The 115,343-nt window shown below is 38.1% G+C and carries 129 protein-coding genes, 1 other RNA gene and 1 pseudogene (1 of these 131 running past the window's edge); 2 read left to right on the plus strand and 129 right to left on the minus strand.

Annotated elements, in window-relative coordinates; translation table 11 throughout:
- From BUB66_RS05615 to BUB66_RS06190, 118 genes and pseudogenes are all read right to left on the minus strand, one after another.
- On the minus strand, window positions 1-287 hold a 287-nt coding region (locus BUB66_RS05615; RefSeq protein WP_244269763.1), incomplete at its 3' end, for a methylmalonyl-CoA mutase family protein.
- 119 nt (window positions 288-406) lie between these two features.
- Window positions 407-1,654, minus strand: a complete 1,248-nt coding sequence (locus tag BUB66_RS05620) for a Glu/Leu/Phe/Val family dehydrogenase (RefSeq protein ID WP_073255994.1) — start codon at window positions 1,652-1,654, stop codon at window positions 407-409.
- A 39-nt stretch (window positions 1,655-1,693) separates the two neighbouring features.
- Window positions 1,694-2,230 (minus strand): 2-oxoacid:acceptor oxidoreductase family protein, encoded by a 537-nt coding sequence (locus BUB66_RS05625; protein ID WP_143156230.1) that lies wholly within the window; start codon window positions 2,228-2,230, stop codon window positions 1,694-1,696.
- 2 nt (window positions 2,231-2,232) lie between these two features.
- Window positions 2,233-3,051, minus strand: a complete 819-nt coding sequence (locus BUB66_RS05630) for a 2-oxoacid:ferredoxin oxidoreductase subunit beta (RefSeq protein WP_073256000.1) — start codon at window positions 3,049-3,051, stop codon at window positions 2,233-2,235.
- On the minus strand, window positions 3,044-4,192 hold the full coding sequence (locus BUB66_RS05635) for a 2-oxoacid:acceptor oxidoreductase subunit alpha (protein WP_073256003.1): 1,149 nt from the start codon (window positions 4,190-4,192) through the stop codon (window positions 3,044-3,046). Before BUB66_RS05635 ends, BUB66_RS05630 begins: the two co-directional genes overlap by 8 nt.
- The gene (locus BUB66_RS05640; RefSeq protein WP_073256006.1) at window positions 4,185-4,394 is read right to left on the minus strand and encodes a 4Fe-4S dicluster domain-containing protein; all 210 of its coding nucleotides are present in this window, start codon (window positions 4,392-4,394) and stop codon (window positions 4,185-4,187) included. The genes BUB66_RS05635 and BUB66_RS05640 overlap by 8 nt, the downstream gene beginning before the upstream one ends.
- Before the next feature lie 155 nt (window positions 4,395-4,549).
- Window positions 4,550-5,362, minus strand: coding sequence for a PHP domain-containing protein (locus BUB66_RS05645; protein WP_073256009.1), 813 nt, complete (start codon window positions 5,360-5,362; stop codon window positions 4,550-4,552).
- 68 nt (window positions 5,363-5,430) lie between these two features.
- Window positions 5,431-5,691, minus strand: coding sequence for a stage V sporulation protein S (locus BUB66_RS05650; RefSeq protein ID WP_073256012.1), 261 nt, complete (start codon window positions 5,689-5,691; stop codon window positions 5,431-5,433).
- Between the two features lie 87 nt (window positions 5,692-5,778).
- Entirely contained in the window at window positions 5,779-6,555 is a 777-nt protein-coding gene (locus BUB66_RS05655; RefSeq protein ID WP_073256015.1) for a TIGR00282 family metallophosphoesterase, read from the minus strand.
- A gap of 57 nt (window positions 6,556-6,612) precedes the next feature.
- Window positions 6,613-8,151: a ribonuclease Y gene (gene rny, locus BUB66_RS05660; protein WP_073256018.1), complete on the minus strand. Its 1,539-nt coding sequence runs from the start codon at window positions 8,149-8,151 to the stop codon at window positions 6,613-6,615.
- A gap of 223 nt (window positions 8,152-8,374) precedes the next feature.
- Window positions 8,375-9,049, minus strand: a complete 675-nt coding sequence (locus BUB66_RS05665) for an AAA family ATPase (RefSeq protein WP_073256021.1) — start codon at window positions 9,047-9,049, stop codon at window positions 8,375-8,377.
- A gap of 11 nt (window positions 9,050-9,060) precedes the next feature.
- Complete coding sequence (locus BUB66_RS05670; RefSeq protein ID WP_066353417.1) at window positions 9,061-9,303, minus strand: hypothetical protein; 243 nt, start codon at window positions 9,301-9,303, stop codon at window positions 9,061-9,063.
- 3 nt (window positions 9,304-9,306) lie between these two features.
- Window positions 9,307-10,758, minus strand: coding sequence for an AAA family ATPase (locus BUB66_RS05675; RefSeq protein ID WP_073256024.1), 1,452 nt, complete (start codon window positions 10,756-10,758; stop codon window positions 9,307-9,309).
- On the minus strand, window positions 10,759-11,766 hold the full coding sequence (locus BUB66_RS05680) for a metallophosphoesterase family protein (protein ID WP_073256027.1): 1,008 nt from the start codon (window positions 11,764-11,766) through the stop codon (window positions 10,759-10,761). It abuts the gene before it with no gap.
- A 1-nt stretch (window position 11,767) separates the two neighbouring features.
- Window positions 11,768-12,802 (minus strand): recombinase RecA, encoded by a 1,035-nt coding sequence (gene recA / locus BUB66_RS05685; RefSeq protein ID WP_073256030.1) that lies wholly within the window; start codon window positions 12,800-12,802, stop codon window positions 11,768-11,770.
- Window positions 12,803-12,859: 57 nt separating this feature from the next.
- Window positions 12,860-13,414, minus strand: a complete 555-nt coding sequence (thpR, locus tag BUB66_RS05690; RefSeq protein ID WP_073256033.1) for an RNA 2',3'-cyclic phosphodiesterase — start codon at window positions 13,412-13,414, stop codon at window positions 12,860-12,862.
- Window positions 13,402-14,664 carry a competence/damage-inducible protein A gene (locus BUB66_RS05695; RefSeq protein WP_073256036.1) on the minus strand — a complete coding sequence of 421 codons (1,263 nt, stop codon included), beginning with the start codon at window positions 14,662-14,664 and terminating at the stop codon, window positions 13,402-13,404. The genes thpR and BUB66_RS05695 overlap by 13 nt, the downstream gene beginning before the upstream one ends.
- Before the next feature lie 55 nt (window positions 14,665-14,719).
- Complete coding sequence (locus BUB66_RS05700) at window positions 14,720-16,207, minus strand: AAA family ATPase (protein ID WP_188092876.1); 1,488 nt, start codon at window positions 16,205-16,207, stop codon at window positions 14,720-14,722.
- Window positions 16,208-16,230: 23 nt separating this feature from the next.
- Window positions 16,231-16,680, minus strand: a complete 450-nt coding sequence (locus BUB66_RS05705) for a hypothetical protein (RefSeq protein WP_143156231.1) — start codon at window positions 16,678-16,680, stop codon at window positions 16,231-16,233.
- Between the two features lie 167 nt (window positions 16,681-16,847).
- Window positions 16,848-18,176 carry a 30S ribosomal protein S12 methylthiotransferase RimO gene (rimO, locus tag BUB66_RS05710; protein WP_073256042.1) on the minus strand — a complete coding sequence of 443 codons (1,329 nt, stop codon included), beginning with the start codon at window positions 18,174-18,176 and terminating at the stop codon, window positions 16,848-16,850.
- Between the two features lie 112 nt (window positions 18,177-18,288).
- The gene (locus BUB66_RS05715) at window positions 18,289-19,119 is read right to left on the minus strand and encodes a helix-turn-helix domain-containing protein (RefSeq protein WP_073256046.1); all 831 of its coding nucleotides are present in this window, start codon (window positions 19,117-19,119) and stop codon (window positions 18,289-18,291) included.
- 78 nt (window positions 19,120-19,197) lie between these two features.
- A complete protein-coding gene (locus tag BUB66_RS05720) occupies window positions 19,198-21,390 on the minus strand; it encodes a DNA translocase FtsK (RefSeq protein ID WP_073256049.1) in 2,193 nt (730 codons plus the stop codon).
- 67 nt (window positions 21,391-21,457) lie between these two features.
- Window positions 21,458-21,682, minus strand: a complete 225-nt coding sequence (locus BUB66_RS05725; RefSeq protein WP_073256052.1) for a YlzJ-like family protein — start codon at window positions 21,680-21,682, stop codon at window positions 21,458-21,460.
- A gap of 32 nt (window positions 21,683-21,714) precedes the next feature.
- Window positions 21,715-22,374: a ClpP family protease gene (locus BUB66_RS05730; RefSeq protein ID WP_425291874.1), complete on the minus strand. Its 660-nt coding sequence runs from the start codon at window positions 22,372-22,374 to the stop codon at window positions 21,715-21,717.
- 265 nt (window positions 22,375-22,639) lie between these two features.
- Entirely contained in the window at window positions 22,640-23,794 is a 1,155-nt protein-coding gene (locus BUB66_RS05735; RefSeq protein ID WP_073256058.1) for a pyridoxal-phosphate-dependent aminotransferase family protein, read from the minus strand.
- Between the two features lie 198 nt (window positions 23,795-23,992).
- Complete coding sequence (locus BUB66_RS05740) at window positions 23,993-25,660, minus strand: ribonuclease J (protein ID WP_073256061.1); 1,668 nt, start codon at window positions 25,658-25,660, stop codon at window positions 23,993-23,995.
- Window positions 25,661-25,713: 53 nt separating this feature from the next.
- Window positions 25,714-25,968, minus strand: coding sequence for a YlmC/YmxH family sporulation protein (locus tag BUB66_RS05745; RefSeq protein WP_073256064.1), 255 nt, complete (start codon window positions 25,966-25,968; stop codon window positions 25,714-25,716).
- Between the two features lie 55 nt (window positions 25,969-26,023).
- Window positions 26,024-26,473 (minus strand): dUTP diphosphatase, encoded by a 450-nt coding sequence (dut, locus tag BUB66_RS05750; RefSeq protein WP_084098826.1) that lies wholly within the window; start codon window positions 26,471-26,473, stop codon window positions 26,024-26,026.
- An 88-nt stretch (window positions 26,474-26,561) separates the two neighbouring features.
- Window positions 26,562-27,278, minus strand: a complete 717-nt coding sequence (locus tag BUB66_RS05755) for a polysaccharide deacetylase family protein (protein ID WP_073256070.1) — start codon at window positions 27,276-27,278, stop codon at window positions 26,562-26,564.
- A gap of 120 nt (window positions 27,279-27,398) precedes the next feature.
- A complete protein-coding gene (locus tag BUB66_RS05760; protein WP_073256073.1) occupies window positions 27,399-29,507 on the minus strand; it encodes a polyribonucleotide nucleotidyltransferase in 2,109 nt (702 codons plus the stop codon).
- 113 nt (window positions 29,508-29,620) lie between these two features.
- Window positions 29,621-29,890, minus strand: coding sequence for a 30S ribosomal protein S15 (gene rpsO / locus BUB66_RS05765; RefSeq protein ID WP_073256076.1), 270 nt, complete (start codon window positions 29,888-29,890; stop codon window positions 29,621-29,623).
- Between the two features lie 213 nt (window positions 29,891-30,103).
- Entirely contained in the window at window positions 30,104-31,042 is a 939-nt protein-coding gene (locus BUB66_RS05770) for a bifunctional riboflavin kinase/FAD synthetase (RefSeq protein WP_073256079.1), read from the minus strand.
- Window positions 31,043-31,053: 11 nt separating this feature from the next.
- Window positions 31,054-31,953: a tRNA pseudouridine(55) synthase TruB gene (gene truB, locus BUB66_RS05775; protein ID WP_073256082.1), complete on the minus strand. Its 900-nt coding sequence runs from the start codon at window positions 31,951-31,953 to the stop codon at window positions 31,054-31,056.
- Entirely contained in the window at window positions 31,937-32,956 is a 1,020-nt protein-coding gene (locus BUB66_RS05780; RefSeq protein ID WP_244269765.1) for a DHH family phosphoesterase, read from the minus strand. The genes truB and BUB66_RS05780 overlap by 17 nt, the downstream gene beginning before the upstream one ends.
- On the minus strand, window positions 32,934-33,296 hold the full coding sequence (gene rbfA / locus BUB66_RS05785) for a 30S ribosome-binding factor RbfA (RefSeq protein WP_073256085.1): 363 nt from the start codon (window positions 33,294-33,296) through the stop codon (window positions 32,934-32,936). Before rbfA ends, BUB66_RS05780 begins: the two co-directional genes overlap by 23 nt.
- 22 nt (window positions 33,297-33,318) lie before the next feature.
- Complete coding sequence (gene infB / locus BUB66_RS05790; RefSeq protein WP_073256088.1) at window positions 33,319-35,307, minus strand: translation initiation factor IF-2; 1,989 nt, start codon at window positions 35,305-35,307, stop codon at window positions 33,319-33,321.
- Window positions 35,294-35,635 carry a L7Ae/L30e/S12e/Gadd45 family ribosomal protein gene (locus tag BUB66_RS05795; RefSeq protein WP_198409382.1) on the minus strand — a complete coding sequence of 114 codons (342 nt, stop codon included), beginning with the start codon at window positions 35,633-35,635 and terminating at the stop codon, window positions 35,294-35,296. Before BUB66_RS05795 ends, infB begins: the two co-directional genes overlap by 14 nt.
- On the minus strand, window positions 35,622-35,897 hold the full coding sequence (gene rnpM / locus BUB66_RS05800) for an RNase P modulator RnpM (RefSeq protein WP_066353470.1): 276 nt from the start codon (window positions 35,895-35,897) through the stop codon (window positions 35,622-35,624). The genes BUB66_RS05795 and rnpM overlap by 14 nt, the downstream gene beginning before the upstream one ends.
- A gap of 13 nt (window positions 35,898-35,910) precedes the next feature.
- The gene (gene nusA / locus BUB66_RS05805) at window positions 35,911-36,942 is read right to left on the minus strand and encodes a transcription termination factor NusA (protein WP_073256091.1); all 1,032 of its coding nucleotides are present in this window, start codon (window positions 36,940-36,942) and stop codon (window positions 35,911-35,913) included.
- Window positions 36,943-36,953: 11 nt separating this feature from the next.
- Window positions 36,954-37,427 carry a ribosome maturation factor RimP gene (locus BUB66_RS05810; RefSeq protein WP_073256094.1) on the minus strand — a complete coding sequence of 158 codons (474 nt, stop codon included), beginning with the start codon at window positions 37,425-37,427 and terminating at the stop codon, window positions 36,954-36,956.
- A gap of 159 nt (window positions 37,428-37,586) precedes the next feature.
- Window positions 37,587-41,834 (minus strand): PolC-type DNA polymerase III, encoded by a 4,248-nt coding sequence (locus BUB66_RS05815; RefSeq protein ID WP_073256097.1) that lies wholly within the window; start codon window positions 41,832-41,834, stop codon window positions 37,587-37,589.
- A 14-nt stretch (window positions 41,835-41,848) separates the two neighbouring features.
- A complete protein-coding gene (locus BUB66_RS05820; protein WP_073256396.1) occupies window positions 41,849-42,511 on the minus strand; it encodes an MgtC/SapB family protein in 663 nt (220 codons plus the stop codon).
- Between the two features lie 6 nt (window positions 42,512-42,517).
- Window positions 42,518-43,162 carry a glycosyltransferase family 2 protein gene (locus BUB66_RS05825; protein ID WP_073256099.1) on the minus strand — a complete coding sequence of 215 codons (645 nt, stop codon included), beginning with the start codon at window positions 43,160-43,162 and terminating at the stop codon, window positions 42,518-42,520.
- A gap of 60 nt (window positions 43,163-43,222) precedes the next feature.
- On the minus strand, window positions 43,223-44,587 hold the full coding sequence (locus BUB66_RS05830) for a proline--tRNA ligase (protein ID WP_159431505.1): 1,365 nt from the start codon (window positions 44,585-44,587) through the stop codon (window positions 43,223-43,225).
- A gap of 128 nt (window positions 44,588-44,715) precedes the next feature.
- Window positions 44,716-46,152: a proline--tRNA ligase gene (gene proS, locus BUB66_RS05835; protein ID WP_073256104.1), complete on the minus strand. Its 1,437-nt coding sequence runs from the start codon at window positions 46,150-46,152 to the stop codon at window positions 44,716-44,718.
- A gap of 223 nt (window positions 46,153-46,375) precedes the next feature.
- A complete protein-coding gene (gene ispG / locus BUB66_RS05840) occupies window positions 46,376-47,530 on the minus strand; it encodes a flavodoxin-dependent (E)-4-hydroxy-3-methylbut-2-enyl-diphosphate synthase (RefSeq protein ID WP_425291872.1) in 1,155 nt (384 codons plus the stop codon).
- Window positions 47,531-47,545: 15 nt separating this feature from the next.
- Entirely contained in the window at window positions 47,546-48,547 is a 1,002-nt protein-coding gene (rseP, locus tag BUB66_RS05845; RefSeq protein ID WP_073256106.1) for an RIP metalloprotease RseP, read from the minus strand.
- A 26-nt stretch (window positions 48,548-48,573) separates the two neighbouring features.
- Entirely contained in the window at window positions 48,574-49,614 is a 1,041-nt protein-coding gene (gene ytvI, locus BUB66_RS05850; RefSeq protein WP_073256108.1) for a sporulation integral membrane protein YtvI, read from the minus strand.
- Window positions 49,611-50,432: a phosphatidate cytidylyltransferase gene (locus BUB66_RS05855; protein ID WP_073256111.1), complete on the minus strand. Its 822-nt coding sequence runs from the start codon at window positions 50,430-50,432 to the stop codon at window positions 49,611-49,613. The genes ytvI and BUB66_RS05855 overlap by 4 nt, the downstream gene beginning before the upstream one ends.
- A gap of 1 nt (window position 50,433) precedes the next feature.
- The gene (locus BUB66_RS05860) at window positions 50,434-51,171 is read right to left on the minus strand and encodes an undecaprenyl pyrophosphate synthase (RefSeq protein WP_073256114.1); all 738 of its coding nucleotides are present in this window, start codon (window positions 51,169-51,171) and stop codon (window positions 50,434-50,436) included.
- A 259-nt stretch (window positions 51,172-51,430) separates the two neighbouring features.
- Window positions 51,431-51,952, minus strand: a complete 522-nt coding sequence (gene frr / locus BUB66_RS05865) for a ribosome recycling factor (RefSeq protein WP_280144544.1) — start codon at window positions 51,950-51,952, stop codon at window positions 51,431-51,433.
- Between the two features lie 40 nt (window positions 51,953-51,992).
- Window positions 51,993-52,706, minus strand: a complete 714-nt coding sequence (gene pyrH, locus BUB66_RS05870; RefSeq protein ID WP_073256117.1) for a UMP kinase — start codon at window positions 52,704-52,706, stop codon at window positions 51,993-51,995.
- A 67-nt stretch (window positions 52,707-52,773) separates the two neighbouring features.
- Window positions 52,774-53,388, minus strand: a complete 615-nt coding sequence (tsf, locus tag BUB66_RS05875) for a translation elongation factor Ts (protein ID WP_073256120.1) — start codon at window positions 53,386-53,388, stop codon at window positions 52,774-52,776.
- Between the two features lie 66 nt (window positions 53,389-53,454).
- Window positions 53,455-54,159 (minus strand): 30S ribosomal protein S2, encoded by a 705-nt coding sequence (gene rpsB, locus BUB66_RS05880; protein WP_073256123.1) that lies wholly within the window; start codon window positions 54,157-54,159, stop codon window positions 53,455-53,457.
- Window positions 54,160-54,300: 141 nt separating this feature from the next.
- Window positions 54,301-55,269: an acyl-CoA dehydratase activase gene (locus BUB66_RS05885; protein ID WP_073256126.1), complete on the minus strand. Its 969-nt coding sequence runs from the start codon at window positions 55,267-55,269 to the stop codon at window positions 54,301-54,303.
- A complete protein-coding gene (locus BUB66_RS05890; RefSeq protein ID WP_073256129.1) occupies window positions 55,247-56,353 on the minus strand; it encodes an acyl-CoA dehydratase activase-related protein in 1,107 nt (368 codons plus the stop codon). Before BUB66_RS05890 ends, BUB66_RS05885 begins: the two co-directional genes overlap by 23 nt.
- Window positions 56,350-57,348 (minus strand): acyl-CoA dehydratase activase-related protein, encoded by a 999-nt coding sequence (locus BUB66_RS05895; RefSeq protein ID WP_073256132.1) that lies wholly within the window; start codon window positions 57,346-57,348, stop codon window positions 56,350-56,352. Before BUB66_RS05895 ends, BUB66_RS05890 begins: the two co-directional genes overlap by 4 nt.
- Window positions 57,349-57,502: 154 nt before the next feature.
- Window positions 57,503-57,874, minus strand: coding sequence for a hypothetical protein (locus BUB66_RS05900; protein WP_073256135.1), 372 nt, complete (start codon window positions 57,872-57,874; stop codon window positions 57,503-57,505).
- Between the two features lie 16 nt (window positions 57,875-57,890).
- On the minus strand, window positions 57,891-58,244 hold the full coding sequence (gene spoVAE / locus BUB66_RS05905; protein ID WP_073256401.1) for a stage V sporulation protein AE: 354 nt from the start codon (window positions 58,242-58,244) through the stop codon (window positions 57,891-57,893).
- A gap of 23 nt (window positions 58,245-58,267) precedes the next feature.
- Complete coding sequence (gene spoVAD, locus BUB66_RS05910) at window positions 58,268-59,278, minus strand: stage V sporulation protein AD (protein ID WP_073256138.1); 1,011 nt, start codon at window positions 59,276-59,278, stop codon at window positions 58,268-58,270.
- A gap of 9 nt (window positions 59,279-59,287) precedes the next feature.
- Window positions 59,288-59,740, minus strand: coding sequence for a stage V sporulation protein AC (spoVAC, locus tag BUB66_RS12205; protein WP_073256141.1), 453 nt, complete (start codon window positions 59,738-59,740; stop codon window positions 59,288-59,290).
- An 18-nt stretch (window positions 59,741-59,758) separates the two neighbouring features.
- Window positions 59,759-59,971 (minus strand): dodecin family protein, encoded by a 213-nt coding sequence (locus tag BUB66_RS05920; RefSeq protein WP_073256144.1) that lies wholly within the window; start codon window positions 59,969-59,971, stop codon window positions 59,759-59,761.
- Entirely contained in the window at window positions 59,952-60,173 is a 222-nt protein-coding gene (locus BUB66_RS05925) for a hypothetical protein (RefSeq protein ID WP_143156232.1), read from the minus strand. The genes BUB66_RS05920 and BUB66_RS05925 overlap by 20 nt, the downstream gene beginning before the upstream one ends.
- Before the next feature lie 71 nt (window positions 60,174-60,244).
- Window positions 60,245-60,979 carry an RNA polymerase sporulation sigma factor SigF gene (gene sigF, locus BUB66_RS05930; protein WP_073256150.1) on the minus strand — a complete coding sequence of 245 codons (735 nt, stop codon included), beginning with the start codon at window positions 60,977-60,979 and terminating at the stop codon, window positions 60,245-60,247.
- 22 nt (window positions 60,980-61,001) lie between these two features.
- A complete protein-coding gene (gene spoIIAB / locus BUB66_RS05935) occupies window positions 61,002-61,433 on the minus strand; it encodes an anti-sigma F factor (RefSeq protein ID WP_073256152.1) in 432 nt (143 codons plus the stop codon).
- An 11-nt stretch (window positions 61,434-61,444) separates the two neighbouring features.
- Window positions 61,445-61,780 (minus strand): anti-sigma F factor antagonist, encoded by a 336-nt coding sequence (gene spoIIAA, locus BUB66_RS05940; RefSeq protein WP_073256155.1) that lies wholly within the window; start codon window positions 61,778-61,780, stop codon window positions 61,445-61,447.
- Between the two features lie 103 nt (window positions 61,781-61,883).
- Complete coding sequence (locus BUB66_RS05945; protein WP_244269766.1) at window positions 61,884-63,059, minus strand: D-alanyl-D-alanine carboxypeptidase family protein; 1,176 nt, start codon at window positions 63,057-63,059, stop codon at window positions 61,884-61,886.
- A gap of 55 nt (window positions 63,060-63,114) precedes the next feature.
- Window positions 63,115-64,002, minus strand: a complete 888-nt coding sequence (gene xerD / locus BUB66_RS05950) for a site-specific tyrosine recombinase XerD (protein ID WP_073256407.1) — start codon at window positions 64,000-64,002, stop codon at window positions 63,115-63,117.
- Between the two features lie 46 nt (window positions 64,003-64,048).
- Window positions 64,049-64,675 carry a stage II sporulation protein M gene (gene spoIIM / locus BUB66_RS05955; protein ID WP_073256158.1) on the minus strand — a complete coding sequence of 209 codons (627 nt, stop codon included), beginning with the start codon at window positions 64,673-64,675 and terminating at the stop codon, window positions 64,049-64,051.
- Window positions 64,676-64,738: 63 nt separating this feature from the next.
- On the minus strand, window positions 64,739-65,911 hold the full coding sequence (locus tag BUB66_RS05960) for an endonuclease Q family protein (protein WP_073256161.1): 1,173 nt from the start codon (window positions 65,909-65,911) through the stop codon (window positions 64,739-64,741).
- The gene (locus BUB66_RS05965) at window positions 65,912-66,454 is read right to left on the minus strand and encodes an NUDIX domain-containing protein (RefSeq protein ID WP_073256164.1); all 543 of its coding nucleotides are present in this window, start codon (window positions 66,452-66,454) and stop codon (window positions 65,912-65,914) included.
- Window positions 66,397-67,545, minus strand: a complete 1,149-nt coding sequence (locus BUB66_RS05970) for a DUF3866 family protein (protein ID WP_073256167.1) — start codon at window positions 67,543-67,545, stop codon at window positions 66,397-66,399. Before BUB66_RS05970 ends, BUB66_RS05965 begins: the two co-directional genes overlap by 58 nt.
- Window positions 67,546-67,564: 19 nt before the next feature.
- Window positions 67,565-68,353, minus strand: a complete 789-nt coding sequence (locus BUB66_RS05975; protein ID WP_073256170.1) for an MraY family glycosyltransferase — start codon at window positions 68,351-68,353, stop codon at window positions 67,565-67,567.
- Between the two features lie 11 nt (window positions 68,354-68,364).
- Window positions 68,365-69,030, minus strand: a complete 666-nt coding sequence (locus BUB66_RS05980) for a copper transporter (protein WP_073256173.1) — start codon at window positions 69,028-69,030, stop codon at window positions 68,365-68,367.
- A gap of 12 nt (window positions 69,031-69,042) precedes the next feature.
- Window positions 69,043-70,176: a putative cytokinetic ring protein SteA gene (steA, locus tag BUB66_RS05985; protein ID WP_073256176.1), complete on the minus strand. Its 1,134-nt coding sequence runs from the start codon at window positions 70,174-70,176 to the stop codon at window positions 69,043-69,045.
- 200 nt (window positions 70,177-70,376) lie between these two features.
- Window positions 70,377-71,171, minus strand: coding sequence for a sporulation transcription factor Spo0A (gene spo0A, locus BUB66_RS05990; protein WP_073256179.1), 795 nt, complete (start codon window positions 71,169-71,171; stop codon window positions 70,377-70,379).
- A gap of 85 nt (window positions 71,172-71,256) precedes the next feature.
- Window positions 71,257-72,567 carry a SpoIVB peptidase gene (gene spoIVB, locus BUB66_RS05995; RefSeq protein WP_073256182.1) on the minus strand — a complete coding sequence of 437 codons (1,311 nt, stop codon included), beginning with the start codon at window positions 72,565-72,567 and terminating at the stop codon, window positions 71,257-71,259.
- 119 nt (window positions 72,568-72,686) lie between these two features.
- Complete coding sequence (recN, locus tag BUB66_RS06000; protein WP_073256185.1) at window positions 72,687-74,417, minus strand: DNA repair protein RecN; 1,731 nt, start codon at window positions 74,415-74,417, stop codon at window positions 72,687-72,689.
- Between the two features lie 15 nt (window positions 74,418-74,432).
- Window positions 74,433-74,879 (minus strand): arginine repressor, encoded by a 447-nt coding sequence (locus BUB66_RS06005; protein WP_244269767.1) that lies wholly within the window; start codon window positions 74,877-74,879, stop codon window positions 74,433-74,435.
- A gap of 14 nt (window positions 74,880-74,893) precedes the next feature.
- Window positions 74,894-75,745: an NAD(+)/NADH kinase gene (locus BUB66_RS06010; protein WP_073256191.1), complete on the minus strand. Its 852-nt coding sequence runs from the start codon at window positions 75,743-75,745 to the stop codon at window positions 74,894-74,896.
- Between the two features lies 1 nt (window position 75,746).
- Window positions 75,747-76,268, minus strand: a complete 522-nt coding sequence (locus tag BUB66_RS06015) for a PD-(D/E)XK nuclease family protein (RefSeq protein ID WP_143156233.1) — start codon at window positions 76,266-76,268, stop codon at window positions 75,747-75,749.
- Window positions 76,269-76,298: 30 nt separating this feature from the next.
- Complete coding sequence (locus tag BUB66_RS06020) at window positions 76,299-77,093, minus strand: TlyA family RNA methyltransferase (protein ID WP_073256194.1); 795 nt, start codon at window positions 77,091-77,093, stop codon at window positions 76,299-76,301.
- Between the two features lie 20 nt (window positions 77,094-77,113).
- On the minus strand, window positions 77,114-77,728 hold the full coding sequence (locus BUB66_RS06025; RefSeq protein ID WP_198409383.1) for a hypothetical protein: 615 nt from the start codon (window positions 77,726-77,728) through the stop codon (window positions 77,114-77,116).
- 410 nt (window positions 77,729-78,138) lie between these two features.
- Complete coding sequence (locus tag BUB66_RS12630) at window positions 78,139-78,273, minus strand: hypothetical protein (RefSeq protein WP_280144541.1); 135 nt, start codon at window positions 78,271-78,273, stop codon at window positions 78,139-78,141.
- A 181-nt stretch (window positions 78,274-78,454) separates the two neighbouring features.
- Window positions 78,455-79,345: a polyprenyl synthetase family protein gene (locus BUB66_RS06030; protein ID WP_073256416.1), complete on the minus strand. Its 891-nt coding sequence runs from the start codon at window positions 79,343-79,345 to the stop codon at window positions 78,455-78,457.
- A 2-nt stretch (window positions 79,346-79,347) separates the two neighbouring features.
- The gene (locus BUB66_RS06035; protein WP_073256197.1) at window positions 79,348-79,578 is read right to left on the minus strand and encodes an exodeoxyribonuclease VII small subunit; all 231 of its coding nucleotides are present in this window, start codon (window positions 79,576-79,578) and stop codon (window positions 79,348-79,350) included.
- Window positions 79,565-80,797 carry an exodeoxyribonuclease VII large subunit gene (gene xseA / locus BUB66_RS06040; RefSeq protein ID WP_073256200.1) on the minus strand — a complete coding sequence of 411 codons (1,233 nt, stop codon included), beginning with the start codon at window positions 80,795-80,797 and terminating at the stop codon, window positions 79,565-79,567. Before xseA ends, BUB66_RS06035 begins: the two co-directional genes overlap by 14 nt.
- A gap of 17 nt (window positions 80,798-80,814) precedes the next feature.
- A complete protein-coding gene (gene nusB, locus BUB66_RS06045; RefSeq protein WP_073256203.1) occupies window positions 80,815-81,237 on the minus strand; it encodes a transcription antitermination factor NusB in 423 nt (140 codons plus the stop codon).
- Window positions 81,238-81,252: 15 nt separating this feature from the next.
- Window positions 81,253-81,468, minus strand: coding sequence for a DUF2273 domain-containing protein (locus tag BUB66_RS06050; protein ID WP_073256206.1), 216 nt, complete (start codon window positions 81,466-81,468; stop codon window positions 81,253-81,255).
- 5 nt (window positions 81,469-81,473) lie between these two features.
- Window positions 81,474-82,013, minus strand: a complete 540-nt coding sequence (amaP, locus tag BUB66_RS06055) for an alkaline shock response membrane anchor protein AmaP (protein WP_073256208.1) — start codon at window positions 82,011-82,013, stop codon at window positions 81,474-81,476.
- A gap of 48 nt (window positions 82,014-82,061) precedes the next feature.
- Window positions 82,062-82,439, minus strand: coding sequence for an Asp23/Gls24 family envelope stress response protein (locus BUB66_RS06060; protein ID WP_073256210.1), 378 nt, complete (start codon window positions 82,437-82,439; stop codon window positions 82,062-82,064).
- 92 nt (window positions 82,440-82,531) lie between these two features.
- A complete protein-coding gene (locus tag BUB66_RS06065; RefSeq protein WP_244269768.1) occupies window positions 82,532-83,026 on the minus strand; it encodes a SpoIIIAH-like family protein in 495 nt (164 codons plus the stop codon).
- 59 nt (window positions 83,027-83,085) lie between these two features.
- Window positions 83,086-83,685: a hypothetical protein gene (locus tag BUB66_RS06070; RefSeq protein ID WP_073256212.1), complete on the minus strand. Its 600-nt coding sequence runs from the start codon at window positions 83,683-83,685 to the stop codon at window positions 83,086-83,088.
- Window positions 83,685-84,275, minus strand: a complete 591-nt coding sequence (gene spoIIIAF, locus BUB66_RS06075) for a stage III sporulation protein AF (RefSeq protein WP_073256214.1) — start codon at window positions 84,273-84,275, stop codon at window positions 83,685-83,687. The genes BUB66_RS06070 and spoIIIAF overlap by 1 nt, the downstream gene beginning before the upstream one ends.
- Before the next feature lie 4 nt (window positions 84,276-84,279).
- Window positions 84,280-85,437, minus strand: coding sequence for a stage III sporulation protein AE (gene spoIIIAE / locus BUB66_RS06080; RefSeq protein ID WP_244269769.1), 1,158 nt, complete (start codon window positions 85,435-85,437; stop codon window positions 84,280-84,282).
- A 4-nt stretch (window positions 85,438-85,441) separates the two neighbouring features.
- Entirely contained in the window at window positions 85,442-85,828 is a 387-nt protein-coding gene (spoIIIAD, locus tag BUB66_RS06085) for a stage III sporulation protein AD (RefSeq protein WP_073256218.1), read from the minus strand.
- A gap of 12 nt (window positions 85,829-85,840) precedes the next feature.
- The gene (gene spoIIIAC / locus BUB66_RS06090) at window positions 85,841-86,038 is read right to left on the minus strand and encodes a stage III sporulation protein AC (RefSeq protein WP_073256220.1); all 198 of its coding nucleotides are present in this window, start codon (window positions 86,036-86,038) and stop codon (window positions 85,841-85,843) included.
- Between the two features lie 30 nt (window positions 86,039-86,068).
- Window positions 86,069-86,587, minus strand: coding sequence for a stage III sporulation protein SpoIIIAB (gene spoIIIAB, locus BUB66_RS06095; RefSeq protein WP_073256222.1), 519 nt, complete (start codon window positions 86,585-86,587; stop codon window positions 86,069-86,071).
- Window positions 86,499-87,602, minus strand: coding sequence for a stage III sporulation protein AA (gene spoIIIAA / locus BUB66_RS06100; protein WP_084098838.1), 1,104 nt, complete (start codon window positions 87,600-87,602; stop codon window positions 86,499-86,501). The genes spoIIIAB and spoIIIAA overlap by 89 nt, the downstream gene beginning before the upstream one ends.
- A gap of 102 nt (window positions 87,603-87,704) precedes the next feature.
- A complete protein-coding gene (locus BUB66_RS06105; RefSeq protein WP_073256224.1) occupies window positions 87,705-88,166 on the minus strand; it encodes a CD1247 N-terminal domain-containing protein in 462 nt (153 codons plus the stop codon).
- A 23-nt stretch (window positions 88,167-88,189) separates the two neighbouring features.
- On the minus strand, window positions 88,190-88,747 hold the full coding sequence (gene efp, locus BUB66_RS06110) for an elongation factor P (protein WP_073256227.1): 558 nt from the start codon (window positions 88,745-88,747) through the stop codon (window positions 88,190-88,192).
- Window positions 88,748-88,783: 36 nt separating this feature from the next.
- The gene (locus BUB66_RS06115; protein WP_073256230.1) at window positions 88,784-89,857 is read right to left on the minus strand and encodes a M24 family metallopeptidase; all 1,074 of its coding nucleotides are present in this window, start codon (window positions 89,855-89,857) and stop codon (window positions 88,784-88,786) included.
- Window positions 89,858-89,964: 107 nt separating this feature from the next.
- A complete protein-coding gene (gene pilO / locus BUB66_RS06120; protein ID WP_073256233.1) occupies window positions 89,965-90,501 on the minus strand; it encodes a type 4a pilus biogenesis protein PilO in 537 nt (178 codons plus the stop codon).
- Window positions 90,476-91,045 carry a PilN domain-containing protein gene (locus BUB66_RS06125; RefSeq protein WP_073256236.1) on the minus strand — a complete coding sequence of 190 codons (570 nt, stop codon included), beginning with the start codon at window positions 91,043-91,045 and terminating at the stop codon, window positions 90,476-90,478. The genes pilO and BUB66_RS06125 overlap by 26 nt, the downstream gene beginning before the upstream one ends.
- Entirely contained in the window at window positions 91,045-92,049 is a 1,005-nt protein-coding gene (gene pilM / locus BUB66_RS06130) for a pilus assembly protein PilM (RefSeq protein WP_073256239.1), read from the minus strand. Before pilM ends, BUB66_RS06125 begins: the two co-directional genes overlap by 1 nt.
- Window positions 92,050-92,063: 14 nt before the next feature.
- Entirely contained in the window at window positions 92,064-92,336 is a 273-nt protein-coding gene (locus BUB66_RS06135; protein WP_073256242.1) for a late competence development ComFB family protein, read from the minus strand.
- A 22-nt stretch (window positions 92,337-92,358) separates the two neighbouring features.
- A complete protein-coding gene (locus tag BUB66_RS06140; RefSeq protein WP_244269770.1) occupies window positions 92,359-92,739 on the minus strand; it encodes a prepilin-type cleavage/methylation domain-containing protein in 381 nt (126 codons plus the stop codon).
- Between the two features lie 3 nt (window positions 92,740-92,742).
- Window positions 92,743-92,847 (minus strand): annotated as a pseudogene (locus tag BUB66_RS12720) (prepilin-type N-terminal cleavage/methylation domain-containing protein); the annotation flags it as partial.
- Entirely contained in the window at window positions 92,810-93,193 is a 384-nt protein-coding gene (locus tag BUB66_RS06145) for a type IV pilus modification PilV family protein (protein ID WP_073256248.1), read from the minus strand. The gene BUB66_RS06145 and the pseudogene BUB66_RS12720, both read right to left, overlap by 38 nt.
- Entirely contained in the window at window positions 93,177-93,593 is a 417-nt protein-coding gene (locus BUB66_RS06150; protein ID WP_143156235.1) for a GspH/FimT family protein, read from the minus strand. Before BUB66_RS06150 ends, BUB66_RS06145 begins: the two co-directional genes overlap by 17 nt.
- A 57-nt stretch (window positions 93,594-93,650) precedes the next feature.
- Window positions 93,651-93,995: a type II secretion system protein gene (locus BUB66_RS06155; protein WP_159431509.1), complete on the minus strand. Its 345-nt coding sequence runs from the start codon at window positions 93,993-93,995 to the stop codon at window positions 93,651-93,653.
- A 16-nt stretch (window positions 93,996-94,011) separates the two neighbouring features.
- Window positions 94,012-95,217: a type II secretion system F family protein gene (locus BUB66_RS06160; protein WP_073256257.1), complete on the minus strand. Its 1,206-nt coding sequence runs from the start codon at window positions 95,215-95,217 to the stop codon at window positions 94,012-94,014.
- Between the two features lie 17 nt (window positions 95,218-95,234).
- Window positions 95,235-96,941, minus strand: coding sequence for a GspE/PulE family protein (locus tag BUB66_RS06165; protein ID WP_073256260.1), 1,707 nt, complete (start codon window positions 96,939-96,941; stop codon window positions 95,235-95,237).
- A gap of 59 nt (window positions 96,942-97,000) precedes the next feature.
- Entirely contained in the window at window positions 97,001-97,513 is a 513-nt protein-coding gene (locus BUB66_RS06170) for a YqeG family HAD IIIA-type phosphatase (RefSeq protein ID WP_073256263.1), read from the minus strand.
- A gap of 69 nt (window positions 97,514-97,582) precedes the next feature.
- A complete protein-coding gene (gene sigK / locus BUB66_RS06175; protein WP_073256266.1) occupies window positions 97,583-98,302 on the minus strand; it encodes an RNA polymerase sporulation sigma factor SigK in 720 nt (239 codons plus the stop codon).
- Window positions 98,303-98,339: 37 nt separating this feature from the next.
- Window positions 98,340-99,812 (minus strand): peptidoglycan D,D-transpeptidase FtsI family protein, encoded by a 1,473-nt coding sequence (locus tag BUB66_RS06180; RefSeq protein WP_244269771.1) that lies wholly within the window; start codon window positions 99,810-99,812, stop codon window positions 98,340-98,342.
- A gap of 197 nt (window positions 99,813-100,009) precedes the next feature.
- Window positions 100,010-101,095, minus strand: coding sequence for an endolytic transglycosylase MltG (mltG, locus tag BUB66_RS06185; RefSeq protein ID WP_244269772.1), 1,086 nt, complete (start codon window positions 101,093-101,095; stop codon window positions 100,010-100,012).
- 2 nt (window positions 101,096-101,097) lie between these two features.
- Entirely contained in the window at window positions 101,098-101,574 is a 477-nt protein-coding gene (locus tag BUB66_RS06190) for a QueT transporter family protein (RefSeq protein ID WP_073256275.1), read from the minus strand.
- Between the two features lie 431 nt (window positions 101,575-102,005).
- Here BUB66_RS06190 and BUB66_RS06195 point away from each other — a divergent pair, with 431 nt between their 5' ends.
- Window positions 102,006-104,711, plus strand: a complete 2,706-nt coding sequence (locus BUB66_RS06195) for a calcium-transporting P-type ATPase, PMR1-type (RefSeq protein ID WP_073256278.1) — start codon at window positions 102,006-102,008, stop codon at window positions 104,709-104,711.
- A 41-nt stretch (window positions 104,712-104,752) separates the two neighbouring features.
- On the opposite strand, the gene BUB66_RS06200 is transcribed toward BUB66_RS06195, so the two are convergent.
- From BUB66_RS06200 to hisS, 11 genes are all read right to left on the minus strand, one after another.
- Window positions 104,753-105,193, minus strand: a complete 441-nt coding sequence (locus BUB66_RS06200) for a Fur family transcriptional regulator (protein ID WP_073256422.1) — start codon at window positions 105,191-105,193, stop codon at window positions 104,753-104,755.
- Between the two features lie 178 nt (window positions 105,194-105,371).
- Entirely contained in the window at window positions 105,372-105,659 is a 288-nt protein-coding gene (locus BUB66_RS06205; protein ID WP_073256281.1) for a DUF1292 domain-containing protein, read from the minus strand.
- Window positions 105,660-105,721: 62 nt separating this feature from the next.
- The gene (gene ruvX, locus BUB66_RS06210) at window positions 105,722-106,138 is read right to left on the minus strand and encodes a Holliday junction resolvase RuvX (protein WP_073256284.1); all 417 of its coding nucleotides are present in this window, start codon (window positions 106,136-106,138) and stop codon (window positions 105,722-105,724) included.
- A 16-nt stretch (window positions 106,139-106,154) separates the two neighbouring features.
- On the minus strand, window positions 106,155-107,102 hold the full coding sequence (locus tag BUB66_RS06215) for an aldo/keto reductase (protein ID WP_073256287.1): 948 nt from the start codon (window positions 107,100-107,102) through the stop codon (window positions 106,155-106,157).
- Between the two features lie 2 nt (window positions 107,103-107,104).
- Window positions 107,105-107,371, minus strand: coding sequence for an IreB family regulatory phosphoprotein (locus tag BUB66_RS06220; RefSeq protein ID WP_073256290.1), 267 nt, complete (start codon window positions 107,369-107,371; stop codon window positions 107,105-107,107).
- Between the two features lie 74 nt (window positions 107,372-107,445).
- Complete coding sequence (gene alaS / locus BUB66_RS06225; protein WP_073256293.1) at window positions 107,446-110,091, minus strand: alanine--tRNA ligase; 2,646 nt, start codon at window positions 110,089-110,091, stop codon at window positions 107,446-107,448.
- Between the two features lie 75 nt (window positions 110,092-110,166).
- Window positions 110,167-110,601 carry a SoxR reducing system RseC family protein gene (locus BUB66_RS06230; protein WP_244269773.1) on the minus strand — a complete coding sequence of 145 codons (435 nt, stop codon included), beginning with the start codon at window positions 110,599-110,601 and terminating at the stop codon, window positions 110,167-110,169.
- A gap of 7 nt (window positions 110,602-110,608) precedes the next feature.
- Window positions 110,609-110,896: a metal-sensitive transcriptional regulator gene (locus BUB66_RS06235; RefSeq protein ID WP_073256299.1), complete on the minus strand. Its 288-nt coding sequence runs from the start codon at window positions 110,894-110,896 to the stop codon at window positions 110,609-110,611.
- An 82-nt stretch (window positions 110,897-110,978) separates the two neighbouring features.
- A non-coding RNA gene (gene ssrS, locus BUB66_RS06240) (6S RNA) lies at window positions 110,979-111,163 on the minus strand.
- 53 nt (window positions 111,164-111,216) lie between these two features.
- Window positions 111,217-112,992: an aspartate--tRNA ligase gene (gene aspS / locus BUB66_RS06245; RefSeq protein ID WP_073256302.1), complete on the minus strand. Its 1,776-nt coding sequence runs from the start codon at window positions 112,990-112,992 to the stop codon at window positions 111,217-111,219.
- Between the two features lie 4 nt (window positions 112,993-112,996).
- Complete coding sequence (gene hisS / locus BUB66_RS06250) at window positions 112,997-114,268, minus strand: histidine--tRNA ligase (RefSeq protein WP_073256305.1); 1,272 nt, start codon at window positions 114,266-114,268, stop codon at window positions 112,997-112,999.
- Between the two features lie 198 nt (window positions 114,269-114,466).
- On the opposite strand from hisS, the gene BUB66_RS06255 reads away from it, so the two are divergent.
- Window positions 114,467-115,343, plus strand: the 5' portion of a protein-coding gene (locus BUB66_RS06255) for a S1C family serine protease (RefSeq protein ID WP_084098851.1). Its footprint extends 296 nt past the window's final position; 877 of the gene's 1,173 nt are visible here — the first part of the coding sequence; its start codon is at window positions 114,467-114,469; its stop codon lies beyond the right edge, outside the window.

Here is a 115,343-nt window from a genome sequence, read left to right on the forward strand (position 1 = left end):
TCTGCTGTTCCAAAACCCGCATACTGGCGCATGGTCCACAGCCGGCCCCTGTACATGGTGGGCTGAATTCCGCGGGTAAAGGGATACTCTCCCGGAAATCCCAAATCTTCTACGTAGTCCATTCCCTGCACATCTAATGGTGTATACAAGCGGTTTACTTCTAAATTGGAACCCGTGTGAAATCTTTCGTATCTCTCTGGCGTCTTTTCTATTACTTTTTTAACTGTAGAATTTTCCCATCTTACCTTCTCTTTTTCAATTCTCTTGAGGGATTCCTTGTCAAACATAGACAGCCCTCCCAGTTAATACTTTCAAGTATTATTATTTCTATATAAATGGAGAAAATCCTTTATTTTTGTATATTCTCAATCCCTCCCCGAAATAAGGGAGGGATTGAAGAAATTTGCTATATCCATCCTCTTAGTTTTAATGCTTCGGTAATTCTTTTAATAGCCAGCATATAGGCAGCTTCTCTCATATTAACATTGTATTGTTTATGGATATAAAAAACTTCGTTGAATGCTTTAACCATGACCTGTTCAAGCCTGTTGTTTACTTCTTCTTCGGTCCAATAAAAATTCATCAAATTTTGGACCCACTCAAAATAGGATACCGTTACGCCTCCTGCATTGCAAAGTATATCCGGTATAACCAAAACACCCTTTTTGTAAAGGATTTCGTCGGCTTCCGGTGTTGTCGGGCCGTTTGCCGCTTCACCTACGATTTTTGCCTTTATGTTGGCTGCATTGTTGCTTGTAATCACGTTTTCCAAAGCGGCTGGCACCAGTATATCTACATCGAGCTCCAGTAGTTTCGCTCCCGATATTTCTTTGCTTCCAGGAAAACCTTTTACGGTTTTATTTTTCTTTTTATATTCATTAACCGCTTCGGGGTCTAAGCCATCGGGATTATAAACACCACCCTGGGAATCATTTACGGCAACTATTTTGCAGCCTAACTCATATAAAAGTCTTGCAGCGACACTGCCGGCATTTCCGAATCCTTGAATTGCCACAGTGGCTTTTGTAAGATCTAAACCTATTTTTTTTGCCGCTTCGCGGATGGTAAAAGTTGCTCCTCTAGCTGTTGCTTCGTTTCTTCCTAAAGAACCTCCTAAAACTATGGGTTTTCCAGTTACCACCCCAGGAGTGTTATAACCTTTCAACTGGCTGAATTCATCCATAAACCACGCCATGACTTGCGCATTTGTATAGACATCTGGAGCGGGTATATCTTTTTCAGGTCCGATTATTGGACTTATTGCCCTGAAGTAACCACGACTCAATCTCTCCAATTCTGATTTAGATAGTTCTTTAGGATTGCAACGAACGCCGCCTTTGCCACCGCCATAAGGAATACCCACGACTGCACATTTAAAAGTCATCCATGCAGATAGGGCTTTTACTTCGTCCATGGTAACATCGGGATGAAACCTTACGCCGCCTTTTGCAGGGCCCAACACTGTGCTGTGCTGGGAGCGATAACCAATGAAGGTTTTTATGCTGCCGTCGTCCATCCTAATAGGGATCGATACGGTCAGGACCTTTTCGGGTTCCTTAAGAACTTCATAGACCGATTCTTCAACTCCTAGTTTGTCACAAGCAATTTTAAGTTGTTTTTGCACAATCTCAAATGGATTTAATGTTTCGGCCATAAAAAAAGCCTCCCTTTTTATATTTTAACAAAGGGTAGTTTAGGATAAATTTTCGACTAGACTGCAACCAGCATAAAAGGCCTTGATGTTAAAATTCTCTGTGCCTTTAGGGACTCTATTTAAAATAGCCTTTTCTGCTGCCTGCCGCGATACTACTTTCGTCAACTCTGTAATTACCCCAACAGCAACAATATTAGCTACCATACTTTTTCCAATATCTTTTCTTGCGGTTTCAATGATCGGCAGTTGTATTATTTTATTTGAAGTGTCCGCTTCCTTTATTGATGAATCCAATATTATTATTCCATCTTCAGCCATATTGTCTTTAAATTTATGGAACGCTTCATCTGTCAAAGCTAGCAAAATTTGTGGCCGCGTAACCTTTGGATAGTCAATTTCACTACTGCTTATTACTACTTCAGCGCGACTTGCACCCCCCCTTGCTTCGGGACCGTAGGATTGAGATTGCACCGCATTTTTGCCGTCCAGAATGGCGGCTTCAGCCAATATAATTCCTGCTAAAATAAGCCCCTGGCCGCCCGAGCCGCTAAGCCTTATTTCTATCCGTTCTTCCACTTTCATTCCTCCCTTTGTGCCCGCTTAATTATTTTCATATATTCTTCTGTATACTCAGGAGCATTGATTTCCGCAAATTCTCCAATAACTATCTTGCTTGCCAGTTCTTCTTTTGTCATCTTTTCAGCTGATTTTGCAGAAACTGTATTGTCTCTCAATATTTCCATCATTCTTACGGGAGAACCTAGTTTGTTTTTGCGGCCGAAATAAGTAGGACAAGTGCTTATTGTTTCTACAACCGAAAATCCCTTGTGCATAAGGGCTTTCTCAATAAATTTTATGAGTTGCGGTACATGATAAACCGTTCCCCTTGCTACATAAGTGGCGCCTGCTGCTTCTGCTAATTTGCAAAGGTCAAAGTTCCTATCTATGTTCCCGTAAGGAGCAGTTGTAGCGTAGGCGCCTACGGGAGTTAAAGGAGAATACTGGCCGCTTGTCATTCCGTATATGCTGTTGTTGAAAACGATAGTTGTTATGTCTATGTTTCTTCTGCAGGCGTGTATAAAGTGATTGCCTCCAATAGCTGCACAATCGCCATCCCCCGTCAACACTATCACTTTGAGTTCGGGCCGCGCAAGTTTTATACCTGTTGCAAAGGCCAGCGCTCTACCGTGAGTGGTATGAAGGGTATTGAAATTTAAGTAGCCGGGGGCCCGAGATGAACATCCGATTCCTGATACGATACATATTTTATCTTTATCCAATTTTAAATTGTCAATAGCTCTTACCAACGCACCTGTAACTATCCCATTTCCGCAGCCAGGACACCAGATATGAGGAAGTTTATCTATTCTATAATATTTTTCCAAACTTTTACGCATTTTTATTTACCTCCCGAACTTTAGCGATAACTTCGTCGGGATTCATCAATTCCCCGTTATATTTATTAAGCCCGAAAATGTTAAACTTGCCCTCGCAGGCCGCTTCTACTGTTTCTATTAATTGCCCGAAATTCATTTCGGCTACAATTACATTCCGGACAGTCGATGGCAATTCTCGAAATGCTTTTTTGGGAAACGGCCATATTGTCTTCAAACGTATTAAACCAACTTTCTCCCCTTCGCTTCGTAATATTTTGACAGCTCTTATGACAGAACGAGCAGTGGATCCGAACGAGACTATTATGGTTTCGGCATCTTCTGTGAAATGATTCTCATATTCTACTATCTCGTCTATGTTGTTGTAAATTTTCCTCATCAATCGCGTTATCAAATATTCAGTAACTTCTGGTTTTGTGGAGGGGAAACCAGTTATATCGTGGATAAGACCTGTAACGTGGTAGGGAACACCTTCTCCGAAGTTTACCATAGGAGGTATTCCATCGCCGTCATAGTCCTGATAAGGGTTGTAAATGCTAATTTTTGACAAGTCAACCTTCTTCCTGTTTATGATCTTTAATGAGGCTGGATCAGGCAATTGAACTTTTTCTCTGAGATGTCCCACAACTTCATCCATCAAGAGAATGCAAGGAACGCGGTATTTTTCCGAAAGATTAAAAGCTCTTACCGTCAAATCGAAAGCTTCCCTGACGTAAGAAGGAGAGAGCACTATAATGGGATGATCGCCATGGGTTCCCCATCTAGCTTGCATTACATCTCCCTGGGCTGGCAAAGTAGGTTGCCCTGTGCTAGGGCCTCCCCTTTGAACGTTTACAATTACGCACGGCACTTCGGTAAGACATGCGAAACCGATGTTTTCCTGTTTTAAAGAGAATCCCGGACCACTAGTAGCTGTCATAGCTTTAAGACCTGCAAGCGAAGCTCCGATTACGGCTCCCATGCTGGCTATTTCATCTTCCATCTGTATGAACTTTCCACCGACTTTGGGAAGCTTTTCGGCTGCAAGCTCTGCTATTTCTGTAGAAGGAGTTATAGGATAGCCGGCATAGAATCGCATACCGGCGGCTATAGCCCCTTCAATACACGCTTCATTACCCTGCATTAATCTAGGTATACTACTCATTGCTATCCTCCCCTTCTACGACTATGGCAAAATCAGGACACCTCAATTCGCATAGCATACACCTTATGCACGCTTCAGGATTTGCCACAACTGGTTTGTCGTTGTCTGAGGAAAATACTTTTTTGGGGCAAAAAGCAATACAAATTCCACATTTCTTGCAGGCTCTTTCATCAATCGTGATTCGAGCCGATCCTTTAGTCACTTTGTCACCCCGCTTTTATAAAGCTGGATATTTTCTACACTGTATTATGTATTCTAGACAATAGAAAATTATCCTTCTGTATTTTGAGAAAAAAAATAAATATACTAAAAAACCTGAACTATTGTATACACAGCATCTTTTAGTATATTTCGGTGTTAAATATGCTTTTTTAGTTGTTTTAGTTGAAGCACATATTCATAAGGAACGGGTTGGCTTCCCATTATTAAAGGTTTACCGTGACAGTCAGACCCTCCGGTCATCAGTAAACTGTATTTCGCCGCAATGCTTTTGTAGTATTGTACTTTTTCCTCATCATGGTCCTTGTGGTAAACCTCGATTCCTTGAATACCATAATTTATTAAAGATTTAACTATACTTTGATTTTTTACCTTTCCTGGATGGGCTAGGACAGGAATTCCTCCACTTTTTTTTACTATGTCCACGGCATAGTAAGGCGTTATTTTTTCTCTAGGCACGTATGCTGGTTTTCCCTTATCCAAATAAAACTCGAAGGCTTCTTCTATAGAAGATACAACTTTTTTTTCCACAAGGGCCATAGCTACATGAGGCCTCCCAATGGATGCACCAGATGCTTTTGCGATTATATTTTCAAAGTCTATTTCAATGCCCAAATTTTTTAGTTTTTCAATTATCCTCTTAATGCGTTCTATGCGCTCCTCTTGCAATGCCCTTAGCGTCAATTTCAAAATACTGCTTTTCCAGTTGATGTAATATCCCAAAATATGTACTTCTTCTTCTAAATAAAATGAGTTTATTTCGATTCCCGGAATTACTTCGAAAGATGAATATTCTTTGGCTCTATTTAAGGCAGGTTCTATTCCTTCTATGGTATCGTGGTCGGTAATGGCTATTGCCCGCAATTTCAACGAAAATGCCTTATCAACTGCTTGTTCAGGTGTCAAAGTTCCATCGGAATATGTGGTGTGGATGTGAAGATCGACTCGCATGAGTTTCCTCCCGCGGCTATGCTAAGATTATTTACATGATAGGGTTGAAAGATTCTCTTATTAAGGCATCATCGGGGTTCAACGATAAGCTTGATAGCAGTCCTTTGCTGACCATCTATTTCAATATCAGTAAAAGCCGGTATACATATTAAGTCGATTCCGCTTGGGGCTACAAACCCTCTAGCAATGGCTATTGCTTTTACTGCTTGATTTAAAGCTCCGGCACCAATTGTTTGAATTTCTGCTTTGCCGTTTTCTCTAATCACACCGGCGATGGCTCCAGCTACCGCATTGGGATTGGACTTTGTTGAAACTTTCAATACTTCCATAAATTGATTCCTCCTTGATATAATTAGCTTATTAAAATTATTCTATGTGTCTGGAGAAATTCCTGTTTAATTTAACAAGAATTTTTATTATTTAATAATTAATCTTTGTATTTTCATTGCAAGACCAGTTTCTACATCAATTTCTACGACAATAGCATTAAGCTGAGAAGTCCCTTTTGCTACCTCAAATCTTGTCGGCATTTGAGTTAAGAATTTCCTTATAACAGGCTCTCTTTCGATGCCTAGAATACCATCGTAAGCCCCTGTCATTCCCACATCAGTAATATAAGCTGTTCCTTTGGGAAGTATCCGCTCGTCAGCAGTCTGAACATGAGTATGAGTTCCAGCTACTAACGAAACCCTGCCGTCCAAATACCAGCCGAGCGCCTGCTTTTCCGAAGTGGCTTCCGCGTGAAAGTCGACTACAATGATATTGGTGAGCTTTTTTAGCTTTTCAAGTTCTCTGTCGGCCGTTCTGAAAGGGCAATCCAGATCTGGCATGAAAACTCGACCCGATATATTTAAAATCCCTATTTTTACAGTTCCATCTAATTCTATTATTTGCGAACCCCTTCCTGGAGTTCCCGGAGGATAGTTGGCCGGACGCACCATTCTCAATTCTTCTTCTATAAAATCGAAAATTTCTTTATTGTCCCATACATGATTGCCCATGGTTAGAAAATCAATGCCATAAGAAAAGAGTTCTTCTGCTATCTTTTTCGTTATACCATTGCCTCCGGCGGCATTCTCGGCGTTAGCAATCACAAAATCGACACTGTATTTACATTTTAATTCAGGCAAAACTTCTTTTATTATCTTTCGACCGGGTCTTCCTACTACATCTCCAATAAACATTATGTTCAATGTTTTCACTCCTTGCTTTATATATTTGCAAAAAAAGTGCGCAAAACATGCGCACTTTTATTTTGCGTACTCGGTCGCTCTAGTTTCTCTTATTACATTTACCTTAATTTGTCCTGGATATTCAAGTTCCTCTTCCACTTTTTTTGCGATGTTTCTTGCAAGTTCTATTGCCCCTAAGTCGTCTACTTCGTCTGGTTTTACCATTATTCTAATTTCACGACCAGCCTGTATGGCGTAAGCTTTTTCTACACCTTTAAAGGAATTGGCAATTTCCTCTAGTTTCTCAAGTCTTTTAATATAGGCTTCTAACGTTTCACGTCGTGCACCAGGCCTTGCAGCTGAAATCGCATCCGCAGCTTGAACTAATATGGCCTCGATAGTCGTTGGTTCAACGTCATTGTGATGGGCAGCAATGGCATTTACTACTTCTGGTGGTTCACCGTATTTTTTAGCAAGTTCTGCTCCTACCAACGCATGAGGACCTTCCATATCCTGGTCTACGCTCTTTCCTATATCATGCAATAAGCCTGCACGTTTTGTAAGCTGAACGTCTACTCCTAATTCTGCAGCCATTGTTGCAGCTAAATGAGCAACTTCTATAGAGTGTTGGAGCACATTTTGTCCGTAACTGGTTCTAAATTTGAGCTTGCCGAGATAGCGAATAAGGTCGCTGTGAAGGCTATGAATGCCCACATCAAAGGTTGCCTTTTCTCCTTCTTCGCGTATAATATTTTCAATTTCTTTTTGGGCCTTTTCAACCATTTCTTCTATTCTTGCTGGATGGATTCTACCGTCTATTATTAACTTTTCAAGGGCAATTTTTGCTATTTGCCGCTTGATTGGATCAAAAGCAGAAAGGATGACGGCTTCGGGGGTGTCATCGATAATCAAATCTACCCCTGTTAATGTTTCGAGGGCCCTTATATTTCTGCCTTCTCGTCCAATTATTCTACCCTTCATTTCATCATTGGGAAGGGTTACTACAGAAACTGTAGTTTCAGCCACATAATCGGCAGCGCATTTTTGAATAGCGTAAGAAATTATTTCCTTTGCCCTCTTTTGGGCTTCTTCCCTAGCTTGTGTTTCAATTTCTTTAATCAACATTGCCGCTTCGTGACGGACCTCTTCTTTTATTTTGTTTAACAGGTAATCTTTTGCTTCTTCAGAGGTCATTCCTGAAATTCGCTCAAGTTCGCTCAACTGCTTTTTATGAAGTTCGTTAGCTTTCTCGAAAAGCTTGTTTACCTCAATTTCTTTTTTAGCTATAGCATCCTCTTTCTTTTCTAACATTTCCGCTTTTCTTTCTAAAGCCTCTTCCTTCTGAAAAAGGCGTCTTTCCGATCGTTGAAGTTCATTACGCCTTTCTTTTAATTCTCTTTCAAAATCGTTCTTTAACTTTAAAATTTCTTCCTTTGCTTCAACAATCGCTTCCCGCTTGATTGACTCGGCTTTTTCCTGAGCTTCTTTTATAATTTTTTCTGCTTCTTTTTCGGCTGATGCAATTTTAGCTTCAGCAATATATTTTCGAAGCGAGTATCCGATTAATAAGGACAATAATCCGGAAATAGCTGCATATATTAGTGTATTGATACACATTCACCTCCTTAAATAAATATCCCAGATATCTAGACATAAAACAAAAAACCGAGGGGAACTCGGTTTCACGTAGGGTAGTGCTCTAAATTTAATTTATTTCGCGCCCCCAAACCTCCCAAGTTTGCTGTGAGTTAATGTATGAAGCTTCTTAAATTTTATTTTATACCTTTTGTATATTACTGTCAAGCACAAGCCAGTCTTTCCAATTATTGCTTGAATCTTTTTAAGCATTTTCTTTAGAACTGCAAACTGTTACGACGCTTTCTCCGTCTTTTATTTCGACTTTGTAAGCTAAGTCAGCAATTTCGCTCAAAAATTGGTTATGGGTGACCATTATTATCTGTCTTTTGAAAACTTTACTAATCTGTTTTAAAAAATATGCAACGTTAGCTATGTATTCACTGCTTACATGCTTTGCCGGTTCGTCAAGAATGATGGGGCCGTTTACATAGGTGTTGCTGCATTGTATTATTGCAATTCTCAAAGCTAAAGAAATTACATCGACGATTCCGCCGCCCCTTGCATCTTGCGGTTTTGTTATTACGCGGGTATCTCCATAAGATGAAACCACGTAAAATTCAGCTTCTGGTCTTCCTCGAACTTCGCTGAGTTCTATTTTAAATTCTATATTTTCTCCAAAAATGAATTGCAAACAGCGCGTTACCAACATTTCGATTTGTTGCTTTACCTGTTCTCGAGCGTAATCAGAGGTCTTTTGGAGTAAAATCCTCACCTTTTCCAGTAAATCGATTTCTTCTTTTAACCTTTCAAGCTGTCTTATTTTATTAGCCTTTTCTTCCTCCAAACTGTCCTTAATTCTTTTCCTTACCGTGTAGTCCAGTATAAGTTTTTGGGTTCCACTTTCTATTCTTTCGATTAATTCTTCCATTCCCTCCATGGTAGCCACTCCTATAATTCCTCAGGGAGTAATTTTTTAGCTTTTTCTATCAGAGAATTGATTTCCCGGCTCAAGTTTTCTATTTCTGTATCTAAATTTTCTGGTTTAACGTTCAGTTTATCAAGCTCATCTAATATCTGCTGTCTTTGCTTTAGGAGTTCTTCGAGGCGAGCTTCTGCCCTATATCTCATTGCCTTGGCTTTGTCTATTTTTGTTTTTAATTCCTGGATTTCCTTTTCGGGATCTACGTTCATTGATCATCCCCCGCTTTTTAATATTTCGGCCGCTATCTGGTCAGCTCTAGCATCATCTATGGAATTCATACAAGTGGGGCACTTTGAAAGTTTTCTTAGAAGTTCAGCATATTTTGATGCGAGTGATGTTAGGTCTTTATTATTTTGCATGATAAAAGCCCGCCCTTTAGTGATAGAAGCTTCGACTTCGTTTAAAGCATGCTTATATGAAATAAGACTGGATAGTTTTTGATTCAGTGAACTTGCTTCATTTATGAAGTCATCGAGCTTTTCAATAGATTTAAATTTTTCCAGTTCAAGATTTAATCGGTTTATTTGACTCTCTACTTTGCTTTTCATTTCTTTCGCCTTTTTTAGTTCGGAGAGTTTTTCGCAGCTTCTCTCTAATTGGTTGACCAACAAAACTGTATGATTTAAATCCCTGGTTTTTTCCAAGACTTTTTTAAATGTCGATATTTCGCCATCCATTTTTACGATAATTTCTTTTGCTGCTAGCAATTTTTTCAACCGAAGATAAAACTCGTAAGCCCGATTGTGGTAATAGGAGGCTTCTTCTAACTTTTCGGTCTTTACGATGTTGTTTTGTTCCTTATTTATTTCGTTTTCAATAGATTTTAACCTTAGCTTGCGATCGATGAGATTGGTTTTTACCTTTATAGCGAAATCGATCTTTTCCACAAGGAATTCTGCTTGCGAAACAGTTTCCAGTTTTTTCAAAGTTGCTTGCAAAGTTTTTATTTCTGCGTTGCACGAAGAAAAAATGTCTTTTATAGTTGTTAATTTTTTATACAACAGAGCTTTTTCTCTAAGTTCTTTAACGATACTTTGGAGTGTATCTATTTTCTGTTTCAATAAAGGTAAGTCTTCGTAATCTTGCAGTTTTAGATTTATTTCTTCTATCTCACCTTTAATCGTTTTGCTCTGTTGTTCGGCATTCGAAAGGTCGTTGATTGTCAATCTTTGAGCGGCGTCTATAATATGAATTCCTATAAGCCTGCCGAGCACTCTAGCTCTTACACCGGCATTTTCCGATAACAAAAAAGGACCGTCTAGTTGTTCGGCTAAATTAACAGTGCAGGTCGAATCTTTGTCCAAGTATATTTTAGGTATACCGTGACCCTTAGTGATTTCTACCGGAACCACATTTCCAAAACCTTCAAATATTTGTTCTTTGCCGTTTTTTATTAATATATATCTATTTTTATTGTTTGATCTTTCCCTTGTTATAACCGTTCCGTCATCCATTTCAAGCGTTACGCGACATAAATTGCTACCCACAGATATAAAGTCTGTACCACGTGGTTCGTTATACAAAACCCATTTGAGAGCCCTTATTATGGCGCTCTTTCCCTGATCAGTGGGACCTAATATCACCGTTAAACCTTCGTCAAAAGTAATTTCTGTATTTTTATGGGATTGGAAGTTATTAATTTTAAGTTTTTTTATAAAACCCAATTAGCTCACCCCGTAAATATCGCTGCCATCTTTTTGTGAAAGCATCTCTTGGGCTTTCCCTATTCTGCACAGAGCTTCTTTAACTATTCTGGCGTCCATATTTTGTTTTTTTGTTAACTGTTCCACAATAGCGGTAATGTTTGTAAAATTGTATTCGCCGGTAGAATTTATAACTTGGACAAACTCCGCTAGCTTTTGTTCCCTGAAAGAGTTCTCTTCCAGTTTTTTTCGATCAAAAACTTCATGTCCCGGGCGAGCGCATTTTAAAATTCTCTTTTGTACCTCGATCCCATCTTTTGTGACGTTTAACAAAATTACCGCCGGTATTCGCATCAGTTCGGACAGGGTGCCATCAATGCGTGCAATACTCCCCGGGTTTATAAAATATTTGTTTTCAATGTTTATGATGCCGAATCCTGCGTGATAGTGGCCACTTAGTGTTATGTCGGCTTCCGTTGCCAAAATATCTTCTATCAGCGTATGAGAAACCCCCGGGATAAATGGTTTATCGAGAAGCATTCCGTGAACTAAGTGTATTGCGAAATCAATATCTTCATCTTTTTTGATACAATAGGCGAGCCTTTGATTTTCTGAATCTATTCCATAAAAAAAGTGTTGTCCCGTTAGTTGAATTTTGATTCCTCTATCGTTGAAAAATATTTTTTCGCCGGGATTTATCAGTTTAATAATACCAGCAGAATCTAGAATGCCTAACATAGTGCGGCTTATAGTAGAAGGGTTTTGGCCGTATATATCGTGATTGCCAGCTATAGCATATAAAGGTGGTTTTAGGTCTTTCATTAAAACTACAAAATCTCTTACTAAAGATGGCGATACATCGGGTCTGTCGAAAATATCACCTCCATGAAGCACTACATCAACGTTCTCCTCGTGAGCGATATTAATCAATTCACGTATTTTTACGCGCAAAGTTTCGTAAAAATTATCCGTACGGCTTTGAGGTCCGGTACCCCTTATGTGAGTGTCGGTGAAAAACAAGAAACGCATATCATGATGTCCCTTCTTTACTGTCATTCGCTTTGTTAGTATCAGATTTTATAAGATTATATTTTTCCTTTACCTTAAGCTCTATGGCATTCAAAAGTTCAGGGTGTTCCTTTAAATACTGTTTGGCGTTTTCGCGACCTTGCCCGATGCGTTCCTTTTCATAAGAATACCATGCGCCGCTTTTTTGTATTATGCCCGCTTCGGTGGCAAAATCTAAAACGCAACCTTCCCTTGATATTCCTTCCCCGTGCATTATATCGAACTCGGCACTTTTAAAAGGCGGAGCCACTTTATTTTTAACAATTTTTACCGAAGCTCGGCTACCTATAACTTCGTCGCCTTCCTTGATAACGCTGATTTTTCGAACTTCCATCCGCACCGAGGCGTAAAATTTCAACGCTCTTCCTCCTGGTGTAGTTTCCGGATTGCCGAACATGACTCCCACTTTTTCTCTCAGCTGGTTTATAAATATGGCTACCGTTTTTGACTTACTTATGGAACCGGCTAATTTCCTCAAGGCCTGTGACATCAACCTGGCTTGCAATCCTACGTGGGCTTCGCCCATTTCGCCTTCCAGTTCTGCTTTCGGTACTAAAGCGGCGACGGAGTCTATTACAATCACGTCTACGGCACCGCTTCTTACCAGGGCTTCGGCTATTTCCAAAGCTTGCTCTCCTGTGTCCGGCTGGGAAATGAGTAGGTTATCCGTATCGACTCCCAATTTGCGGGCATAGACCGGATCTAATGCGTGCTCTGCGTCTATAAATGCTGCGGTTCCACCGGCTTTTTGCGCTTCGGCAATGATATGTAAAGCCACGGTGGTTTTTCCAGAGGATTCCGGCCCGAATATCTCGATGATTCTTCCCCTTGGCACCCCACCAACTCCCAGGGCAATGTCCAAAGAAAGGGCACCGGTAGGTATGACCTCGACGCTGAATTTAGACTGGGCTTCGCCCAACCTCATTATGGACCCTTTTCCGAATTGCCGTTCAATCTGGGCCAAAGCCATTTCCAAAGCCTTCTGTTTTTCCAACAAGAAAATCCCTCCAAACGCATGTTCTCAATAAATTTATATAACAATAAACTTTATGTGTCAAACATTATCTTTCAGGTCGGTCCTGTAAATTTCCGTATATACCGGTCCGTTTTTAAACAATTGGCTTTTCATGAAGTAAATTTCTTTTACTAAAAAAGATGCTGAGAAATCTCTTTTGCGCAGGAGAAGTGTTGTATCCACAGTGGACTTAATTCTCCCTATTGTAAGGTGCGGAGAAAATGGTTTAGCATCAAAATCAATGTTTAAAGATCGCAAGGATTCATCTATATCGCGTTTTAAGCTGTAAAGTTCCTCGCTTTTTTGTATCCCTATCCAGAATACTTTTGGATTATTTTCATTAGGGAAAAAACCTGAACCGTACAGGTTCAGCACGAATGGACCACGACGTAAAGATATTTTTTCCAACGCATCACAGACAAGAGGCAGTTTGCTTATCGAAAGTTCACCCAAGAAGGCCAGAGTTATGTGATAATTTTCTTCGCTAACCCATTTTATACCCCTCATAAATTTTAAGTTATTCACAAATTGGGAAACACAATTTCTGGTAACGGGGTCAAGTTCTATGGAAATAAAACATCTTACGGTTTCCAAACTTCGTCCTCCTCATGATATTTTAAAAGATTTTTTCTCAAAAGGTGCAGTGCGGCATTAGCAGCCCTTTCCTTTATTTCGGATCTGTTGCCGGAGAAAAAGTGCTTTTCCACGAAACAACCGGAAGAGTCCGTATAGGCAATATATACGAGACCAACAGGTTTTTCTGTTGAACCACCTGAAGGCCCGGCAATCCCTGTTATCGAAAGGCCAATGTCCGTTTTAGAAATCCTCTTTACGCCTTCTGCCATTTCAATTGCTGTTTGCTCGCTTACCGCACCGTATTTTTCTAGAGTTTCGCTTCTAACAAAAAGAATCTCCTGTTTAGCTCTATTGCTGTAGGATACTATTGCTCTGTCAAGACTCTTTGAGATGCCGGGAACTTCAGTCAATTTATGGGACACAAGGCCACCCGTGCAGGACTCGGCAATCGCCAATGTTTTATTTTGTTCTAGCAACAACCGGGCGACCACATCTTCTATTTTTTCGTCATCGAAAGCGTAAAGATATTCACCAACTCTTTGTCTTATTTGAGATTCTATAGGGGCAATTAAACTCATGGCTTCTTTTGCACTGCCTGCTTTTGCTGTGATCCTTAAAGTTACCTCTCCCATTTTTGCCAGAGGGGCTATCGTTGGATTGGTTTGATTTTCCATTAAATCTTTGATTTTTTCTTCCAGCGTTGATTCTCCTATCCCGTAAAATTTCAGTACCCTAGAGAGTATTACCGCGGAAGTTTTTTTCGACAGTAAAGGGACTACATAATCTTTAAGCATGGGTTCCATTTCGAATGGAGGCCCCGGGAGCATAATGATCGTTTTTCCATCTTTTTCCAAAATAACTCCCGGAGCAGTACCTTTTTGATTCGGAATGGCCTTTGAACCTTTTGGCAGCATGGCCTGCTTCATGTTGTTTATTGGCATCTCCTTTTGCCTTTTTTGAAAATATTCCCGTATTCTATTTAGGCTCTCCTCATCTAATACGAGCGGAATGTTTAAATATTCGGCTATCGTCTCTTTAGTTAGGTCGTCTTGGGTCGGACCCAATCCGCCTGTCAAGATGATAACTTCAGAGCGATTCCATGCAGTGTGAAAAACTTCCATCAAACGTTTTTTGTTATCTCCGACCACTGTATGGTAATATACGTCTACCCCGATTTTCTGCAGTTCCTGAGAAATTATTTGTGCGTTAGTATTGACTATTTGACCTAATAAAAGTTCAGTACCCACGCTAATTATTTCCGATTTCATGAAACATCACCTTTATAAAAGATTCTCCATTTTTTTTGCTAACCCTTTTTTAAAATTAAGCTACTTTAAAATTTTTTAGGTCCTTTAAAAATCTTCTAAAGGTCTCGCCGTCTATTTTTTCGTTTTCCATAAGATAATCGATAATAAGATTTAGGTCTTCTTTGTGCTTTTCTATAATTTCCTTAGCTTTTTCTTTTTGAGCATTTATTATCTTTGAAATTTCCCGATGAAGCTCTTTTAAAGGTATTGAATCTCTATCAACGATACCCATTTCAGACATTCCTGAAAATACTATTTTTTTGGCCAGTTCAACTGCATGGTCAATGTCTCCCGAGGCGCCTGTGCTGCTTTCGCCTAAGATTACTTCTTCAGCAGCTGCTCCAGCCAGCGCAATAGCTATTTCTGTTTCCAAATGGTTTCTAGTATAAAGATATATATCTTCTTCTTGTTTTTGACGCATATAACCTAGAGCTTCTCCTCGCGACGTTATCGTTATGGTAGATACCGAATTAGGCTTGAAAAATTCGCTGATTAGAGCGTGGCCGCATTCGTGAACTGCGATGCGTTTCATTTCAGCTTTTGTGGGTTTCCTTTTCAATTTTTCGCCCATTATCACCTTATCGATAGCTTCCATAAAATGGCATTGTCTTATTACTTTTTCTCCCGCACGTCTTGCGAGGATAGCTGCTTCATTACAAAGATTTTCTAGATGGGCACCGGAAAATCCAAATGTTTCCTTTGCTATTTGCTCCAAATCTACATCTTCAGCGAGGAGCTTGCCTTTAGTATGCAGTTTTAAAATCTCGAGTCTCCCATCTTTATCGGGAAGGTCAACTTTTACTATTCGGTCAAATCTTCCGGGCCTTAAAATAGCCGGGTCTAAAATATCCGGCCTGTTTGTGGCGCCGATTACTAATATTTTCACATCATCATCTTTAGCCGACAGTCCATCCATTTCTACCAACAATTGGTTTAAAGTCTGATCATATTCCAAATGATTGCTGTTTTTCCCTCTGACACCTGCTATGACTTCAATTTCATCGATAAAAATTACGCAATGCTTTTTGGAATTCTTTCGGGCGAGTTCCCTAGCTGTTTTGAATAACTGCCTTACCCTTTGAGCACCTACTCCTGCGTATAACTCTATGAATTCGCTCCCCGAAACTGAAATAAAAGCAGAATCGATATAATTAGATGCAGCTTTGGCCAGTAAAGTCTTTCCCGTACCAGGAGCACCTGTGAGAAGGATGCCCTTCAATGGTCTTATACCCATTTTACTAATTTCATCATAATTTTTTATAAAATCCAGTGCTTCTAACAGTTCGTTCTTTGCAGTCTCTTGACCTCCAATATCTTCAAATGTTATTGCTTTACCGACATCAGCAGGTTTTGCCGAATTTTTAATAATACTTGATTTATCCACGTAATTTTGCAGCACGTACGCAAGAAGCCCTATCACAGCCAAAGGCAATGCATTTATTCCGTTTGCAAAAAGAAATATCATGACTGCCAGGATGACGCCAATTATTATTTCAAAGGGCAATTTTTCTCCCCTCCCAAGCAAATCTATTGCATATTAATAATTTTATAGAGGACATCATGATCGGATTTTATTTTCAAGTAGAGATTTTCATTGTCGAGAAAAACTCCGATATCAATCTTATACTCGGTTTCGAGTTGGTCAAGCTTCGCTCTCATTTCTGTAAATTTGCCCGTTTTTATCCCCTCGAAAATCACGAACTGAACCTTTTTTGTATATATGTTTTCAAGTAATTCGGATGGTGTATTTATAATTTTTACGGTAAAGGGTCTTCCTTTGAGGATATCGGAAGCGGTGTCTTGAATATCGTAGTATACGCCTGCTAAGTTGTCTACGTCTTTAAGACAGATTTCTAGGTTAATTTTACCGGCTTCTTTTTTTATATTGACTTCTTTTACGTATTCTTTTTGCGAAAAAGTTTTAATAAGTGGATTGAAGGCTACAAACCTGTTAAACAATTGCTGAGCACTGAACAATAAAAAAAGTGAAAGAAAAAAAGCTGCAAAAGCATAAAAAGCCTTTTTTTTGTCGAGAACCAAAAACTCTCACCTCAATCAAAAGTCATGTTTACATAAAATAATTATATCATACTGTTTTTCTCATGTCATAAAAGTAAAGAAGGCATTTTATGGGAATGCCTTCTTTAAAGAATTTGCACAGCTTCACCATATAGGTCGTATTCAAAAGCCTTGGTAACTTTAACCTTGCAAAATTGGCCGGGTTCGCACTTATCTGCGGTAAAAATTACTGTGCCGTCGACTTCTGGTGCGTCTTTCTGCGAGCGGCCGATGAATAATTTTCTTTTTGAATCGTAATTTTCGGCAAGTACAGTCAATATTGATCCCACTAATTTCTCGTTTTTATTTTTTGAGATATCCTGCTGAACTCTCATCAGTGTGTCGAATCTTTTTTTCTTGATTTTTTCAGGCACCTGCGGTCTTAAAGTGGCTGCGCAAGTTCCTTCTTCTCTGGAATATTTAAAAGCGCCGACCCGGTCAAAATGATATGTTTTGATGAAATTGATAAGTTCTCTAAAATCCGATTCGGTTTCTGTAGGAAATCCAACTATAAAAGTAGTTCTCAGTGCGATATCAGGTACAACATTTCTCACCTTCTCTATGAGTTTTTTAATTTGCTCGGAATTTGTGGGCCTATTCATTAGCCTTAAAATCCTATCGCTTATATGTTGCAAAGGGATATCCAAATATTTTGCTATTTTGGGGCTGCAGGAAATTATTTCCAGAAGTTCATCGTTTATGTGAGTCGGATATGCATATAATACCCTTATCCAAAATTCGCCTTGTACATCCGTCAGTTTTTTTAAGAGTTCTGGGAGCGATGGTTTACCGTACATATCTATGCCGTAGCTCGTGGTATCTTGAGCTACTATATTTATTTCTTTTATTCCGCGGGATACAAGAAATTCTACTTCTTCTTTTATCGAATCCATAGGTCTGCTTTTATATGGGCCTTTTATCAGCGGTATGGCGCAATAAGAGCAACGATTATTACATCCTTCCGCTATTTTGACATAAGAAACATATTTTAATGTATTTACTCTTTTTTTAATATCGTAATCGATTACTGTTTTATTGCGAGTTATATTTAATCTCGATACTTTAACCTGTTCTATCAAATCCGGCAATTTCAAAAAGTCACCTGTCCCGATTACTGCATCGAGTTCCGGTATTTCTTTCAAAAGCTGGTCTCCGTAGCGTTGCGACAAACAACCAGTAGCTATCAGTAGTTTACATTTGCCCCTCTTTTTATATTCGGCCATTTCGAGTATGGTATTTATCGACTCTTCTTTTGCCGAGTTTATAAAACCGCAAGTATTGATTATTATGATATCGGCATCTCCAATCTCGCCAGTTATTGAATAACCTTTTTCCAATAAACTTCCGAGCATATATTCTGAATCGACAAGGTTCTTATCACATCCTAACGATACTAATGCAACTTTGACCTCCACTTTATACCTCCTAAGTTGCCGAGGTTTTTACTCTAATTTTTTCACTTAGATACAATTAATAGTATATAGACCTTTTGACTATAAGTAAAGTAAAGCAAATAAAAATGAGGAATTATTGATTCCTCATTATTAAGAGAGTTTTTGGATAATTTCCGGGAATTTCTATTTCTTTTCCGTTTAATGTAACTTTAACTACAGGAGGGTTTCCTATTTTTATTGTCACCTTGTTTTTTGATTCGAACGACTTTGATTCTCCTTTATTGAGAGTGCCTTCAAATGTGACGATACCGTCCGAGTTTACCCTTATCCAGCACCTATCATTTATTACTTCAAATTTAACATTAATTGAATTTCCTGACACCGTATAAGTTATATTCCGGCCATCATCGCTCGCTAAAGTGATTTGGTTTAATAATTCTTCATTTCTTTCTTCTTCGGTTTCTAAAGTGGGGCTTGTATCGTTTTCTGAAGGTAAATCACTATTGACGGTTGTTTTGGGCGGCTTTAAGGATGTATCCGATTGCGTTTTTAAAAACGAAAGTGTTGTCAATGCAATAACGAAAACAAGTCCTACCAACAATAAAGGTATTTTTGGTACCTTGGATTTAGGCCTTTCTTCATCGATAATAAGTCTTCGGTCTTTTTCTACCGCTGTGTTATCTTGTTGAAATTCCTGCGATTTGGGAGCTGAAATTTCTTTGTATTTTTTTAGAATTTCATTCGAATCAATACCTACCGCGTCGGCGTAATTTTTCAGAAACCCCTTTAAATAGACTTCTCCCCCAGGAATGGCATCGAAATTTCCTTCTTCGATGGCGTTCAAGTACTTAATTCTGATTTTTGTTTCTCGGTTAATTTCTTCGAGCGATATATTTTTTTTAAGGCGCAAATTCTTTAAATAATCTCCGAGTTCTTTCGGATTTTTTACATCATCGAGGTTCATATTACCTCTCACTCCTTAAAGTATATTTCCCAGGTAATAGCAATTTTCCCAATTTTAGTATTATTTTCGACCGCTTGTTTAAGCAGATTCGTTAAAATATTTCTCAAATTGTTCTTTGGTTATCAAAATCTGTCGAGGTTTTGAACCTTCGTATTTGCCTATGAAACCTTTTTCCTCCATTTGATCAATTAGGCGGGCTGCCCGGGCGTAACCTATCCTAAGCTTTCTCTGAAGCAATGAAGCGGAAGCCTGGCCGTTTTCAATGACCACCGACAAGGCTTCTTTGAATAATTCGTCCACATCATCTTCATTTTTAAGCGACTTTTCTTCTTCAAAGTCCGATAATTTTTTTTCGTAACTGGGTTCCATCTGATTCTTTACAAAAGCTACTACCTTCTCAACTTCCTTTTCACTTAAAAATGCCCCTTGGATTCGCATGGGTTTTGCTGCTCCTACGGGGAAGAATAACATATCTCCCTTTCCTAAAAGTTTTTCGGCCCCAGCCATGTCGAGGATTGTCCTTGAATCTACCTGTGACGACACAGCGAATGATATCCTAGAAGGTATGTTTGCTTTTATCAAACCTGTAATTACATCTACCGATGGCCTCTGAGTTGCGACTACAAGATGAATTCCCGCTGCACGCGCCATCTGTGCTAATCTACAAATACTTTCTTCCACTTCTCTGGGCGATACCATCATAAGGTCTGCTAACTCATCTATGATTACCAGGACTTTTGGCAATTTTTCTTGGCTTACTTCATTAAATCTGTTGATTTCTCGTACTCCCTCTTTAGCAAATAATTTATACCTTCTTTCCATTTCCGATACCATCCAGTTAAGAGCTGATGCAGCTTTTTTTGCATCCGTTACCACCGGTGCAATTAAATGGGGTATTCCATTGTATGTGGTCAGTTCGACTACTTTAGGATCTATTAGTAACAATTTTACCTCATTAGGAGATGCTTTGTATAAGATACTGGTTATTATTGTGTTTATGCATACGCTTTTCCCTGACCCGGTGGCACCAGCAATTAATAGGTGTGGCATTTCTGCAAGATCGGCCACCACAGGTTTTCCAGCGATATCTTTACCCAAGGCAATAGTAAGTTTGGATGACGAATTTTTAAATTCAGCAGATTCAACGATTTCTCTGAAATACACTTTCGATACTTCCTTATTTGGGACTTCAATCCCTATAGCGGCTTTACCGGGTATTGGAGCTTCAATCCGAACATCTGGCACCGCAAGGCTCAATGCGATGTCATCGGCTAAATTTACAATCCTGCTTACCTTGACTCCGGGTGACGGTTGGACTTCGTATCTTGTAACCACAGGGCCGAAGCTCACCTGTACGACTTTTGCCTGAATACCGAAGCTTTCTAAAGTATTTTCTAAAATCTGCGCGTTGTTTAACAGTTCTTTTTCATTGAGGTTGTTTTGCTTTGAAGAACCTTTTTGCAGGAGGTTTACGGGAGGAAAATTGTACTCCTGATTTTTATGATGTCGTTCTGCACAAAACGTATTATCGAACGTATTATCGGAAGTTTCACGAGTTTTATTCCTCTCGGTCACCGATTCTGTTTTTTCAGTATTCGATTGTGATGTAATTAATAGATTTTCTTTTTCTTTGATTTTTTCATTCTCATCCAATTTTTCTTCAGTTTCTTCTGAAGAGGTTGCGGCGCTGTTAATAATATGCGGCTTCAGTTCGCGACGTTTTTCTTTTTTTGTATTAATCGAATGTTTTATTATTTCAGAAATCGAAATACCGGTAGATAGAATTATACCTATGCATAAAAAAGTGAATAATAGCACGTATGTACCTGCTGAACCAAATAAGGTAAAAAGAATTATTGCTGAAATTCCACCGATTAGTCCCCCGCCTATTCCATTTTCACCCAGATCTGCACTTTTTCGCATCTTCTCAATAAAGCTCAAATTTTTCATTTCGATATAAGGTTTTATATGTAAAACTACTAGAACTACAAAAATAACTAACAATATACCATAGAGTTTGGGGGTAAATCTGGGAAATTTTTTTCTTAATAGGCAATAAAAGCCCCACATACAAATACCGAGAGGTATAGTAAGAGCTCCTGCACCTGCCAGACCTTTCATGTTTTTCTTTAATATTATTCCAAGCGCTCCAACGGAATCAGTATATAATGATACTAATCCCAAAACTCCGATGCAAATTATTAAAATCCCGTATATTTCCCAGCGGATATCGTTGTAAAACGTACAACTTTTGTTTCTATTACCTTTCACGCCATGACACCCCTATGTTTTTATTCTCCATTTTTGCAAAAAATCCTTTAAAAAAAACAAAAAGGCTTTAAAGCCTTTGACTCGGAATGAATATTATTACATTTCCAGGATATAATTTGGGATTTAGGTATACCGTGGGGTTGCTGCTAATCACGCTGATTATTTTTCCTTTATCCACATCGATTGGTTCCACTAGAATTTTTATATTATCAATTTCTATCTCTCTAAAATCATATTTTCTATCAATTCCATCTAAAACAAGTTCTATAGGTAATACGGTGTACAATATCATTTTATATTACCACCTATAAATTATTTTTATGCCTACTTCTTTCGCTCATTTATGAGTTCTTCCAGCTTTTTAACTGCTTCACCCAAGCCGCCAACTTCATCAATTAGGCCATATCTTACTGCATCAGCCCCCACAAGGACCGTCCCAATATCTCTAGCTAGTTGCCCTGTGTTAAACATTAATTTTCTTAAAGTTTCCTCTTCGATTTTAGAATGCTGCACAACGAATTTTATTACTCTATCCTGCATTTTGTCAAGATACTCGAACGTCTGTGGGACTCCGATCACAAGACCACTTAACCTTATTGGGTGGATCGTCATGGTTGCCGTTTCCGCAATAAAAGAATAATTGCTGGCAACTGCTATCGGAACCCCTATGGAATGCCCGCCCCCCAATACCAAAGAAACGGTAGGTTTTGTCATGCTGGCTATCATTTCTGCGAGGGCAAGCCCTGCTTCTACATCTCCTCCAATTGTGTTTAGGATTATTAAAAGGCCTTCAATTTTAGGATTCTGTTCTATGGCCACTAGCTGAGGAATTATATGTTCGTATTTGGTGGTTTTGTTTTGCGGTGGCAAGATAATGTGACCTTCAATTTGTCCGACTATGGTTATGCAGTGTATATTGCTTTCCGGTTTTGGGATTTCAAGTTGGCCTAGCTGTTGGAGTGTTCCTACCGTTGGGGCCGGCATGCTTTTTTCATTTCCTTCGTTGTCCACATTGGAAAAAAAAAGCATTTATTTTATCATCCTTCCAGATTTTAATTTAATGGCTGCTAGTTATATTAATTTATTTTTTAAATCAAAAATATACAAAAAAGGTATGACCAAAATTTGGCCATACCTTGTAAAGTAACCCTTCGAACGGTCGTTTACGTTAAAAAAGGAAACAGTTTTATAAAACCTTCCGTAAACATAACCAAAGTTGAGTATAAAAAGCTGGAAGATTCCGCAGAAGTTAAGTGATTTTAAGAGCATATATTTCAGTGAGCCTTTTCCCATTAGATATGCCAAAATCCTTCAGCGCTTTTTCAAAAGCGCTAAAAAACTCGAATATCTTTGATACTCGGGCATTTTCACCCATGTGACCTATGCGCCAAACTTTTCCAGCAAGCTTTCCCCAACTGCCAGCCATCATTACATTGTATTTTTTCCATAGATGGTTTCTAAAATCCTCGTCATTTATTCCGTCGGGTATATAAAAAGCGGTTACCGTGTTAGCTTCAGCCCCTTGGGGGGGAAATATTTTGAACCCTGAATCCCTTAAAGTTTCCCTTACAGCTCTACTCAATTTTTCGTGACGTTTATATATCTCTTTTCCTTCTTCTAGCACCGCAGAAGCTGCTTCAGATAGGGCGAAAATATCCGAAATGGGCGGAGTATAGGGAAATATTTTATTTTTGAGCCACATTTGCTTCCATTTCAAGAGATTGGCATAAAAACCCCGAATGGGATATTTCCTCCTTTCAATTTTAATCCATGCATCCCGGCTTATAGAAAGAAATGTAAGGCCCGGTGGAGCCGAAAGACACTTCTGCGACCCGCCTAAAACGACATCAATACCCCACTCATCGGGCTTGATTTCATGTCCTGCAATTGACGAAACCGCGTCCACAACTGTTATCAAACCAGCTTCTTTTAAAACGGGACATATTTCATGGATGGGATTTATCAATCCTGCTGGAGTTTCACAATGGACTACCGTTGCTATCTTAAACCCGCCGTCGCGTTTAGAGAGAAATTTCTTGATATCCTCGGCCGTGATTGGTTCATCGTATTCTTTTTTAAGAAGTGTTACCTGCCCGCCATAAAGCATAGCAAAATCTTTGAAACCCTCGCCAAAGACACCGTTGGCTAAACACAGCACCTCGTCACCAGGTTCTACTAGGGAAGCCATGGCTGCTTCCAGACCTAGAATTCCCTCACCACTTAAAATCAGCACGTCTTCTTTGGTATTAATGATTTTTTTGAGTTTATCACAGGTTTCAACGTAAAAGTCAAAAAAGGCCGGATCAAGGTCTGGGTTAGTAATAGGCCTAGCCATGGCGTTCCTTACTCTCTCGCTGATTTCGGTAGGACCTGGCGTCATTATAAGACCAGTTTTTATACCCATAAATTTTTACCTCCGCTAGCTATCACAATTGAATCAACATTTATTGTTATATTAGGACTTACACAGGTTTTCTCAAAGTAGTTCGAGGGCCTATATATTGGAAATTAAGAAATTGGGATAAAAAAATATTACTTATAGCTCATTTAATCTAGATAGCAAGGATTCTCCCCCCACTTGGAGAAGAAAAAGAACTTTTTTTCATACTTCCATTATTATCGGCAGTATCATTGGTCTTCTGTGGGTCTGTTCGAATAAAAATTTTCCTAACGTATCTCTTACTTGAGATTTTATCATAGACCACTCGGTAATTTTTTCTTCTTGGCATTTTGCCAAGGCCTGCCTTACAATTTCTTTTGATTGTTCCATTAATTCTTCGGATTCCCTAACATAAACAAAACCCCTTGAGATTATGTCAGGGCCAGCAACTACTTCTGTTGTCTCTTTATCTATTGTAACAACTACTATTAAAATACCATCTTGTGCTAACTGTTTTCTATCTCTTAGCACTATATTTCCTACATCCCCTACGCCCAACCCATCAACCATGACTTTGCCCGCTGTAACCTTGCCCGCCAACCTGGCTGAATCTTTTGTTAATTCTATAACTCTTCCATTTTCTGCAATGAAAATGTTCTTTTCAGGAATTCCTACTTCTTTGGCAAGGTTAGCGTGGTGAATGAGATGTCTATATTCCCCGTGAACTGGAACAAAATACCTAGGTTTTACTAAATTCAACATAAGCTTAAGTTCTTCTTGGCTTGCATGTCCAGAAACATGGACGCCCGATATTGCTTCATATATGACTTCTGCTCCCTGTTTGAAAAGGTGATCTATCGTCCTTGCAACCAACTTCTCGTTTCCCGGAATTGGAGTTGCTGCTATCAGCACTGTGTCTCCTGGAATAATTTCTACTTTCTTATGTTCGGACATGGCCATACGAGTAAGCGCCGACATTGGTTCGCCTTGACTGCCAGTCGTAATTATTACTACTTTTTCTTTAGAAAGTTTACTTATATCATCTAGCTCCATCATCAAGTTCTTGGGTATTGAAAGATATCCCAAACTGAGTGCAATATTTACAGTATTTACCATGCTACGTCCCACGACGGCAACCTTTCTTTCAAATTTAAATGCTGCATCGAAAACTTGTTGTATTCTGTGGATGTTTGTTGCAAAGGTTGCAACTATTATCCTCCCCTTTGCCTTGCTAAATATTTCTTCTATTGTAACTCCGACAACTTTTTCTGACATTGTATAGCCTTGGCGCTCGGCATTGGTACTGTCTGAAAGCAGCACGAGCACACCCTTTGAACCTAATTCGGCGAGTTTATGGAGGTCTGCTATCTTCCCATCAACCGGAGTTTGATCGAATTTAAAGTCCCCTGTATGGCAAACAGTTCCTAATGGAGTATGAATAGCTATTCCAACAGAATCAGGGATGCTGTGGTTAACTCTAAAAAATTCCACGGTCAGACTTCCGATTTTCACCGATGCCGGTGGGTTTATTACATTCATGTTTACACTTTTTTTAAATTTAGCTTCTTTTAATTTGCCTTCAACTAACCCCATTGTTAGTTTAGTTCCGTAAATGGGAGCGTTAATCTGTTGTAATACATACGGTAATGCACCTATATGATCTTCGTGACCGTGGGTTATCAGGATTCCTTTTACCATATCTTTATTTTCCACTAAATAAGAAATGTCCGGTATCACCATGTCTACTCCAAGCATTTCTTCTTCTGGAAACATAAGACCGGCATCAATGACGAGAATTTCCCGCTCGTATTGGATTACTGTCATATTCTTACCTATTTCACCCAATCCACCTAAAGGAATGATAAGTAGCTTTTGTTCATTTTTGGACAATAAAAAAACACCTCCATTATTCCGATTTTTGTTTCGATAATTTTTATTTTGTGCTATCTTTCTAAATTGATGTCATCTACATCTAAAATTACAGCATCCGGACCAATTTTTCTAATAGAACTCCATGATATCCTCATATAATTTTTCTCGCCTAGCGAAAAAAATTTGCTTCTCTTGTTAGGTATTAGTAAATACTCAATTTTACCTGACTTTTCATCGATGAGAAGGTCGCAATTACCTAATATACCTAATTTAACCCCTTTGCTCAAGTTTATTATGTCCTTTCCGTTTAAATCTCCTAATCGCATAATCATCCCCCCATAAAATTATTTTATGGGGAGAACTTATTAAAAATAACTCTTTTTATAAACCTGTATGGCCGAAACCTCCGCTTCCCCGTTGAGTTTCTTCTAGAGATTCTACTTCAACTAGTTCTGCCTTGGTTACAGGAGTTATAACGAGTTGCGCTATCCTATCACCCCGCTTTATTGTAAAATTGCTTGTTCCGTGGTTAATCAGGATTATTTTTATCTCACCCCGATAATCGGCATCTATTGTTCCCGGGCTGTTCAAAAGGGTAATTCCATATTTGGCAGCAATGCCGCTTCTTGGGCGAATTTGTCCCTCAAAACCAGGTGGTATCTCAAGTTGTATTCCAGTTGGTATTATTTCGTATTTTCCTGGTTCTATAACTAAATCGTGTTTTACGTTGGCATAGAGGTCCATACCCGAAGCTAATGACGTCATATATTTTGGCAAGGGTAAATCTTCTGCTCCTCTTATTCTTTTAACTTTTATTTTTACAGTGTTCAATAAACGATCTCTCCCTATGTAGGTTATATTTTTTCAATTAAAGTATACATTAATTACCACCGGATTTCAACTCAAGATAAATGAAGGCTTAACTGCCTTCTGAGATAAGATCGCTAACAGTTGTAATTTTGTACCCATTTTGGTGAAGGTTTTTTATGATGGTAGGTAAAGCAGTTATTGTATCTTCGGTTGGATGCATCAGAACTATCTTCCCATTTCCTGCATATTTAATTACTTTGTCGACAATATATTTTGCGCCAGGTTTTTTCCAGTCAATAGTATCAATACTCCACATAACCAGTTTATAATTCAGTGCATTTACTGCTTTTAAAGTCTGCTTTCCATATTCTCCATAAGGAGGTGCAAAAAGTTCGGTTTTAACCCCAATTATATTTTTAATGATTTCTTCTGCTTTTTTTATTTCGTTTACATTTTCATCAAAAGAGAGACTGGCGTGATGAGAATGGCTGTAACCGTGATTTCCGATTTCATGCCCTTTAGAATGTATTAACTTTAGTAGATCTGGATTTTTTTCCGCCCATCTGCCTTCAATAAAAAAAGTTATTTTAACTCCATTTTCTTCAAATATTTCCAGCATTTTGGGTATATACTCATTTCCCCAAGCCACATTACATGTAAAAGCCATAATTTTTTTATCAGTCTCAGCTTGGTAGATTGGTTGCCATAGTACAGGAAGATTTTCATCTGGCATATTTGTCTTTGCAAATATCCAACTTGCGATAAGAATTAAGATGCAAAATACTTTTGCTACATTTCTGGGGATTTTAAAAATATATAACCTCATTATGAGTGCCCCCCTTAAATATCGAAACATAGACTTAGAATTTCATGCTATCTATTATGAATCATACTTTACTTCTCGACTATTTATGACATAAAAAAACATAAACCGATGAACCTCGGTTTATGCTTCTGCTTTGTTCTTATTTTTAGATTGTTTTTCTTGAAAAACATCTTTGTGGGAAAGGTTAATTCTACCCTGTTTGTCTATGTCGGTAACTTTTACCAAAATTTCATCTCCAATTCTTACTACATCTTCTACCCTTTTTACCCGTCCCTTTGATAATTTCGAAATGTGGACGAGCCCTTCTTTTCCAGGGAGAATTTCTACAAATGCTCCAAAATTTGTTATCCTTAAAACTTTACCGAGATATATCTTGCCTACTTCTACATCCTGAGTTATATTTTTAATCATTTCCAGTGCTTTTTTTCCGGCAGCTTCATTAGGTGCTGCTACATATATTTTGCCGTCATCTTCGATGTCAATTTTTACTCCAGTCTCTGAAATGATTTTGTTTATCATCTTTCCGCCTGGACCGATGACATCTCTTATTTTTTCAGGATCAATTACTGTAGTGAATATTCTCGGCGCATAAGGAGATAGTTCGCTTCTGGGACTAGAGATAGTTGCCAGCATCTTTTCTAGGATGTATAGCCGCCCTTCCTTCGCCTGTTCTAATGCTCTTCTCAAGGTGTCTGTATCTATCCCTTTGACCTTTATATCCATTTGAATTGCTGTAATTCCTTTAGAAGTTCCTGCGACTTTAAAATCCATATCACCTAAAAAGTCTTCTATCCCTTGAATATCCGATAGTATAGTTACTTTGTCATCTTGTTTGATGAGTCCCATAGCAATACCGGCTACAGGAGCTTTTATAGGAACGCCAGCATCCATCAATGCCAGGGTAGAACCGCAAACGCTGGCCATAGAGGTAGAACCGTTAGAACTTAAGACTTCAGAAACCAATCTTATCGTATATGGGAATTCTTCTTCCGGAGGTATCATGGGCTCTAAAGCTCTCTCTGCCAATGCTCCGTGGCCGATTTCCCTTCTTCCAGGACCTCTCAACACTCTAGTCTCGCCTGTACTATAAGGCGGAAAATTGTAATGGTGCATGAACCTCTTACTTTCTTCCAATTCCAGCCCATCTAAGATTTGGACGTCACCTAATGCTCCAAGAGTAGCTACCGTCAAAACTTGGGTTTGACCGCGGGTGAATAAACCTGAGCCGTGAGTTCGCGGCAAAATGCCTACCTCACACGAAATAGGCCTAATTTCAGTGCTTTTTCTCCCGTCAGGCCTTATTCCTTCATAGGTTATCATATTCCTTACTTCTTCTTTTAGAATGTTGTACAATACGTCTGCAATCTCTTTTTCCTTTTCAGGGTAGGTTTCCTGGAAATGAGCAATAGTATCCTCATTTACTTTTTGCAAATAAGCTTCTCTTTCCTGCTTATCGTATATTCTTATGGCTTTGAGTATTTCTTCTCTTGCGTATTCTCTTACCGCTTTTTCCAATTCCGGATCTATTTCTTGAACAGTAAATTCCATCTTGGGTTTTCCAACTTTTGCGATAATTTCTTCCTGAAATTGGACTATTTTCTTTATCTCTTCGTGTCCAAAATTTATTGCGTTTATCATATCCTCTTCTGTTACTTCATCTGCTCCAGCTTCCACCATTAAGATAGCATCTTTTGTTCCTGCAACAATAAGTCTCAACTTGCTTTTTTCGTATTGTTCTACCGTCGGATTTATTACGAAATTTCCGTCAACCAAGCCTACCGAAACTGCTCCTACTGGTCCTTCAAAAGGTATATCTGATATACAAAGCGCAATAGAAGCACCATTTATGGCAACAACATCTGGAGTATTATCCTGATCTACGGAAAGGATGGTAGCTATAATCTGTATGTCATTTCTGAATCCTTTCGGGAAAAGCGGCCGTAAGGGTCTGTCTATAACTCTTGCGGAGAGTATAGCTTTTTCGCTGGGTTTTCCTTCCCTTTTTATAAAACCTCCCGGAATCTTACCAACGGCATAGAGTCTTTCTTCATAGTCTACTGTTAACGGCAGAAAATCTACACCTTCTCTCGGTTCTTTTGAGGCCGTAGCCGTAACTAAAACTACTGTATCGCCATATCTTGCGATTACAGCCCCATTAGCTTGCTGGGCCATTTTTCCTGTTTCTATGATAAAAGGTCTACTTGCTATTTCTGTTTTAAAAACTTCCAAGTAAAATTATCCTCCTTTCCCTTAATTGGAAATATAAATTTTTATTCTACATCATTGTTATTATTTCCTTCTTTGAGCTTTTAAAAATTAAAGCGGGGAATCCCCGCATTAACCTATTTTCTAAGTTCAAGCTTTTCTATGACATTTTTATATCGCTCTAAATCTTTTTTCTTCAGGTAATTCAAAAGAGCCCTTCTTTTTCCAACCATTTTTAGGAGTCCGCGACGAGAATGATGGTCTTTCTTGTGTATTTTAAGATGCTCTGTTAATTGGTTAATTCTTTCAGTCAGAATAGCGATTTGCACTTCTGGAGATCCCGTATCGTTTTCGTGAATTTTAAATTTCTCGATTATCTCGCGCTTTGCTTCTTTGTCCAATGCCACTGTTTTCACCTCCTCAATATATTAAAATCCCCTGTAACCCAGTCGATCGTCGGAGGCATCGATTGACCGAGTAAGGGTTCATCAATTCAATCAAAAATTATTATAGCATATAGCGATAACGATTACAAGATTAATATAAGTAAGCCTCGTTCCTTTACTTTTATGTTTAACACATCATTCTTAATATTAATTCCATTATAAAAAATCATCCTCTTAAATATGATCTAATATAGAACGTGCTTTTTCAATATCCATTTTTACTTGCAATAGAAGGCTTTCAACGTCTCTAAATGCCCTTTCTTCCCTTATCTTTTCAATAAAATATACTTCTATTTCTTCGCCGTATATTTGCTCATTAAAATCAAAAATATGAACTTCTAAAGTTATGCTAAAGACATTGGCTTTGCTTTTAAAAGTAGGTTTTTGCCCTATATTTGCTACTCCGTGGTAAAGTTTGCCATTTCGAGATATCAGAACCGCATAAACTCCGAAAGCTGGTTTGATTATGTAAGATGATAGGAAAACATTTGCTGTCGGGAATCCTAATTTTCTCCCTATAGCTTCACCTTTTACTACTTTCCCTCGAATGCTAAAAGGCCTGCCTAGTAACGCCTTTGCTTCTTTCATGTTGCCACTTTCAATCATATCTCTAATTATAGTACTGCTGACAATTCTTCCATTAACAGCAACAGGTGGTATAATTAAGGTTTCAAAACCTTTTTGCAATCCTATAGATTTCAGCTCTTCTGCCGTACCCTTTCCGCCTTTGCCAAATAGAAAATTATAACCGACTACTACTAGTTTCGCATCTAATTTTTCAACTAATATACGTTCAACAAACTCCTCATAAGACATCTGAGAAAACTTCTTAGTAAAAGGTATGAGCAAGAGATTTTTTACCCCATAGTTTTCAATAAGTTTCTTTTTTTGTTCGAGAGAGGTTATTAACGGTGGAGCATCTTTAGGGGATAAAATTTTTAAAGGATGGGGTTCAAAAGTGACAACGAATGATTCGAGGCCTTCTTTATCGGCTCTTGTTACCAGTTCATGTATTAATCTTTGATGACCCAAATGAACGCCGTCGAAATTCCCCATTCCGCAAGCAGTTGGAGTCTTTACTTCTAAAGCATCAAAATTACTGTATACTTTCATCATTCTCAACCTCATAAAAAAGACTTTTGTACCTTAACCAGAATATTTAGCCCTCGATAAAATATTTTTCCCACACCGAGAAATTGTTTTTTTTGATCATAAATTACCGCATACTGATTTTCATTATCCGGTTCGGTTGATATGTTTTCTATAGGAAATTCGGTGCCTTTGAAAAAAGATTTTTCGTTTCTTAATTGAATAATAACGGAGGACATGAAAGTTGAAAGAATTTTGTCTATAGACATAAGGATTTCTTGCGATTTTCCCGATGATACAGAAGCTTTTATATCTTCTAAAGTTATAGCGTGAGATATTTTAAAAGGCCCCAGCTTTGTTCTTATAAGACAAGATAAATGAGCGCCGCAACCCAGTGCTCGTCCGATATCTTCGCAAAGCGTCCTAATGTAAGTGCCTCGGGAGCAGCTTACTCTGAATAAAACCCGTGGTTTTTCATACTTAATGAGCTCTATGGAATAAATTTCTACTGTTCGTGGTTTTCTTTCGACAACAATCCCTTGGCGAGCAAGCTCATATAGTTTTTTCCCCTTGTGCCGCACCGCTGAATACATAGGAGGTATTTGCTGTATTTTCCCAACAAATTTATTAAAAACTTCGATTATAGATGCCGATTCCGTGTTACAATCTTTAGTTTCCAAAACTTTGCCCATGTTGTCACCAGTGTCGGTCGTGACGCCCAGTGTCATTTCTGCGACATACTCTTTCTCGCTGACTTCAAAAAACTCTACCGCTTTTGTAGCCTTTCCAACAAAAATCGGCAGAACACCGGCTGCACCGGGATCTAACGTGCCACCGTGTCCAACCTTTTTTGTACCCAGTTGTTTTCTTAAAAAATCTACGACGTCATGAGAAGTCATTCCAGGCGGTTTTAAACAGTTAATTACTCCGTTCACCGTGATCCCTCTTCGACGTTTTTACATATTCTTTTAAAGCAGGCAAAAAAATGCTCTTTGCTTTTTCCAAGGGGCCTTCAAGAGTACATCCGGCGGCTCGTGCATGGCCGCCCCCTCCAAATTCCTCAGCTATTTTGCTTACATCCACCCATACATTAGACCTCAATCCAACTTTTACTTTTGAATTATCCTGTTCTCTAAAAAGGACTGCCACTTCCACGCTTTCTATTTCTCTTGCAAAATTGATAAAACCATCCGCATCTTCTTCTTTCGCCCCTACTTTTTTTAACATATCTTTCGTTAGCTCCATGTATGCTATTTTGCCGCATTCGGAAAGTTTTAAGGTACCTAATACTTCTTTTAACAGCAAAATCGATGCGTAACTTTTCTTTTCAAAGATTTCTCTACTAATGAAATCCGGTCGCACTCCGATTTCGACCATTTCTGACAATATCTTCAAACACGATGGGGTAGTATTGGAATATTTTATGGAGCCGGTGTCTGTAATAATTGCAGTGTATATGCACGTGGCTATATCGATATCGATTGGCACGTTGAGAGTCTTAACTAAATAATATACCATTTCGCCTACAGCGGACGATTTGTCGTCTATAATATTTATATCTCCGTATAATGAATTGCTTTTATGGTGGTCCAAATTAATTATAAGCTTACAGATCGATCTTAGGTCTTTTTTGAAATCTAGTCTCTCTACATCACCCGAGTCCAAACATATCATAACTTCAGCGCGATCTTTTTCCGGTATATATGATCTTATTTTTTCAGAATGTGGTAGAAAATTAAATTTTGCGGGAACAACATCGTTAATGATAGGCATCACATATTTACCTAATTTTTCCAAAACTGTAGTCAAGGCTAAAATCGAACCCACAGCATCGCCATCGGGCATGATATGCGATGTTACAATAAAAGAGTTATGTTTAAAGATTACATCCGCAAGTCTAGGAAAATCCATTTTTCTAATACTCATCTCCGTTATCATTATTCATATCTTTTAACAATTTTGAAATATAAATGCTGTATTCTATTGATTCGTCAAGTTTAAAATTTAATTTTGGCATAAATTTAAGTCTTACACGATTTGCCAATTCCCGCTTTATAAAACCTTCCGCGTGGTTTAACGCTTCAAGGACATTATGTTTCGTTTCCTCGTCTCCATATATGCTTAGAAAAATCTTTGCGTACCGTAAATCCTTGGATACATCTACTTTCGTTACGGATATTAGACCTTGAATGCGGGGATCTTTAAGTTCGTTGTTGATAATCTCACTTACTGCCTTTTGAATTTCTACAGATACCCTCTCAGTTCTAGAAAATTCCACCTCAATGCCTCCCCGGTTTTCATTATTGTTCCACTTGTTTATTTACAAATGCCTCCAGTATATCTCCTTCTTTGAGGTCGTTGAATTTCTCAATAGCTATACCGCATTCAAAGCCGCTCATTACTTCACGCACATCATCTTTGAATCTTTTTAAAGAAAGTATTTTCCCTTCATATATTACTACCCCTTGCCTGATTACTCTGATGAAAGAATTCCTCGTTATCTTTCCCTCGGTAACGTAACACCCAGCAACAGTACCCACATTCGGAACTTTAAACAGGGCTCTTACTTCAGCTCTTCCTAATATGACTTCTTTGAACTCCGGCTCTAACATTCCTTTCATTGCAGCTTTAATGTCATCTACGGCATCATAAATTACCCTGTAAGTTCTAATGTCGACCTTCTCTTGTTCAGCTAATTTTTTAGCGTTTGAATCGGGCCTTACATTAAAACCTATTACTATGGCATTAGAAGCAGACGCGAGCAATATGTCGCTTTCGTTTATCGCTCCTACCGCTCCATGAATAATTTTTACTTGTACCTGATCCGTCGAACATTTTTCTAATGCAAGTTTTAAAGCTTCTAACGAACCTTGCACGTCGGCTTTTATTATGCAATTGAGTTCTTTTATTTCTCCCTGTTTTATCCTGTCAAAAATTCTATCTAATGAAACTTTAGGAGTAGTTATATTCTCTTTTTCTTTATGGATTTCTTGGTATTTTTCCGCAATCTCCCTTGCCTCTTTCTCGCTAGATACCACTCTTATAACATCGCCAGCACTGGGAACTTCGGAAAAACCCATGACCTCTACTGGAATAGAAGGAGTTGCCGATTTTACCATCCTGCCCCTAGAATCTCTCATCGCCCTTACTTTTCCATAAGCCGGTCCAGCTACTATTGCATCGCCGACCTTTAAAGTGCCTTTTTGCACTAATACTGTGGCCACGGGACCCCTACCTTTGTCTAATTTGGCTTCAATTATTACTCCGGAAGCCCTTGCGTTGTAATCAGCCTTGAGTTCGGCCATTTCCGCAACTAAAAGTATCATTTCCAATAAAGTATCAATTCCTATGCGGTTTTTAGCAGAAACGTTGACGAATATGGTGTCCCCGCCCCATTCTTCGGGTATTAGACCGTATTCCGATAACTGTTGTTTTACCCTTTCAGGATTGGCGCCCGGTTTATCTATTTTGTTTATCGCCACAATTATAGGCACTCCCGCTGCTTTTGCGTGATTGATAGCTTCTACGGTTTGAGGCATAACTCCGTCGTCAGCGGCGACTACCAAAACTACTATATCTGTTACTTTTGCTCCGCGGGCCCTTAAAGCGGTGAAAGCCTCATGTCCCGGTGTGTCAATGAATACTATTGTTTTACCATCTTTTTCCACCTGCGAAGCTCCTATGTGCTGTGTAATACCTCCTGCTTCAGATGCAGCGACATTCGTTTCTCTTATTGCATCCAAAAGCGTCGTTTTGCCGTGATCTACATGTCCCATGACGGTTACAACCGGGGGTCTCGGTTTTAGTTCTTCTGGCCGCGTCTCCTCTTCCTTCTCTAGTTCGGCAAGTTTATCTTCTCTTTCTTCCTCGGCTTCATATCCAAATTCTTTTATTAGTTTCTTGGCCGATTCGAAATCTATTTCGGCATTAATATTTACCATTAGTCCAAAATCCATTAATTTTTTTATCAACTTGACCGGCTCGATGTTTATTCGATTGCCTAAATCTTTGATGCTTATTTTGGACGGGAGAACAACCTTTTGAATTTTCGGTTTTGTGCTTACTTCTTCTGTTTTCTTGGGCGGTTCCGGGGCTTTTGGAGTCTCATTTTTTGTTTTTTTACTGCCTTTTTCTTCTGAGACCAAATCCATTATCAGTTGAGCCATATCATCTTCAAGGCTGCTCATGTGATTTTTTATATCGACGTCCAACTCTTCCAATATGGAAATCAATTTTTTGCTAGATATTCCTAGCTTTTTAGCAAGTTCGTACACTCTAACTTTCGACAATATTCCCCACCTCCGTCGTTTTTGTCGCACCTAGACGCCTTAGTATCTCTTTCGAAAAATTTTTATCGGTAATACCTATAATCTTTCTGGCTTCCTTTCCGATAGATTTTCCCAACACGTCGGATGTGCCGTAGATTATGCAATTTATTCCCTTCGATTTACAAATGCTTTTAAACTTACCTTTTGTATTTAGGGATGCATCTTCAGATACTATAACCAAGAAAACTTTTTTCGACAAAATGGCTCTTTCCACCGCTTCCTGACCCGCTACAACCTTGCCTGCCTTACGGGCAATTCCAAGCAATGGCGGAATATCAAAGAGCCTCACTTTTTATTAAATCCTCCTTCAGCTTTTCTATTGTTTCCTTGCTCACTTCATGGTCTAATGCTTTGGATAGCCTATCTTCTTTTAGTGCCTTTTCCAGACATTTAACGTCTTTGCAAAAATAAGCTCCTCTACCTGAACGCTTTCCTGTAAGATCCAGTTCAATTGAACCTTCCGGTGTCCTTACGATACGGATTAATTCTTTTTTAGGTTTCATCTGTTTGCAACCTAAGCACATCCTCATGGGAATTTTTTTAGGGCTCATTTTCATCCCCTCTTTAACCATTTTTGGGACTCTTTATATCTATCTTCCAACCTGTAAGTTTTGCCGCAAGTCTTGCGTTTTGTCCTTCTTTGCCTATAGCAAGGGAAAGCTGGTGTTCAGGCACCAATACCCGTGCTATTTTACTATCTTCCTCAATTTCTACGTTAATGACCTTTGCAGGACTTAGGGCGTTTGAAATATATTCCGCCGCATTTTTGCTCCATTTTATGATATCTATCTTTTCTCCTTTTAATTCTTCCACCACGGCTTGAACACGAGCGCCTTTCGGTCCAACGCAGGCCCCCACCGGATCTACGTTTTCATCTCTTGAGTGAACAGCCACCTTAGTTCTAGAACCTGCTTCTCTCGCAATGCTCTTTATTTCCACAATTCCTTCGTATATTTCAGGTACTTCCAATTCGAATAATCTTTTTATCAATCCCGGATGGGACCTGGACACTACGATGACTGGTCCTTTGGTTGTTTTCCTAACTTCAAGGATATATACTTTTAATCTATCTCCAGGGGTATAGGTTTCTGTTGGTATCTGTTCATTTGGTGGCAAAATAACTTCGGTTTTTCCTAGATCGATAATTACATTCTTTTTATCGAAACGCTGTACTGTTCCTGTTACAAGATCCGTTTCTCTTCCGGCAAATTCTTCGTATATAATGTTCCTCTCTGCTTCTTTAATACGCTGCATTACTACTTGTTTTGCAGTTTGAGCTGCTATTCGCCCAAATTTCTGAGGTGTTACCTCTATAGAGATTATATCACCTATTTTTACTAAGGGATTAATTTTTTTAGCATCGACCAGGCTAATTTCTAAAAGTGGATCCTTCACTTCTTCTTTAACCGTTTTTTGAGAAAAAACTTTAACTTCTCCTGTTGCCCTATCTATATTAATTTTTACGTTTTGTGCCGTACCGTAATTTTTCTTGTAGGCGGAAACTAAGGCAGCTTCAATAGCTTCTAAAAGTATCTCCTTGGAAATACCTTTTTCTTTCTCTATTTGATCTAAAGCTTCGATAAATTCGATATTCATTTTTACCTCTCCTATTCGTCAAAATTGAATTTGTATTTCAGTTTAGCAGTAGATATTTTTTCAAAAGGAATATTTATAATGGCCGAATTTGTTTTTAATACTATTATCCCATTATTGTAATCGCTCAAAGTTCCTGTTAGAACTTTTTTTCCGTTAATAGGTTCAAAAGTCCTTATTTCTACTTCCGAGCCGATGTACTTTATGAAATCTTTCTCCTTTTTTAGCCTCCTCTCTATGCCGGGCGATGAAACTTCCAATATATAACTGTGAGGAATCGGATCTTCTATATCCAACAACCTACTTATTTCTTCGCTCACTTCCTGGCAATCATCCAAGGTTATCCCTCCTGGTTTATCAATGTAATACCTTAAATACCAGGACCCACTTTCTTGAACAAATTCTACGTCGACCATCTCAAATCCCTTGGAGTTCACCACTCGTTCTCCAATTTCACTTACCTTTTTTAAAATTTTATTTTTTTGCATTCCCTTCACCCTTTTAAAATAGTTTATATAGAAAGCGATTACTAATATGAAAGAGTGGGATTAAACCCACTCTTACGCTTCCTAAGCTTAATGAATTCAAATGATTATCTTTAATTATTATAACACATATTAGTTTTTATTACAATATCAAGAAATGCTTCAAAATAGACTAATCTGGTTTGTTTCTTGCAAACCATTGAGGACACCGTTTTGCCGGAGAATTTCTATAACATTTTTTGTTACTCTTGTCCGTATTCTGAGATCTTCGATTGATGTAAATTTCCCTTTTTGCCGTTCATTGTAAATACTTTGCGCCGCGGAAAGACCCAATCCTGGCAAGGCATTAAGCGGGGGTAAAATCCCGTCTTTAGTAATGATAAATTTCTTATGATGCGATTTATAAAGGTCTATAGGTAAAAATTGAATACCTCTCATGTACATTTCATTTGCTACTTCTAAAATGGTGAGCAAATTTTTTTCTTTCGGGGTAGCATTTTTTTCTTTTTTATTAATTTCCTCTATTACTTCTTTTATCTTTTTAGGCCCTTGCAGTATGAGTTCGGCATCAAAGTCATCGGCTCTTACAGTAAAGTAAGTCGCATAAAACGCCTCCGGGTAGTGAACTTTGAAATAAGCGATTCTGAAAGCCATAATTACGTAGGCAACTGCATGGGCCTTGGGAAACATGTATTTTATCTTCTTGCAGGATTCTATAAACCACTGTTCTATGTTATTTTTCTTTAAAACCTCTTCATCTTCAGGACTCAATCCCTTGCCTTTTCTAACTTTCTCCATTATATTAAACGCAATTTTGGGTTCAACACCTTTTTCCAACAAATGAATCATAATGTCATCGCGGGTTGCTATAACCTCTTTAAGAGTTGCTATCTTATTTCTTATGAGGTCTTGGGCGTTGTTAAGCCAAACGTCTGTGCCGTGGGAAAGGCCGCTTATTCTTACAAGCTCTGAAAACGTCGTAGGACGAGTTTCTTCCAACATCTGCCTTACAAATTTTGTCCCGAATTCGGGAACGCCTAACGTTCCTACGGTCGTCCCTATATCTTCAGGGGTTACTCCCAGGGGTTCGACGGAGGAGAAAATTTTCATAGTTTCTTTGTCATCTAAAGGGATTTTCTTTGCATTAACGCCCGTTTCTTCTTCTAACATTTTGATAACAGTAGGATCGTCGTGACCTAATAAATCAAGTTTGAGCAATCGTTCGCTTATCGAATGATAGTCAAAATGCGTAGTGATAACTCCAGACTCTTTGTCGTCGGCGGGATACTGGATTGGTGTGAATTCGTATATTTCCTTATCCTTCGGAAGAATCATTAAACCTCCCGGGTGCTGTCCTGTAGTTCGTTTGACTCCGGTTATACTGGCGGCCAAACGATTAATCTCGTATTCAGATGCACTCATATTCTTCTCTTCTAGAAAAGCCTTAACGAAACCGTAGGCGGTCTTTTCCGCTATTGTTGAAATGGTACCGGCACGGAATACGTTGTCCTTTCCGAATAATTCTTCGGTATATTTATGGGCAGTAGGCTGATATTCACCGGAAAAGTTCAGGTCTATGTCAGGTACTTTGTCCCCTTCAAAACCCATAAAAACTTCAAAGGGTATGTTATATCCGTCTTTTTTCATGGGAATTCCACAATCAGGGCAATTTTTGTTGGGGAGGTCTGGTCCCACAATTCCCTCGACGTTTTCTGGGAAAATAGATTTTTTGCACCTTGAACATAAATAGTGGGGAGGTAGCGGGTTGACTTCGGTAATTCCGCACATTGTCGCAACGAGCGATGAGCCTACTGAGCCCCTGGACCCCACTAGATAACCGTCGTCAAGAGATTTTTTCACAAGCTTGTGAGCAATCAAGTATATAACCGAGTATCCGTTATTCACTATCGAGTTTAATTCCCGTTCTATTCTCTTTTTAACTATTTCAGGGAGATCTTTGCCATACAACTCCTCAGCTCTTTTATAGGTCATGTTTATAATTTCTTCATCGGCCCCTTCTATTTTGGGAGGATAAAGTTCATCGGGAACCGGTTTTATTTCATCTTCTATCTCATCCGCAATTCTGTTTGGATTTTCGATTACCACTTCTATTGCCTCGTCCTTACCTAGGTATTCATGGTCACGGAGCATCTCCTCCGTCGTTTTTAGGTAAAGGCCTGAATTGATATCGCTGTCCTTATATCCCTGAATTGTGAGCAAAATTTTTCTGAAAATCTCATCTTGGGGGTTTAAAAAGTGCACGTCGCCGGTAGCTACGACGGGTTTGCTGTATTTTTTGCCTAAAGAATAAATTTTTTTGTTTAACTCTTCAAGGCTTTTTTCATTGGCCAAAACGCCTTTTTCAATTAAAAATTTATTGTTTTGTAAAGGTTGTATTTCTAAGAAATCGTAAAAGCTCACAATGCGCCTAATATCATCTTCCGAATGATGGTAAATTAAACTTTTGAATAATTCTCCGGCCTCGCATCCCGACCCTATAATTAATCCTTCTCTGTGTTGCCTTAGGAGACTTTTGGGAATTCGGGGATGGCGATAGAAATACTCTAGATGAGAGGCAGAAACTAATTTATAAAGATTTTTCAGTCCCTTTTGATTTTTTACCAAAATGGTAGCATGGTAAGAATTTAGGTGTTGAGCAGCTTTCTTTCCCACATAATTTATTTTGGAAAGGTCGTCTATTCCCTTTTCTTTAAGCAAATTAAATAACTCAATGAGTATCATTGCTGTCGTATTGGCATCATCGTCTGCTCGGTGATGTTTCCCCATATTTATATTGAACTTTTTAGCAATCGTCTCTAAACGGTGATTTTTAAGTTCTGGAAAAACAATGGCCGAGAGATTTAAAGTATCTATCACTTTATTGTTAAATTTCATGCCGTGCCTTTCGCAGTCCCTTCTAATGAAACCCGAGTCAAATTCAGCATTATGTGCTACAAATATACCTTCTCCCACAAATTTCAGAAAATTTGAAAGGACCTCCTCTATAAACGGTGCCTGCTCTACCATGTCGTTACGTATACCGGTTAAATTAGTTATTTGTGGAGAAATGGGTTTTCGGGGATTTACAAAGGAATGGAATCTATCTATTATTTCCCCACGATAGATTTTGACCGAACCGATCTCTATTATTTCGTCCAAATCCATGGATAAACCTGTTGTTTCTATATCGGTGACTACGTATACAAAGTCGTCGATGAATCCTTCAGGTGGTTCGACTATTACAGGAAATTCGTCATCAAATATGTAAGCCTCTAGACCATAGATTGGTTTAATACCTGCTTTTTGGGCAGCTTCGTAAACCTCAGGAAAGGACTGAACGACACCGTGGTCCGTAAAGGCCACTGCTTTATGTCCCCAATTTTTGCACAGTTCAACAACTTCTTTAGGTGAACAAACCGCATCCATGGCACTATATTTTGTGTGCAAATGTAATTCCACCCTCTTTTTTTCGCAATTGTCCGTTCTAGTGGGTTTAGGTATGACTTTGATGTCTTTTGGTTTTATTTCTAATTCTCCTGAGTAAGAATTTTTTTCAATTTTCCCTCTTATTTTTAACCAAATTCCTTCTTCGATTGCTTCTAGCTTGCAATAATTTTCGGAAGATGAAAATATTTTTACCGGCAAAGAACTTGAACCATCGGTGAGCCCGAAAGTAATCATTTTAGAGCCGTTTTTAATTTCCCTGGATTCTAACTTGAATACCTGTCCGCATACGATTATTTCGTTAATTTCGTCGGTTATATCCTTTAAAGGAACCGGCTCGCCTTCCACATCCTTGCCTAAAATTACGTCATTTGAAACTTCTTCCTTCGGCCGGTCATCGGATTTTTCGGTTGTAGTTTTCAATATGGCTTCTACAAGTTGTCTTTCTTCCTCAGATATGTCATAATATTCTGTTTGTTCTTTCTCTTTAAATTCAACTTTCAATCTAATTTCTAGATTTTTGAAAAATTCTTCTATAAACTTACCGCATCGTTTCTTTTGCAAATATTCTATTCCGTTTTTTTCGATATAAACAAATAAAGTACCTTTGTCGTACTCGCATGTGCTATTAAACATCCATAGTCTAGCCGAAGGTATCTTTTTAAAAAGACTTTTCAAACACTCGTTCCAGTTTACCTTAACTACCTCACTTGGCTTTTTTTCTCCCCAGAGATTCTTTTCTACAAAATGTAAAGAAACATTCAGACAACCTTTCAAACTTTCTTTTAATCCGTTTTGGATTTTCAAGATCATTTCCTCAGATAGTTTTTGATCTGTAGCCAATTCGATTTTTATCTTTCTTTTAGCGACATTAACGGTCACTTTATTGATGAAAACATTGTCTAATAGTAGACTTTCTTCATAACTGAACTTGCTCGTATCAAGGACGACGTTCATTTTTATCATAATGTATCCCCCAGTTATGTTTCTATACTATATACACCATCTATTTGATAAAACCGAGAAATTACTTCATCCAGCTTAACGTTCGACGGTAAACGGATTAAAAGAGATATCGCTACCCTTGAATCCTCTTGTTCAGCATTTTCAATTCGTATTTTTCTGATACTCACTCCCATTTCGCCCAAGACAGTACCAATCTTGCCTATCTGACCGGGCTTATCATCTACGATTAAACATATAGAGTGTAAAAGTTTCCTCCCAATTATAAAATTTTCGATCCTGGACAAAGATATCAAAGTTAAAAAGGTAAATAAAGTGGCAACTACGGCAGCTACATAAAATCCGCTTCCAATCGCAAGACCGATAGAACCTACCGTCCACAAGCTTGCAGCGGTAGTCAAACCTTTTACGGTTGGCCCCACTCTAATTATGGTGCCTGCACCCAAAAAACCAATACCGCTTACCACTTGGGCCGCAATTCGAGCCGGGTCCATTGCCGTAAGGGCGCGGTATTTTTCAAACATATATATGGACACTAACATTGTCAGGGTCGATCCTGTACAAACCAGTACATGAGTTCTGAAACCTGCAGGCCTATTCACGCTCTCCCTTTCTATTCCGATGATGCCTCCCAATAAAACCGACAAGAAAAGTCTAAGCAGGATATCAGCTTGGGACATTTCCACTTAAAACACCTCTAATTTTAATTTAAGCATACAAGTCAGAATATCCCAATACATTTTTATACGGGACGCAACACCTATGATAAAACCCCTCTTTTCTTCCTTCATCACATGGGTTAGTTCGTTGAGAACAACTGTCTTAATTCTTAAATTTTCTTTTTTAGCTATAATGGTAAGGGCCATTTCAAGGCCATAATCCTTTACTTCATAATCCTTCAATTTATCAAAAACCCATCTTTGGACAGCACGCTGACCCGATAAAAACGGAGCAATCTTCTGAGCAAGGTCGGTGGCTCCTCTGCCGTTTTTGAAAACTCCTATAGTCATGTCTGATTCGCCTTTTAAAACGGGCAGTAAAAGGTCGTAGACGTGCTCCTTTTTTAAACCTACCAAATCGGCATCTAAAAGCAATATGACATTTGCGTTTGTACTTTTAATCCCGCACATTACAGCACCAACTTTTCCACGGTTTTGTGGAAGTTCTATTACATTTATGCCAAAATTTCTGCCGATATATGCTGTATTGTCAGTGGAACCATCGCTGACAAGAATAATTTCATCAATAAGACTTACCGATTTTAAAAGTTGGAGTATGCTCCCTACCGTCTTTTCCTCATTATATGCAGGAATCACTGCCGCTACAGGCATTAAAATCTTCCTTTCTTCTCTTAAAATGTTTCCAGCAAGAAAAATGTATCACAGTTACTTTTAAAATTCAACACAGCAGTCCTTCGTTGGCAAGTTTAAAAGTTCACACACTTTTTCAATTACTTTAACGATATCGATTTCTAATTTTTCATCCCTTTTCCTTATTTTAATTTCCGCGGTGCCTTTTTCGAATGATTTTGGGCCTAAGATTATAAAGATGGGAAAACCCAAAAGTTCTGCATCTTTAAATTTCACTCCCGGACTTTGAATTCTATCATCTATGACTGTCGGAATTATTTTGTTTAGTTTGGTATATAATGAAAAAGCATAGTTTACGAGTTTCTCATCCTTTACATTAATTGGTATTACAACAATTTTGTACGGAGCAATAGTCGACGGCCACTTCAGTCCTTTTTCGTCACAATTTTGTTCAGAAAGTGCCAATATCACATTATCAAAATAGATAGTTCCAGTTTCTGCTTCCATATTCTTATAACAAAACTTTTCCCACTCTGCTATTTTAATGCCTTCCCTTATATTCAATTTATTTCCGCATAATGGACAGCTATCCCCTTCTTGCGTTTCTTTTACATCGGCAAGTATATCTATATAAAAGTCACGGCCGGGGTTCACATTAATCAAATGATAATCCCTTTCATTTGCTCCAGTTACAACATTCCTCATTTTTGCGACCTCTATATCGGCTATTATCTTCAACCCCTTTAAATCAACGGGACCTGCAAAGCCGTGGGGTGCTCCCGTCAATCGCTCTACCTCCTCTATACCTGCAAGTTCTACCTCTTTTCCCTTTAATACCGATTTTAACTTCCTTTCATCTATATTCCTGGAGCCTGGGACCAATACGGCGAAATAATTTTTTTCTTTTTCAGTATATGCTTTATATATCAATGTTTTTATGGTTTTTTCTGGAGGTATTCCTAAAAAATCACACAGATCCTTTATCGTTTTTTTACTGGGTGTAAATACTTTTTCAACAGGTTTCCCTTTTTCACCGGGATAGTTGTCAGGCAAATATTTCAACGGGTAATCTGCGGTGGTTGAGTACCGGCAAAAAGAGCAAGTGAAAAATTTAAACGGAGCTTGAGGTATTATTACCGCTTTCGATATTTTTTCGCTTTCTTGTACAACATCCACCATTTCTCTAATATATTTTTTCAGTATGTAATCAATAATGTCTTTAACCTTTGATGACTTTTCTCCAATCGAATATAAGTAAAAATGAAATCCACCGGAAAAGCTATAAAAAAACAGAGGTAGCTGTTTAGGTGATGTTACCTCTTTAATAATGTCTTGATAAGAAGGGTCTTTTTGGATAATCTTTTTAAATCCGTTCGATTTCAGATATTCTTCCACAGCATCAGTGATGTTTTTGAACAACTCAACGCCGAGGGAGAACAAAGTCACCGTATTTCCAGTTCTAAAAATCCCGCTTTGGTATAAGTATTTTTCCCCCCGGCCGGTTAGACCGGCCGGAAGGTTAAATAGCGAGGATGGGAACAATTCGCTCATTTTCATTTTAGATTACCTACCCGTTAATAAGATTTTGCAAAATAGACCATTTTCTTAGCTTCTTTTCCGCATATAGCGCACCTATCCGAAATTTCTTCCTGTTCGAAGGGAATGCAGCGCAAAGTTGCGGTGGTTTCCTCCTTAACCTTTTTTTCGCATTCACTGTCACCGCACCACATGGCTTTAACAAAACCTCTTTTGTTGATTAACAATTCCTTTAATTCTTCAAAATTGGTTGCAGTATTGGTATTATCGTTCATAAATTTTTTGGCTTGTTTGAACATGTTGGTTTGGATATCCTCAAGCAATTTATTTAAATAATTTTCTAAATCCGATTCTTTGACTTGAATCTTCTCGCCAGTGTCTCTCCGAACCAGCAACATTTGGTTTTGCGCAAGGTCTCTGGGTCCTATCTCAAGCCTTACAGGAACACCTTTCATTTCCCACTCGTTAAATTTCCAACCTGGAGTGTATTCATCGCGGTCATCTATTTCCACTCTGAAATTTTCCTTGAGGAGCTGGTACACTGCTTTTGATTTGGCCAAAATCTCCTCTCTTTGCTGGCCAAAAATAGGAACGATAATTACTTGAATAGGCGCGACTCTAGGCGGAAGTCTGAGACCCCTATTATCGCCATGAGTCATTATTACAGCACCTATAAGTCGGGTCGACACTCCCCAGGAAGTCTGCCATACGTATTTCAACTTCCCGTCTTGGTCTAAAAATTTAATGTCAAAAACCTTGGAAAAATGCTGACCTAGGTTGTGAGAAGTCCCCGCCTGTAATGCCTTACCATCGCTCATCATGGCTTCTATTGTATATGTCCTCAAAGCTCCTGCAAATTTTTCGTTTTCAGATTTTCTTCCCTTTATAACCGGCAATGCCAACTCGGTTTCTACAAAATCCCTATATACTTCAAGCATGCGAAGCGTCTCTTCTTCAGCTTCCTCTTCAGTTCTATGGGCGGTGTGTCCCTCCTGCCAGAGGAATTCAGCCGTTCTCAGGAAGGGTTTGGTGCTCTTTTCCCATCTGACTACGTTACACCACTGATTGATTAAAACGGGTAAATCCCTCCACGATTTTATCCATTTGGAATACATGCTGCATATAATTGTCTCAGAAGTAGGTCTTACCGCCAGGCGTTCCGAAAGCTCTTCCTGTCCACCGTGAGTCACCCACGCAACTTCAGGAGCAAATCCCTCTACATGCTCTGCTTCCTTTCTCAACAAAGATTCAGGAATAAATACCGGGAAATATGCATTTTTATGCCCGGTTTCTTTAAAGCGACGGTCCAATAGTTTTTGCATGTTTTCCCACAATGCGTAACCATAAGGCCTTATGACCATGCATCCTCTGACGGGAGAGTAATCGGCAAGTTCGCCTTTTACGATAACGTCTACGTACCATTGGGAAAAGTCTTCTGATTTAGCCGTAATTTCCCTGACGTATTTTTCTTCCATTGTTCTCTCCTCCCGAAAAAAATTATTAAAAAAACCTTCGCACCGAAGGGGCGAAGGTTTTTCGCGGTACCACCCTGCTTTTTTAAGAAAGCAAAAGGGTTGCTCATTTAGTTAACGGCAAAGTGCCGGCCACTTTTGGCAGACTCCGGAGGTGGGTTTCAGAAGCCCCCGATGGCGGGCCTTTCAGCCTGTGGGACCGCTCTCTTTTCATCGGGTTTACTTCTTACTGGCCTCCATCAACGCCATTCACAGTATGCTGTTTGTCTGTTATTTTATCAGAGTTAATTTTTTTTGTCAAATTATCATCCAACATACTCCACACTTCCGATATTAATACACCAACCGCGTCGCTTTCGGGTACCGTTTTTAGTATACGCCCTTTTTTAAACACCGCAACCTTACCGCTTCCGCCTGCGATTCCAATGTCAGCCTCTCGTGCTTCGCCGGGACCGTTTACTATGCATCCCATCACGGCAACTTTTATGGGTGCTTTTATGCCTGCTAATTTTTTCTCGACTTCCCTGGCAATTCCTATGAGGTCTATCTGGCAACGACCACAAGTCGGACAAGATACTATAGTTACACCGCCCTCAATCAGATTGAGGCTTTTTAGAATCTCTTTGCCTACCTTTACTTCTTCAACGGGATCACCTGTTAGCGAAACTCTTATTGTATCACCAATTCCTTCATAAAGCAGTATCCCCAATCCCACAGCGGATTTTACGGTACCGGAAAAGATGGTTCCCGCTTCGGTTATTCCAAGATGGAAGGGGTAATCGACTCTTTTTGCCAGCATTTTGTATGCTTTTACTGTAGTTAATACATCGGAAGACTTTATAGAAATTACTATCTCGGAGAAGTCCAATCCTTCAAGGATGCTCACATGCCGTAGTGCACTTTCTACCAAAGCTTCGACACAGGGCGAACCGTATTTTTCTAATAAATCTTTTTCCAAAGAGCCTGAATTAACGCCAATTCTAATGGGAATGTTCCTTTCGCGAGCCGCCTCTACAACTTTTTTTATCCTTTCTAATCCCCCAATATTGCCAGGATTTATTCGTACCTTATCCGCACCGTTCTTTATTGCTTCAATTGCAAGCCGGTAATCGAAGTGGATGTCGGCAACTAATGGAATGTGGATATTTTTTTTAATTTCAGAAATGGCTTGAGCCGCTTCCATGTCGGGAACTGCAACGCGTACAATATCACAGCCTGCTTCTTCAAGGGCCAGGATTTGATTAACAGTAGCTTTTACATCTTGAGTCTTTGTATTCGTCATGGATTGAACGGATACTGGAAAATCCCCGCCTATCCCAATATCGCCAACGTATACTTTTTTTGTAGTTCTCCTTTTAATTGAAATCATGTCATCTGCCATATTAACTCTCCTTGCTTACATGTATAATCTCATAAAGTCTCTATAAAGTACAAATACCATCAATAGCATCAGCAGAGCAAAACCTAAAAAGTGGATCATGCCTTCTTTTTCGGGGTCTATAGGCTTTCCTCTTAAAAATTCCACTAACAGGAAAACCAAACGGCTTCCATCCAGAGCGGGCACTGGTAAAAGGTTCAAAAGCCCTAAGTTTATGCTTATGAATGCTGTAAGATATAACACGTTGAATATGCCGAATCGAGCAGCTTCTCCTACCATATGGGCAATGCCCAAAGGTCCAACCAAGTCAGACAAACCTCTTCCTGTCAATAATCTAGGGATAGAAGACAAAATCATACCTGATGCCCAAAAGGTCCTTTGAACTCCCGCTCTTACACTATATAGAAGCGAATATCTGATAACCATTGATTTTATGCCAATTACGCCTCTACCTGTTTCCGGTTCTCGCTCCGTCTTTACCAAAATTTCCTTTTTTTCTCCATTTCTTAGGATTTCTAGTTCTATTACTTGATTGGGTTTCTGGCTGATTATGCTTACCGTTTCATCCCACGATGAAATTTTCTTATCATCTATAGCGGCAATAATATCGCCATCCTTAATCCCTGCTAGTTCTGCTGGAGAATTCGGTATAACTGTAACTTTTGTGGTTGCAACTCCTCCAAAAAATCCTATCAACGATATTAAAATTACTGCCATCAGCAGGTTCATAATAGGACCTGCTATTACAACTGCCATTCTTGCTCCCACGGGTTTGTTGCTGAAAGCCCTAGGATCACCAGTTTTTTCGTCTTCACCTTCCATCTTTACATATCCGCCTAAAGGTAAGGTGCGGATGGAATAGAGAGTTTCACCCTTTTTGAGCGATACTAAAATTGGCCCAAAACCTAAACTAAATTCATTAACTTTTATATCGCACAACTTTGCCACCAAAAAATGCCCCAGCTCATGAAAAAAAACGAGAGCACCGAATACTATAATTGAAATTGCTATTGTGTTCAACTTTTTCACCTTCCGGTTTTCTATTTTTAGGAACGCAAAAAGCCTGATTGGAATATAGCCTTAACAATTACAGCCACCATAGGTCCGATAAATAACCCCATAAAACCGAACAATTTTACGCCGACATATATTGATATTAAGGCCAGCAACGGGTCTAATCCCAAATGGGTACCTATGACTTTTGCCTGTAAAATTTGACGCATTCCAGAAACAAAAAGATGTAAGATTATCAGCGACAGTGAAAATTTTAAATTTCCCAGGAGCAACGCCACTATGGCCCATGGAACGAATATTAAACTTGGTCCGATAACAGGAAGTATGTCAAGAAGACCGCATATTATGCCTAAAGTTAGAGCGTAATCCACATTTAGAATATAGAATCCTGCTATGGTAATAATTGTCGAAATAAATATCAATATTATTTGTGCTTTAATTAATCCTATGGCGGATGCGATAAGCTCCGATTGTATTATTTCTATTTTTTTATACCAATTATGCGGCAGGATGCTTTTTATGGAAGATATTATATTGTTTTTGTCTTTCGCAAAGAAGAAGCTGGATAAAAAGGTAAAAAGGAGAAATATGAGTAAGTTCGGGATAATGACAAGTTTTTCCGCAAGAGTGTAAAATTTTGATAAGAATCCAGTCAGATAAGTAATAATTTGTCCCCAGTTTTTAAAAAGATAATCCATTACTTCTTTAGGTATAATGTCGTAAACAGAAAACATAAATGTGCTTACACTTTCAAAAATGGAGTTCAAATAGTCAGTGTAATTTGGTAATGTATTCACCAGTTTTCCTATTTCGAAAATAAATCTGGAAATTGCAAGAATGATTAAATACCCGAAAGACGAAATAATAGCAAGTAAGACTATAACAACAGCTATTCCTCGTTGAATTTTAAGTTTTACCTCAAAGTAATTTATTACTGGGTCTATAATTAAAGAGATTATTATGCCTACTGCGAAGGGGAGAAAATATTCTATTGTAATAAACAGCGCTAAAGAAACCAAAACAATGGCAAGTCCTAGATAAACGATGGGTTTGTAATCTGATTTCAATTTCAAGTAAGACCACCCTTTTGAATCACTGTTATAATATAATAGTATGCTACGGGGAAAGAAAAGAGGCTACTATCAAATCTATCTAAAATTCCACCGTGACCGGGAATTAGATTAGAGAAATCTTTTATTCCGCAAAATCTCTTTATGAGAGAAGCCGAAAGGTCACCCATTTGAGAAAAAATTCCTATTAATAAACCTAACAATACTCTATCTATAATTTTAATCTGGGGCAAAAACATCATTGAATAAATAAAACTTGCCGAAATGCTTCCTATTATTCCGCCGATGCTTCCTTCGATACTTTTTTTAGGACTTATTTGGGGAGAAAGTTTATGGCGGCCAAAAAGCATTCCCGTTATGTAGGCAAAAGTATCGCAGCTCCACGTTGTTACAAAAACCAACCACAATAAAACAGGTCCTTGCGACAGATCTTTGATAAGCATGATATGCGAAAACGGGATGGAAGTATAGAGAAAGGAAAAAGTAGTAAAAACGGTATCCATCAACTTATTTTGTTTATATTTTACTATTGAAGAAAAAAAACTTAAGATTATAAGAAGGCAAAAAGGAAAAAAAACTGTCGTCTTCGCACCGGACCAGAAATATATCATGGTCAGCAAAATTGAACCTGCCGTTCCGCTATAGACCATGTTTACATTTATACCCGCTTTTTTAAAAGCCCTTGCAAGTTCCCAATTGGCTATCATAGTCATTAATATGATAAAAACAAGAAACGAAATAACTCCCCTCTCGATTACAACGTAAAGCAGGGCAATACCTAATATTGCGGTCAAAGATCTTATAATAAAAGTTTCGTCCATTTTATTTTGTTAAACCTCCAAATCTCCGTTCTCTGCGTTGAAAATCAAGTAAAGCTTGAATCAGGTGTTCTTTCTTAAAATCTGGCCAATAAATATCGCAAAACCACAGCTCTGAATAGGCTATCTGCCACAAAAGAAAGTTGCTCAACCGCAATTCCCCGCTGGGCCTGATTAAAAGATCGGGATCAGGAAGCCCGGAAGTAAATAAATACTTCTCAAAAAATATTTCATCAATATCTTCCGGGTTTAATCTTCCACTAGAAACAAGCCTTGATATATTTTGGCATGCTTTGATTATTTCGCGGCGAGATCCATAATTTAATGCTACGTTTAAAATCATTCCCGTGTTATTCGAGGTCAGTTCTAACGATTTTTTGATTTCTTCCCTAATTCGATATGGCAACTCCTGCCAATCTCCAGACACCATTAATTTTATATTATTTCGATTCAGGTTGTCTACTTCTTTTTTTAAGTAATATACGAGAAGATTTAAGATGGTTTTTACTTCTTCAAAAGGCCTCTTCCAGTTTTCTGTAGAAAATGCATAAACACTCAGAACCTTTATCTTTAGCTCTGCACAAAATTCAACAATACTTCGAAGTGTTTCTGCACCAGCCCAATGACCGGCTATTCTTGGAAGACCTCGCTTTTGAGCCCACCGTCCATTGCCGTCCATTATTATAGCAATGTGATTAGGCAATTTTTTTGTATCAATTAAATCTATTTCCTTTATTCCCACTTTTCGAGCCTCCTAATTATCAAAAGCCCCCTCTACAAGAAGGGGGCATTATTATCGAAAAAAAGCAACGAGTAAGATCACGCCGTTGCCATGATTGTCTTTTTCTACTCTTACTATTATCGGTCTATTATAGTTTTCTTTGCGAGCAACAGGGAAGGTATACTTAATTTCGGAGATTTTGATACCCTTTTTCATTAAATATTCCTTAGCTTCATCTAAAGTAAAACCAATGAGTTCTAAAATTTTTTCAGTAATAGCGTTATACCTCCATTATTTCCTTTTCTTTGTTAGTTAATGCTTTATCAATTTGTTCAATGTAATTATCAGTGAGTTTTTGTATTTCTTCCTGCCACCTTTTGCTATCGTCCTGAGATATTTCACCATTTTTCTCCATTTTTTTGACCAATTCGTTTGTATCCCTTCTGATGTTCCGCACGACAACTTTTGCATCTTCTGCCTTTTTTTTCGCCATCTTAACTAGTTCTTTGCGCCTTTCCATAGTTAATTCTGGAAGGACAAGCCTTATTACCTTGCCGTCGCTGGTGGGTGTAAGACCGAGGTCTGATTTTAAGATGGCCTTTTCGATACTGTTAATCGTCTTCACATCCCAAGGCTGTATTAATATCATTCTCGGTTCAGGTACGCTTATAGTAGCTAATTGGTTTACTGGAGTTTGAACACCGTAATAATCCACTGAGATCTTATCTAGGAGTGCTGTAGAGGCTCTTCCAGCTCTAATTGCCGCCAAATCCGATTTGAGATTCTCGAGTACCTTCTTCATTTTGTCCTCGGTTTCTTTATAAATTTTTTTATCCACCAAATCAACCTCCTTTCACAAAAGTTCCTATATTTTCCCCCAGAGCAGCTTTTATTATATTGCCTTCTTCATTAATACCGAACACGATTATTGGGATTTTATTATCCATGCAAAGCGAAGTGGCTGTTGAATCCATAACACCTAACCCTTTGTTCAGTATCTCTATATAATCTAAACTGTCGAATTTTTGAGCATTGGGGTTTTTCATCGGATCTGAATCGTAGACTCCATCGACCTTTTTTGCAAGCAGAATAACATCTGCTTCTATTTCTGCAGCTCTTAAAGCTGCTGCAGTATCGGTAGAAAAATAGGGATTTCCCGTACCGGCAGCAAAAATGACCACCCGACCTTTTTCAAGATGTCTTATGGCCCGGCGTCTTATATATGGCTCCGCAATTTCTTTCATCTCTATGGCAGTCTGGACACGTGTCTCAATGTTTCTTTTTTCCAATGCATCTTGCAGCGCGAGAGCATTTATTACAGTTGCCAGCATCCCCATATAGTCGGCAGTAGCCCGGTCCATATCTGGGTAATTACGTCCGCGCCATATATTTCCCCCGCCAACTACAATAGCAACATCAATACCGTATTCTTTTACCTTTTTTATTTGGTCGGCTATAGAATTAATAACGTTTTGGTCTATCCCAAATTCTTTTTTGCCAGCTAGAGCTTCACCGCTGATTTTAAGAACGACCCGTTTATACTTTGGTTTTTGCATCTATTAACCCTCTCTTTTGCAGACTTATTTTTAAAAAAGAGACACAATGAGTGTCTCTTTTTAAGCATCAGTCCTGATCAGATTTAGGCGCAATTTCTCCTCTTTCAAAGCGTACAAATCGAGTAACTGTGATATTTTCACCCAATAAGGCTATTTTTTCCATTATCAGTTCAGAAACTTTCTTATCAGGATCCTTAATGAATGGTTGCTCTAAAAGACAGTTCTCTTCAAAGAATTTTTCAAGTCTACCTTCAACAATCTTATCTACTATGTGAGAGGGCTTACCTTCGTTTATAGCTTGTGCTTTAAGTATTTCCCTTTCTCTTTCCAAAACTTCTAGGGGGACATCATTCCGAGAAACATATTTGGGATTTGATGCTGCAATTTGCATAGCGATATCCTTAACTAAACTTCTAAACTCTTCATTTCTCGCCACGAAATCGGTCTCGCAGTTAACTTCCACCAATACACCTATTCTACCTTCTCCGTGTATGTAAGCATCAATAATTCCTTCGGCTGTTGTACGGCCCACTTTTTTTGCAGCCTTAGCAAGTCCCTTTTCTCTTAATATAACTATTGCCTTTTCCATATCTCCGCCGGCTTCCATCAAAGCCTTTTTGCAATCCATTATCCCTGCGCCTGTGCGTTCTCTTAGTTCCTTTACTTGTTCTGAACTAATCATACCAAAACCTCCCAAAAGATTATTAAAAGGTAAGGGATAGGAAAAAATCCCCCTTACCTCATAAGATTATTCTTCTGCTGCTATTTGAACTCCTTGCTTGCCTTCGAGTACTGCGTCGGCTATTTTTTCGGCAATTAATTTAACAGCCCTTATGGCATCGTCGTTGCCAGGAATTACATAATCTACTTCATCCGGATCGCAGTTGGTATCTACTATAGCTATAATCGGAATCTTCAACTTTTTAGCTTCCGAAACAGCTATTTTTTCTTTTCTTGGATCTACTATGAAAAGTGCATCCGGCAGGGATGTCATGTTTTTAATACCGCCTAAATATTTCTCCAAACGCTCTTTTTCCCTTTTGAGGTTTAGTACCTCTTTTTTGGGAAGGACTTCAAAAAGTCCTTCTTCTTCCATGCGTTCGAGTTCTTTCAAGCGTTCTATCCGCTTTTTAATCGTTTTAAAATTGGTCAGCATTCCACCCAACCAACGCTGATTGACATAAAACATTTCACAGCGTTTGGCTTCTTCCTGAATCGACTCCTGAGCCTGTTTTTTCGTGCCAACAAAAAGAATTTTCCCACCTTCTGCAGCGAGATTCTTTACATACTCATAGGCTTCGTCCAATTTTTTAACAGTTTTCTGCAAATCAATGATGTAAATACCGTTTCTTTCAGTAAAGATGTATTCTTTCATTTTGGGGTTCCATCTTCTAGTCTGGTGGCCAAAATGGACCCCTGCTTCCAGCAATTGCTTCATGGAAACTACCGACATTTTTTTACCTCCTTTGGTTTTTCCTCCGCCGGAATCATCTCACAACGAGACCTTTCGGCACCCTCGTTGAGATATTTCCAGGCGTGTGAATTACCGGTGATAGTATATCATAAAAAAAATCCTTATGCAATATATTTTCCATTACATTACTACATTCTCCGACCACTTTCCGCATCTGTCTCCCCATCTTGCTATTAATTTATTGTCTACATAAATTTGAATGATTTCGCACAAGTTGGGACACCCATTACACTCAAAACTTTCTGCCCTATGCTCTTTAAAAGCAGCTTCAAAACCATGAAAATTAGTCTGTTTTTGCTTATTTTGAGAGATGGCTTTCTTCGCAAGCAATGCAGCCCCTAAAGCTCCCATCACGTCGAAGTGTTCGGGCACTATGATCTTCATGCCGAGTTCTTCTTCAAAAGCTCTTTTTATTCCGGAATTGGCCGCAACTCCGCCCTGGAATACCACCGGAGGCTTTATCTCTTTTCCCTTCGCCACGTTTGCCAGGTAATTTCTAACTAGCGCTTGGCACAGCCCTTTTAATATATCCTCTACTTTATACCCCAACTGTTGCTTATGTATCATATCTGATTCGGCAAATACTGCACAACGACCAGCAATTCTGGTGGGATTATTCGACTTTATGGCAATTTCACCGAATAGTTCGATAGGTATCCCGAGCCTTTGGGCCTGTCTGTCGAGAAAAGAGCCCGTTCCAGCGGCACATACGGTATTCATGGCAAAATCCACAACGATCCCGTCTCTCAGTATTATTATTTTTGAGTCCTGTCCTCCTATCTCTAAAATAGTTTGTACGTTGGGAATTTCAGACATGCTTGCGACGGCGTGGGCAGTAATTTCATTTTTTACCACATCGGCGCCTACTATGACCGATGCCAATTTTCTGCCGCTGCCGGTGGTGCCCACCCCCTTTATTTCTATATCGTCCTTTAAATCTTCTTTAAGCATCTTTAAACCACTTTTTATTGTTTCTATAGGTCGTCCTGCGGTCCTTAAGTAAAGCTTCTTCAGTATTTTTCCATGTTTGTCTATCAAAGCAAAATTAGTGCTTACAGAACCCACGTCAACTCCAAGATAACACTCCAAACTCCTCCTCCTCCTTCCTTTTGCGGATCAAATCAACAAACGCCTCAAGGCGAGTCCTTAATCCCGCTTCGGCAGAATGTTCGTCCAAGACGAGTGTCATCACAGGTATAGAATGAATTTTACTTACCATCGGCAAAACACTTTTTGCAACAATTTCCGGCATGCATGTAAGCGGGAGAAGGTGAATTACCCCATCAAATCCCTGTTTTGCATAACTGACAATTTGTGCAACGGATTCCCGACCGTGGCCTCCTACAAAGCATGGTATATAAGGTTCAGCAAGTTTTGCAAGTATTTCCGGTTCTTTTGATTTCATAAAAGAAGGCAGGAGGTTTTCCCTAACCCATTGGCTTATGTATATACTTCGTTCTACTAAAACCCCTAGTTCGCACAACTGTTTTTCTATGTTAAAATTAACAAAGGGTTCTAAAAGGGTATAAATTTCACCCACCAAACCCACTTTAAGTAAATTTCTTTCTTTAGCTTTTTTTATTGACGAGATTTCTTTTGCAATTTGTTGCCTTGCAAAGGCTAGTTCCTGTTCATCCCTCGCATTTGATATTAAATTCAATGCCTTTTTATACGCCTTATCGGTCTTACCTTTTTCAAGTTCTACAGCTCTTATGTGATTTACCATTTTTTCCAGTTTATCTAATATAATGATTTTTTCCCACGCTAATTTTCCGGCCAGATAAATTTCTTTAAAGCTCTTTTTATTGGTTATATACTTAAATTTTTTTATGAAATCCCAGAAATGACCTTGAGGAGGTTCTAACACTATCATGTTAAAATCGTAACCCAAATCTTTTAAAATTTCTCTTTGAACTTCCGCGTAATACCCAAAGCGGCATGGCCCCATTCCTCCAGCCATCACTATGGTATCTGCCCCCATCTCCAACGCCTCTATGAAATTGCCCAAAGTAACTTTAAGAGGAAGGCAAGCAAACTCAGGAGAATATCTACAGCCTATCTCTAAGGTTCTCTTACTAGAAAATGGAGGAACCACCACCTCGGCACCTAAGTTTTCGAAAAAAGTTCTAAGAGGAACATATAGATTTCCCATATGGGGAAAAGTAACTTTCAATTCCGACGTCTCCCTTCTATCACATCTATGAAAGCTTCCAATCTCGTATTAAAGCCTTCTTCGCCGGAATGTTCGTCGATATTAATTCGAAGAAAAGGAACCAGCCGGTTGCGGGAAAGTTTGCGTTCCAATAGCTCTCCTACGATCGAATCAGGTCCGCATCCGAAGGAAGCGATATGAATTATCCCATCAAGAGCTTTGCCGCAATCCATATAATAGTAAGTGCTTCCTATTATGTTTTTTCCCAAAGTCCAGAATAATCTTTTCTTAAGATTTTTTGCCCCTGCCGAGATGTTTTTGACCGGTATTATTTCTGGCGTTATGACTTTTATACCGTTTTTTTTCAATTTTGTTATTAAATTCATACTAATATAATTGTCGTATATATTGTAAGGATGCCCTAGTAAAAGGACATTTAAAGTATTTTCTCTAAGGCATTTGTTTTTATGCCTAGAAAAATACGATGAGTTAGAATCGAAAAAACTCTTTTGTCCCGAATCCAGAGGAAGTTGTTCGTGGCTTATTTGAAATTTTTTATAGGAATAGAATTTTATCGAGGCTATCTTATACGCTTTCAGAATAAGCTTTGAAGGATGCCCCAGGTCTGCACCTATCGATTTTACATGTTCGATGAGGCCTTTTCTATTTTTATAGACAGAAAGGTTGCTGTCAATAATTGGAGGCAAATTCGGTATGCTGCTTTTTACCATATCAGGTAAACCTAAAAACTTCGGACAAATGAATTCTCCAGGTTCGATGCTGATTATTCTTGGAATAAAAAGAACATCTACTTTGTCTATTAGATCCACTACGTGTCCGTGAAAAACTTTGATGGGTAGACAGGCATCATCAACGGCAAATTCCAAACCGTCTTTTAATATCTTTTTATTGGTAGGATTTGACAATATTACTTCGTGGCCTAAAGTTTCGAAAAATGTTTTCCAGAAAGGGTAGTACATGTAATAAAATAAAGCTCTTGGAATACCTATCCGCATTCTAACCCCTTCTCAATCCTTTTAATATTTCTACTTATATTATTCCCACGATTATGTATTTTATTAACTTAATTACCAAAGAAAGGTAATTCATTGAACAAAGAAATAAAAGGCATTGTAAGATTGCCTTTGGATAGCAAATTTCTATTTTTTGTCATTTTCCCAAAATGTAGAGCACCAAAATTCTTGCAACACCTACCTTTAAAAAGATAAGAGGCCACGGCCTTTTGTACTTAGCAAAAGGATTTATGAATCTCCAAAAACTTATTGAATCGCCGTTTTTTAAACCCAGACCTATTAAAATTAAAATTAATGGAGAAAAATATGGCAGTACGATATTGCTGCCGAGATAATTTATAGAACTAAATATGCCTCCGAAAATAACTTCAGTAACTTGAGAATTAAAAACCATGGCTGCCAGTATATCAATAATGTTTGCAAAAAAACATACCAAAATCACTTGAGCAAAATATTTTGGGCTAACTATTAAAGTCGTAAGGAAAATACCTATAAAATCCAGAAACATTTTTAAAATCCCATCTTCATTTGGGTTTAGGATTAAAAATAAGAGCCATGATATAGCCGAAAACTATTGCCGCAGTTATTCCCGCCGCCGTAGCTTTCAATCCACCCGTCAAAATCCCCAATGCACCGGATTTATTAACTTCTTCTATAACACCTTTCACCAGTGTGTGTCCGAAACCGGGTAGTGGAACAGATGCTCCAGCGCCAGCAAGGTCTATCAAAGGCTGGTATAATCCTAACCCGCTTAATATTGCCCCTAAAGTTACAAAAACTACAAGGACGTGGGCAGGGCTAAGAGGTGTAAAATCCATCAATATTTGTCCCGCCGCACATATAAGCCCACCAACTAAAAACGCCATTATATAATCGATCATTTTTATTCCCTCGCTACAGGCTATAGATTTTCTAATGCTACGGCATGAGCGATACACGGGATTGTTTCACCTTGCTGGACAACAGTAGAATTCATTAAAGCTCCCGTTGCCACGAGAAGAATCTTATTATATCTACCTTTCTGCATTTCCTTAAAAATATACCCGAACGTAACTACGGCAGCGCAAGCACATCCGCTTCCGCCTGCATGTACATCTTGTTCGGGGCTGTAAATTAATAGCCCGCAATCAGTATACTTATTTGAAACATCGATACCGTTTTGCAGCATTAATTTTTGAGCTAAATCCTTTCCTACACTCGCCAAATCTCCTGTTACTATTAAATCGTAATCTTCAGGAGTACGCTTAGAATCCTCAAGATGCATTACAATTGTGTCAACTGCCGCCGGTGCCATCGCGCTGCCCATGTCGTTTGGATCGACAGCACCCATATCTATTACCTTTCCTGTAGTTACGTAAGTAATTCTTGGATTTTGATTTTTGGTTGAAATTACAGCAGCCCCAGCGCCGGTTACAGTGCGCTGGGCTGTCGGTGGCCTTTGATTTCCTAATTCTAGGGGAAATCTGTATTGTCTTTCGGCGGAACAGAAATGACTGGAAGTACCCATTACGATATTATCTGCATATCCGCCATCAACTAGCATTGCGCCTATTCCTAAACCTTCTGCAACTGTTGAACACGCCCCGTAAATTCCTAAAAAAGGATATCCTAATTCCCTGGCTGCGAAACTTGCGGAGATTATTTGATTGAGAAGATCCCCAGCTATGAAATACTCAATTTTATCGCTAGGAATACCGCTTTTTTTGACGGCTATTTCTACCGCTTCTTTTAACATTTTCTTTTCTGCTTTTTCCCAGCTTTTCTCCTGAAATTTAAAATCGCCCAAAATAAGGTCAAAGTAATTTCTCAATGGCCCTTTTCCTTCTACAGGCCCCACAACGGTCGCTGTGGCTATTATTGAAGGAGGGTTTTGAAATTTTACCGTCTGGGCTCCGAGTTTTTTTTCAGCCATCATATCCTCCTAAAACTTTACCACGTAGTATATCAATCCAATTAAAGCAGAAGAGGCAATTCCATAAACAAGAACAGGTCCTGCCACCACAAACATTTTTGCGGCCACTCCAAATACATAACCTTCGCTTTTAAATTCCATTGCAGGCGCCACGATGGAATTTGCAAATCCTGTGATAGGCACTATTGAACCAGCGCCTGCTCTTTTCCCGATTTTGTCGTAAACACCCAATCCGGTGAGAAAAGCGCCAAGAAATACTAAAGTGGCCGACGTGGCACTGGGCGCTTCTTTCGCGCTGTCTAAGCCTAAAGAAATATAAAAATTCAATATTAATTGTCCGATTAAACAAATTAATCCCCCGACTAAAAAAGCCATTACTATATTTTTCAAATATGGAGGTTTGGGTTTTACGTTTTTAACCAACTGCTGATAATCTTTCTGTTCCTGCGTAATTTTGGCCATTAGACTTCTCCTTTTAAATTATGCTTCGGTACTATCTTCAACTTTAAAAGCAATAGCTACATCGGCTTTATATTCAACAATTTTTCCTCCCTGAACATTTGCTGTTTGATTTCTCACCTCTATCCCGGTAATGTTTCTTATTGTTTTGCTGGCATCTCGAACAGCGTTTTCCACAGCCTCCTGCCAGCTATTTTTTGATTCTCCTACTACTTCAATGACTTTTACAGTCATTATTTTCCCTCCCTAATTCTTTAAAGTTTTCAATTATATTTTCTCCCATTAAATAATCTTTATTCTCAAACGGGACGATCACAAGTTTAGCGCTTTTGGGGATTCTCGTTTTTACGTTGTTTATATACATTGCGCCTGCAATTAAAGTTAAAATTAACAGAAGGGCTATATAAAAAATTTTATTTTTTATCACTACTACCACCCCTCTAAAAATAGTATCTGGTTTTGCTTTAAATGCTATTCATAAACAAAAAAAGCCTTTTAAAAAGGCCTTTATTGGGTAAGCATGTTTTTTATTTTTGTTAGAATCTTTTTTTCCAACCTGGATACTTGAACCTGTGTTATACCTAAAACCTTAGCCACTTCGGTTTGAGATTTTTCTTTAAAGTATCTCAGAATAATAATTTGTCTTTCCAATTTATCCAACCTTGAGAGAGCCTCTTTTACGGCTATCTTCTCGATCCACTGACTATGTAACTGCTCGCCGTCGTCAAGTTTGTCTATGTAATAAATAGGAGCTCCGTCTTCCTGATATGCCACATCATTTAAGGAAACAATTGGTTGAATGGCTTCAAGACCCATTACTATTTCTTCCGGCGGAACTCCTATCTCTTCAGAAAGTTCGATTATAGTGGGTTCTCTGTTTAATTCATATAATAATTTTTCCTTTGCAGATTGAATCTTAATAGTTAAATCCCTAAGCGATCTTGCCATTTTTACAGGAGAGTTATCCCTTATAAATCTCTTAATTTCCCCTATTATCATGGGAATAGCGTATGTTGAAAATTTAACATTGTAAGTAAAATCGAACTTGTCTATTGCTTTCAATAAACCTACACTTCCGATTTGAAAAAGTTCCTCAGGTTCATACCCTCTATTTGAAAACTTCTTTACCACACTCCAGACCAGGCCTAAATTTAAAGCGACAAATTCGTTTTTTGCTTCCTCATCTCCTTCTTTCGCTTTTTTTAATAATTGTAATTGTCCTGCCGAACTCTTCAAAGTCATGACCCATACCCCAGAACAAAAATTATTTTTTATTTTTTATAGTCTTGTACATTTTAACAATAGTGCCTTTTCCAAGTGTGGATTCGACTTCTACTCTATCCATAAAATTCTCCATTATGGTAAATCCCATCCCTGATCTGTCGAGTTCTGGTTTTGATGTCCACAGCGGCTGCCTTGCCTTCTCAATGTCTTCAATGCCTTTTCCCCAATCTTGCACCCATATTTCAATTTCATTTTCACGAAGAATGGCTTTTATCCTGATTGTACCCAAGTTATTCTCATAGCCGTGAATTATACAATTAGTAACGGCTTCGGATACAGCCGTCTTTATGTCGGCCAGCTCGTCTAGGGTAGGGTTTAACTGCGAAGCAAAAGCAGCCACTACTACTCTTGCAAAAGCTTCATTCTGCGATTTACTTAAAAAATCAATCGTCATTTCGTTTAAAATTTCCATATAATCACTCCCTACATTTTTTCACTAGCTTCTATTTCATCGTTGTAGCAAGGGATTATATTGAAAAGACCCGAAATCTCAAAAATCCGCCTTACTTGTTTACCTAAGTTTACTGCACCCACCTTACCCCCAATTTTTTGAAAGGATTTATATCTTCCAATTAACATCCCTACCCCAGAACTATCCATAAAATTTACATGCTTGAAGTTAAATAATATCTTTTTAAAAGTCTGTCGCATTAAATATTCATCCAGCTTTTCGTTTACTATCCGCACCATATGATGGTCCAGTTCTCCCTTTAAATTTACAATTAAAATGTCGTTATAAACTTTAAACGTTACCCCCATTTAGTTCCATACCCCCACAATATAAGTTGCATCGGGAACAAGTATAATTTCTACAAATTTTAGGAAATTCCTGCTAAAAATAAAAAAAACGCACGAAGTGCGTTTAAAAATCGAACAAGTTCCCGATAAGTTTTCTGAATATATAAAATAAACCTGCTTTTTCGATTCCCTCCGAAGTCACTAGATCTACTTCTCCTACGACTTTACCGTCTTTTTCCGCGATTAATTTTCCTATCATCTGTCCCCCTGCAAGAGGAGCTCTCAATCTATCCGGTATTTCCAATTTGGTACCAATAGCATTCTCTTTGCCTCTCTCAACCAATATATTGAGGTCGCGAGACGCTATAATATCTACCTGTTTTTTTATTCCTTTTTCCACCGGTAACTGGACTAAAACTTCATTCTTTTTTGCAACTTGTATCGAATCGTATTTTCCAAAACCATAATCTAAAAGCTTCTTGGTGTCTTCAAAGCGATCATTTGAAGTAGGCGAATTTAACACAACCGATATCAACCGCAAATTCCCTCGTTTGGCCGTCCCGGCGAAACAATATCCGGCCTTTGCGTGAAAACCAGTTTTTAAACCATCTAATCCTTCATATTTCCCCAAGAGCTTATTGGTATTCGCCAGCATTGTAGGCTCGCGTTTTTTATCGGTATGTTCTAAATAGTCTACCCATACAGTAGACCATTCAAAGAATTTTGGATACTTGACTAGCTCCCTACTCATTATAGCAATATCATAAGCGGTAGAATAATTATTGGGATCTGGTAAGCCGTGGGGGTTGGTAAAATGGGTATTATTCATTCCAAGAGACTTTGCCTTTTCGTTCATTAACTTTACAAATCCTTCCACACTTCCTCCTATATATTCGGCCACGGCAACCGACGCATCATTGGCCGAGGCTATTGTTATACATTTCATCAAACTTTCCAGCGCCTGTTCTTCACCCGGTCCCAAAAAGACCTGACTGCCGCCGGTTTTCCACGCCCTTTCGCTTACTTTGACCTTATCTTTAAGGTTTGCTTTTCCCTGAGCTATGGCATCAAAAGCTACAAGGAGAGTCATTATTTTTGTAATGCTCGCCGGTTCCATCCGCTCATGGGCGTTCTTTTCATACAACACAGTACCGCTTTGCGCGTCTATCAGCACCGCCGAAGAAGACTTGATATCAGGATAAGGCTGGGCATATAAATTCGCGTTGTTGACAATTGAAAAAATTAATATTAAAAAGCATAATATAGCCCTTTTCCTTTTATTATTTAAACTCGACATCATAAAAAGCTTCCTCCCTTCGGTTATATATTATCCCTCAGGGAGGAATGTTATTCAGTTAAGCTCTGGGATGTGTTTTATCATATACTTCTTTTATGTGGGTTTTTGTCAAATGTGTATAAATCTGGGTTGTAGATATATCCGCGTGACCCAACATTTCCTGAACCGCTCTTAAATCTGCGCCATTTTCAATAAGGTGGGTTGCGAACGAATGTCGAAGGGTATGAGGAGTTATTTCTTTATTGATTCCCGCCATTCGAGCGTATTTTTTTATTATTTTCCAAAAACCTTGTCTAGTTAACGCTTTGCCCAAATGATTCACGAAAAGAATATCGGTATTTTTGTCCTTTATCAGAAGTCTTCTCACGTTATCAACATATTCTTTCAAGTAGGTTACAGCAAAGGATCCTATTGGAACTATTCTTTCTTTTGAACCTTTACCGGTACAACGCAAAAAACCCACATCCAGATTTACGTCTTCTGTAGTCAAAGCGATTAATTCCGAGACTCTTATGCCAGTAGAATATAACAATTCCAGCATCGTTTTATCCCTAAATCCAAGCGGATCCCTGATATCTGGTTGGTCTAAAAGTCTTTCAACCTCTTCTACTGTTAAAACTCTTGGAAGTTTTTTTTCTAGTTTTGGAGTATCCAAGTTAATAGTAGGATCTTCATCTATATAACGTTCACGCATAAGAAAATGATAAAACGATTTTATTGCTGCGCAAGCCCGTGAGATGCTGCTGCTGGCCTTTCCGCTTTTCTGCATGAGCAAAAGGTAAGAAATTATCGTCGTTTTTGATGTGAAGTTAAAATCTGTAACATTTTGCGATTTTAAGAAACGCAGATAGTTTTGTAAATCTCTCTGATATGATTCAATAGTATTGGGCGCAAGGCCTTTTTCAACACTTATAAAATTTAAAAATTGCCTTATCATTTCCTCCATCATTATCACCAGTATAATAAATTCCATAAAAAAAATGATTTCCCTTTTAAATGTACGTTGAAAAAAGTTTAATAAATACTGGAGAAATATACCCTTCTATTAAACCCGCCAGGATTAAAAATAAGCAAAATCCCAAATTCAATAGCACATAACTTGCAGTCATATTCAAATATTCTCTTTTATCCATCCTTTTCCTATTTTTGATTACTGCAACTGCAAAACAAATTCCTGTAACCCCAATAGAAAGGATCACCGGTATTGTAATGATATTCTGAGGAAGTATTGAAAATGCAGCAAAAATGCACCCTTTAATTCCGAATTCAGATGCTAAGAATCCTACTGTAAAACCTAAAATATACCCCCTGAAAAAGATGACTGCAGGTATTAATGGAAAGCTTATAACAAAAAGACCGGCGAGGTTTATAACAAGAGCCGTCTTGAGGTTGTTGAGAACCGATGTATAAAATACTACTGAAGAATCTATATTTACATTCCTCACGTTAGAAAAAAATAATTCAACATAATTTAGAAGTTCCTGCTTTTGTGCATCCGAAAGCAATCCCACAGAAAAGCTCCCTAAAACGATGCCCGACACCAGTATAAAGACTACTAGCAAGTAATAGCCTATATTCTGTTTCATATAATTTGCTATTTTTAAAATAAAGTAATTCAAAGAATATCTCCTCCCCGTCCACCTATAAAATATTATGCCGGGAGGAGTATCAATATAACTTGCTCACGATATTATCTTTCCATAAATGCCCCCTCCGCCTGCTTTCAGCTTCAAAGTGCCGGTCCTCGCTGCAATTATTTTTTCTGCAATCGCAGTGCCTACTTCACCTTTCAGTTCCTCAAAAGTGGCATAGTGTATAACGTTAATTTCGCTGCCAAAAGCTCTTATCAACCTTTCTGCCGTTTTCTTGCCAATACCTGGAATGAATTTGAGGGGCATGTTGTAATAATACGGCGGTCGCCCTTGAGGATGCACAGTTTCTTTAAAATCGGCAATTAACGTAATCCTATCTAATACTCCTATTATTACTTTATCGCTCGAACAACGAGGACAACTAATAACGGGTGGTTCTGCATCTGCTATATAGTGACAAAAAAGGCAGAAAGTCCTGTGATATTTACCCAACCTTGGATCTAATCCGTAGTTAGCAATTATCTCATTATTCGGAGTTCTTCCTCCGATGGCTTCAAACAAGCTTTCAAAATCCGGGTTTTTGAGCTTAATTTTATTATATTCTCTTCCAATGTTATCTAGGGAATGGGCATCGGAGTTTGTTATGAACTTTTTTGCGGATAATTCTCTTATTCTGTCTGCCAAATCCGAATCGGCGCTCAAACCCAATTCTATCGTGGATATTTCATCGAAATGTTCTTCAAAAGCTGATGAAATCCTATCGTAACAACTCCCATAAAAACTTTTAAAAGGAGTAAATACGTGAGCAGGTACAAGTTTTCCTCCTAAATTTCTTACTATATACAGCAGTTCACGTGCATTCAACGACGCTCTTTGAGAACTAAGGTAGATATTTGTTATGTATTTTTGTAATATATTCGAAAATTCCTCCATCTGTTTAAAACCTGGGAAATACGCTACACTGTGAGCAACACCTTTTTCCTCCTGCGTCTCTATTTCTGCCCCTAGAATCACTGTCAACTTACCATGATAGGATAGACCGCCTTTCGGTAATTCTTCCAATTCTCCCGATTTAATCTTTTCTTCTATTTCGTTGAGGACAAAAGGCGATGCGCAGTCGACCAGTCCGATGATGTTTATGCCTTTAACATCGATGCATGTTTTTAAGATAGCATCTAAAGTCAGCTGACGAGAAGCAGCCACCTTTACGGGTCTTTTGCAGGATTGACCTATATGTATGTGCAAATCAGCGAAATATACCATTTAGAATTCCCCTTGCAAAAACATTTGAGACACTACAAGCCCCACCAATGTTTTCGCATCTTTTATTTCTCCATTTTTAACCATATCCATAGCTTTCTCTATGGGTATTTTTTCTTTTTTTATGAATTCATCTTCATCGGCTTTGCTTTCGGCTTCCTCAAGTCCAAATGCTAAAAAGAGGGACATCTTCTCGTTTGAAAAACCAGGAGTGGTATAAAAGTCCATTATATGTATCAATTTTTTGGCTTTATAGCCCGTTTCTTCCAATAGCTCTCTTTGAGCACAAATGTTAACATCTTCATTTACTTCGAGTTTTCCTGCCGGTATTTCTAAGAGCATTTCCTCCACCGGTTTTCGGTATTGTCGAACCATTATTACGTTTTTATCCTCATCTATAGGGACAATTGCAACCGCTCCCGGATGTTCTACTATTTCCCGCGTTGAAAATTTGCCATCAGGAAGTTTAACTTCGTCCAATCTTAATTTCAATATCTTACCTGAAAAAATATATTTCGTATTGATTGTAGCTTCGAAAAAATCCACTGCCTCCAGCCCCCTCCCTTATTCATGACGAGTTTGGATGCAAAATTACCGGCGGCACTTGCCGCCAAGAAAAATTCACTGTCCTGTTCAAAATCTCTCCCCATAGTCTCAAGCCCGATGCCTAACGATTTTAAAACACTTATGCCTTCAATGCCTTCTTCAATTACTATACGGTGTTTTCGGTGAATCCCGCAACTTTTCAGCTGATTCATTACCTCATCGAGTTTTTCTTTTTCCATCTTTGGGATTACTACAAAAGCTTTCTTTAAAGCAATTTCCCGAAGCGACGTAATCGTATGATGGCTCACTCCGTAGTGCCTCTTTCTTTTGTCTTCGAAACTTATTCGCGGTATTACCACAGCGATTCCCTTAAGTATATTGACCGCATTGACTATTTCTCCTTGTTCCAGGCCTGTATGACCGTATTTTGTACCGGTTCCGACTATGCCGGGCCCCATCGTGACTACTGCAACGTCGCATCCAGAAGCTTTTGCCGATAATAAACCCGAATAAATATTGACTGTTTCCAGGTCACCTCCGAAGGCGTGTCCGGTAGTAACGGTCAAATCGATAAGCTTTTTTTCTTTCAATTCCCTTACAATGCGGCTCAAAAAAAGGGGGAGGCCCCCTCCATCGGTCATCACATATGCTACCTTAAGGTTTTTAGAATTTTTCTTTATTCCTGCACAAGCTGGAGCCAACATGCTGTGGAGCGTTCCCACTACCACCGGCATACCTGAAAGCGATACGGTGTTTGACAGTTTTTCAGCTAAAGAACTGGTGCTTTCTTCTGCACTCCAGGTTTTTATTTGAAAGGGGGTGTACCTTAGCTTCATTATATGGCCGTTTTTCTCTATATCAAGATTTTCAACTGAGCAATTATAAATGACAAAATGATAACCCCCGCTTCCGAGGTTTAAAAAAACTGCCGTAGTATTTAGTACTACTTCATCGCCTTTTTTGCAATAGCCTGTGAGCAGCGTATAATTTATTGCCTTATTTTTTTTACCCTCCACTTCAACTAGAATTTCTTGTAAACCTATTTGTTCCTCTAAAATTTCTAAAACCTTCCCCTTTCTTAATCTTATCATATTATTTCACCTTAATAAATCAAAAATTTCTTCTTAAGGATACTATCCTTTCTAGAATTTTGCTTAATGAATAGAATTCTGAAATAAGCTGTATTCCAAGTAAAAAAGATAGCACTCCAATTTTTGCATAATAAGAACTTATCCATGATATCATGATCCCAAGGCTTATTCCTAACACATTTGACCCAACATCTCCCATCATCAATAATTCCCTTGAATCATAAAACCAAAAGACTATAACGGAAACGGCAAGAGGCATATATAAGTATATTAAATTGGTAAGTCCTTTTCGCAGAAAATATAGAAATATTATGGTCACTGAAAATAGGAAAAACTTACAGGCCCTACCGGGTCTTAAATCCATAAGATTTAACAAATTCGTGGAAAAAGCAATAATTAATGCATCAATGATAATATCCATCCAAAAATCGTTTTTTTTCACAGCTAAAAAACAAGCTATACTCAACCCAATTATAGCCTTTATACTTCCTGTAGTTATCTTGCCCTGCAATAATTTTGAAAAATGTCCTCTAATCCCTTTTACTCCCTTAGTACCAAATATATCGTCCATTAAACCAGAAAAGCCCATGCATGCTGCAGATAACATTATGTACTCTGGAATATCTGTATTATCCCAATAAAAAACTGTATACACGTTGATAAGGAGTATTACGATTACGAAAACCACACCTCCTGCAGTGATTATTTCTTTGTTCCTGTAATTTGATTTTTTAATTGCATGTTCCCACTTTCGAAAATTTTCCAAAAAAAATACAGTTGTTATCAGTGACACAAAAGCTAATATCAATCTCAAACACCTCATGAATTATTTATTAGCCAGACTATCAGTCTATATTTTCCCATTATTGTATCTATATCATCGATATAAAGTAATTTTTTGCTAGTAGTTATGTCCAGTCTCGAAAGGTTAGAAGATTGAACAATAGCTACAGGTTTTATGTCACTTATTTTTCTTGCTATAAATCCGGGATTTAAATTTTCATCCGCTCTCACAATGACAACAAAATCATTAAAATCTATTACATCTTTGTCAAGGAATGCCTCAATAATGTTGTTAAGTTCTTTATCTTCTTTTTCATCATCGTTTAAAATTGAGGAAGTTTGTATGACTGCTCCTGCATCTTCAAGGTACTTTATAACTTCAGTTGTTGAGTCTATTTTTTTTCCAAGTTGCAATACGGTTCCTTTCTTTCCTTCTATACTTCCTTTTAACAGAGTTTTAAAATTATGTTCAAGAAATTCATAATCTCTTTTTTGTTCTTCTATAAGCAATTTTAACTGTTGGTCCTTTATTCTATTATTTTCTTTCAAAATATTGAAACTATTTTCTAATTGATCTATAATAGCTTTTTGCTGTTTTATCAATAGTTTGTCGCTATTGGCTGTAAAGCCTACTGCTATGCCTATACCTAGAGAAATAAATACAGTTGCAAGCAGTATTGCTATATGTTTAAAATTGTACAAAGTTATTCACCTCTATAAAAAACCAAACATCATCCTTACTTTGATAATTAAAAGTCTAAATAAATATTTTACTAAAGGCGAAGAAGTACTGATTATTAAAATTGGGAAAAAAGCTGCTGCTAACAATGCAGCTAAATAATTGCTTTTTATTCTGTACCGGTAAAGTTTGTTAACTCCCTTGGCATCGATTAAAATATGCCCGACTTTAAGACGTACCAAAAAAGTGCTAGCCATCCCTTGCCGTCCTTTTTCCAAAAAATCTATCATGTTAGTATGGGTACCTACTGCTATGATTAAATCAGCGCCACTATGATAAGCTAAAAGCAATGCCATATCTTCGCTTGTTCCATTAACTGCCATAATCTTATAATCAAGTTCTAGTTGTTTTACTCGTTCAAGTCCTGGTGCTCTGCCGTCAGGATAAGCATGAACTACTATTTCTGCTCCGCACTTTAATCCTTTGTCGCTTATGCTATCCATATCTCCCACTATAATGTCTGGTTTTAAACCGAATTCTAATAATGCATCTGCTCCTCCATCTACTCCTATAAGGACTGGTTTAATTTCATCTATATATGACATTAAAGCCAAAATATCTTCCTTGTAATCTTTACCTCGCACTACAACCATTACATGTTTTTTTCGCAAATCCGTCTTAAGAGTAGGCACGGTATAATCTGCTGATATAAGTTTTTTTTCATGTTTGATGTACTCAAGGGTGTTAATTGCAAATTTTTCAATTTCTTTTTCATAATTAAGCTTTGCTTCATTATATTTGGATCTGATATATTCTTTTGTTACAATTATTCCTTTGCAGAAAAATTTTCCATTTAAAATTATCTCTCCATCGTCCTTTATCTCAATCAGATCTCCATCGCGTATCAAATCAATTAATCCGTTTTGGGTAACATCCACTAAAACCTTACCGGCGTTAACAAGTACTTCTGGACCTTGATTTAAAAATCGCCCGCTAATAGAAGGTTGAAAATTAATAATTCCTTTCACCTTGCATTTTATAAGTTGGTGTGCTGCTACTTCATCAATATCTTTATGAGAAAGGACAGCTATATCTCCCGGTTTTACACGCTGTATTAACCACTTTGTTTTTTTATCAACAACTGCTCTCCCTACTATGAATTTAGCCATTTCGTGATTTCCTCTCAAAATAAATACCTTTTGCAGCAGTTAACCTGTTTTTATTATTTCCATTAAATTTATTTTCTAACACGCCACTCTCTTAACATAAATGAAACAATGAGGTGAATTTACTAAAACAATAGATAAATAAAACACCTCCTGTTAGCCTAGCTTCTATACAGGAGGTGTCTTTAAGGGTATTAATTATCTTAAGAAATGGCTTTTTGTTCCATTCTTATCTTATCCGAAATCATTGCTATAAATTCTGAATTCGTGGGTTTCCCTTTATCTTTTTGAACGGTATATCCAAAGAGATTGTTAATGGTTTCTATACAACCTCTGTTCCATGCCACTTCAATAGCATGTCTGATAGCTCTTTCAACTCTGCTCGGCGTAGTATTGTACTTTTTTGCTATGGTGGGATAAAGCACCTTGGTAACGGCACCTAATAGTTCAACATTATTTACCACCATTGCAATAGCATCTCTTAAATAAAAGTAACCTTTTATGTGCGCTGGAATCCCAATTTCATGTATTATATTGGTTATCTCCATTTCCAAATTAGCATCCTTTCTTTTAAATGTTTGAATATTTGTGGTGCTTTTTATTGAATTTTGCAAAATTCTCCCTGAATCATAATCCAGTTCACGTATTCGATCCACCAGAATTTTTAAATCAAACGGTTTTACTACATAATAATCTGCTCCTAAATTTATTGCTCTTTGGGTAATTTTATCCTGTCCTACTGCAGAGAGAACGATAATTTTTGGTTTTTTGTCAAAATTCGTTAATTTTTCTATTACACCTAATCCATCAAGATTGGGCATGATTATATCAAGAACAACTACATCTGGGCACAACTCCTGAACTTTTTCCAGAACTTCTAGTCCGTTATAAGCCTTGCCAATCACTTCCATATCCTCTTGCGCTGAAAAAAACTCTTCCAAAAGGTCGCAAAATTCTTTGTTGTCATCTGCCAAAAGTATTTTTTTCTTGTCGCCCATCGTTGTTGACCCCCCTATAAAATTCTCTATATTTGATATATTCGACAATTTATGGTATTATCCTCCTGTAATTCCATAAAATGTTTTAATATTTATATACTTGTCGTTCGCTTTTCAATTTTGCTATCTCTTCAATCATCCACTCGGCAAAAACTCCATAACCTCTCGTCGGATCATTTACAAAAACGTGAGTTATTGCTCCAATAAGGTAACCATCCTGAATTATCGGACTTCCACTCATTCCTTGTACAATGCCGCCAGTTTTTTCTAATAGACGAGGGTCGGTTATTTTTATTATCATTCCTTTTGTGCTAGGAAACTCTTGTTTTATAATCTTTTGAATTTCTATATCAAATTTTTCTATCTTTTCACCATCAATTACAGTTAGAATTTGTGCCTTTCCTTCGTGGGCATAGCTGGAAAGTACCACTGGAATTTCACCAAAAAGAGGATTTACTGCAGGCCTATACATTTTTCCAAATATGCCAAAGGAAGTATTAACTAAAATGTTGCCGATAACTTCCTCTTCTTCAACAAAAACTCCCCTTTTTTCGCCAGGGACGTTTTTCTTGGCTGGGACTACGTTAATGATACTCGCTCTAATAATTTCTCCCTGTCCAACTTCAACCACCCTACCAGTGTCTGAATCTGATATGATATGTCCTAAGGCGCCGTAATATCCAGACTCTGGGTCGTAAAACGTAAGGGTACCGACACCAGCAGCAATGTCCCGCACCCAAAGCCCTATTTGGTAAAATCCCTGATTATTTTTTACTGCAGACAATTTTGTGTTAAAAGTTTTACCGTTCCTTTTTACAGTTAATTCTACTATCTTGTCTTCATCTTTATTTATAATCTCAGTTACATCATCAGCAGTATGAATTTTTTGACCGTTAATAAAAATAACGGTATCACCTGCCTGTATTCCCGCATTTTTGGCAGGATAATGTGTTTTTCCCTGTTCATCAACGACAGAAGCAATTCCTACGACAATTACCCCGTTTGGCCTCAATTTTACTCCTATAGAATGTCCTCCTGGTATAACTTTTATTTCAGGTAATACTTCTAATTTCATCTTTTTTACAGGGATAATTCCGAACAATCGAAACTCCAGATCGTACGTTCCTAAACGATCAGACCTAATGGAAAGGGGATTTTTTAAGTTTACAGAAATTTTATCCTGTAAATTACTTCCATTAATAGTTAACGAATCCCTTGTTCTTGATAAAAGTTGGAATTTTAGAGGTATTCTAAGGTCTATAACATGTTCTTTGCCTTCTATTACTTTGACTTTGTCAGGAAACCAGGGAAAACCTGACAATTGGGAGGAAATTGACAGAAACAAAAGAAGAATTGCTAAAAGAATACCCAATAATTTTCTTTTGTTCACTGCCACAGCTTTCACTCCTTCTGTAAAAAATGAAAAAACCGGGCCTGAAAATTAAGATAACCCGGTTCGCTTCTTTTAATACTGGAAGAAAAAATAAAAAACCCCAAAAAAGGGGCCTTGCAATTTTAATATTTTCTTTTTATTTTCTCGGCCAATTCAAGCATTTCTTTTGCATGTGCAATCGTCTTGTCAGTAATTTCAGTTCCGCCTAACATCCTAGAAATTTCCTTTATTCTCTCTTCGCCTTTTATTTCCTTAACCGTTGTAAATGTTCTATCATTATTAGATATTTTGTTTATACAAAAATGCGCATCCCCCAGACTGGCTATTTGAGGTGAATGGGTGACGCAGAGTACCTGATGGTTACGCGATATTTTAAATAATTTTTCTCCTACTATTTGGGACATCCTTCCGCCAATACCCACATCTATTTCATCGAAAATCAAACAAGGAATGTTGTCTATCTGAGCAAGTATGCTTTTTAAAGCCAGCAAAATGCGTGAAGCTTCACCGCCGGATACTATTTTAGCAAGAGGTTTTAATGGCTCTCCCGGATTTGTGGAAATCAAAAATTCCACCGTATCCAATCCTTTCTCGCCTATTTTGACGGTTTTATTTTTTACCTTTACTCCTTCTTCCGATTCTATCCAATTTATGTCGACCGAAAATTTTACATCCTTCATTCCTAGATCTTTCAATTCTCTTGAAATATTTTTCTCAAATATTGAGGCGATAGTTTTTCTTAATTTGTGCAGTTCCAAAGCACTCTTTATATAATCTTGCTTGAGTATTTCTAGGGAATTTTCCAACTTTATTATCTCTTCATCTATATTCAATGCTTCCTCCAATTTAGAAGCAGCTTGTTCTTTATATTTGATCAATTCGTCGATGCTTTTGTTGTACTTGTTCCTTAGTCTGTTCAAAAAGGAAATCCTTGCTTGTATTTCGTCTAGCTTCCCCGGTTCAAAATCTATAGTTTTTATATGGTCCCTTAAGTCAGAAACCACATCTTCTAACTCGTATAAAATATTTCTTAGGCTATCCAAATCCTTTTTTATAGGCGAAAAGTAAGCAACAACTTCATCCAATGCATTGACTACTTTTGCCACATTGTCAACAACAGCAGGGCTATTTTCATCTCCTTCATAAAGGGTTAAAAGACTGAAATTGAGAGACCTTAAAATTTTGTCATAATGCTCTAAAATTTCTAGTTCTCTTTCCAATACTAAATCTTCTCCAGGTTTCAATTGCGCCATTTCAAGCTCATCAACTTCTAATTTTAATTGTTCTTTATATTTTAAAAATTCTTCTTGCGCCTTTACGAAGCTTCTAAGCTTATTTTCTGTATCAATAATTTTTTTATATAAACTCCGAACTTCCTCTTTTTTTTCTTGTAATTCTTTTCCACCCAAAAGGTCTAGCATTTCTAAATGCTTTTCCGGATTTAAGAGAGATTGGTGCTGGTGCTGACCGTGAATATCTACCAAATTCTTACCTAAGGCTTTTAAAGTCGAAACAGGTACACTAATCCCGTTTATTCGGCAGTAATTTTTACCTTGTTGGTTAATTTTGCGCGAAATTATTAAAAGATTATCTTCTTGTTCAATGCCCATTTCCGTCAATATGTTGTAAATTGTTGGATTATTGTATTCAAATACAGCTTCTATTACCGAAAATTCTTTGCCTGATCTTATATATTCACTGGATGCCCTTTCTCCAAGAATCATTCCTATCGCATCGATTATAATAGATTTACCTGCACCTGTTTCTCCAGTTAAAACATTTAATCCTTCTTTGAATTCTATTTCCACATCGTCGATCAACGCAAAATCTTTTACAATCAATTTAAGAAGCATAATATGCCTCCTAGATCATTTTATAAGACTTTCAAGTTTTTCTATTATACTTTTTACTGCATTTTTGGAACGTGCCACGACTAATATTGTATCATCACCAGCAACCGTCCCTACGATTTCTTCCCAATTTAAACCATCTATAGCCGCAGCAGCTGCTTGAGCAGTCCCTGACAGGGTTTTCACTACAACAATATTTTCCGATGAATCAATTTTTACAATAGATTCTTTAAACATCCTCACAAGCTTTTCCGAAACAACAACAGTTTTATCTGGTTCCGAATAACAGTAGCGGTTATTGTCTCTTAAAACTTTGACTAGCCTTAATTCTTTTATATCTCGAGATACAGTAGCCTGTGTTACATTAAAGCCGCATTTTCTCAGTTCTTCTGCAAGTTCTTCCTGGGTTTCAATTGGCTTTTCTCTTATAATCTCTCTTATCTTTATATGTCTTTTAGCTTTCAAACGGCACACCTCCATTATTGCTCTCTAAGTTTTTTTCTTAAAACATCGTAAAAGCTCCTATTTTTAATACGTACAAGTTTGGTGTAATGTTTTGATTTTTTCACTACTACTTTATCATAGGGCTGCAAGCGATATCCCAATTGTCCGTCTACCGTAAGCATTATTTCCTGGTGTTCTGCAACTACCTGAATGGTAATAGAATCATGGGGGGAAATTATCATAGAACGGTTTTGAAGGGTATGAGGACATATTGGAGTCAGAATTAGAACTTCTACATTGGGAGCAACTAAAGGTCCACCTGCAGAAAGCGAATAAGCAGTCGAACCTGTAGGAGTGGCAATTATGAGCCCATCGGCATTAAACGTATCTACATAAGCATCATTAACAGATGTTTTAAGTCTTATAAGTCTAGCAAAAGGACCTTTTGTGACTACAACATCATTTAAAGCTAAAAAATTTTTTACGAATTTTTCTTCTCTGAAAACTTTCGATTCAACCATCATTCTTCTATCTATGTAGAACTTTCCCCTTTTTAGCAGTTCTAAGTCGCTAAATAAATCAGACACTTCTACTTCGGTAAGGAAGCCTAAATGGCCCAGATTTATTCCCAGAACAGGGATTTCATAAGGAGCTAGCTTGCGCGCTACATTTAGCAAAGTACCATCTCCACCGAGAGTTATAGCAAGGTCGATATTTTTCGCCAGTTCTTCTAAATTATTATATTCTACGGGAAGACCAAGCTTATTCACGATAGAAGATTCTGTAAATACTTCATAGTTATTTTCTTTTAACCATCGTATAAGAGATGTCGCTACGTTTAATGCATTATTTTTAGAAAGATTCAGGAAAAGGCCAACCCTATGCAATTTATTCACCTCTAGTCAAAAAACCGAGTAAAAAACCGACAAAAAAAATTCCCAAAACATAAAAAATATAACGTAATTTATCGTAATCTTTCTTTAGAAAGGAATACTCTATAGTTTTTATCTTTTGCTGCTCCATATCAACCAATAAAATACCTGCAGGCTTATACACAAGGTAATACTCAAGAAGTTGCCTCCTCGTAGCCGGTATATCCGCTGAAGGGGAAGTTTTCCCGGATTTTACTTCTGCTACATAAACTTTTCCGCCTTTTTTTACTATGACATCAGCTCTCACTTTAATTTCTTTAGGTCTTCCGTTTATAAAAATAAAGTATGACGCACCCTTTTGTACATCTAATATATCAAAACCGTATTTTTTTAGCAAATCTATTGCTTTTTTCTCATAAATTCGGGCTTTTTCCCTCCGGTGTCTTAAAATTATTCTTTTATGAAATCTTAAACTCCATATTCCTAGGAAACCACCTACAATAATTAACAATATACTGACATACCATTTCATATTCATATATAAACATAACCTCTTTAAACTTTCTCTTTAATTTAGCACTTTATGTGCTTCTTCGACGACTTTTTCTATCTCTATTCCAGAAACATTATTCGGAATTTTTTTAAACCACGATAAAAATTCAATATTCCCCTTGGGTCCCTTTATCGGTGAAAAAGTCAATCCGTGACAATATAATCCAATCGAATTTGCCGATTCTATTACCTGGGTAATCGCCTTTTCGTGCAACTTTTTATCTCGAACGATGCCGTTTTTAACTTCCTTCCTTCCCACTTCAAACTGTGGCTTTATAAGTGCTATAAAGTCTCCTTCTTCCTTCAGTAGTTTAAAAAGAGGCTCAAATACTTTTGATAAAGATATAAATGAAAGATCGGCCGTAATTATATCGACAAGTTCGCCTATATCTTCAAAACAAAGGAAACGCACATTTTTCCGTTCGATGTTTATTACCCTCGGGTTGTTTCTAAGAGAAAGGTCCAATTGCCCGTATCCTACGTCAACTGCATAAACTTTAGAGGCTCCCTCTTTTAAAAGGCAGTCTGTAAATCCACCGGTCGATGCCCCCGCATCCAATGCGACTTTATTTTTAACGATAACCGAAAAAACGCTCAAAGCTTTTTTTAATTTTAATCCACCTCTACTTACAAACGGCAAAGACTTTTCCCTAATTTGTATTTCCGCGTTTATATCAACGAGAGTTCCGGGCTTGTCTACCCTGATATTGTTTACAAATACGTTCCCCATCATAATTTCGGATTTTGCTCTTTCCCTGCTCGGAAAGAAACCCCTTTTTACCAAAAATACATCTAGCCTTTGTTTTGGCAATTCTTTTTCACCTCAAGTCATTACTTACCTGATTTTTGGGGAAACAATTCAATTCCGAAACGTTTTTTTAAAAAATGGAAAATATACGCGACCTTATAGACTATTTCCTTGGATTTTTTTATAGCTAAACTTTTACCTAAAGCCTTTCCACCTACTGTAATTGTTGAAATCGTTCCAGCGATTAAAGTGCTTATTATAATTTCCGGCACGTCATTTTTACCGTTAATTATCTTCGCTACTATTGAAGCGCCTGCTGCACCGCTTATTATCCCTGAGATATCGCCAATGACATCATTACAAAAATTTGACACTATATCAGCATTTCTAATAAGCCGTACTCCCTCTTTCCCCCCAGGAATTTTATGAGCTGCCATTGCATGAAAAGGTGTCTCCTCTGCAGAAGTAACCGCAATTCCTATGATATCAAATATTATCCCTATGAACACTATGCAGGACAAAATAAAAAATGATAAGATTAAATTCAACTTATCCATTAATGTCTCCGAAATAAAGCTAAAAAAAACGGAAAGCCCAAAAGTTAATACCAATACTTTATAAATCCATCTAGCTTTTGGTCCTCCGTTGTTTTTTTTGCACGTGATTTTTTTATTATTGTTTTTACTTAAATTACTCAAAAAAACTCACCCCAAACGAGGTGGAACAGGAGGTAGTGAACTGAGTAAATTTTGCGGCTTAGGTCCAGCAGGATTTCCCAGAGAAGCACCTCCCGTCGCCGGAAAAGGCGGTTCCCCTTTACGCCTCTCTCTGCCTTGTCGCCAAAGGCAGGGCTGGATTGCCACTTAGTCCGCACTGCAATCCTCAGTCCACTTCCTTTTGGAACAGTCTAGGAGTTTTCCTCACCGAAATCCACCTTCTCCTAGCCTCTTTTGCAGTAAGGGTTTCAAAGGTAATTAAGCCGCATTTAAATGGCCAGTTTAAATGCGTTTTCCCTTTTTCCACCCTTCCCGCTCAAGGCAGGCTACACTGCACCCAACACGGTTTGTATCGGATGCAGGTTCACGCCCTAAGCCGTAACAGGAGGCTTTTAGCCTTCCATCACGCACTTAGGTCTCCACGGGAGTAGGGTCAAACGCCCGCATGCCTTTGCAGGTTGCCCCACTCCCTTACTCCCTGCACCAACCCCCGACTGGGCGTCGAAAGCCAGCACAAGGAACTTCATCGATGTGCCCTCGACGGATTTTTAGCCCCGTCTTCAGAGAAGAAGATTTCGACTAGAATACTGCACCACCTGTTCCACCTTAATTCCGAAATGTACTACTGAAGTATATTATAACAAAAATAATTCCTTAACTTCAAATCGCACTTTGTTTCTTAGTGTCTAGCTAAAATCAATTAAATAACTAATACTGCCTTTCAACAAGAAAATCGATGAACTGCATAAAAAATCTACTGTTTTTAAATTCGCTCGCTATTTCTTTTGACTCATCGGAAAGAACCTTCACCAGCTTCTTTGATTTTTCGTACCCGAAAATACTCAAGAAAGTATTTTTCTTGTTCTTTATGTCGCTTCCTACGGGCTTCCCTAATTTTTTTTCATCCCCGTGCACGTCCAGAAGGTCATCGACTATTTGAAATATAAGACCGATTTTTTCTCCTAATTTATCTAATTTATCCAGGGCTGATGCCGGAGCTTCTGCCAATCTTGCTCCAGACCACAAAGCTGCCCTTATAAGACAACCGGTTTTATGGCTGTCCATATAAAACAAAGTGTCTTCATCTATTTCAATGCCTTGCGATAATATATCTATAGTTTGACCTCCAATCATACCCAAGCTTCCGGAAGCCAAAGATATTCTATCTATAACTTCTATCACAGCTTTCAGTGATATGCCTTCGATTTGAGCATTTTTAGCTATTGTTCTGAACGCTAAAGTCAGCAAAGCATCTCCTGCTAACATCGCTATGGCATCACCGAATACTTTATGGCAAGTGGGTTTTCCCCTTCGGAAATCGTCGTTATCCATCACTGGTAAGTCGTCGTGAATGAGGGAATAAGTGTGTATCATTTCTATTCCACATGCAGTAGGCAACACTTTCTCACCTGGCAAATCAAATAGTTCCGCCGCTTTTATCGTCAAAATAGGTCTTATCCTCTTTCCACCATTGAAGGTGCTGTAACGCATGGCTTCATGAATTTTTGACGGGTACTCATTTGATTTTGGCAAGTAGTTATCCAGAGCTTTTTCTATTATTTTCCCAATTTCTTTTAATTTAATTTCAAAACTTCGCAATTCTATATACACCCTCCATCAAAATCTTTAAAATCTATTTGACCGTTTAAATCTTTTATCAAAACCCGTACACGCCCTTCTGCCTCGTCTAAAATTTTTGTGCAAATTTTTGTAAGTTTAATTCCTTCTTCGAAAAGCAAAAGCGATTCTTCCAAAGAGAGGTTGCCTTGTTCCAGCTTTTCGATAATCTCTTCAAGGCGGGCAATCGCTTCTTCGTATTTATAATCCGGCATCACTTTTCTCTCCTTTTTTCTCCTTACTTTTTACACAACAAACTAAGTGACCGTTTAAAACGATTATTTTGATTTGTTGTCCGACCTTCACATCTTCTATTCTTTTTACTATTTTAGAATCTTCGATCTTCTGACATATACTGTATCCCCTCTCCAATACAGCTAAGGGACTTAAGATATTGAGCCTTCCTGCCAAAAATTTCAAATCGGTTTTTTTATTTGTCAGATGATTTACAATTTCTCTTACAAGTCTTTTCATTAGAGAATCCATTAAAATCCGGTTATTGTCTATCTCCGAGCGAAGTTTTTTAAATACGACAGATCTTTTTATGTATTCAATTTCCTGCTTTCTTGAATTAATCAGCGCGCAAACAGAAGCTAGCAATCTTTTCTTTCTTTGTGTTATTTCCGAAAGTAGTTGTCTTTTTTCCGGAACTACCATTTCCCCCGCTGCTGAAGGCGTAGGTGCCCTTTTGTCAGCAACAAAATCAGCTATAGTGTAATCGGTTTCGTGACCCACTGCCGAAATTATCGGGATCCTAGAACCATATATCGCCCGAGCCACTTTTTCTTCGTTAAAAGTCCACAGTTCTTCTATCGAACCTCCTCCACGGCCCAGGATTATCACATCTAGATTTACTATCTTATTTAGGTCCTTTATCGCCTCGCAAATTTCATCGGCAGCTTGTTTCCCTTGAACCGATACCGGAGCTATCAGAATATTCACATTTGGATATCTTCGCCGTATAACCGTTAATAAGTCTCTTATTGCCGCACCGTTTAGGGAAGTTATAATCCCTATATTTTTGGGTAAGAAAGGAATAGGTTTTTTGGAACTTATATCAAATAGGCCCTCTTTTTTCAATTTTTCCTTCAATTTTTCGTAAGCCAAATAAAGTGCGCCTATTCCGTCGGGCTGCATATCGTCTACGTACAACTGATATTCTCCGTTTCTTTCGTACACCGTAACGTAGCCGAAAGCAATTACTTTCATTCCATTTTCCGGCATGAAAGGTAACAAAATGCTTCGGTTTTTAAACATTACACAACGGATTTGAGCCTTTTCATCTTTTAAAACAAAATATAAGTGACCTGAAAGGTGGTACTTAAAATTTGAAATTTCACCCCGAACATAAACCTGCCTTAATATTTCGTTGGAATCAAACAAATATTTTATCATTCCAGTGAGCTCGCTGACCGTGAGGACAGGCCCATGCATAACGTCTTCCTCCAGAGTTAGACTGAAAAATTAGGTCGCAATCTTTCTATGTCCCGGGCCACCGCGCCTAAAACTCCGTTTACGAACTGGGGAGATTTTGCATCCCCATATTTTTTGGCAATTTCTACCGCCTCGTTAATAGAAACGCTCAAAGGGATATCATCACAAAAAAACATCTCGTATATGGCTATTCTCAGTATGTTTCGGTCTGACACATTAAGGCGTTCCACCCTCCAGTCTATTGAGTAATCATCAATTATATCATCTATTTGCTCTTTTCTTTCAAGTACTCCATTAACCTCATTAAGTACGAATACTTTCGCATCTTCGTTTAAAGGTTTATCTACCGCAATTTTAAAAGCTTCCTCTACAGTATTTCCTCCGGCATCTATGGCAAAAAGTATTTTAAAACTTAATTCTCTTGCAAGTTTTCTGCTCAAGGCTGCTGCACTCCTTTACCTGCCTGGCGGTAAAATTTTATCAAGAATATCCCTCAATCCTTCCTTTTTATCTATGTGTTTGCCAATATAATACCCTAAAAAAGCGCAAAAAACAAGAAAAATGGCTTTTATGACTCCGAAAACTAATATTAAAAGACCTATTCCAAATCCTATAATAGCACCTATGAGTTTACCCCTGTGATGCTCCCATAATTCCCAAAAAAAGTCCACAATTCTCACCCCTTACTGCTTTTTTGTTTTTGAGGAATTGCGATATTTTCAACCTTAACCTTTATTTCCTTGACTGAAATTCCTGCCATAGATTCTACGTAATCTTTTACCACCTTTTGCAATTCACAAGTAAGTTCCGGAATTTTGGTGTCAGGAGCCACTATCACATTGAGAACTATGGAAATGGAATCTTCTTTGGGCTTCAATTTAACATTCACGTCTTTCAATCTTTCAACGTTATTAGCAGCCTTAAGGATTAAATTTTCGACTGCCTTGAAAGAAATGCTAACACTTCCCATTTCACCGTTATTTATCACGCTTTCTGGAATTTTTCTATTCCTAAAACCGGAAAGTAAAATAAATATACTGCCGACCAAAAATATTCCGGCTACGATACCCATTTCCCAGCGCCCGTAAAAGTATACCAATCTTGTCCAAAAATAATCCAGTGAAAAAAATTTAATCGAAAATAATATAGCAAGTACAGAAACTACAACCATGGCTAAGCAAATAAAAAACACAATTACCCTCTCAAATAATCTCATCGGAATACCCCTTTCAAATGGAAAATTAACCCCCTAAAATAGGGGGTTTTATTTCACCTTTGCCTCACCTTCTTTAGACTGCTGACCAAAATTTACACCTTGCACATGAATATTTACTTCTGTTACTGCAAGCCCCGTCATGTTTTCTATGGCTTTCTTTACGTTTTCCTGAACCTTCCATGCCACTTCGGGAATACGAACACCGTAATTCACAATTATGTATATGTCCGCTACTACCTCTTTTTCTCCGACCTGAACTTTTACGCCTTTTGACAGATTTTTGCGCCCCAGCATTTCTGCAATTCCGCCTGCAAAACCTCCGCTCATACCGGCGACTCCTTCAACTTCCGTTGCCGCAAGACCAGCTATTATGCTAACTACTTCGTCGGTTATCTTTACAGAGCCTTTTCCGTTAGTAGGTTCCATTAAAAACACCCTCCAATTTCAGCTTTAGTAAACTTTAACCAAAGGAACGATTAAATTATAGCAAAAATCAGAAGAAATTACAATTACATCAATTACTTTCTCTCCACAATAGTAATTTTTTCCAAGGAAAGCCCAGTAGTTCTGGTTACTATATCTGTAATCTGTGCCACTTCTTTTGTAGAGAGTCCTTCCGATTTTACTATAACATTAGCTGAATCTCCTGAAATAATTATCACCGCATCTTCAAAGCCCTTCGCTTTTATCAAGTTTTCGACATTCATTTCTTTTTCTACTTTTTCTGCTAGCGCAATGAGATCTTTTTGAGCTTTTTCCTTAGATTCCTGGCTTGCATTGGGGTTGTTTATTATTTCGCGCAAATAATCGGCTTCCTGACTCCTTAAACGGTCCCTTTCTAGCCGGTAATCGACGAAAAAGTCTTTTTCGGAGCCATTTTTTGTACTTACTGATTCACTTATTGAAGGGTTTAAAGATGAAACTTTCTCGGCATCAGGGAGGCTCTTATCTCTATAAATTACTTGGGGGTAATTTTCAGTCATGAGCAGGTATATTGAAATTATCAGTAACATTATAAAAATACCAATTAGTAAAGCCTTGCGTTTAAACAAAATCATAAATTCACTCCCTTTCATTTTGAAAATGGTAAAACCTTTATTTTATAAAGAGGGATACCTAATAAAGTAGATGTGGCTTTTGTTATCCTATCTACTATTTGAGAGGAATTTCCTCCCTCGGCTACTATCAAAACTCCCTTTACCGTTGGTTCTATTTTTTTTACTAATAGAGGCTCTTCTTTGCCTCCTTTATTGAGAAGGACTACTTGCTTGTTTGCCTGAATTTCTGTAATTGACCTGACACCTCCTTCGCTGTCGTTTTCCTCGGTAACTCTTTTATTGTCAATCGAGTTATAGGCTGGTTCAACATATCCCTCACTTTCGAGTGTAACCATAACTTTAACCCTCCCCGCGCCTTCTATTTGAGACAAAATTTGCTCTAATCTTTTTTCTATTACTGACTGAAAAAGTTGTATGTCGTTATCTGAAACTAAATCATCTTTGGATTCCACGGGACTTAATTCTGCCCTATCCAACACTTTTTCCTGCGATGTAATTTTAGCAAAAGATAGCATTAAGAGCCCCATCAACCCTATGATTATTAAAAAACTAACAGAGTTATGTTTATTTTTTTTGAACATGTTTATATAATTTTTTATAATTTCGCTTTCCATTAATTTCCCTCCATTTCTACTGAAATGTTTGTTTCGGGAATTTCATAAAAAGCGCTCAAATATTCTTTTATTTTTTTGATTTCATCTTTCATCGAATTATTATTCGGAATATTACTAGGCTGCGAATCTAGGCTTACAAATACTTTTTCCACATTTTTAGGATGTCGTATAGACTCTTTATTAATTACTAGGTGAATTTCTTTAATACTCCCGTCTTGGTTTAATTTAACATCTGTTTTGCAAACCGCAAGAGAGGTAATTTGTTTAAGCTGTCGAACGAGTTTTTTTTCAAGCTCTTTCTCAAATAATTCCAATGCCATTTTAATATGTTCTTGTTTTAATTTTTCTGCCTGATTAGAAATTGAATCCTCATTAAGGTATACCATGGCTTTTAATTGTATACCATCAAAAAATTTATCGGCTTTTAGAAGTGATATTATCGGATTTAATATAGCAATTATCACAATTATCCCCAAGGTAACTTTTATATATTTTCGCAACTCGTTGCTGGGCATGAGTAATTCCACAAACAATGTAAAGATTACAACTAAAATTACCTGTTTAATCCACGAACTTAAACCGGCAACCACAACATCACCTCAGCATAATCGAAAAATTTCCTGCGGCTAACACAATCGTTATAGCGATGAAGAACATCATGGATACCGATGCAACGGAAATAAATACAAGAGTCAACGAATTGCCTATATCGTTTAAACATCTTACCATTGCATCTTCACCGACTGGCTGTATGATTGCTGCGCTCAAACGGTATATGAAAATAATCGATAAGATTTTTATCACAGGAAAAATTGTTATTAGAAATAATGTCAACAATCCAATTAATCCTATTGTATTTTTCAATATAATCGAATAGCCCACTACTGCATCTAATGCATCGGAAAATATGCCTCCAACGATAGGCATAAAATTTTTCGATGCGAACTTTGCCGTCCTTATAGTTATCCCGTCAACAGTAGCAGCCGTCGCCCCTTGGACTACCATTATACCTAAAAAAACACTCAAAAAAAGCCCTATCAAAAATACACACAACTGCTTCAATAGATGTGCGAGCTGGGAAACGTGAAAACTGTCGGTAATATTATTAACCAAGCTCAAGACAGAAATCAAAAAAATTACAGGAAGAATTATGTCTTTAAACCATGTGCTTGCAGCGGTAATCCCAATGAAAATGATAGGATTAAATACACTTGCTGAAGTTATTCCTCCAACTGCAGCAAGTAAAGTAAATACTGTTGGCATTATGGCTTGCACAAATGAAACCATTTTATTTATCGCTTCTTGCCCTGTTTCAATGGCAATCGTAAAACTCTGAATAGCTAATAACACCAAAACTAATAAAACCGCGCTGTAAGCCATTTTCCCTATATTATCTTTTTCAAATCCATAATAAAGATTTTTTAAAACAGAGCTAATCAAAGAAAGTGCAATCAATTTTACAAGTAAACTGTAATTTGCCGTGATTTCATGAAATATATACCGCATTATCCCTTCAAATAAAGATTTAAAATCGATGTTTTGATCTTTCTTAGGTGAATTCAAAAGATCTTTTAAATCACCTAAATAAAAATAACTCCCGTATTCACGGTTGAATTCGTTTATAAACTCGTTAATTTCTCTTATATCAAGGTCTTCCAACTGATTCTCTATATTATTAGCAGCAAAAGCCATTTGTTGAGTTATCAGCAAAATTAACAAAAGCCAAGGTAAAGCTCTTCTCAAAACAATCACCTTTTCAATGGAGAATTTTCAACAAAAGTTCAAGAACCGACATGAGGATCGGTATTGAAAGAAGCATAATTATAATTTTTGCGGCAAATTCTATTTTCGTAGCTATGGAGGATGAACCTGCATCCCTGCAAATTTGAGCTCCAAATTCTGCTACGTAAGCAATACCTATGATTTTAAGTATTGCACTTAAATAGATAAAGTCTATATTTGCCCTCGCCGCCATATTTTGTAGAAGACTTAGGACAGTGGCAATTTTGTTTAGCATCAAAAGAAAAACAAAAATCCCCGCTATTATGCTAATAAGTAAGGCTATTTCAGGCCTTTCTTCCCTCAATAATACTACAAAAACGGCTGTTATCAAGCCAATTCCAACAATTTGTACAATTTCCATGTCTCCATCTCCTCAATACAAGTGGAAGATTGATTTTACATTGTCAAAAAGTCTGCTTATCATCTGGATGACCATCATGAGCACTATTACTACCCCTACGAGAGTAGTCATTTGGGCTTGTTCTTTTCGTCCAGCTTCATCGAGGACTTTGCTTAAAATCGAGATAACTATACCAATCCCCGCTATCTTAAATAGAACGTCTACGTCCATATAATGACACCTCTCAAAATAATCTGGGGGTTAATACAGCAATAAGACCAGCATCAGACCAGTTAATACGCCTAAATATTTCCACAATTTTTCGTTTTTCCTTTTTTCTTCCAGAGCCAAATTTTCCTGTTGCTTCAATTGTGACAATGTCAGCTTTAAATTTCTTATCTGATCTTCCTTATCTGAGGAACCAAGGTACTTGCCAAAAGAAGTTAGTATTTCATAGTCAGAATCGTTTAATGGAATTTGAGATTTGAACTCATTAAGCGACATTTCCCAAGCTTCAGAAGCCGTATATCCTTCCATTGAAAGTAAAAGTTGACGGACTTTTCTTAAAAACATAGAAGTAGTTGGATCGCACCTTTTGCTTATATTGTTTAAAGCCTCCGGTAGGGGGGATTGACCGAAATCAATTTCCGTTTCCAGCATGGATAAGGCTGTTTGAAAGTTTCGCAAAGCTTTAGGCCTGTGTTGGTAATATCCCGCCATAATAAGCCCTATCATCGTGCAAGAAAAAATCACCAATGCACTTCCTATTAACTTTAACATTTTTTTCTTCCCCCTTTTCGTTCCGTTCGTATATAACTCTAAAATCTTTACCCTCAACCACTTTTTCTAACGTGCCTATTCCGTCGCTGAACCCCAAAACAAGATACCTATCGAAGAATTGGTTTTCTATTAATTTCCGTATGGTAGGCCTTCTTTTCAAATCTTCTAAATCTGTGCCATGGGCAGTCGTTAACAGTTTGACTCCCGTATTTATTGCCTCTTCCAAAGCCTCCACATCTTCAGACCTTCCAATCTCGTCGGTAGCTATTATTTCTGGAGACATAGACCTTAGAAGCATCATAATTCCTAATGCCTTCGGGCATCTATCAAGGACATCTGTGCGTATTCCTACATCATTTTGAGGCACTCCTTCGTAACAACAAGCTATTTCAGATCGCTCATCGACTAATCCGACCTTAAAACCTTTATAGCCCAGTTTAGAATTTCCAGAACTGAGCTGCCTTATTAAATCCCTCAGTAAAGTCGTTTTTCCCGCTTTAGGCGGCGAAATTATCATCGTATTTAAAAACTCGCCTTTTTCATTCAATACAAATGGAATTATTTTGTCCGCAGCACCCAAAATTTCCCTTGCAATTCTTATATTAAATCCGGATATATGTTTAATCGTTTTGATTTTCCCTGCTTCCACCACTATTTTGCCAACGATTCCTACTCGATGGCCTCCTTTCAATGTAATAAAGCCGTTTTTTATCTCTTCCTCCCAGGCATAAATAGAACTTTGGCTAATTAATTGCAGAGTCTTTTCCGCATCGTTATCGTTCACAATATATGCATTGTCTGGGTTATCAGTAATGGAACCATCTGGCGCCAACATGTAATCATTTCTTCCTTCGACCACCATAAGTGGTTTCCGCCGACGCAGTCTTACCTCTTCAACCTTTTCTAATCTTTCAGGCGGTAGTTTGAAAAATACGCTTCTTATTGTCAAGGGAAGTATGGGCGCTATGTGTTTTTCTAGGACTTCCAATGGATTTTTTTCTCTTTGCTCTTGCAAACTCTTGTCCCTCCTTTTTTAATTTATATTTTCTTGATACTTACAATATGACTGTAAAACATAAAAAAAAGAGGGCTTTTTACCCTCTTTGCTCTTCAACCGTTATTTTTCAACTCTTATTTCTGCCTTGCAATTGGGACATTCTGCTTTTCCCTCTTCATCAATGAGATTTTCGTCTATGAATATGATTTCATGGCATTTTGGACACTCAATTTCTCGCAAATCCTCATCTAGGTCATCGTATTCATCTTCATCGTAGTCTTCTTCATATTCGTCTTCATATTCATCATCATAATCTTCCTCATAGTCTTCATCTTCTTCAAAATCATAATCTGAATCTTCATCGCCATAAAAATCATGTTCCAACTGGCCTAGATCTTCATCGATGCTTTCCACATATTCTTGGGTAGCTTCAGAAAATGCCCGCAGGTCATCAATTGCTTCAGCCATTTCTTCCAATACTTTTACTATTTCTATTAACAGCCTTTTTTCTTTTGACTCATCCAATCCTAGTCCATCGGCTAATCCTTTTAGGTATGAAACCCTTGACTTTAAATTATCCATTTTATTTCCTCCCCGTATTTTATTTAGACTCGGCTTAAATATTCACCGGTCCTAGTATCTACCCTCACTACATCACCCTTTTCTATAAATAGAGGCACTTGAATTACCGCTCCAGTTTCTAAGGTGGCAGGTTTTGAACCGCCTGTAGCAGTATCACCTTTGAATCCTGGTTCGGTGTCAACCACGGTCAGTTCCACAAAAGTCGGCAATTCAACGCCAATAGGTACTCCTTCGTAAAACATTACAATTACTTCAAGGTTTTCTTTCAGATACAGTATAGCGTCACCCAGTTGTTCCTTAGTAAGAGGAATCTGTTCGTAAGTCTTAGTATCCATAAAATAGTATGTATCGCTAGCCTGATATAAATACTGCATAGTTTTTCTTTCTACTATTGCTCTGTTTAACTTTTCACCCGCTCTAAAGTTGCGTTCAAAAACTTGCCCTGTTTTAACATTTTTTATTTTTGTCCTTACAAATGCCGCCCCTTTTCCGGGTTTTACGTGCTGGAAATCAATGACCATATAAACTTCTCCATCAATTTCAACAGTTATACCAGGTCTTAAATCATTTGTGGAAATCATGACTCTACCTCCATTCTTTGAAATTTTAAAGTTTTGTCATAGGCAAATTATGTCTTTCGGCGATTGAGTTAAATTTATGCAACCATCATTAGTAACTATTACCAAATCTTCAATCCTCACTCCACCAAAACCTTCCACATAAATTCCGGGTTCAACAGTAACCACCATCCCCGGTAAAAGGCAACCATCGCCTTTTGGACTGAGTCTTGGAGCCTCATGCACTTCTAATCCCACTCCATGACCCAAACCATGGCCGAAATTTTGGCCAAATCCTTTTTTTTCAATATACTCTCTTGCTATTTTATCCACCTCTTTACAAGGAACTCCTGCTTTGATATGTTCTAACGCTTTTTTTTGCGCCTCGAGGACAATATTATATATTCTCTCCTTTTCTTTATCCAATTTGCCCAAAAAAACTGTTCGAGTCATATCCGAACAGTAGTGATTAAATTTTGCACCGAAATCTATTGTCAGAAAATCACCAACTTCAAGCTTTCTAGCGGTAGGTTTTCCGTGCGGAAGTGAACTTCTCGGCCCTGAAGCTACTATCGTCGGGAAAGCGAGTCCATCAGCTCCGCTTTTTTTCATAAAGTATTCGATTTCAATGGCTATGTCGTTTTCAGAAACGCCCGGGCGGATATAATCTAAAATATGTGAAAAAGTCTTATCGGTAATTGATTGGGCTTGTTTTATAAAATCAAGTTCTGTTTCGTCCTTTACCGTTCTCAATTCCTCTACAAGATTCTCCGTGCTTATGATATCGATTTCATTAAAAAATCTTTTCATTTCTTCATAAGACTTTAATGTCAGATACTGCCTTTCAACAGCAATCTTCTTTACCCCCGTCGACATCAATTCATGGGCAAGTTTTTCATAAGGGGTAACGTCATATTTTAGTTCTATTACCTCCATATCGGCTGTTTTGCTTTTTGTTTCTTCGACATAGCGAAAGTCAGTTAAAATAATATCGCGTTCTTTACCTATCACAAGAAAACCTTCACCATCGAATCCACAAAGATAATATTGGTTTTCAGGTTTAAGTATAAGCATCGAATCAAAACCTTCATCTACTAACTTCTTGCGTAAATTGCTGATTCTCGTTCGATACATTGTGCGACCCCCTAAATTTTGCCTTGCACAATAGAACTCAACAAATCTCCTATTATATTACCATATTTCCCACTATTTGAATAGGTACTTTTGAAGATGCCATTTTTTTAATGAGTTGCATCCTGCATTGGATAATAAAAAAGATTTACTGTTAATGTACTTTTCCATAAGTCAGCTTTACCCGTATATTCCATTATTACTCGACTTACCTTACTTATTCTTTCAAAACTTTCCATGTAGTTTAAAAATCTTATAAAAGAATCTCTTTTACCTTCCAATGTGATTTCAACTGGAATAACTTTTACCTTTCTTTTACCATTCTCCACAATTTCTCCAGGTTTTATGCTAAGAAGGCTAATATTTTCAGCCCTAGCCCAGTTTTCTAACTTAACAATGTAGGTAGATATTTCATCATCCGAAGGGAGTTTCACTAAACTAGTTTCAATCACTTCATCTATGCTATCTTTATTGCTGTAAATCCCCTGCAACAGGGAGAGAACTGCTCTTTTCTGCTGCACTTCGGCTTTTGTAAAGAGGTACTTTTCTATCCATCCGTAACTTATTTTGTAAAAAACAATAAAAGTACAGGTTATAAAAAATAAAGACAATAAAATTTTTTCACGTCGAGTTAATTTGTTTCTCAATGAAATCATCCCCCCGGACGTGGAAAATTATCTCGAAAGTATAAAAATTTTTTTCTGATTCTTTTTCTATAAATCCAAGGTGTGCTTTAGATATTACATCGTTGTTATTCTTAAGATTTTCAATTACATACGCAATAGACGAATATTCGGGGGAAATCCCCTTTATTACGCCACTTCCGTCGTCATCTATATCGATAGAAGTCAAAATCGTACCAGGAGGAGGCGTTTCCAATATTTTTCGGAGGTGCTCGGACATTACTACTCTATCTTTCAATAGTGCATTTATTATTTTCGTTCTTTCCTGTAAATCTAAATAGAGTTTTTCTGCATCCTTTCCAGAACCAAAAGAAGAACGATAAAAGAAAATAGACTTGTTCAATTCTTCGAGTTCAATTTTTAACTTTGATAACAAGGAATTATATCTCAAGACACTAACCGTCATAAAAATAAATAAAACAAGTCCCGAAAAGATAAATGACAGTTTTATTCGTTTTTTCCTGCCAGTTTTTAAGTATTCTTCGGGTATCAGATTCAATTTGTGCACTAGAATGCTCCTCTCAAGGCATAACCTAAAGCACACGAAAATTCCATCTTATCAAAAGCACTTTTCAAAATTGGGTCTATTTCAATATAAGGAAAGTCGATCTCATCGGCCAGTAGTACTTCTATTCGCGTTTCATTGAAAAAATAGTCTCTCAACCCCAATAGCTTTCCCCCGCCGCCAGTAAAAACGGCGGTTTTCACTTCCTCACCTTTTCTTTGTTGAAAATGCTTTATACATCTAATTATCTGAAGCGTCAAATGATGAATTAAAGGGGCAAGGCATTCTTTAACCTCGCTTTGATAATTTCCAGGATTTATTTTGATTGATTCTGCATCGAACTCATCGAGTGAAAGGAATTTAGCTATTAATTTTGTCATAGCATTGCCACCTATAGGAACTGAATAAGTAAAATCTACCTTGCCGCAATCAAAAAGTGTAATTTCAGTCCTTGAAGCGCCAATGTCGACTACTACCAGATTATGTTCTGCAAACGAGGATTTAAATACCCGTGCAATTGAAAGCGGATAGATATCTATGGCTTCAAGAGCTAGCCCAAATTTTTCAGCGATGTTAACGTATTCCATTACTTCTCCTTTTAACGATGCAGCCATTAAAATTTCATAAGAATTGGCGTGGGTTTCTATCACTTCATAGTCTACGACATATTCTCCTTCCAATTGTGCTAATAATTCCCTTTTCTCCCACAAAATAGCTTGTTTTAGTTCTCCAGGTCTCATTTTGGGCAGTTCTATTTTTTTATAAAGCACTCTATCGTTCGGAATGCCAATAGTTATTTTCTGTTTTCTTAGATGATCTTTTATAAGGTCAAACACAGCATTCAGGTTTTCGCTCAATGCTTCCTTTGAATAAAATGGATTCTGCGAACGATTAGGAATAGACAATATATTTTTTATTCTTATTTTATTTTTATATTTTTCTAGTTGAACAATCTTTATAGTTTTATTCCCCATATCAATTCCGGCATATCTCGAAAATTTTAACATAATTTCACCTTTCATCAATGGTGCGGATTATTCCGGACAATCTCTATAGCTTTTAGTATTTCGACCACTGCATTGGTCTTAAATTGCTGATTCAATAATTGCGTTTTTGCAAAAACTTCGCCGCTTTTTGTTACGACGTATTTAGGAGGTAAATTGTTTAATGCTATAGCCGCGATATCGTACCTACATCTTTCGCAGTTGCACGCATCTTTTTCGTTTATCAGTCCATCCAAAAGAGAAAATACCACGTCTTCCATATAATTTTTTAGCCACAACTTTTTCTCCATTTTTTTCTTCACCTCCGGAGATTCAAGGCTGTCCTCTAATTAAAGCCCCGAAAGGGGTTACGGATGTTTTGAAAGTAATGTCTCTTTCTTTACCAGCTTTTAGTACAATTTTCACAACTTTGGAATCTGAATTCTGTCGGAATTCAAGGAAGGAAAGTTCCGCTACTGGATTTTTCCCACCGTTTTTTTCCCGGTACAGCGTTCCGTATTCCAAGTAATAATAAACTTTGGAGCAGTCTGCCAACGTTATTTCTATTTTGCTATTTGATACAACCTTGACATCTCTTGCCTGCGATATCGCAATTGAAAGTCTATTCATTGCATAGCGAGCATTTTGCAGGTTCGACAAATCTTCCCAACTTTGATTATATATTTTCATTCCTGTCACAAGGAATGTATACAATGCAACTAATAAATGGGACAATATTGCTGCTGATAGTATCAGTTCGATAAGGGTCATTCCTTTTTCGTTTCTAAAATTTCCCGCGATACGTGACGATTCTAAGTCCATTGTTATTTTTTGTTCTCACCTCCACGCTAATTTTCATCAAAACATCGTTAACTTTTTCAATATTTTTGCAAAGAATAAATTCTATCCCGCTCAATTCCACAGTTTCTTCTGCAAGTCCTTCATCTTTTTGAAGTTCTTCAAAGGACAAACTTTTAATTTCTTCTATTTTCTCCTGGGCTAGTAATGTAGCCGCAGTAATCTCCTTGCTATATTTTGACGCGAAAAGGCTCTGGACAAAAAGACCAACTAATGATGCAACCACAATCCCCAGAATTGCAACAGCTACCGCCATTTCGAGTAAAGTAAAACCTTTATCCGCTCTATTATTATTAAGGGGCAGTTTCACTAATTCTCACTCTTCCTGTAGCCACAGTTATGATGATATAAAGTCTTTTCTTTTGATTCTTCATAGATACTGTACCCCCCTGGTGTGGTGCTCCAGAAGGAGTAAATATCAATGTGTTATCAGGAAAATTAGTCCACAAAAAAGAAATTCCTTTCGGCAAAAATACTCTTGATGACTTAAAACCCTTAAGTATTTGATAATTGTCACGCCTGTACACGTCAAATAGGATTTTGTAGTTTTCGCCTTCGGCAATTGCCTGTTGTTGGATAGTTCTTATATCTTGGGACAATTTTTGAGCTGCAAGTTGCAGTTTAAAACTTTCCATAATATCCTTCATATTAGGAATGACACAAAAATAAATAGCAAAGAAAATTGCTGCTGCCGTAATAGTTTCTATCAACGTGAAGCCTTTGGAGTCTAACTTTATTCTCAATTGTGTCACCTCAAGAGATAGAATTTAATTTTTGGGGTTTACTGTTAAATTGAAACTGGCACCGTCTGAAGAACTATAATTTATGTCAAACTTTCCTATCATCTTATCCCAGCTTTCTTGACTTAAGTAAGTCGGGACTAAAGCTGTTTTTAAGTCATTTATATCGCCTACTGGATATTTTTCGTATGCGGTATAATACATTTCAAGGCTGTTTTTGATTATGCTCTCATTAGTTTTAGCTATTTTTTGTTTAGACTCATTTATCAAGCCTGATACGCTAGGAACAGCAACTGTTAGAACCAAAGCAATAATTGCTATGACTATGAGCAGCTCAAGCAACGTAAAACCTCTTTCTCTTTTATTTGCCAATAAAAATCCCCTCTTTCTAAAATATAGTATACATGTGAAACATAGGAAGAACTGCCGAGATTACCGCAAAGCCTATAATTACCGACATAATAAGAATTGCCAGCGGTTCAGCCAAAGCCAATACCCTCTGTTGTAAAGCATTAACTTCGTTATCATAATATTCAGCGGTCTTAAACAAAATTTCATCTAGCTTACCCGATTCCGCCCCCGTTTGTAACATCTTCAACATAAATATGGGATAAGATGAAGTTCTCAGGGAATTTGCCAATGTTTCTCCTTTTTTTATATTTTCTCTAGCTAATTGCAACTCCAATTTAAATACACAGTTATTTGTATGGTTTTCAGCAATTTCCATAGCCTTTATCAAAGGTATGCCGCTTGACAATAAAATTCCGAGAATGCTGCAAAAATTAGATGCGTTGTGGTTTTTTATTAAAAGCCCTAGCAATGGTATGTTAAGTAAAAATATGTCGACTTTGTAAGCCAATTTTAAATTTTTTCTGTAATTTTGGTGTATAACTAATATTAATATAACGACTAAACTCAGAATAATCGCAAGTCCTTTTGAATTAACAGCAATAGCTATAAAAATTTGAGTCGGCAACGGAAGGTAGATTCCAGCTTGCTCAAACATATTAGAGTATAATGGTATTAAGGTGCTTGATAAAAAATAGCAAACGGCTATACTTATAAGACCCAAAATAGTCGGATAAATCATGGAGGTTTTAAAACGCTGCTGGTATTTCGCTATGGTATCAAAATACACTGCCAACTTTTTCAGGACGTCTTCTAGCTTACCCGAAACTTCCCCCGTTTCCACGGCATATACGAGTATATCCGGAAATATACCCGGTTGATTTTTGAAAGCTTCCGACAAAGTAAAACCCCTATTTAAATCTCTCATCATTTTTTTTAAAGTCCTTGCCAGGCCAGGATGGGAACTTTGCTGACATAAGACCGCAAGACAATCTATTACAGGCATGCCTGTTTCAAGCATTCCTGATATCTGACGGCAAAGAAATGCCAGCTCATTATATTTTTTATTTAAAGAAATCCCTCCCAAAAAGTACAAAAAAGAATAGAAAGGATGTTTTTTAATGGCGATGGGATAGAACCCATTTTTTCTTAAGAGTTCAACGATGTCGGTTTCACTCTGCGCTTCGTAAACTCCATCCAATATTTCCCCTTTCAAGTTTTTACCGCGATAGTAATATACAGCCAATTAGAAGAACACCTCTTTTAATTAGAAAAAATGACCTTGATTATTTCTCTCGGTGCGGTTATCCCTTCAATAACTTTTTTTACTGCAGTTTCTCGAATGCTCCTAAAATTCATCTGTTTAGAAACTTTTGTAAATTCCTCGGTTATATTTCCTCTAGTGATTAGTTCCCGATGCTTTTGAGTAAGGAGAAGAATCTCTGCTATGACGGTTCTCCCGCTAAACCCCGACTTATTGCACAGTTTACAACCTTTCCCGTGAAATAGTTTTTGATTTACATCTAAACCCAATGCTATTAAGTCTTGCGCGTCCGGTTGGTATTCTTCCTTACAGTATGGACATATTTTTCTTATCAATCTCTGTGAAACTACCCCTATTAAGCTGGAAGCTACTAATGATGCCTCCACGCCCATATCGAGCAATCTAGTTATTGACCCAACCGCATCTCCTGTATGTAGAGTTGAAAGGACCAAATGTCCGGTAAGCGCAGCTCTTACCGCTATCTCCGCCGTTTCCCTATCCCTTATTTCCCCTATCATTATGACGTTAGGATCCTGCCTCAAAATTGAACGAAGGGCCTGGGCAAAAGTAACTCCGGCTTTTGGATTTATTTGTAATTGATTAATGCCGTCAATTATGTATTCTACTGGATCTTCTAACGTAACTATGTTTTTTGATGAATTATTGATGTGATTCAGCATGGAATAAAGAGTCGTCGTTTTACCACTTCCGGTCGGTCCAGTAACGAGTATCATTCCGTGCGGGAATTGGAGCATTTTCGATATCAAATCCAGTTCATTACCGTCAAATCCCAAATATTTCAAATCCAGTGTCATCCGCTGATGATTGAATATTCTAAGAACTAGTTTTTCTCCGTGAATTGTCGGCATCGTCGATACTCTAATGTCATATATGTTATCGCTAATAGGAAAATCAAAATGTCCATCCTGTGCAATTCTTTTCTGAGCTATATCCATGCCACCCATAATTTTAATTCTCGTAACTACGGAATCGAGAAGTTCTTTCGGCCATCTGATAACTTCGAATAACTCCCCGTCTATACGATACCTTACTCTGATCTCTTTTCCCTGCGGCTCTATATGTATGTCACTCGCACCTTCAGATATTGCCCTGAATAAGACAGTATTTACCAATTTTATTATTGGAGCGTTTTCTTCATCGTATAAATCCTCGTATGATGATTCATCCTGAAGTCTAATGCCAATGTTCTGTAGAACCTCTTTTATAGAGTCTTTTGCCGAATAAAATACTTCTATTGCCCGCTCTATCTGAGCTTTCGATGCCAAAGCTATTTGAATTTCTTTTCCAGTTATAACCCTTAAGTCGTTTATCGCAATAACATCTACAGGATCGCTTAGAGCTAAAGTGAGGACCCCTTCATTATATTTGACTGGAAAAGCGTTATATTTTCTTGCGAGGCTCTCTGGTAGGAATTTTATGATCTCAGGGTCGATATCATAAGCATTCAGATCCACATATGGTATTCCTAATTGAAATTCAAGGACTTCCATCAACAATTTTTCTTTTATCAAACCAAGCTCAACCAATATTTCACCTATTCGTTTTCCGGTCTTTTTTTGTAATTCTAGAGCATCTTCAAGCTGGTATTTGGAAATTATATTATATTCCAACAATATTTCGCCAATTTTTTTAATCACCGTATCACCGTCGTAGTAAATTTTTCCTACATAGTAAATATTCAACATTATTTTTTAAATTCCTCTAAAAAGCTACAAAAAAAATTGCCCTATCAAGTTGTTAAAACCTAAAATTTCGTCAAGAGGCCTTTTTTTTCCATAAAATCGATTATTTTTTTCTCAAAAAGCCTTATAATTCTTGTCCAAAAAAACTCTTTTTCGCTTATGGGCTTGACTAATATTACCTTCATTCCCATCCTTTTAGCCCCTAAAACATCTGTAAATAACTGGTCTCCTACAAAGGCAGTTTCTTTAGCCGTAGTTCCCGTAACTTCCAATCCTTTTAAAAAAATTTTTTTGCCGGGTTTAAAGGCACCTGTTACAGCAGGAATCCCCAATTTTTTCGAGAACTCTATTATTCTACGAGCTAAATTGTTTGAAACAATACAAAATTTAAACCCTTTTTCTTTGCCTTCTTCAATCCATTTTATAAGTTTGTCATTCACTTCGCTTGAATTCCAAGGGACTAGAGTATTATCTAGATCAACCAAAATAGCTTTTATATTGTTTTTCTTCAAATAATCAAAATCTATTTCGAAGATGTCCGTAACATAAAAATCTGGCAAAAATAAGTTCAACATATAAGCCTCCGTAGAAATTTTTTTAAATAAAAAAAGTGCATATAAATTATATCATACTTAAGAAACCCATTAACTGCACCCTTCTGAAAAAAACTCATAAAATAATTTCTTTATTGCTTTTTTTTCTATTCTAGATACATAAGATCTAGAAATCCCCAATATCTTGGCTGTTTCTCTCTGAGTTCTTACTTTGCCATCGTATAACCCGTATCTCAATTCTATTACCCTTTTCTCGCGCTCTTCCAGAACCGTTCCAACTTTGTCTCGGAGTTTCTTAAGCTGAAATTTATTCGTTATCTCATCTATTATAGCATCGGAATCGGTGCCTAATACGTCAATTAGGGAAATTTCATTGCCTTCCTTGTCGATACCTATGGGATCCTGCAAAGACACTTCAATCTTAGTTTTCTTTGTCGAACGAAGATTCATTAAAATTTCGTTTTCTATGCATCGTGCAGCATAAGTGGCCAATCTGTTACCCTTGCTTTCATTAAACGTATTTATGGCTTTTATTAACCCTATTGTTCCTATTGAAATCAGGTCATCCATATCTTCTCCGGTATTAACAAATTTTTTAACTATATGAGCAACTAGTCTCAAATTCCGCTCAATTAATATGTTTTTAGCCTCTTCGTCACCTTTTTTATATAGTTCGAGATATTTTTCTTCTTCTTCGGGAGTGAGCGGTTGCGGAAAAGTATTGTTGTTAGTGAGGTAACCCGTCCATGTAAGTAGTTCTTTAAAAAATAAAAAACCCAAAGTCACAAGGGAAGACAGGACGCCTTCCATCTGAATCCTCCTTCCTCGCGTACCTATATAATATGACTTAGGGGGAAAAGAAGTGCATGTTTACTTTCCGTTCAAAAAAATAAATTTCTTCTGCAATTTTTCTAAAGACAGGAGCCGCTTTTAGAGGACCCGACTGCCCTTTTTCTATAAAAACGGCTATGATATATCGTGGATTGTCCGCCGGGAAATATCCCACAAACCACGCATGATTAGTTCCGTCGCCCAGTTCGGCGGTTCCTGTCTTCCCTGCCGCTCTAAAATCATCTTCCGAAGGAGCTGCGAACAAGCCGCTTCCGTAATCGACCACTGCCTCGAGAGCTTCTCTTACCTTCCTTGCTGTATCCGATGAAATTATTCTCTCCGCCTCTTTTTCTTTAAATTCCATCTGATTTACGTGTCCGTTTTTATCGACCACTTTTTTTACAAGTAATGGAGTTTTTCTAAGTCCGTCATTCGCTATAATGAGCATTATTTGTGCCGCTTGTAACGGCGTTATTTGAAGGTTCCCCTGCCCTATCGAAAGATTACCCAGATCGGCATAATATACATTCTTGTAAGATGGAATGTAACCAGGTTTTTCTTCAGGCAGTATATCCAATACCGTTTTACCCAAACCAAATTTCTCCGCGTATTTTAAAATCCTTTCCTTACCCAACCTTATCCCAAGTTCTATGAAAACAGAATTACAAGAATGAGCGAAAGCCTCTTTTAGGGTAATACGTCCGTGACCGCCCTTTTCATAGCTGCTGCAACGGATTACATTTCCTCCTACCTTAGCTGAACCATTACAAAAAAATTCATCATTTAATGTCGCTATATTTTCTTCAAGAGCAGCAGAAAGAACTACGATTTTAAATATTGAGCCTGGTATGTATGCTTGCACTGCTCTATTTATAAGAGGTGAATCTTCATCTTTAATGTACTTCTCAAGCTCAAATTGTTTATAATTCGGCCTACTTGCCATCGCCAAAATTTCACCAGTTTTGGCGTCAATTACGATAACGGCGCCTTTTTTTACCGATTGATCCATAATTCTTTCCACTATGGATTGTATCCTGCTGTCAATTGTCAGATAAATGCCCCAACTCTCATCCTCTGATACATCCTTCGATATTCCCGGTATGGGTTGCCCCAAACCGTCGAATAATATATTTGCTTTTTTGTCTCCCTCCAATATTTGATTGAAAGCTTTTTCTATCCCCGCCTTTCCACTGTACCCGACTAAATGGGTAGCAAGGGCGCTAGATCCATAACGCATCTTTTTTGAATAAAGAAAAATACCAGGAGTCTTGCCGATAAGCCTTTTAGTAATTTCCAAATTTATGTCCGATAACTTTATACTCTTGGGTTCGTTCGAGCTTGCTTTAGTTAGGACGTTATTTTTCTGCAGAAATTCAATTTCAGTATCTTTCAACCACTTTGGAGAAATAAAGACACACTTTTCTTCATAAGAACCCAAAAGAGATTCACCGTTCCTGTCAAAAATTCCACCCCGTGTTATTTCCCCCAAAACTCCCCGCCATTGAGCCATAGCTTTGCTGGATAAGTAATCATGAGATAATATTTGAATATCAAAAATCCTTAATATTAAAATTCCTGTTAAAAAAAATATAAAGGCGAATAAAAAACTTATTCTATCGCCCTTTTTCATAAAAATCACCTATTATATAGAATCTTCAATTTCAAATTTTTTATACAACACAATAATCACCTTTTTTGTTCGTTTCCTTTTTTAGCTTTAAGATGTTCTTCGTATGTTTTGCTAAAAGTATGTGAACCATTCATATTGGCTACAAAGTATAGATAATCCACACTTGCCGGATTTAAAACAGCCTTTATGGACTCCAATCCAGGAGAAGATATGGGCCCAGGAGGAAGCCCGGAATTAATGTAAGTATTGTAAGGTGATTCTATCTTGAGATCTTCAAGAGTAAGCACCTTTTTGTGCTCTTTAAGTACATATTCTACAGTTGCACACGACTGAAGGGGCATGCCCTTTTTCAATCTATTCAGAAAAACGGCAGCAATAAGTGGTTTTTCACTACTTAATTTTGCTTCTCTTTCTACTATAGAAGCCAGCGTAATCACTTGATATGTATTAAGCCCCAGCTTTTTTTCCTTTTCTAGAAATTCTCCATTTCTATAATATACATCGTAAAATCTTTTTATCATTGCATCTATGTATAGGGTTACAGGGCTGTCTTTTGGAAAATAGTACGTATCAGGAAACAAAAAGCCTTCCAACGTTGCTCCTTCTGGTAACGTCTTTAAAAAAGGATATTTTTCTTCAAATAGCGAAGGAATAGCCAATCTCAAAAATTCTTCTTTGGTGGCAAGTCCATTTGATTCAAACACTTCAGCTATTTTTCCCAAAGTCAAACCCTCAGGAATAGTTACCTTTTTCAGCATCACTTCCCCTTTTACAAATTTATCTACCATTTTCGGTAGGCTCATAGCATAGCTTAAATTGTAATAGCCGCTTTTAAATTTTGTATCAAGTTGATTTATCTTTGTATAAATTAAGAAAACGAGGGAACTTTTTATCAATCCTTGCTTTTTCAGACTTTTGCCTATGGCCTTTGCCGTCATACCCCTTGTTATCTCAAATGAAACTGTGTCTTGTTTTTTTGGATTCGCCGGCGACAGCATCCAAAAGTACCACCAAACCGCAGAAAGACTCAAGAGTAAAGGTATTGCTACAAAAAGCAGCCTCCATCGCCGTACTTTCTGTCCCCATTGGCTATCCCTGAGCTTCTGCCAATAAACTTTTATATCCTGCAAGTAAAACCCCACCTTCATCTAGCTTTATCGAAATATCTTCTCAAGCCCGTCCTTTCTATGAAGAGCAACATGGGTATTCCAATAAAACCGACAGCGATAATCTCTCCTACTGCAATGTAGGCTGCTGTAAGGATATAAGGCATATCGTATAGCAAGCTAAGATAGTACGATACTCCAAGAGCATTAAGGATTATAGGTGGAATCGCCCCTAAGAACGGATTCGGCATTTTACTTGTCAAATATGCGGCGAAGAGAGTTATGAAACTTCCTCCATACACATCCCACGGGCCTAAACCTCCTAGTAAATTTGCCAGAAAACATCCCACAAAAAGGCCGGGCACTGCAGAACTTTCTATTAAAGGCAAAAGGGTAAGGGCTTCTGCTACGCGCACTTGCAGCGGTCCATAACTTATCGGTCTTAAAAAATATGTCAGCGCAGCATATATTCCGGCTATGATCGAAGCACGTACGATATATCTGACAGATCCCACTAACTATCAACCCTCCTATTTTTCTTGCTCTTATTTTAGTTTATCGCTAAAGCCCTTTCGCGTCAACTTGAACCACTTTCTATTATGAAAATATCCTCCTTTACAAATAAAGTTTTTTGGTATATAATTCCCCTTGAAAACCACATAATAAACTTCGTATAGTTAAGGGGGAGTAGCCTAAAAGATAAAGCCGTCATCTCGGCAATCCGGAGTAAGTATTAGCGGGTTGCCTGGCTTTATCTCCCGTGTTTTGGGGGCAAGACCTTTGACTGGATTTCTATTTCCCTAGAAATCAGTCAAAGGTTATTTTTATTTATTTTAAAATAAAAACGGGAGGTGAAATATTTAAGAAATTAAATCGTATCTTTTTTAGAAGCAAATAATAAAAAAGAATCTATATTAAAGTTTACCTTTTAAGGGGAGGGTCTTTTTTGGAGAACAAAAAGTGGTACGCACTGCGTTCTGCACAGGCAGCAGAAATTCTCAATACATCTTTGTCTGAAGGGCTTTCTTCGGAAATCGCCCAGCAAAGGCTAAAAGAATTCGGGTATAACGAATTAATAGGCAAAAAAGGACCAACCTTGCTTGAAATGTTCTTAAGCCAATTTAAGGATTTCTTGGTTATAATACTTATAGGAGCTAGCTTAATATCAATTCTCATAGGTGAAGTCATCGATTCACTGGTGATCATTTTAATCGTAATTTTAAATGCGGTACTCGGGGTTGTTCAAGAATATAGAGCCAATAAAGCTTTAGACGCTTTAAAAAAAATGGCTGCACCTGAGGCTAAGGTCATAAGAGATTCAATGGTACAAGTTATACCGGCGAGAGAACTAGTACCCGGCGACTTAGTTTTATTGGAAGCAGGAAACTACGTGCCTGCAGACTTGCGGTTAGTCGAATGTATTAATTTGAAAATCGATGAATCAGCGCTGACAGGCGAATCAGTACCAGTAGAAAAAAATGCAGAAAAGGTTTTAAACGGCGAAGTCTCTTTGGGTGACAGGATCAACTGTGCGTTCATGGGCACAGTAGTTACTTATGGTAGAGGTAAGGGAATCGTAATTTCGACAGGAATGAAAACCGAAATTGGAATGATCGCCTCAATGATCGAATCTTATGAGGAAGAAATAACTCCCCTTCAAAAGAAGCTAGAGGAAACAGGAAAGGTTTTGGGAATTGCAAGCCTAGTGATTTGCGGTGTAGTATTTTTAATGGGTCTTTTCAGAGGTATTCCTTTCCTCGAAATTTTTATGACCGCAATAAGCCTAGCGGTTGCTGCAATTCCCGAAGGTCTTCCCGCTATCGTAACCATAGTTCTAGCGCTAGGTCTTCAACGAATGGTCAAGAGAAATGCAATTATTAAAAAATTACATGCCGTCGAAACATTAGGGAGTACTACCGTTATATGTTCAGATAAAACCGGAACCCTTACTCAAAACCAGATGACTGCGACAAAAATTTTTACAGACGGACAATTTTTTTCCATAACCGGCGAAGGTTACAGGCCCTTCGGAGATTTTTATCTAAATGACAGGAAGGTAGACCCCAGATCCAATCCGGCGCTCGAACTACTTTTAAAAATCGGAGCTCTCTGCAACGATGCTAGGTTAGAAGAAGTCAGCCAAGAACAAGATCCACCAAGCTGGAGAATTTTTGGCGATCCGACGGAAGGCGCCCTTATAGTCGCTGCAGCAAAAGCTGGATTGGTTACTTCTGAATTAGAAAAAAGCGAGCCAAGGGTAAAAGAAATCCCCTTCGATTCAGATAGAAAACTTATGACCACAATACATCCATGTGGCGGGATATACGTAGCTTATGTCAAAGGCGCTCCCGATGTACTTTTAAGCCGTTCGAAGTACATCTATAAAACCAACCAGATACTGCCATTAACCCAGGATGATATTAAAGAAATAAACGCTGCGAACAAAACCATGGCGTCTCAGGCATTGAGGGTACTTGCTCTAGCTTACAGGCCATTGGATAAATTGCCGGAAGAACCCAAATCCGAAGATATAGAAAAGGAACTGATTTTTGTAGGATTAATCGGAATGATAGACCCGCCGCGCCCTGAGGCCATTGAAGCCATAAAAATATGCAAACAAGCCGGCATAAGACCTGTTATGATTACCGGAGACCATAAAGACACGGCAGTGGCCATAGCAAAAGAGCTGGGCTTAATGGAAAATGAAACCGGAGTGCTGACCGGTGCCCAACTCGATTCCATAACTGACGAAGAACTTCTGAAAGAATCCAAAAAAGTATCAGTTTACGCCAGAGTATCCCCCATTCACAAACTAAGAATAGTAGATGCTATAAAAAACAACGGTCATATCGCTGCTATGACCGGTGACGGCGTCAACGATGCGCCTGCGTTGAAGAAGGCAGATATAGGCGTAGCTATGGGCATCACCGGAACTGACGTGGCAAAGGAAACGGCCGATATGATTCTCGTTGACGACAATTTCGCCAGTATAGTTGCAGCTATCGAGGAAGGTCGCGTCATTTATTCCAATATACGTAAATTTATATTTTTCCTCTTGTCTTGCAACATAGCAGAAATTCTCATTATATTCGTTTCCATGCTGGCAGGATTACCTATCCCTTTAAAACCGATTCAGCTATTATGGATAAATGTGCTGACAGACGCATTCCCTGCCCTAGCCCTCGGAATGGAAAATAAGGAACCAGATATTATGCAAAGGCCGCCTAGAAAACCCGAAGAGCCCATTATAGATGGAAGAATGCGCTGGCAAATAGCAATTCAAAGTATTTTCATGACCGTCGCAGTAATAGGAGTATTCGTCTATGCATTAAAAACAACAGCCGATTTGGAAAAAGCCAGGACCTTTGCTTTTACCACATTAATTTTTAGCGAACTTCTACGCGCGTATACTTCCCGTTCTGAGACCTACTCAGTATTTAAGATCGGCTTTTTCACTAATCGCTTCATGGTATTAGGCACTTTCATATCACTAATATTGCTTCTTGCTGTGATTTATATACCGTTTTTGAGGACCGTTTTCGATACCACATATTTGACTTTTATGGAAATGGATATCATCTTACTATTTGGCTTAATTCCTTTTGCATCAGCCGAAATAAGTAAAATATTTCTAAGAAAAGCAAAAGCATAAAAGAATAAAGGAGCTTGTCTTTTTTTAAAGGACAAGCTCCTTTATTCTTTGCTTTCCTGACATTTTCTGCAATACCCCAAAAATTTTACCATATGGTCTATAATTTTAAACTCATTTTTAGTTTCAATCTGGTGTTCCAACTCTTCAAGAAGGTCATCGTCAAACTCGTAAACCTGACCACATTTCAAACAAACCAGATGGTGGTGCTGGTGTTTTTCATCCTCGCTGAGTTCATACCTGTAACACCCATCGCCAAAATTGAGCTTTTTTATTATGTCGCATTCATCGAAAAGCAGTAAAGTTCTGTAGATGGTGGCAAGCCCTACTTCCGGAAATTTCTTTTTTACCAATGCGTATATTTCTTCGGTGCTCATATGTCTTGAAGGATTTTCCAGAAACACTTCCAAAGTTGCTTTTCTCTGAGGGGTAAGTTTTACTTCTCTGTTCCTCAGTTTATCTTCAAAAAATTTCATCTTTCTTATTTTATCATCATAGTTTTTTTTCCCTTTTCTTTCAGGCAAAATCTTCCCCTCCTGATAAAACTGTTGCACAACGTTAATTATACATCTTCATAATCCGTCAGCGCAAGTTTAAATTTTGATAATAAATAAACGCCCCATATTTTGGGGCGGTTTTGTGCTTCATGGTAAAACACATAATTTATTCTTCCTCTTCCCAATCTTCATCCTCAAAATCCTCATCACTCAAAGCTTCCCATGCCGCTTTTACCTTTTCAAATTCATCGTCATCTTCAACTACGGTCAGGACCTCTTCTCCATCTTCTTCTACATCAATTCTAAAAATATAAGCTGTCTCCTCATCCTCCCCATCGAGCGGCAACAATATTGCATAATCATTGTCTTCTACGTTTACAACGCCTATTACTTCGAATTCCGTAGCGTTGCCTTCCTCATCATATAAGGTGATGGTTTCTCTTTCTTCCGACATTAAAAAATCACTCCAATCTGCTTTCGAAATTAAATACATTTTATAGCAATTTGATTTTCGTGTCAACATCTATGCTGTGAATCAAGAAAGTTCTGCAGGATAATCACTGCTGATACTTTATCGATTAATTTTTTCCTCTTCCTCCGTGAAATATCAGCGTCGATCAAGACCCGTTCAGCAGCTACAGTAGAGAGTCTTTCGTCCCAGTACTGCACTTCGACTTTAAAATTATTCCTCAATTTTTCACCGAATTCTTTTATCTCTTCTCCTCGATAACCTAATGTACCGTTCATATTTACAGGTAGTCCAATGACGATTTTATTGACTTCATATTTTTGCACAATTTCCGAGATTGCTTTAATATCTTCTTCAATAGAGCTCCGGGCAATCACCCCTATCCCTTGAGCAGTGATTCCAAGCTCGTCAGATAACGCAACCCCTATTCTTTTTTCACCTACATCTAATCCAAGGATTCGCATTAAAAAGATACCCCTTTTACACGATTTTTATGCAAAACTCAGGACAAACCCTGCTGCAGTAACCACACAACGTACATCTATCATAATCTACAATTGCCTTGCCATTTTCAATGTGTAATGCCCCAAATCCGCACTTTTTGACACATTCTCCACAACCTTCACACCAATCTTCAATTAATAACCGCCTTTTTTCATTTGAAATGTACTCCTCGATTTCTGCCGGAACATCTTTTCCTTCAAACACCAAAACATTCGCAATAATTTCATGCTCCGATTTCATTCCTACCGCAATTGAATGTAAAAAGGGTAACCTTAAAACATATTCTAGCGCTTTTTTTTTCTCTCGAATCAAATTGCCGCCTCCCAGACATTTCATCCCATAGATTCCCTTGCCGCTCTGATATGCTTTCTTAATGGCCTTTATCATATCTTCTACAGTCCCATCTTTTATTCCTATCCCTTTATAGTTTATAATGGGATGGATAACATCAATTTCCTCCATCTCGGATGCAGCCAAAACTACTTCGACCGTATGAGTCGAAACGCCTGTAGCCTTTATGATCCCTTTTACTTTTGCTTCTATTAAATACTCATAAGCTTCTCTGTGGCCCTTCAGGGTCAATCGGGACTCCTGCTCGTGAAGCATGAAAATGTCTATGACATCCTTGTCCAAAGCTTTTCGTGCATATTCTACGCTTTCTTTCATTCCTTGATATGTATATGCATAAGATTTGGTTGCCACCACCAAATCTTTCCCACATCTTTTTAAAGCTAACCTTATGTGGGGGTAATTTTGGTAGTATTCCGCTGTATCTAAAAAGTTTACTCCCAATTCGACAGCTTTACAAATTAGATCGGCTCCTTTTTTCTCGGTCAAATTCGCTTGAAGGGGCCCTAAAGTCAGCGTACCGAAACAAAGGCGGGAAACCGAAATTTCCGTTTTCCCTAAGTTGTTATACTGCATCTTTATTCCTCTTCTTTTTCCAAGTAACTTTTAACCAGTTCTTCTAGCAGTTCATCTCTCTCAATTTTTCTTATCAGGCTACGAGCACCTTTGTAACTAGTGATATAGGCTGGATCTCCAGACAATAAATATCCTACAATTTGGCTTATCGGATTATATCCTTTTTCCTTTAATGCATTATACACCTCTTTTAATATTTGCTTTGTAACTTTTACTTCCTCTTTTTCAACTTTTTTAAACATTACTGTATCTTGCATATTTTTTTCCATTATAGTTTACCTCCTAATCGCAAAAATCTCAGGGAGCACGGCTTTTTAAGCCGTGCTCCAATCAATATCAAAACCTAATCTTGGAAATAGTTTTTAACAACATCTATGGCAAATTCAAGAGCCTGATGAAGTCTTTCTGTGTATTTCCCTCCGGCTTGAGCAAAATCGGGCCTTCCTCCACCTCCACCACCTACCACTTCTGCAACTTTTTTAATAATTTCCCCTGCATGATAGCCCAGCCCTACCAAGTCCTTGGTAACAGCGCAGATTAGATTTACTTTGTTGTCAAATGTGGAACCCAATATTACTATACAGGTTTTTAGCCTCTGTCGTATTATATCGCTGATGTTTCTCAAATCTTCATAAGTTGCGTTGTCAACAGCCTTCGAAATAATACTAAAGTTGTTAAACGTTATCTTATCAATTATCAAATCTTCCACTTTTTCGTTCATTAACCGCTGCTTAAGTGACTCGATCTCTCGATCTGCTTTTTTTATCTCATCGTAAAGCTCCTTGACTTTAGAAAGCAAACTCTCCGGTTTAACTTTCAATTCTTCAACCAGTTCGTCTATTATTTTTAGATTCTCCCTAGTATAACTTAAAAAGTTCCACCCTGTTACAGCTTCGATTCTCCTTATTCCCGCACCTACGCTGCCTTCAGAGACAATCTTGAACAGTCCTATTTCTCCCGTCGACTTTACATGTGTACCGCCGCAAAGTTCTTTAGAATAGTTGCCCATACTCACCATGCGAACCTTTTCTCCGTATTTTTCCCCGAATAGTGCTATTGCACCTTCCTTTTGAGCATCCTCCACCGTGGTCTCCTTAACAATTACAGGCATATTTTTCAGTATCGCACCGTTTACTAAATCTTCAATTCTTTGTATTTCATCCTCGGTTAAAGCTGTGAAATGGTTGAAATCAAAACGCAGACGGTCGGGAGCAACCAAAGAACCGCTTTGATTAACGTGTTCTCCGAGCACTTCTTTTAATGCTTTATGAAGCAGGTGAGTTGCGCTATGGTTCCTTGCTATGTTCTTTCTCCGGCTTTCGTCTACTTTCGCCGTTACTTTATCTTTTAGACGGATATATCCTTTTTCAAGTTCCCCCACATGATATATTTTGCCATCGGGTGTACGCTTTGTATCTTTCACGTTAAACATAAAACTCTCACTTTCTATTATACCCGTATCCCCAACTTGTCCGCCCGCTTCGCCGTAAAAAGGAGTTTTGTCAAGGACAAGTATGAGTTCCTTCCCCTTTCCCTCAGCTTCAATTGTGGGTTCATTTTCTTCAACAATCATTTCTACTTGAGCTTCACAAGAAAGCGTATCGTATCCCACAAAAACCGTTGGTTCCAAAGGCTTCAATACCTCATAAAGCTCATCTATGGGATACTCTCCTCTACGCGCCGCCCTTGCCCTTTCTCTTTGTTCTTTCATCAACTTGTCAAAGGATTCCTTATCCACAGTAAATCCCTTTTCCCGTGCCACATCCTCGGTAAGGTCTATGGGAAAACCATAAGTATCATACAATGTAAAAGCCATTTCACCGGGTATGGTCTTTACATTCTTTTTTTCAAGTTCTGCAATGCCTTCGTACAACATTTTCAGCCCATCGTTTAAAGTTTCATGGAACCTTTCTTCCTCGAAGTTAATAACTCTCTGAACATAATCCTGATTTTTCTTTATTTCTGGATAAGCATCTCCCATTATCGATACGACTACGGGAACGATTTTATATAAAAATGGTCTTTCAAGATCCAGTTCTTTGCCGAACCTTGCCGCTCTTCTTAGTATGCGCCTGAGTACGTAGCTCCTTCCTTCGTTGCCCGGCAATACTCCTTCAGAAATCAAGAACGTTATTGCCCTTATATGGTCAGCGATTACTCTGAAGGGGAAACCTCTTTCGTCGCCGTAATATTTTTTCCCCGTCATATTTTCCACGAAAGCTATTATCGGACGCAAAAGATCGGTGTCATAATTGCTATATACGTTCTGCATCACCGTTGCTATACGCTCAAGTCCCATGCCGGTATCTATACTCGGTTTCGGAAGAGGGGTGAGGTTCCCTTCTTCATCGCGATTGTATTGCATGAACACCAAATTCCACAGTTCCCGCCAGCGATCGCAGTCGCATACCCCTATTTTGCATTCGGGAGAGTTACAGCGATATTCTTCTCCCCGGTCAATGTATATTTCGCTGCAGGGACCGCAGGGACCCGTATCGCCCATCGCCCAAAAATTGTCCTTTTCGCTCAGACGAATTATCTTCTCCGGAGGGACATTTGCAACTTCCTGCCATAAATAAAAAGCTTCGTCGTCCTTTTCATATATACTTATCCATAACCTTTCAGGCGGAAGCTGAAGTACCTGTGTTAAAAATTCCCACGCATAGGCAATGGCTTCTTTCTTAAAATAATCGCCGAAAGAAAAATTGCCGAGCATTTCAAAAAAAGTGTGATGCCGTGCGGTCCTTCCCACGCTATCAAGGTCGTTGTGTTTACCTCCAGCTCTAAGGCATTTCTGAGCGGTGGTGGCTCTTGTAAAGGATAACTTTTTCAAACCTAAAAACACATCTTTAAACTGGTTCATTCCGGCATTGGTAAAAAGCAAAGTCGGGTCATTATGGGGCACAAGTGATGAACTGGGAACGCGAACATGCCCCTTGCTCTCAAAAAAACTCAAAAATTTTTCTCTTATCTCTCCGCTACTCAGCATAATGTAAACCTCCACATAAATTGCGTTTTCCAAGAATTATATAGAAAATGTAGTTCATTGTCAATGTTTTCTAAGTTATTCGTCTAAGATATTCACTATTCTAGAAGTAAACATTCGACTTTTTTCAAAGCGTTTATTATTTAAATAAATAGCTAAAAAAGCCAGCGACATGAATAAAAGGCCCGTCAAAAGCGAAAAAGGTTCTTCCCAGGCTATATTTAAAGTATTGGCAAAATTTAATCCCAAAATCACCCCCAAGAGGAAACTTACTAGCGGAATTACGTACATGATGAAAGTCGCCGAAATTAGCGCCCTGTTTTCTATTTCGATTTCCACCACCTGTCCCACATCGGCATTTACGTCATTTTGAACCCACACTTTTATGACTTTCTTTTCAGAACCGAGGCTACATGCTTTGCACTTTGCACAGGCGGACGTCCTTATTACCTCTACCTCAGCTTTATTGCCCTTTTTCGAAACGACAATCGCCTTTTCGCGCAAATGGAACATCCCCCTTTTATTTAATAAAGTGGCTTATTACCCTAATTAATTCTTCAATAATCTCTTCCTGTCTTTCAGTGTTTATAGCCCGTACAACACACCCTTTAGTGTGGTCTTTCAACAATATCAATCCTACTCTGTCCAAAGCCGCTCTTACTGCAGCAATCTGAATAAGTATGTCTACACAGTATTTCTCGTTTTCTACCATTTTTTGAATTCCTTTTATTTGACCCTCTATTTTCTTTAGCCTCTTTTTTAAATCTTCTTTGCTTTCACAATACGAGCAACTCACTTCACTTTTCATTCGAACACCTCCACCAATACCTTTACGGGGTATCTATGTACAATTATAGAATTAAAATGATTCACAGTCAAATAAATAAAACAAAAACCCCGCCATGCCGTGTACTGACAAGGAACAGAGACCCTGCTCTCCCAGGTGGGTGTCCTCCTGGATGATTCATGTTTCCCTCTCATAAGGAGGGCATACAATCCACATCCAGAGTCCGGACTCCCTATGTCATAGTGTTGGCTCTTTCCTCTGTCAGGTCCACGCACACAGCAGGGAAATTGACTTTTTCAATTATAATGATATCACAGGAAGCTGTCCTAAATCAATTGTTTTTAATTGGCAATCTGAATGTGGAGCTCTTTCAACTGCCTTGATTCTACAGGTGCAGGAGCTTCCGTCATGAGGCAGGCAGCATTTTGGGTCTTCGGAAAAGCAATGCAATCGCGAATGCTGTTAAGACCTAGAAGTAGCATAACTAGTCTGTCAAGTCCGTAAGCTATGCCGCCGTGAGGAGGCGTTCCATATTCAAATGCCCTAAGCAGAAATCCGAAATTTTCCCATGCTCTTTCTTTTGTAAATCCTAAAACTTTAAACATTCTCTCCTGTAAGTCGGTCCTGTGAATTCTTATGCTGCCTCCACCTACTTCGGTGCCATTGAGAACTAAATCGTACGCTTTAGCCCGCACCTGCGATGGTTCTCTTTCCAGCAGGTCTAAGTCTTCGTCCATAGGCGAAGTGAAAGGATGGTGCATAGCCACAAAGCGATTTTCTTCTTCATCCCATTCCAAAAGCGGAAACTCCACAACCCACAAGAAATTTAGAGAGTTTTCATCTATTAAATTGAGCTGCTTTCCCAAGTGCAACCTGAGCTGCCCCATCGAGGTCAACACCAGTTTCGGATCGGTGTCAGCCACAAACACCATGAGATCTCCCGGCTGGGCATTCATTCGTTTTAACAGCTCATTTAGAAGTTCTTCGCTGAAGAACTTCGCAATAGGCGATTTTATCCCTTCACCGGAATAGATTATCCACGCGAGACCTTTAGCGCCGAATTCCTTCGCTTTTTCCACCAATTCATCAATTTGCCGGCGACTAAAAATCTCCGCCGAATTTTTTATGTTTATCCCCTTTACCTTTCCACCTGACTCTGCTGCGTCGGAGAAAACCCTGAAGTCACTTTTTGAAGCAATATCGGTCACATCTACCATTTCAAGGCCGAAACGGGTATCAGGCTTGTCAGTTCCGTATATTTCCATAGCATCTTTATAAGTTATCCTTTTAAATGGAATTTCTAAACTAATACCCATCGTTTTTTCCACAACATATTTCATAAGCCTTTCGTTCAATGAAATTACATCCTCAACATCAACGAAAGACATTTCTATGTCAAGTTGGGTAAATTCGGGCTGCCTGTCAGCCCTTAGGTCTTCGTCACGGAAGCACCTGGTTATTTGATAATATCGCTCAATTCCCGCTACCATCAAAATTTGCTTGAAAAGCTGCGGGGACTGAGGTAAAGCATAAAAGGTACCTGGATTTAAGCGGCTGGGCACTAAAAAATCCCTTGCTCCTTCCGGGGTGCTCCTTGTCAACATTGGAGTTTCCACTTCTATAAAACCGTTTTCATCCAGGAAGTCCCTTATAGCTTTACTTACCTTGTGCCTGAAAGTTATATTGCAGAGCATCGACGGCCTTCTAAGGTCAAGGTATCTATATTTTAGCCGCAAGCTTTCATCAACTTTTATATCGTCTTCTATGGGAAATGGAGGAGTTTTGGCGGGATTTAATATTTCAAGCTTGTCCGCAAATACTTCAATTTCGCCGGTCTTAATCTTGGGATTAATGCTTTCCTTCGGCCGTTCGTAAACCTTTCCATTTACCGCAATTACATATTCGGTTTTCACTTCCTTTGCCGTTTCAAAAGCTTCGCGGCTGTATTCAGGGTTGAAGACGACCTGAACAATGCCGCTTCTGTCCCTTAAATCGACAAAAATTAGTCCCCCGTGATCCCTGCGGGTTTGAACCCATCCCATAAGTGTAACTTCCTGTCCGCTGTTTTCTTTTGTCAGCATTCCACACTGATGAGTTCTCTTCATTTTTTCAAACATAAATTTAACAACCCTTTCCTGTCTTGTTTTTTAAAAATGCTTTGGCATCTTCTAAAGGCAGCTTCTCTTGCCAACCACTGGATAAATCTTTAACAGTAATTTTCCCAGTTTCAACTTCTTCTTCACCTATTATGAAAACATATTTTGCCGGTATCTTACTGGCATATTTGAGCTGGGCTTTAAGGCTTCTACCCATCGTATCCATCTCCGCTGAAAATCCATTTCTCCTCAAATCGTATAGCAGGCGCAACCCATAATCCCTCTGCTCTTGGCCCGTCAAAGCTATAAAGACATCCATATCCCAGGCAGCAATTTTTAGCAACCCCTTAGTTTCTAATAATAATATCAATCTTTCTACACCAATGCCAAAACCAGCAGCAGGAGTGGGCGGTCCACCGCATTCTTCAATTAGATCATCATACCTGCCACCGCCGCAGACGGTACTCTGAGCCCCTAATTCCTCCGAAATTATCTCAAATACAGTTTTCGTATAGTAGTCCAACCCCCTTACAATCCCGGGGTCGACTTTATATTTTATTCCTACTGCCGTTAAATCCCTTTTTACTTGTTCAAAATGTTCTCTGCAATCATCGCAAAGAAAATCCAAAATCACCGGTGCATTTTCAAGCTCCTTTCGGCATTCGTCGTTCTTGCAATCAAGAATTCTCAACGGATTTTTGTCCAGGCGTATAAGGCATGTTTCACATAAGATATCCTTCTTTTTATTTAAAAAATTTTTTAATTGTCTTTTATAATCTTCCCTGCATCTCTTGCACCCTATGGAATTGATATGTACTTCTAATTGAGAAAGGCCGAGTTGTTCCAAAAACAAAACGGCAAGCGCTATGACTTCCACATCTATCAAGGGGTTCGGAGAACCGAAAGCCTCAATCCCAAATTGATGAAATTCTCTTTGTCTTCCGGCCTGGGGCCTTTCATATCGGAAGCATGGCGAAATATAAAAAAACTTCGCCGGTAAAGGATTGTTAAAAAGTTTGTGCTCAATATAAGCTCTAACTACAGGAGCGGTTCCTTCGGGTTTTAGCGTAATGCTCCTCCCTGATTTATCTTCAAAAGTATACATCTCTTTTTCAACAATATCAGTCGCCTCGCCAATTCCCCTTTGAAACAGTTCAGTATGCTCAAAGGTAGGTGTCCTTATTTCCCTATAACCAAATCGCTCGCATGTTTCTCTAAAAACACCTTCTACGTACAACCATTTAACGCAATCTTCTGGAAGCAAATCGCGCGTACCCCTTGGTGCTTTCATAAGCATCTTTTCAGCTCCTTGTTTATTTTTCGCAATATTTTATGCAGGCTGCATAAAGCCTTTATAAATCAATATAGAGAAATTAGCTTTTTATGTCAAGCAATTTTTCACAATTTCATAACAGATTCCTCATAGACTTTAAAAAAAGGTGTATTAAAATATTAAGTACAAAGACTTAACAAAAACACCATGGAGGTGAAAGCCGTGAAGGTGTTCTCCCGGTACAAATATCTCATCGCTATCTTGCTGGGCTTTACTCTTGGAGCTGCTGTAGTCGCCGGTGGAATATTCGCTTACAATTTCTTTTATCCTTCAAACTCGGCTAAGGCAGGCACCTCAAATTCGGTAATTAACAACTTAAATCAAACAGTGTTTATAGGTCCAACCAACATTCCCGACATCATAGAAAAGGTAGAAGATGCGGTAGTTTTTATAGAGACAACAACTAGGAGCGCTTCCGTAAATCCGTTTTTTTACGACCCATTTTTTAGGGAATTTTTTGGAGATAATTTCCCCTTTTCAAGCCAAGAAAGTAGAAGCGTAGGATCTGGCTTTATCATCAGTTCGGATGGGTATATATTGACAAACCACCACGTCATCGAAGGTGCCACTGAGGTAAACGTCACCGTAAAAGGATTTTCAAATCCCTTCAAAGCTACAGTAATCGGAACCGACTTCGAACTGGACCTCGCAGTACTCAAGATAAATTCCGATAAAAAACTTCCGTATCTTAATCTGGGCGACTCTGACAAAATGAGGGTCGGAGATTGGGTTATTGCAATAGGCAACCCTTATCGATTGGACCATACCGTTACTGTCGGAGTAATAAGCGCCAAAGGAAGACCCCTTGCCATAACCGACAGGTCCACTGGCAAAACAAGGGTGTTCAAGGATCTCATCCAAACTGATGCCGCTATCAATCCAGGAAACAGCGGTGGTCCATTGATATCATTAAATGGAGAAGTGATAGGTATTAATACTGCAGTCAACGCAGAAGCCCAGGGCATAGGTTTTGCCATTCCTATCAATACAGCAAAACAGGTATTGGACGAGCTTATAAAAACCGGCGGCGTTTCAAGAC

Source organism: Caldanaerovirga acetigignens (assembly GCF_900142995.1).
Lineage (GTDB): Bacteria > Bacillota > Thermosediminibacteria > Thermosediminibacterales > Thermosediminibacteraceae > Fervidicola > Fervidicola acetigignens.

Excerpts from the sequence above, each read along its gene's own strand:
- hisS (WP_073256305.1), bottom strand. The coding sequence starts at position 114,268 with ATGCTTATGAAAGCACCAAGGGGTACGCGCGATTTGCTTCCAGAAGAT.
- xerD (WP_073256407.1), bottom strand. The coding sequence starts at position 64,002 with ATGGAGGAAATGATAAGGCAATTTTTAAATTTTATAAGTGTTGAAAAA.
- BUB66_RS05960 (WP_073256161.1), bottom strand. The coding sequence starts at position 65,911 with ATGGTATATTTCGCTGATTTGCACATACATATAGGTCAATCCTGCAAA.
- frr (WP_280144544.1), bottom strand. The coding sequence starts at position 51,952 with ATGAAGAAGGTACTCGAGAATCTCAAATCGGATTTGGCGGCAATTAGA.
- BUB66_RS05970 (WP_073256167.1), bottom strand. The coding sequence starts at position 67,545 with ATGATAAGATTAAGAAAGGGGAAGGTTTTAGAAATTTTAGAGGAACAA.
- BUB66_RS05620 (WP_073255994.1), bottom strand. The coding sequence starts at position 1,654 with ATGGCCGAAACATTAAATCCATTTGAGATTGTGCAAAAACAACTTAAA.
- BUB66_RS05680 (WP_073256027.1), bottom strand. The coding sequence starts at position 11,766 with ATGCGTTTCTTGTTTTTCACCGACACTCACATAAGGGGTACCGGACCT.
- BUB66_RS06165 (WP_073256260.1), bottom strand. The coding sequence starts at position 96,941 with ATGTTGAATATTTACTATGTAGGAAAAATTTACTACGACGGTGATACG.
- xseA (WP_073256200.1), bottom strand. The coding sequence starts at position 80,797 with ATGCATGGGCCTGTCCTCACGGTCAGCGAGCTCACTGGAATGATAAAA.
- BUB66_RS05630 (WP_073256000.1), bottom strand. The coding sequence starts at position 3,051 with ATGCGTAAAAGTTTGGAAAAATATTATAGAATAGATAAACTTCCTCAT.
- steA (WP_073256176.1), bottom strand. The coding sequence starts at position 70,176 with ATGGCTAAATTCATAGTAGGGAGAGCAGTTGTTGATAAAAAAACAAAG.
- nusA (WP_073256091.1), bottom strand. The coding sequence starts at position 36,942 with ATGAATATCGAATTTATCGAAGCTTTAGATCAAATAGAGAAAGAAAAA.
- amaP (WP_073256208.1), bottom strand. The coding sequence starts at position 82,013 with ATGAGATTATTTGAGAGGGTAATTGTGTTTTTTATTTGCTTAGCCATG.
- BUB66_RS05810 (WP_073256094.1), bottom strand. The coding sequence starts at position 37,427 with ATGCAAAAAAATAAAATTTTAAAAAAGGTAAGTGAAATTGGAGAACGA.
- BUB66_RS05900 (WP_073256135.1), bottom strand. The coding sequence starts at position 57,874 with ATGTTTCTGGATTTTATAGGTATTTTCCTTACGACTTTAATAGTTAGC.
- BUB66_RS06070 (WP_073256212.1), bottom strand. The coding sequence starts at position 83,685 with ATGGAAAGCGAAATTATAAAAAATTATATAAACATGTTCAAAAAAAAT.
- BUB66_RS05650 (WP_073256012.1), bottom strand. The coding sequence starts at position 5,691 with ATGGAAGTATTGAAAGTTTCAACAAAGTCCAATCCCAATGCGGTAGCT.
- alaS (WP_073256293.1), bottom strand. The coding sequence starts at position 110,091 with ATGCTGAGTAGCGGAGAGATAAGAGAAAAATTTTTGAGTTTTTTTGAG.
- BUB66_RS05895 (WP_073256132.1), bottom strand. The coding sequence starts at position 57,348 with ATGCGGATAGGTATTCCAAGAGCTTTATTTTATTACATGTACTACCCT.
- efp (WP_073256227.1), bottom strand. The coding sequence starts at position 88,747 with ATGATTTCCACAAATGATTTAAGACCTGGTATAACTGTTGAAATTGAT.
- BUB66_RS05735 (WP_073256058.1), bottom strand. The coding sequence starts at position 23,794 with ATGGGTATAAAAACTGGTCTTATAATGACGCCAGGTCCTACCGAAATC.
- spoVAC (WP_073256141.1), bottom strand. The coding sequence starts at position 59,740 with ATGGCCAAAATTACGCAGGAACAGAAAGATTATCAGCAGTTGGTTAAA.
- BUB66_RS05635 (WP_073256003.1), bottom strand. The coding sequence starts at position 4,192 with ATGAGTAGTATACCTAGATTAATGCAGGGTAATGAAGCGTGTATTGAA.
- BUB66_RS05770 (WP_073256079.1), bottom strand. The coding sequence starts at position 31,042 with ATGAAAGTATACAGTAATTTTGATGCTTTAGAAGTAAAGACTCCAACT.
- BUB66_RS05730 (WP_425291874.1), bottom strand. The coding sequence starts at position 22,374 with ATGCCGGCCCCAACGGTAGGAACACTCCAACAGCTAGGCCAACTTGAA.
- BUB66_RS05725 (WP_073256052.1), bottom strand. The coding sequence starts at position 21,682 with ATGATATTGTACACCGTATTACCTATAGAACTTGTTTTAGATGGAATT.
- spoIIIAD (WP_073256218.1), bottom strand. The coding sequence starts at position 85,828 with ATGGAAATTGTACAAATTGTTGGAATTGGCTTGATAACAGCCGTTTTT.
- BUB66_RS06115 (WP_073256230.1), bottom strand. The coding sequence starts at position 89,857 with ATGTATCGAACGAGAATCAGCAATTTACGCAAGAAGTTAGTAGATGAA.
- tsf (WP_073256120.1), bottom strand. The coding sequence starts at position 53,388 with ATGATTAGTTCAGAACAAGTAAAGGAACTAAGAGAACGCACAGGCGCA.
- pyrH (WP_073256117.1), bottom strand. The coding sequence starts at position 52,706 with ATGCAAAAACCAAAGTATAAACGGGTCGTTCTTAAAATCAGCGGTGAA.
- spoIIIAB (WP_073256222.1), bottom strand. The coding sequence starts at position 86,587 with ATGTTAAAGTTAATAGGAAGTGCATTGGTGATTTTTTCTTGCACGATG.
- aspS (WP_073256302.1), bottom strand. The coding sequence starts at position 112,992 with ATGTTTGAAAAAATGAAGAGAACTCATCAGTGTGGAATGCTGACAAAA.
- BUB66_RS06205 (WP_073256281.1), bottom strand. The coding sequence starts at position 105,659 with ATGTCGGAAGAAAGAGAAACCATCACCTTATATGATGAGGAAGGCAAC.
- BUB66_RS05670 (WP_066353417.1), bottom strand. The coding sequence starts at position 9,303 with ATGAACGTAGATCCCGAAAAGGAAATCCAGGAATTAAAAACAAAAATA.
- BUB66_RS06035 (WP_073256197.1), bottom strand. The coding sequence starts at position 79,578 with ATGCCGGATTATAAATACGAAGAAGCGATTGCCCGCCTTGAAGAGATT.
- recN (WP_073256185.1), bottom strand. The coding sequence starts at position 74,417 with ATGCTTCTTAAATTGATTGTAAAAGATTTTGCGTTGATCGACGATGTG.
- rnpM (WP_066353470.1), bottom strand. The coding sequence starts at position 35,897 with ATGAGCCCTAAAAAAATTCCCATGAGGATGTGCTTAGGTTGCAAACAG.
- BUB66_RS06060 (WP_073256210.1), bottom strand. The coding sequence starts at position 82,439 with ATGGAACCTACTAACGGAAAAGGCTCTGTAAAGATAACCGACGAAGTA.
- BUB66_RS05920 (WP_073256144.1), bottom strand. The coding sequence starts at position 59,971 with ATGACTGTAAAAGTCATTGAAGTAGTAGGAGAATCAAAAAATAGCTGG.
- BUB66_RS05665 (WP_073256021.1), bottom strand. The coding sequence starts at position 9,049 with ATGGAGGGAATGGAAGAATTAATCGAAAGAATAGAAAGTGGAACCCAA.
- BUB66_RS06105 (WP_073256224.1), bottom strand. The coding sequence starts at position 88,166 with ATGGATAATTTAAAGTCAAGGGTTTCATACCTAAAAGGATTAGCCGAT.
- pilM (WP_073256239.1), bottom strand. The coding sequence starts at position 92,049 with ATGTTAAAATTTTCGAGATATGCCGGAATTGATATGGGGAATAAAACT.
- spo0A (WP_073256179.1), bottom strand. The coding sequence starts at position 71,171 with ATGGGCGACAAGAAAAAAATACTTTTGGCAGATGACAACAAAGAATTT.
- BUB66_RS05945 (WP_244269766.1), bottom strand. The coding sequence starts at position 63,059 with ATGATGTCGAGTTTAAATAATAAAAGGAAAAGGGCTATATTATGCTTT.
- BUB66_RS05715 (WP_073256046.1), bottom strand. The coding sequence starts at position 19,119 with ATGAACCTCGATGATGTAAAAAATCCGAAAGAACTCGGAGATTATTTA.
- spoIIIAC (WP_073256220.1), bottom strand. The coding sequence starts at position 86,038 with ATGGACGTAGACGTTCTATTTAAGATAGCGGGGATTGGTATAGTTATC.
- spoIIAB (WP_073256152.1), bottom strand. The coding sequence starts at position 61,433 with ATGGAAATTTTAAACGAAATGACGATTGATTTTTTAAGTAAATCGCAG.
- BUB66_RS06135 (WP_073256242.1), bottom strand. The coding sequence starts at position 92,336 with ATGGAGAAAAAGTTGTGGCTAAAAAATTATATGGAAGACGTGGTATTT.
- spoIIAA (WP_073256155.1), bottom strand. The coding sequence starts at position 61,780 with ATGGGGGTAACGTTTAAAGTTTATAACGACATTTTAATTGTAAATTTA.
- ruvX (WP_073256284.1), bottom strand. The coding sequence starts at position 106,138 with ATGCGAATCCTTGGATTAGATGTAGGTGAAAAAAGAATAGGGGTTGCG.
- BUB66_RS05780 (WP_244269765.1), bottom strand. The coding sequence starts at position 32,956 with ATGATAACGGAGATGAGTATTAGAAAAATGGATTTTCCTAGACTTGCG.
- BUB66_RS06230 (WP_244269773.1), bottom strand. The coding sequence starts at position 110,601 with ATGTTCCATTTGCGCGAAAAGGCGATTGTCGTTTCGAAAAAGGGCAAT.
- BUB66_RS06215 (WP_073256287.1), bottom strand. The coding sequence starts at position 107,102 with ATGCAGTATAACAACTTAGGGAAAACGGAAATTTCGGTTTCCCGCCTT.
- BUB66_RS05755 (WP_073256070.1), bottom strand. The coding sequence starts at position 27,278 with ATGAGGTTATATATTTTTAAAATCCCCAGAAATGTAGCAAAAGTATTT.
- BUB66_RS12630 (WP_280144541.1), bottom strand. The coding sequence starts at position 78,273 with ATGAAGTTCCTTGTGCTGGCTTTCGACGCCCAGTCGGGGGTTGGTGCA.
- BUB66_RS06170 (WP_073256263.1), bottom strand. The coding sequence starts at position 97,513 with ATGTTGAACTTATTTTTGCCAGATTTTTATGTTACGGACATCTTCGAA.
- BUB66_RS05855 (WP_073256111.1), bottom strand. The coding sequence starts at position 50,432 with ATGGACGAAACTTTTATTATAAGATCTTTGACCGCAATATTAGGTATT.
- rpsB (WP_073256123.1), bottom strand. The coding sequence starts at position 54,159 with ATGTCGGTAGTTTCCATGAAGCAATTGCTGGAAGCAGGGGTCCATTTT.
- BUB66_RS05825 (WP_073256099.1), bottom strand. The coding sequence starts at position 43,162 with ATGCCTGTAGCGGCAGTGATTCCTGCATATAATGAGGAAAAGACGGTA.
- BUB66_RS06235 (WP_073256299.1), bottom strand. The coding sequence starts at position 110,896 with ATGAAAAGTGAAGTGAGTTGCTCGTATTGTGAAAGCAAAGAAGATTTA.
- BUB66_RS05645 (WP_073256009.1), bottom strand. The coding sequence starts at position 5,362 with ATGCGAGTCGATCTTCACATCCACACCACATATTCCGATGGAACTTTG.
- rny (WP_073256018.1), bottom strand. The coding sequence starts at position 8,151 with ATGTGTATCAATACACTAATATATGCAGCTATTTCCGGATTATTGTCC.
- proS (WP_073256104.1), bottom strand. The coding sequence starts at position 46,152 with ATGGAAGAAAAATACGTCAGGGAAATTACGGCTAAATCAGAAGACTTT.
- sigF (WP_073256150.1), bottom strand. The coding sequence starts at position 60,979 with ATGACTTTGAAGAGTTCGGCAGGACAATTACAATTATTAAAAAAAGCG.
- BUB66_RS05695 (WP_073256036.1), bottom strand. The coding sequence starts at position 14,664 with ATGAAATCGGAAATAATTAGCGTGGGTACTGAACTTTTATTAGGTCAA.
- BUB66_RS05820 (WP_073256396.1), bottom strand. The coding sequence starts at position 42,511 with ATGTCCCAAGCTGATATCCTGCTTAGACTTTTCTTGTCGGTTTTATTG.
- sigK (WP_073256266.1), bottom strand. The coding sequence starts at position 98,302 with ATGGAAGGCGTCCTGTCTTCCCTTGTGACTTTGGGTTTTTTATTTTTT.
- ispG (WP_425291872.1), bottom strand. The coding sequence starts at position 47,530 with ATGGCAGATGACATGATTTCAATTAAAAGGAGAACTACAAAAAAAGTA.
- BUB66_RS06065 (WP_244269768.1), bottom strand. The coding sequence starts at position 83,026 with ATGTTACTGATAATTTCAATATACCTGCTCATGACTGAAAATTACCCC.
- spoVAD (WP_073256138.1), bottom strand. The coding sequence starts at position 59,278 with ATGGCTGAAAAAAAACTCGGAGCCCAGACGGTAAAATTTCAAAACCCT.
- BUB66_RS06015 (WP_143156233.1), bottom strand. The coding sequence starts at position 76,268 with ATGAATATGAAATGGTATGTCAGTATATTGTTAATTATTGTAGGTGGT.
- BUB66_RS06220 (WP_073256290.1), bottom strand. The coding sequence starts at position 107,371 with ATGGAAAAAAATATGCAAGATACAGTAATGTTTAAAAAAGTTGAAAAA.
- BUB66_RS05745 (WP_073256064.1), bottom strand. The coding sequence starts at position 25,968 with ATGCGATTAGGAGATTTAAACGGAAAGGACATAATAAACTTGAGCAAA.
- BUB66_RS05815 (WP_073256097.1), bottom strand. The coding sequence starts at position 41,834 with ATGATAAAAATGAACGTCGTCCTTGATACGAGCAAGTTCAGTTATGAA.